At 46.4% G+C, this 115,343-nt stretch carries 114 protein-coding genes, 7 tRNA genes, 3 other RNA genes and 1 pseudogene (2 of these 125 running past the window's edge); 35 read left to right on the forward strand and 90 right to left on the reverse strand.

Annotated features, from left to right (window positions below):
• Positions 1 to 97, forward strand: partial view of a glucan biosynthesis protein D gene (locus QJR74_RS09265; protein WP_304371567.1) — the 3' portion only. It extends 1,562 nt beyond the left edge of the window; the window shows 97 of its 1,659 coding nt (coding positions 1,563-1,659); its start codon lies beyond the left edge, outside the window; its stop codon occupies positions 95 to 97.
• A 180-nt stretch (positions 98 to 277) separates the two neighbouring features.
• Positions 278 to 583 (forward strand): hypothetical protein, encoded by a 306-nt coding sequence (locus QJR74_RS09270; protein WP_304371568.1) that lies wholly within the window; start codon positions 278 to 280, stop codon positions 581 to 583.
• A 193-nt stretch (positions 584 to 776) separates the two neighbouring features.
• Here QJR74_RS09270 and nuoN read toward each other — a convergent pair whose 3' ends face one another.
• From nuoN to QJR74_RS09340, 14 genes and pseudogenes are all read right to left on the reverse strand, one after another.
• A complete protein-coding gene (gene nuoN / locus QJR74_RS09275; RefSeq protein WP_304371569.1) occupies positions 777 to 2,234 on the reverse strand; it encodes an NADH-quinone oxidoreductase subunit NuoN in 1,458 nt (485 codons plus the stop codon).
• 6 nt (positions 2,235 to 2,240) lie between these two features.
• Positions 2,241 to 3,761, reverse strand: coding sequence for an NADH-quinone oxidoreductase subunit M (nuoM, locus tag QJR74_RS09280; RefSeq protein WP_304371570.1), 1,521 nt, complete (start codon positions 3,759 to 3,761; stop codon positions 2,241 to 2,243).
• 99 nt (positions 3,762 to 3,860) lie between these two features.
• Positions 3,861 to 5,696 (reverse strand): NADH-quinone oxidoreductase subunit L, encoded by a 1,836-nt coding sequence (nuoL, locus tag QJR74_RS09285; RefSeq protein ID WP_304371571.1) that lies wholly within the window; start codon positions 5,694 to 5,696, stop codon positions 3,861 to 3,863.
• Positions 5,693 to 5,995, reverse strand: a complete 303-nt coding sequence (gene nuoK / locus QJR74_RS09290; RefSeq protein ID WP_048912308.1) for an NADH-quinone oxidoreductase subunit NuoK — start codon at positions 5,993 to 5,995, stop codon at positions 5,693 to 5,695. Before nuoK ends, nuoL begins: the two co-directional genes overlap by 4 nt.
• The gene (gene nuoJ / locus QJR74_RS09295; protein ID WP_304371572.1) at positions 5,992 to 6,546 is read right to left on the reverse strand and encodes an NADH-quinone oxidoreductase subunit J; all 555 of its coding nucleotides are present in this window, start codon (positions 6,544 to 6,546) and stop codon (positions 5,992 to 5,994) included. Before nuoJ ends, nuoK begins: the two co-directional genes overlap by 4 nt.
• 10 nt (positions 6,547 to 6,556) lie before the next feature.
• On the reverse strand, positions 6,557 to 7,099 hold the full coding sequence (gene nuoI / locus QJR74_RS09300) for an NADH-quinone oxidoreductase subunit NuoI (RefSeq protein ID WP_048912310.1): 543 nt from the start codon (positions 7,097 to 7,099) through the stop codon (positions 6,557 to 6,559).
• A gap of 11 nt (positions 7,100 to 7,110) precedes the next feature.
• Positions 7,111 to 8,088, reverse strand: coding sequence for an NADH-quinone oxidoreductase subunit NuoH (gene nuoH, locus QJR74_RS09305; RefSeq protein WP_304371573.1), 978 nt, complete (start codon positions 8,086 to 8,088; stop codon positions 7,111 to 7,113).
• Positions 8,085 to 10,808, reverse strand: a complete 2,724-nt coding sequence (gene nuoG, locus QJR74_RS09310; protein ID WP_304371574.1) for an NADH-quinone oxidoreductase subunit NuoG — start codon at positions 10,806 to 10,808, stop codon at positions 8,085 to 8,087. Before nuoG ends, nuoH begins: the two co-directional genes overlap by 4 nt.
• Before the next feature lie 92 nt (positions 10,809 to 10,900).
• A complete protein-coding gene (gene nuoF, locus QJR74_RS09315) occupies positions 10,901 to 12,247 on the reverse strand; it encodes an NADH-quinone oxidoreductase subunit NuoF (RefSeq protein ID WP_304371575.1) in 1,347 nt (448 codons plus the stop codon).
• Positions 12,244 to 12,759, reverse strand: coding sequence for an NADH-quinone oxidoreductase subunit NuoE (nuoE, locus tag QJR74_RS09320; RefSeq protein WP_304371576.1), 516 nt, complete (start codon positions 12,757 to 12,759; stop codon positions 12,244 to 12,246). The genes nuoF and nuoE overlap by 4 nt, the downstream gene beginning before the upstream one ends.
• Before the next feature lie 2 nt (positions 12,760 to 12,761).
• Positions 12,762 to 14,575 (reverse strand): annotated as a pseudogene (nuoC, locus tag QJR74_RS09325) (NADH-quinone oxidoreductase subunit C/D).
• 88 nt (positions 14,576 to 14,663) lie between these two features.
• On the reverse strand, positions 14,664 to 15,344 hold the full coding sequence (locus tag QJR74_RS09330) for a NuoB/complex I 20 kDa subunit family protein (protein ID WP_099824239.1): 681 nt from the start codon (positions 15,342 to 15,344) through the stop codon (positions 14,664 to 14,666).
• Positions 15,345 to 15,356: 12 nt separating this feature from the next.
• Complete coding sequence (locus QJR74_RS09335) at positions 15,357 to 15,800, reverse strand: NADH-quinone oxidoreductase subunit A (RefSeq protein WP_304371578.1); 444 nt, start codon at positions 15,798 to 15,800, stop codon at positions 15,357 to 15,359.
• A gap of 465 nt (positions 15,801 to 16,265) precedes the next feature.
• On the reverse strand, positions 16,266 to 17,204 hold the full coding sequence (locus QJR74_RS09340) for a LysR substrate-binding domain-containing protein (RefSeq protein WP_304371579.1): 939 nt from the start codon (positions 17,202 to 17,204) through the stop codon (positions 16,266 to 16,268).
• Between the two features lie 814 nt (positions 17,205 to 18,018).
• Here QJR74_RS09340 and QJR74_RS09345 point away from each other — a divergent pair.
• Together QJR74_RS09345 and yfbR are read left to right on the forward strand one after the other, a co-directional pair.
• Positions 18,019 to 19,236: a pyridoxal phosphate-dependent aminotransferase gene (locus QJR74_RS09345; RefSeq protein ID WP_304371580.1), complete on the forward strand. Its 1,218-nt coding sequence runs from the start codon at positions 18,019 to 18,021 to the stop codon at positions 19,234 to 19,236.
• 59 nt (positions 19,237 to 19,295) lie between these two features.
• Positions 19,296 to 19,901, forward strand: coding sequence for a 5'-deoxynucleotidase (yfbR, locus tag QJR74_RS09350; RefSeq protein ID WP_304371581.1), 606 nt, complete (start codon positions 19,296 to 19,298; stop codon positions 19,899 to 19,901).
• Positions 19,902 to 19,951: 50 nt separating this feature from the next.
• On the opposite strand, the gene QJR74_RS09355 is transcribed toward yfbR, so the two are convergent.
• Positions 19,952 to 20,593, reverse strand: coding sequence for a sugar phosphatase (locus QJR74_RS09355; protein ID WP_304374011.1), 642 nt, complete (start codon positions 20,591 to 20,593; stop codon positions 19,952 to 19,954).
• A 14-nt stretch (positions 20,594 to 20,607) separates the two neighbouring features.
• Entirely contained in the window at positions 20,608 to 21,057 is a 450-nt protein-coding gene (gene yfbV / locus QJR74_RS09360) for a terminus macrodomain insulation protein YfbV (RefSeq protein ID WP_304371582.1), read from the reverse strand.
• Between the two features lie 297 nt (positions 21,058 to 21,354).
• Between yfbV and QJR74_RS09365 the strand changes: the two genes are divergently transcribed.
• Together QJR74_RS09365 and pta are read left to right on the forward strand one after the other, a co-directional pair.
• On the forward strand, positions 21,355 to 22,557 hold the full coding sequence (locus QJR74_RS09365; RefSeq protein WP_304371583.1) for an acetate kinase: 1,203 nt from the start codon (positions 21,355 to 21,357) through the stop codon (positions 22,555 to 22,557).
• 40 nt (positions 22,558 to 22,597) lie between these two features.
• Positions 22,598 to 24,748, forward strand: a complete 2,151-nt coding sequence (pta, locus tag QJR74_RS09370) for a phosphate acetyltransferase (RefSeq protein ID WP_304371584.1) — start codon at positions 22,598 to 22,600, stop codon at positions 24,746 to 24,748.
• Positions 24,749 to 24,800: 52 nt separating this feature from the next.
• Here pta and yfcD read toward each other — a convergent pair whose 3' ends face one another.
• The 15 genes from yfcD to pdxB all read right to left on the reverse strand — a co-directional run bounded on the left by yfcD (position 24,801) and on the right by pdxB (position 38,308).
• Positions 24,801 to 25,322 (reverse strand): NUDIX hydrolase YfcD, encoded by a 522-nt coding sequence (gene yfcD, locus QJR74_RS09375; RefSeq protein ID WP_304371585.1) that lies wholly within the window; start codon positions 25,320 to 25,322, stop codon positions 24,801 to 24,803.
• A gap of 119 nt (positions 25,323 to 25,441) precedes the next feature.
• The gene (locus QJR74_RS09380) at positions 25,442 to 26,215 is read right to left on the reverse strand and encodes an ABC transporter ATP-binding protein (protein ID WP_304374012.1); all 774 of its coding nucleotides are present in this window, start codon (positions 26,213 to 26,215) and stop codon (positions 25,442 to 25,444) included.
• A gap of 13 nt (positions 26,216 to 26,228) precedes the next feature.
• Positions 26,229 to 26,936: an ABC transporter permease gene (locus QJR74_RS09385; RefSeq protein WP_304371586.1), complete on the reverse strand. Its 708-nt coding sequence runs from the start codon at positions 26,934 to 26,936 to the stop codon at positions 26,229 to 26,231.
• Positions 26,933 to 27,619 carry an ABC transporter permease gene (locus tag QJR74_RS09390; RefSeq protein ID WP_304371587.1) on the reverse strand — a complete coding sequence of 229 codons (687 nt, stop codon included), beginning with the start codon at positions 27,617 to 27,619 and terminating at the stop codon, positions 26,933 to 26,935. The genes QJR74_RS09385 and QJR74_RS09390 overlap by 4 nt, the downstream gene beginning before the upstream one ends.
• Positions 27,620 to 27,684: 65 nt before the next feature.
• Positions 27,685 to 28,467 carry a lysine/arginine/ornithine ABC transporter substrate-binding protein gene (locus QJR74_RS09395; protein WP_304371588.1) on the reverse strand — a complete coding sequence of 261 codons (783 nt, stop codon included), beginning with the start codon at positions 28,465 to 28,467 and terminating at the stop codon, positions 27,685 to 27,687.
• Between the two features lie 126 nt (positions 28,468 to 28,593).
• A complete protein-coding gene (locus QJR74_RS09400) occupies positions 28,594 to 29,166 on the reverse strand; it encodes a UbiX family flavin prenyltransferase (RefSeq protein WP_304371589.1) in 573 nt (190 codons plus the stop codon).
• 101 nt (positions 29,167 to 29,267) lie between these two features.
• Positions 29,268 to 30,785 carry an amidophosphoribosyltransferase gene (gene purF, locus QJR74_RS09405; protein ID WP_304371590.1) on the reverse strand — a complete coding sequence of 506 codons (1,518 nt, stop codon included), beginning with the start codon at positions 30,783 to 30,785 and terminating at the stop codon, positions 29,268 to 29,270.
• A 35-nt stretch (positions 30,786 to 30,820) separates the two neighbouring features.
• The gene (gene cvpA / locus QJR74_RS09410; RefSeq protein WP_241647313.1) at positions 30,821 to 31,306 is read right to left on the reverse strand and encodes a colicin V production protein; all 486 of its coding nucleotides are present in this window, start codon (positions 31,304 to 31,306) and stop codon (positions 30,821 to 30,823) included.
• Between the two features lie 176 nt (positions 31,307 to 31,482).
• Positions 31,483 to 32,226 (reverse strand): cell division protein DedD, encoded by a 744-nt coding sequence (gene dedD / locus QJR74_RS09415; RefSeq protein ID WP_304371592.1) that lies wholly within the window; start codon positions 32,224 to 32,226, stop codon positions 31,483 to 31,485.
• A 1-nt stretch (position 32,227) separates the two neighbouring features.
• Complete coding sequence (folC, locus tag QJR74_RS09420; RefSeq protein WP_304371593.1) at positions 32,228 to 33,484, reverse strand: bifunctional tetrahydrofolate synthase/dihydrofolate synthase; 1,257 nt, start codon at positions 33,482 to 33,484, stop codon at positions 32,228 to 32,230.
• Between the two features lie 72 nt (positions 33,485 to 33,556).
• On the reverse strand, positions 33,557 to 34,471 hold the full coding sequence (accD, locus tag QJR74_RS09425; RefSeq protein ID WP_304371595.1) for an acetyl-CoA carboxylase, carboxyltransferase subunit beta: 915 nt from the start codon (positions 34,469 to 34,471) through the stop codon (positions 33,557 to 33,559).
• Between the two features lie 145 nt (positions 34,472 to 34,616).
• Positions 34,617 to 35,276 (reverse strand): DedA family protein, encoded by a 660-nt coding sequence (locus QJR74_RS09430; RefSeq protein ID WP_304371596.1) that lies wholly within the window; start codon positions 35,274 to 35,276, stop codon positions 34,617 to 34,619.
• 11 nt (positions 35,277 to 35,287) lie between these two features.
• Positions 35,288 to 36,112, reverse strand: coding sequence for a tRNA pseudouridine(38-40) synthase TruA (truA, locus tag QJR74_RS09435; RefSeq protein ID WP_304371597.1), 825 nt, complete (start codon positions 36,110 to 36,112; stop codon positions 35,288 to 35,290).
• Positions 36,112 to 37,119: an aspartate-semialdehyde dehydrogenase gene (locus QJR74_RS09440; RefSeq protein WP_304371598.1), complete on the reverse strand. Its 1,008-nt coding sequence runs from the start codon at positions 37,117 to 37,119 to the stop codon at positions 36,112 to 36,114. Before QJR74_RS09440 ends, truA begins: the two co-directional genes overlap by 1 nt.
• 58 nt (positions 37,120 to 37,177) lie before the next feature.
• A complete protein-coding gene (pdxB, locus tag QJR74_RS09445) occupies positions 37,178 to 38,308 on the reverse strand; it encodes a 4-phosphoerythronate dehydrogenase PdxB (protein ID WP_304371599.1) in 1,131 nt (376 codons plus the stop codon).
• A gap of 201 nt (positions 38,309 to 38,509) precedes the next feature.
• Between pdxB and flk the strand changes: the two genes are divergently transcribed.
• Positions 38,510 to 39,544, forward strand: coding sequence for a flagella biosynthesis regulator Flk (flk, locus tag QJR74_RS09450; RefSeq protein ID WP_304371600.1), 1,035 nt, complete (start codon positions 38,510 to 38,512; stop codon positions 39,542 to 39,544).
• A 4-nt stretch (positions 39,545 to 39,548) separates the two neighbouring features.
• Here flk and QJR74_RS09455 read toward each other — a convergent pair whose 3' ends face one another.
• Entirely contained in the window at positions 39,549 to 39,989 is a 441-nt protein-coding gene (locus tag QJR74_RS09455) for a rhodanese-like domain-containing protein (protein WP_304371601.1), read from the reverse strand.
• A gap of 85 nt (positions 39,990 to 40,074) precedes the next feature.
• Between QJR74_RS09455 and pdxR the strand changes: the two genes are divergently transcribed.
• Both pdxR and QJR74_RS09465 read left to right on the forward strand, forming a co-directional pair.
• Positions 40,075 to 41,529, forward strand: coding sequence for a MocR-like pyridoxine biosynthesis transcription factor PdxR (gene pdxR / locus QJR74_RS09460; RefSeq protein ID WP_304371602.1), 1,455 nt, complete (start codon positions 40,075 to 40,077; stop codon positions 41,527 to 41,529).
• Between the two features lie 83 nt (positions 41,530 to 41,612).
• On the forward strand, positions 41,613 to 41,963 hold the full coding sequence (locus QJR74_RS09465; protein ID WP_304371603.1) for a DUF1493 family protein: 351 nt from the start codon (positions 41,613 to 41,615) through the stop codon (positions 41,961 to 41,963).
• Between the two features lie 349 nt (positions 41,964 to 42,312).
• On the opposite strand, the gene QJR74_RS09470 is transcribed toward QJR74_RS09465, so the two are convergent.
• Together QJR74_RS09470 and fabB are read right to left on the reverse strand one after the other, a co-directional pair.
• Positions 42,313 to 43,506, reverse strand: a complete 1,194-nt coding sequence (locus tag QJR74_RS09470; protein WP_304371604.1) for an arabinose transporter — start codon at positions 43,504 to 43,506, stop codon at positions 42,313 to 42,315.
• Between the two features lie 88 nt (positions 43,507 to 43,594).
• Entirely contained in the window at positions 43,595 to 44,815 is a 1,221-nt protein-coding gene (gene fabB, locus QJR74_RS09475; RefSeq protein WP_048912349.1) for a beta-ketoacyl-ACP synthase I, read from the reverse strand.
• Positions 44,816 to 44,968: 153 nt separating this feature from the next.
• Between fabB and mnmC the strand changes: the two genes are divergently transcribed.
• Positions 44,969 to 46,957: a bifunctional tRNA (5-methylaminomethyl-2-thiouridine)(34)-methyltransferase MnmD/FAD-dependent 5-carboxymethylaminomethyl-2-thiouridine(34) oxidoreductase MnmC gene (gene mnmC, locus QJR74_RS09480; RefSeq protein WP_304371605.1), complete on the forward strand. Its 1,989-nt coding sequence runs from the start codon at positions 44,969 to 44,971 to the stop codon at positions 46,955 to 46,957.
• Here mnmC and QJR74_RS09485 read toward each other — a convergent pair.
• The 6 genes from QJR74_RS09485 to prmB are packed head-to-tail and all read right to left on the reverse strand — an operon-like array spanning position 46,947 to position 51,530.
• Positions 46,947 to 47,243 carry a YfcL family protein gene (locus QJR74_RS09485; RefSeq protein ID WP_304371606.1) on the reverse strand — a complete coding sequence of 99 codons (297 nt, stop codon included), beginning with the start codon at positions 47,241 to 47,243 and terminating at the stop codon, positions 46,947 to 46,949. The genes mnmC and QJR74_RS09485 overlap by 11 nt on opposite strands.
• A gap of 27 nt (positions 47,244 to 47,270) precedes the next feature.
• Complete coding sequence (locus QJR74_RS09490; RefSeq protein ID WP_304371607.1) at positions 47,271 to 47,816, reverse strand: elongation factor P hydroxylase; 546 nt, start codon at positions 47,814 to 47,816, stop codon at positions 47,271 to 47,273.
• Between the two features lie 18 nt (positions 47,817 to 47,834).
• Positions 47,835 to 48,629 carry a TSUP family transporter gene (locus QJR74_RS09495; protein WP_304371608.1) on the reverse strand — a complete coding sequence of 265 codons (795 nt, stop codon included), beginning with the start codon at positions 48,627 to 48,629 and terminating at the stop codon, positions 47,835 to 47,837.
• A gap of 9 nt (positions 48,630 to 48,638) precedes the next feature.
• Positions 48,639 to 49,463, reverse strand: a complete 825-nt coding sequence (gene mepA / locus QJR74_RS09500; RefSeq protein ID WP_304374013.1) for a penicillin-insensitive murein endopeptidase — start codon at positions 49,461 to 49,463, stop codon at positions 48,639 to 48,641.
• A 13-nt stretch (positions 49,464 to 49,476) separates the two neighbouring features.
• Positions 49,477 to 50,556, reverse strand: a complete 1,080-nt coding sequence (gene aroC / locus QJR74_RS09505; protein ID WP_304371609.1) for a chorismate synthase — start codon at positions 50,554 to 50,556, stop codon at positions 49,477 to 49,479.
• A gap of 20 nt (positions 50,557 to 50,576) precedes the next feature.
• Positions 50,577 to 51,530 carry a 50S ribosomal protein L3 N(5)-glutamine methyltransferase gene (gene prmB, locus QJR74_RS09510; protein WP_304371611.1) on the reverse strand — a complete coding sequence of 318 codons (954 nt, stop codon included), beginning with the start codon at positions 51,528 to 51,530 and terminating at the stop codon, positions 50,577 to 50,579.
• Between the two features lie 173 nt (positions 51,531 to 51,703).
• Here prmB and smrB point away from each other — a divergent pair, with 173 nt between their 5' ends.
• Positions 51,704 to 52,252 carry an endonuclease SmrB gene (smrB, locus tag QJR74_RS09515; protein WP_304371612.1) on the forward strand — a complete coding sequence of 183 codons (549 nt, stop codon included), beginning with the start codon at positions 51,704 to 51,706 and terminating at the stop codon, positions 52,250 to 52,252.
• A 24-nt stretch (positions 52,253 to 52,276) separates the two neighbouring features.
• Here smrB and sixA read toward each other — a convergent pair whose 3' ends face one another.
• From sixA to ccmA, 11 genes are all read right to left on the reverse strand, one after another.
• Positions 52,277 to 52,759 carry a phosphohistidine phosphatase SixA gene (gene sixA / locus QJR74_RS09520; protein ID WP_304371614.1) on the reverse strand — a complete coding sequence of 161 codons (483 nt, stop codon included), beginning with the start codon at positions 52,757 to 52,759 and terminating at the stop codon, positions 52,277 to 52,279.
• Between the two features lie 217 nt (positions 52,760 to 52,976).
• Entirely contained in the window at positions 52,977 to 53,756 is a 780-nt protein-coding gene (gene mlaA, locus QJR74_RS09525) for a phospholipid-binding lipoprotein MlaA (protein WP_304371615.1), read from the reverse strand.
• 19 nt (positions 53,757 to 53,775) lie between these two features.
• On the reverse strand, positions 53,776 to 54,987 hold the full coding sequence (gene ccmI, locus QJR74_RS09530; RefSeq protein ID WP_304371616.1) for a c-type cytochrome biogenesis protein CcmI: 1,212 nt from the start codon (positions 54,985 to 54,987) through the stop codon (positions 53,776 to 53,778).
• Complete coding sequence (locus tag QJR74_RS09535; protein WP_304371618.1) at positions 54,987 to 55,445, reverse strand: cytochrome c-type biogenesis protein; 459 nt, start codon at positions 55,443 to 55,445, stop codon at positions 54,987 to 54,989. Before QJR74_RS09535 ends, ccmI begins: the two co-directional genes overlap by 1 nt.
• Positions 55,445 to 56,002: a DsbE family thiol:disulfide interchange protein gene (locus QJR74_RS09540; RefSeq protein WP_304371619.1), complete on the reverse strand. Its 558-nt coding sequence runs from the start codon at positions 56,000 to 56,002 to the stop codon at positions 55,445 to 55,447. The genes QJR74_RS09535 and QJR74_RS09540 overlap by 1 nt, the downstream gene beginning before the upstream one ends.
• Positions 55,999 to 57,960 (reverse strand): heme lyase CcmF/NrfE family subunit, encoded by a 1,962-nt coding sequence (locus QJR74_RS09545; protein WP_304371620.1) that lies wholly within the window; start codon positions 57,958 to 57,960, stop codon positions 55,999 to 56,001. Before QJR74_RS09545 ends, QJR74_RS09540 begins: the two co-directional genes overlap by 4 nt.
• Positions 57,957 to 58,436 carry a cytochrome c maturation protein CcmE gene (gene ccmE, locus QJR74_RS09550; RefSeq protein WP_304371621.1) on the reverse strand — a complete coding sequence of 160 codons (480 nt, stop codon included), beginning with the start codon at positions 58,434 to 58,436 and terminating at the stop codon, positions 57,957 to 57,959. Before ccmE ends, QJR74_RS09545 begins: the two co-directional genes overlap by 4 nt.
• Positions 58,433 to 58,657: a heme exporter protein CcmD gene (gene ccmD, locus QJR74_RS09555; RefSeq protein WP_304371623.1), complete on the reverse strand. Its 225-nt coding sequence runs from the start codon at positions 58,655 to 58,657 to the stop codon at positions 58,433 to 58,435. The genes ccmE and ccmD overlap by 4 nt, the downstream gene beginning before the upstream one ends.
• A complete protein-coding gene (locus QJR74_RS09560; RefSeq protein WP_304371624.1) occupies positions 58,654 to 59,394 on the reverse strand; it encodes a heme ABC transporter permease in 741 nt (246 codons plus the stop codon). The genes ccmD and QJR74_RS09560 overlap by 4 nt, the downstream gene beginning before the upstream one ends.
• A gap of 32 nt (positions 59,395 to 59,426) precedes the next feature.
• Positions 59,427 to 60,083 (reverse strand): heme exporter protein CcmB, encoded by a 657-nt coding sequence (ccmB, locus tag QJR74_RS09565; RefSeq protein ID WP_304371626.1) that lies wholly within the window; start codon positions 60,081 to 60,083, stop codon positions 59,427 to 59,429.
• Positions 60,083 to 60,697 (reverse strand): cytochrome c biogenesis heme-transporting ATPase CcmA, encoded by a 615-nt coding sequence (gene ccmA / locus QJR74_RS09570; RefSeq protein WP_304371628.1) that lies wholly within the window; start codon positions 60,695 to 60,697, stop codon positions 60,083 to 60,085. Before ccmA ends, ccmB begins: the two co-directional genes overlap by 1 nt.
• A 355-nt stretch (positions 60,698 to 61,052) precedes the next feature.
• On the opposite strand from ccmA, the gene QJR74_RS09575 reads away from it, so the two are divergent.
• The gene (locus QJR74_RS09575) at positions 61,053 to 62,258 is read left to right on the forward strand and encodes a diguanylate phosphodiesterase (protein ID WP_304371630.1); all 1,206 of its coding nucleotides are present in this window, start codon (positions 61,053 to 61,055) and stop codon (positions 62,256 to 62,258) included.
• A gap of 166 nt (positions 62,259 to 62,424) precedes the next feature.
• Positions 62,425 to 62,940: a VOC family protein gene (locus QJR74_RS09580; protein WP_304371632.1), complete on the forward strand. Its 516-nt coding sequence runs from the start codon at positions 62,425 to 62,427 to the stop codon at positions 62,938 to 62,940.
• 40 nt (positions 62,941 to 62,980) lie between these two features.
• Here the strand turns inward: QJR74_RS09580 and QJR74_RS09585 are convergent, their stop codons facing one another.
• The 10 genes from QJR74_RS09585 to QJR74_RS09630 all read right to left on the reverse strand — a co-directional run bounded on the left by QJR74_RS09585 (position 62,981) and on the right by QJR74_RS09630 (position 73,813).
• Positions 62,981 to 63,460: an OmpA family protein gene (locus QJR74_RS09585; RefSeq protein ID WP_304371634.1), complete on the reverse strand. Its 480-nt coding sequence runs from the start codon at positions 63,458 to 63,460 to the stop codon at positions 62,981 to 62,983.
• A gap of 2 nt (positions 63,461 to 63,462) precedes the next feature.
• Positions 63,463 to 64,671, reverse strand: a complete 1,209-nt coding sequence (locus tag QJR74_RS09590; protein WP_304371636.1) for a diguanylate cyclase domain-containing protein — start codon at positions 64,669 to 64,671, stop codon at positions 63,463 to 63,465.
• Positions 64,664 to 65,164, reverse strand: coding sequence for a YfiR family protein (locus QJR74_RS09595; protein ID WP_304374014.1), 501 nt, complete (start codon positions 65,162 to 65,164; stop codon positions 64,664 to 64,666). The genes QJR74_RS09590 and QJR74_RS09595 overlap by 8 nt, the downstream gene beginning before the upstream one ends.
• A 121-nt stretch (positions 65,165 to 65,285) precedes the next feature.
• Entirely contained in the window at positions 65,286 to 65,708 is a 423-nt protein-coding gene (gene pgaD / locus QJR74_RS09600) for a poly-beta-1,6-N-acetyl-D-glucosamine biosynthesis protein PgaD (RefSeq protein WP_304371638.1), read from the reverse strand.
• The gene (gene pgaC / locus QJR74_RS09605; RefSeq protein WP_304371641.1) at positions 65,705 to 67,039 is read right to left on the reverse strand and encodes a poly-beta-1,6-N-acetyl-D-glucosamine synthase; all 1,335 of its coding nucleotides are present in this window, start codon (positions 67,037 to 67,039) and stop codon (positions 65,705 to 65,707) included. The genes pgaD and pgaC overlap by 4 nt, the downstream gene beginning before the upstream one ends.
• Positions 67,032 to 69,038, reverse strand: coding sequence for a poly-beta-1,6-N-acetyl-D-glucosamine N-deacetylase PgaB (pgaB, locus tag QJR74_RS09610; RefSeq protein WP_304371643.1), 2,007 nt, complete (start codon positions 69,036 to 69,038; stop codon positions 67,032 to 67,034). The genes pgaC and pgaB overlap by 8 nt, the downstream gene beginning before the upstream one ends.
• A gap of 2 nt (positions 69,039 to 69,040) precedes the next feature.
• Entirely contained in the window at positions 69,041 to 71,482 is a 2,442-nt protein-coding gene (gene pgaA, locus QJR74_RS09615; protein ID WP_304371645.1) for a poly-beta-1,6 N-acetyl-D-glucosamine export porin PgaA, read from the reverse strand.
• A gap of 968 nt (positions 71,483 to 72,450) precedes the next feature.
• Positions 72,451 to 72,717, reverse strand: a complete 267-nt coding sequence (locus tag QJR74_RS09620) for a hypothetical protein (protein WP_304371647.1) — start codon at positions 72,715 to 72,717, stop codon at positions 72,451 to 72,453.
• A 404-nt stretch (positions 72,718 to 73,121) separates the two neighbouring features.
• Positions 73,122 to 73,196, reverse strand: a tRNA-Arg gene (locus QJR74_RS09625).
• A gap of 491 nt (positions 73,197 to 73,687) precedes the next feature.
• Positions 73,688 to 73,813, reverse strand: a complete 126-nt coding sequence (locus QJR74_RS09630; RefSeq protein WP_304371649.1) for a DUF2256 domain-containing protein — start codon at positions 73,811 to 73,813, stop codon at positions 73,688 to 73,690.
• Between the two features lie 235 nt (positions 73,814 to 74,048).
• Between QJR74_RS09630 and QJR74_RS09635 the strand changes: the two genes are divergently transcribed.
• Positions 74,049 to 74,234, forward strand: coding sequence for a hypothetical protein (locus tag QJR74_RS09635; protein ID WP_304371651.1), 186 nt, complete (start codon positions 74,049 to 74,051; stop codon positions 74,232 to 74,234).
• Positions 74,235 to 74,322: 88 nt separating this feature from the next.
• On the opposite strand, the gene QJR74_RS09640 is transcribed toward QJR74_RS09635, so the two are convergent.
• Together QJR74_RS09640 and QJR74_RS09645 are read right to left on the reverse strand one after the other, a co-directional pair.
• Positions 74,323 to 74,841 carry a GNAT family N-acetyltransferase gene (locus tag QJR74_RS09640; protein ID WP_304371653.1) on the reverse strand — a complete coding sequence of 173 codons (519 nt, stop codon included), beginning with the start codon at positions 74,839 to 74,841 and terminating at the stop codon, positions 74,323 to 74,325.
• Positions 74,842 to 74,957: 116 nt separating this feature from the next.
• Positions 74,958 to 75,812, reverse strand: a complete 855-nt coding sequence (locus QJR74_RS09645; protein ID WP_304371655.1) for an SDR family oxidoreductase — start codon at positions 75,810 to 75,812, stop codon at positions 74,958 to 74,960.
• Between the two features lie 211 nt (positions 75,813 to 76,023).
• On the opposite strand from QJR74_RS09645, the gene ahr reads away from it, so the two are divergent.
• Together ahr and QJR74_RS09655 are read left to right on the forward strand one after the other, a co-directional pair.
• The gene (ahr, locus tag QJR74_RS09650) at positions 76,024 to 77,040 is read left to right on the forward strand and encodes an NADPH-dependent aldehyde reductase Ahr (protein ID WP_304371657.1); all 1,017 of its coding nucleotides are present in this window, start codon (positions 76,024 to 76,026) and stop codon (positions 77,038 to 77,040) included.
• Between the two features lie 173 nt (positions 77,041 to 77,213).
• Positions 77,214 to 77,642 (forward strand): GNAT family N-acetyltransferase, encoded by a 429-nt coding sequence (locus QJR74_RS09655; protein WP_177173158.1) that lies wholly within the window; start codon positions 77,214 to 77,216, stop codon positions 77,640 to 77,642.
• 94 nt (positions 77,643 to 77,736) lie between these two features.
• Here QJR74_RS09655 and tnpA read toward each other — a convergent pair whose 3' ends face one another.
• The 7 genes from tnpA to QJR74_RS09690 form a co-directional block, all read right to left on the reverse strand.
• Complete coding sequence (tnpA, locus tag QJR74_RS09660; RefSeq protein WP_304374015.1) at positions 77,737 to 78,150, reverse strand: IS200/IS605 family transposase; 414 nt, start codon at positions 78,148 to 78,150, stop codon at positions 77,737 to 77,739.
• Positions 78,151 to 78,303: 153 nt separating this feature from the next.
• Positions 78,304 to 78,486: a DUF2474 family protein gene (locus tag QJR74_RS09665; RefSeq protein ID WP_304371661.1), complete on the reverse strand. Its 183-nt coding sequence runs from the start codon at positions 78,484 to 78,486 to the stop codon at positions 78,304 to 78,306.
• The gene (gene cydB, locus QJR74_RS09670; RefSeq protein WP_304371663.1) at positions 78,470 to 79,477 is read right to left on the reverse strand and encodes a cytochrome d ubiquinol oxidase subunit II; all 1,008 of its coding nucleotides are present in this window, start codon (positions 79,475 to 79,477) and stop codon (positions 78,470 to 78,472) included. Before cydB ends, QJR74_RS09665 begins: the two co-directional genes overlap by 17 nt.
• 1 nt (position 79,478) lies before the next feature.
• Positions 79,479 to 80,900 carry a cytochrome ubiquinol oxidase subunit I gene (locus tag QJR74_RS09675; protein WP_304371665.1) on the reverse strand — a complete coding sequence of 474 codons (1,422 nt, stop codon included), beginning with the start codon at positions 80,898 to 80,900 and terminating at the stop codon, positions 79,479 to 79,481.
• Positions 80,901 to 81,196: 296 nt separating this feature from the next.
• Complete coding sequence (locus QJR74_RS09680; protein ID WP_304371667.1) at positions 81,197 to 81,490, reverse strand: hypothetical protein; 294 nt, start codon at positions 81,488 to 81,490, stop codon at positions 81,197 to 81,199.
• A 106-nt stretch (positions 81,491 to 81,596) separates the two neighbouring features.
• Positions 81,597 to 82,307 (reverse strand): hypothetical protein, encoded by a 711-nt coding sequence (locus tag QJR74_RS09685; RefSeq protein WP_304371669.1) that lies wholly within the window; start codon positions 82,305 to 82,307, stop codon positions 81,597 to 81,599.
• A gap of 194 nt (positions 82,308 to 82,501) precedes the next feature.
• Entirely contained in the window at positions 82,502 to 82,978 is a 477-nt protein-coding gene (locus QJR74_RS09690; RefSeq protein WP_304371671.1) for a universal stress protein, read from the reverse strand.
• Positions 82,979 to 83,244: 266 nt separating this feature from the next.
• Here QJR74_RS09690 and ypdK point away from each other — a divergent pair, with 266 nt between their 5' ends.
• Entirely contained in the window at positions 83,245 to 83,319 is a 75-nt protein-coding gene (gene ypdK / locus QJR74_RS09695) for a membrane protein YpdK (protein WP_143056412.1), read from the forward strand.
• 32 nt (positions 83,320 to 83,351) lie between these two features.
• Here the strand turns inward: ypdK and glk are convergent, their stop codons facing one another.
• Entirely contained in the window at positions 83,352 to 84,317 is a 966-nt protein-coding gene (glk, locus tag QJR74_RS09700) for a glucokinase (RefSeq protein ID WP_304371673.1), read from the reverse strand.
• A gap of 138 nt (positions 84,318 to 84,455) precedes the next feature.
• Positions 84,456 to 85,694 (reverse strand): Nramp family divalent metal transporter, encoded by a 1,239-nt coding sequence (locus QJR74_RS09705; protein WP_304371675.1) that lies wholly within the window; start codon positions 85,692 to 85,694, stop codon positions 84,456 to 84,458.
• Positions 85,695 to 86,048: 354 nt separating this feature from the next.
• Between QJR74_RS09705 and QJR74_RS09710 the strand changes: the two genes are divergently transcribed.
• Positions 86,049 to 87,233 (forward strand): NupC/NupG family nucleoside CNT transporter, encoded by a 1,185-nt coding sequence (locus tag QJR74_RS09710; protein ID WP_304371677.1) that lies wholly within the window; start codon positions 86,049 to 86,051, stop codon positions 87,231 to 87,233.
• Between the two features lie 56 nt (positions 87,234 to 87,289).
• On the opposite strand, the gene QJR74_RS09715 is transcribed toward QJR74_RS09710, so the two are convergent.
• The 4 genes from QJR74_RS09715 to QJR74_RS09730 all read right to left on the reverse strand — a co-directional run bounded on the left by QJR74_RS09715 (position 87,290) and on the right by QJR74_RS09730 (position 89,427).
• Positions 87,290 to 87,778, reverse strand: a complete 489-nt coding sequence (locus QJR74_RS09715) for a DUF2938 family protein (RefSeq protein WP_304371679.1) — start codon at positions 87,776 to 87,778, stop codon at positions 87,290 to 87,292.
• A gap of 146 nt (positions 87,779 to 87,924) precedes the next feature.
• Positions 87,925 to 89,085 (reverse strand): AI-2E family transporter, encoded by a 1,161-nt coding sequence (locus QJR74_RS09720; RefSeq protein WP_304371680.1) that lies wholly within the window; start codon positions 89,083 to 89,085, stop codon positions 87,925 to 87,927.
• Between the two features lie 154 nt (positions 89,086 to 89,239).
• Positions 89,240 to 89,315: transfer RNA gene (locus QJR74_RS09725), tRNA-Ala, on the reverse strand.
• 36 nt (positions 89,316 to 89,351) lie between these two features.
• A tRNA-Ala gene (locus QJR74_RS09730) sits at positions 89,352 to 89,427 on the reverse strand.
• Positions 89,428 to 89,714: 287 nt separating this feature from the next.
• Here QJR74_RS09730 and QJR74_RS09735 point away from each other — a divergent pair.
• On the forward strand, positions 89,715 to 90,065 hold the full coding sequence (locus tag QJR74_RS09735; RefSeq protein ID WP_304371681.1) for a YfeC-like transcriptional regulator: 351 nt from the start codon (positions 89,715 to 89,717) through the stop codon (positions 90,063 to 90,065).
• Positions 90,066 to 90,102: 37 nt separating this feature from the next.
• Here the strand turns inward: QJR74_RS09735 and gltX are convergent, their stop codons facing one another.
• Positions 90,103 to 91,518, reverse strand: a complete 1,416-nt coding sequence (gene gltX, locus QJR74_RS09740; protein ID WP_304371682.1) for a glutamate--tRNA ligase — start codon at positions 91,516 to 91,518, stop codon at positions 90,103 to 90,105.
• Between the two features lie 268 nt (positions 91,519 to 91,786).
• On the opposite strand from gltX, the gene QJR74_RS09745 reads away from it, so the two are divergent.
• The 7 genes from QJR74_RS09745 (at position 91,787) to QJR74_RS09775 (ending at position 92,668) form a co-directional block, all read left to right on the forward strand.
• A tRNA-Val gene (locus QJR74_RS09745) sits at positions 91,787 to 91,862 on the forward strand.
• A gap of 40 nt (positions 91,863 to 91,902) precedes the next feature.
• Positions 91,903 to 91,978, forward strand: a tRNA-Val gene (locus QJR74_RS09750).
• 32 nt (positions 91,979 to 92,010) lie between these two features.
• Positions 92,011 to 92,086: transfer RNA gene (locus QJR74_RS09755), tRNA-Val, on the forward strand.
• A 4-nt stretch (positions 92,087 to 92,090) separates the two neighbouring features.
• Positions 92,091 to 92,166 (forward strand) — tRNA-Lys (locus QJR74_RS09760).
• A 46-nt stretch (positions 92,167 to 92,212) separates the two neighbouring features.
• Positions 92,213 to 92,333: non-coding RNA, RtT sRNA (locus QJR74_RS09765), on the forward strand.
• 46 nt (positions 92,334 to 92,379) lie between these two features.
• A non-coding RNA gene (locus QJR74_RS09770) (RtT sRNA) lies at positions 92,380 to 92,501 on the forward strand.
• 47 nt (positions 92,502 to 92,548) lie between these two features.
• Positions 92,549 to 92,668, forward strand: a non-coding RNA gene (locus QJR74_RS09775) — RtT sRNA.
• 34 nt (positions 92,669 to 92,702) lie between these two features.
• Here the strand turns inward: QJR74_RS09775 and QJR74_RS09780 are convergent.
• Positions 92,703 to 93,620: a LysR family transcriptional regulator gene (locus tag QJR74_RS09780; RefSeq protein WP_304371683.1), complete on the reverse strand. Its 918-nt coding sequence runs from the start codon at positions 93,618 to 93,620 to the stop codon at positions 92,703 to 92,705.
• Between the two features lie 93 nt (positions 93,621 to 93,713).
• Between QJR74_RS09780 and QJR74_RS09785 the strand changes: the two genes are divergently transcribed.
• The 4 genes from QJR74_RS09785 (at position 93,714) to QJR74_RS09800 (ending at position 99,074) form a co-directional block, all read left to right on the forward strand.
• On the forward strand, positions 93,714 to 94,694 hold the full coding sequence (locus tag QJR74_RS09785; protein WP_304371684.1) for a bile acid:sodium symporter family protein: 981 nt from the start codon (positions 93,714 to 93,716) through the stop codon (positions 94,692 to 94,694).
• Positions 94,695 to 94,837: 143 nt separating this feature from the next.
• Positions 94,838 to 95,977 (forward strand): HlyD family secretion protein, encoded by a 1,140-nt coding sequence (locus QJR74_RS09790; protein ID WP_304371685.1) that lies wholly within the window; start codon positions 94,838 to 94,840, stop codon positions 95,975 to 95,977.
• Positions 95,970 to 97,541 (forward strand): DHA2 family efflux MFS transporter permease subunit, encoded by a 1,572-nt coding sequence (locus QJR74_RS09795; protein ID WP_304371686.1) that lies wholly within the window; start codon positions 95,970 to 95,972, stop codon positions 97,539 to 97,541. Before QJR74_RS09790 ends, QJR74_RS09795 begins: the two co-directional genes overlap by 8 nt.
• Positions 97,542 to 99,074: an efflux transporter outer membrane subunit gene (locus QJR74_RS09800; RefSeq protein ID WP_304371687.1), complete on the forward strand. Its 1,533-nt coding sequence runs from the start codon at positions 97,542 to 97,544 to the stop codon at positions 99,072 to 99,074.
• Between the two features lie 32 nt (positions 99,075 to 99,106).
• Here QJR74_RS09800 and QJR74_RS09805 read toward each other — a convergent pair whose 3' ends face one another.
• The 3 genes from QJR74_RS09805 to zipA form a co-directional block, all read right to left on the reverse strand.
• Entirely contained in the window at positions 99,107 to 99,322 is a 216-nt protein-coding gene (locus QJR74_RS09805) for a DUF3820 family protein (protein ID WP_304371688.1), read from the reverse strand.
• Complete coding sequence (ligA, locus tag QJR74_RS09810) at positions 99,322 to 101,334, reverse strand: NAD-dependent DNA ligase LigA (protein WP_304371689.1); 2,013 nt, start codon at positions 101,332 to 101,334, stop codon at positions 99,322 to 99,324. The genes QJR74_RS09805 and ligA overlap by 1 nt, the downstream gene beginning before the upstream one ends.
• Before the next feature lie 61 nt (positions 101,335 to 101,395).
• Positions 101,396 to 102,397, reverse strand: a complete 1,002-nt coding sequence (gene zipA / locus QJR74_RS09815; RefSeq protein ID WP_304371690.1) for a cell division protein ZipA — start codon at positions 102,395 to 102,397, stop codon at positions 101,396 to 101,398.
• Between the two features lie 215 nt (positions 102,398 to 102,612).
• Between zipA and cysZ the strand changes: the two genes are divergently transcribed.
• The 5 genes from cysZ (at position 102,613) to crr (ending at position 107,444) form a co-directional block, all read left to right on the forward strand.
• Positions 102,613 to 103,380 (forward strand): sulfate transporter CysZ, encoded by a 768-nt coding sequence (gene cysZ, locus QJR74_RS09820; RefSeq protein ID WP_441007606.1) that lies wholly within the window; start codon positions 102,613 to 102,615, stop codon positions 103,378 to 103,380.
• A gap of 105 nt (positions 103,381 to 103,485) precedes the next feature.
• Positions 103,486 to 104,454 (forward strand): cysteine synthase A, encoded by a 969-nt coding sequence (cysK, locus tag QJR74_RS09825; protein ID WP_304371691.1) that lies wholly within the window; start codon positions 103,486 to 103,488, stop codon positions 104,452 to 104,454.
• Between the two features lie 324 nt (positions 104,455 to 104,778).
• Entirely contained in the window at positions 104,779 to 105,036 is a 258-nt protein-coding gene (ptsH, locus tag QJR74_RS09830) for a phosphocarrier protein Hpr (protein WP_062812147.1), read from the forward strand.
• Positions 105,037 to 105,171: 135 nt separating this feature from the next.
• Entirely contained in the window at positions 105,172 to 106,899 is a 1,728-nt protein-coding gene (gene ptsI, locus QJR74_RS09835) for a phosphoenolpyruvate-protein phosphotransferase PtsI (RefSeq protein ID WP_304371692.1), read from the forward strand.
• A gap of 41 nt (positions 106,900 to 106,940) precedes the next feature.
• Entirely contained in the window at positions 106,941 to 107,444 is a 504-nt protein-coding gene (crr, locus tag QJR74_RS09840) for a PTS glucose transporter subunit IIA (RefSeq protein WP_304371693.1), read from the forward strand.
• 34 nt (positions 107,445 to 107,478) lie between these two features.
• Here crr and QJR74_RS09845 read toward each other — a convergent pair whose 3' ends face one another.
• The 9 genes from QJR74_RS09845 to QJR74_RS09885 form a co-directional block, all read right to left on the reverse strand.
• On the reverse strand, positions 107,479 to 108,813 hold the full coding sequence (locus QJR74_RS09845; protein WP_304371694.1) for an ATP-binding protein: 1,335 nt from the start codon (positions 108,811 to 108,813) through the stop codon (positions 107,479 to 107,481).
• On the reverse strand, positions 108,810 to 109,490 hold the full coding sequence (locus tag QJR74_RS09850; RefSeq protein ID WP_304371695.1) for a response regulator transcription factor: 681 nt from the start codon (positions 109,488 to 109,490) through the stop codon (positions 108,810 to 108,812). The genes QJR74_RS09845 and QJR74_RS09850 overlap by 4 nt, the downstream gene beginning before the upstream one ends.
• A gap of 72 nt (positions 109,491 to 109,562) precedes the next feature.
• Positions 109,563 to 110,462 carry a cysteine synthase CysM gene (gene cysM / locus QJR74_RS09855; RefSeq protein ID WP_304371696.1) on the reverse strand — a complete coding sequence of 300 codons (900 nt, stop codon included), beginning with the start codon at positions 110,460 to 110,462 and terminating at the stop codon, positions 109,563 to 109,565.
• An 84-nt stretch (positions 110,463 to 110,546) separates the two neighbouring features.
• A complete protein-coding gene (gene cysA, locus QJR74_RS09860; RefSeq protein WP_304371697.1) occupies positions 110,547 to 111,623 on the reverse strand; it encodes a sulfate/thiosulfate ABC transporter ATP-binding protein CysA in 1,077 nt (358 codons plus the stop codon).
• Positions 111,613 to 112,458: a sulfate/thiosulfate ABC transporter permease CysW gene (gene cysW / locus QJR74_RS09865; RefSeq protein WP_304371698.1), complete on the reverse strand. Its 846-nt coding sequence runs from the start codon at positions 112,456 to 112,458 to the stop codon at positions 111,613 to 111,615. The genes cysA and cysW overlap by 11 nt, the downstream gene beginning before the upstream one ends.
• Positions 112,458 to 113,291 (reverse strand): sulfate/thiosulfate ABC transporter permease CysT, encoded by an 834-nt coding sequence (gene cysT / locus QJR74_RS09870; RefSeq protein WP_304371699.1) that lies wholly within the window; start codon positions 113,289 to 113,291, stop codon positions 112,458 to 112,460. Before cysT ends, cysW begins: the two co-directional genes overlap by 1 nt.
• Positions 113,288 to 114,298, reverse strand: a complete 1,011-nt coding sequence (gene cysP / locus QJR74_RS09875; RefSeq protein WP_304371700.1) for a thiosulfate ABC transporter substrate-binding protein CysP — start codon at positions 114,296 to 114,298, stop codon at positions 113,288 to 113,290. Before cysP ends, cysT begins: the two co-directional genes overlap by 4 nt.
• 125 nt (positions 114,299 to 114,423) lie before the next feature.
• A complete protein-coding gene (locus QJR74_RS09880; RefSeq protein WP_304371701.1) occupies positions 114,424 to 115,038 on the reverse strand; it encodes an RpoE-regulated lipoprotein in 615 nt (204 codons plus the stop codon).
• Between the two features lie 75 nt (positions 115,039 to 115,113).
• Positions 115,114 to 115,343, reverse strand: the 3' portion of a protein-coding gene (locus tag QJR74_RS09885) for a DUF2919 family protein (protein ID WP_304371702.1). The gene runs 205 nt beyond the window's last position; only the last 230 of its 435 coding nucleotides appear in the window; the start codon falls outside the window, past its right edge; its stop codon occupies positions 115,114 to 115,116.

Here is a 115,343-nt window from a genome sequence, read left to right on the forward strand (position 1 = left end):
TCAAACGCTCTCTGAAACATGGTTATATCAATACTTCCCACCAGCGGCCGATCAACGTAAATATGTTGATGACCGTAAGATGACGGCAGGTAATTAATCCCCCTCCCCGAATCACAAACTCAGTGATTCGGGCAACTTTTCTCTCTCATGACTTCCGCTTTGATGCCCTTCGCCAGCCACAAGTATTTGCTATAGTAAAAATAGGCAAGCTTCGAAATTATCACCTACTATTATTTTACTCTCGCTCAATTTTTTACTATAACAAAAGGAAATCGCTATGCGTAAAGCTGGTTTATTGATTATTGGGGTGTTAGTGAGTGGTTCGGCTATGGCAAACATGGCTGCTGGTCAGTCAGAAGGCGAACAAATTGCCGGCGTATGTACTCATATTAAATTGAATGCACACCCTATCGCTGAAAGTGATGCTAATACCATGAACGTCGGTAACGAAGTGCGTTTAGCCTTCAACCATGTATTGAAAAATAATCCACAGTTAGCACAAAATCCGTCCGATGAAAAAATCGACCAGTGTAAACAATTAGTGGGCCAATCCCTCCATCACTTGAAGAATAAATCCATCTAATACCTCTCCCACAGCCTGGTGCAGCCGGGCTGTCCCTCTACATCGATTTTTCCTTATTTTATAGCATTAAAAAGTAGCGATTAACTCTCGCAAGCGGCGTGCTACGTTCAGAGGAAAGGTGTTATAAGGGGAAGAAAAGAGTGTAGATCAAGCACCTACTCGGCCCGAGGGCTTTTCGGTGCAAAACAAAACCTTATAATAGCGGTTGAGCCATTTGAACTAAGGTAATTAAGGGTTGAGGATAGAAGCCAGCAATAATGATCACTACGGCAGAGAGTAGTACAACAATCCCCCCAGCAGTATAAGCCCAATTATTATTGGTATCGCGACTACGTTGTTCTGGCCCTTTCAAGAACAAGCTGACTGTCACCCGTAAGTAATAATAGAGACCAATTGCGCTCCCCACGACTACCGCTGCAGTGAGCCACCACAGCTGAGCCTGAACACCGTTCGCTAACAAATAAAATTTACCGATAAAGCCGAAGGTCGACGGGATCCCTGCTAAAGAGAGCATCGAAACTGCCATCACACTCGCCAGTACTGGGCGCTGCCAGAATAATCCACGGTATGAGTACAGTGAATCGGTATCGCTACCATTGGTCGGTGAAGACATTAGGCTTATCACACCGAAGGCAATCAAACTGCTGAACAGATAGCCAATCAGGTAAATCCCTGTCGCTTCCAAGGAGAGTTGGTGCGATGGTGTTGCAATCAAGGCAATCAATAAATAGCCGAGATGCGCAATCGATGAATACCCCATTAAGCGCTTGATATTACTTTGCGAAATCGCCATCAAGTTACCCACTAGCATGGAGGCTAAGGCAATCACAATCAGTACGACTCGAATCGATTCATTATCGGCGACTGGGATGGAGACAAACAAACGAATCAATACCGCAAAGATCCCAATTTTACTGGCTGTGGCCAAGAAAGCTGAAACCGGCGCAGGAGCACCTTGATACACATCAGGGGTCCATAAATGAAACGGCACCAAGGACAATTTAAAACCTAACCCGATAATTAATAGACCAAAACCGGTTATCAATAACGGTTGCTCAACGACGCCATCCGCTAGGGCTTTTGCCAAGGCTGGGAAGCCAAGGCTACCGCTCGCTGCATAGATCAGTGCGATACCGAATAGCATAAACGATGAAGCTGCCGCGGACAGGATCATATACTTAAGCGCCGCTTCCAATGACCGTTTTTGTTGGAAGGCATAACCGACTAAACCAAATAACGGCAACGATAGCAATTCTACGCCAATGAACAGTGAAGCGAAGTGATCCGCGTACGCCAAGACAATTCCACCAAGGCCCGCAATCAAGACTAATAGATAAAATTCATCTTTATGGTCGCTATAATGCTCGAGCCAACGATAGGCAAAAGTACAGGTAGCCAAACTCGCTAAGATCACTAATCCACTGTAGAAGAAAGCGTAATGGTCAGACCTTAATAAATCCGTAACAGTCGTCACCGATTGATGCGCTGGGATCCAGATGGAAAATAGCGCAAGGTTAAGCCCAATCACCGTTAGCGTTGCATTGAGAAAATGATTGCGACGCCAAGCAATGGAGAGCATCACCACTACCACAGTCAATCCAACGATTAACATTGGTAGCAGCGAGATCAATTGTTGAGAAGTTATTGTCATGGCGGATTACTGCCTTGTCATTGTAAGTGAAGCGTTAAACCAGTGCTGTATGGCACCCATGGTTGACGAAGAAGTATCGAGAATCGGTTGCGGGAATATTCCTAACAACACTACCAATACCACTAAAATCAAGATCATGGTGAATTCACGTGCATTCATCGCCGCTAGCGGGGTTTCGGACTTAGGCGCGCCGTAATAGGCTCGCTGCATCATGATTAATGAGTAAACCGAGGCAAAGACTAAGCCAAAGGTCGCAATCACAATAATCACTGGCACCACTTGGAAACTACCGGTCAAAATCATAAATTCGCCTGCGAAGTTACCGGTACCGGGCATGCCAAGATTAGCCACAGCAAAGAACAGCGACATCGCGGGGATCCATTTAATACGTGCCCATAATCCGCCCATTTGGCGCATATCACGGGTATGCAGACGCTCATAGAGCTGGCCACAAAGAATGAACAGCGCTGCGGAGGAAAGTCCGTGCGCAATCATCTGGACCACTGCGCCTTGATAAGCAAGTTGGCTGCCGGTAAAAATGGCTATTACTACAAAACCCATATGTGAAATCGAGCTATAGGCGATCAAACGTTTGATATCGGTTTGGGTGAAAGCCATCCACGCACCGTAGAAAATGCCGATTAGCCCAAGTCCCATCGCAATAGGCGCGAACTCTGCAGACGCTTGCGGAAACAGTGGTAGGCTGAAACGTAATAGTCCATAAGCTGCAGTTTTTAACAGGATACCGGCTAAATCGACAGAACCCGCAGTCGGTGCTTGGCTGTGTGCATCCGGTAACCAACCATGCAGCGGAACAATAGGCATTTTTACGGCAAAGGCGATAAAGAAACCCAGCATCAGCAAATATTGCACATTATGGGACATAGGTGTATTGAGCAGTTGCTCATACGCAAAGGTCCATACCCCGGTTGCCGAGTAATGCGTAAATACTAAGCCAAGGATCGCAATCAGCATCACAAGACCGGATGCTTGAGTGTAGATAAAGAACTTAGTCGCAGCCGAAATGCGTGTCTTGCCGTCAGAGGCTTTATGCCCCCACAAGGCAATGAGGAAGTACATCGGCACCAGCATCAGTTCCCAGAAGAAGAAGAAAAGGAACATATCCAGTGAGAGGAAGACCCCCATTACCCCGCCTAAAATCCACATTAGATTTAGGTAGAAAAACCCTTGGCGTTTCTGTATCTCTTGCCAAGAGCAGAGTACCGCCATTAAACCGAGCAGCGCAGTAAGCACTACCATTAATAGCGACAGTCCATCAATAGCAAGGTGGAAGTTAATCCCAAAACGCGGGATCCATTGTGCAGTAAACGATGACTGCCAGTGATCAACACCTGAAGTTTGAGTAAATGAAAACCCGCCTTGCGACCAAAGTTGCAAAGCAAGCGCTAGCGTTAGCCCCATTGTGACGAGCGCAACCCAGCGCGGTACTTTAACGCCTAAGCGTTCAGCCAGCCAGCAGAGTAAGCCGCCAACGAAGGGGAGGATAATTAGCCAAGGTAGTAACACGGCGTAGAGTTCCCTTTTTTAGTGATTCTGAGTCATATTGCTCAAAAAAATTACGCTTGGAGGTAAAGGCGATAAAGTATTCGCCCTTACCTACGCACCCTAGATCACCAGCAGTAACGCTAGCACAACCACTGCACCGATACCCATTGACGCCAAGTACCAACGCACATAACCATTCTCACCGACCACTAATCCACGATTGAAGAGCCGAGAGAACACAGCAAAGAGATTCATTAACGCATTAAGCGGATCGGACTTCAGTAACCAGCCCACGGCTTTAAAGGTCTTCACAAACAGTAGGTCGTAGAGCCAATCGAATCCCCATGCCGCAAACCACCAGGTCGACAGGAAACGCCCTGGTCCACTGGCTGCCACGGCATTTACTAAACGACGCTTTCCTAACCACAACGCTGCTGCAATCAGAATACCGACAATGGCTACGCTACCGGATACCATCTCCAGCATCTCTTTCCCTTCAGAAGAGAAATGATTCTCTGGCAGAACGCCCGCTAGCGGTGGAGTAATCATGGCGCCAACAAAAGTCGATAGCACTAACAACACCAGTAGTGGTAAATGGTGAGTGATCCCCTTACCAGCATGTGCCTTAATTTTCTCTTCACCGTGGAAAACGATAAAGATCATCCGGAAGGTGTAAATGGACGTCAAGAATGCTCCTACTAGGCCAGCAATCATCAACCCGTGATGACCATTCGCCATGGCACCGAACAGAATTTCATCCTTACTGTAGAAACCTGCAGTAATGATTGGTAACGCAGAGAGTGCCGCCCCCCCTACTAGGAAGCAGATATAGACCAGTGGAATGGATTTGCGTAGACCACCCATTTTGAAAATATTCTGCTCATGGTGACAGGCCAAAATGACTGACCCAGAAGAGAGGAACAGTAATGCTTTAAAGAAAGCATGAGTCATTAGATGGAAAATCGCCGCATCCCATGCTTGGACGCCCAGTGCCAAAAACATATAACCAATTTGGCTCATGGTTGAGTAAGCTAATACCCGCTTGATATCAGTTTGCACTAATGCCGCAAAGCCCGCCAAAACTAGGGTGACTGCCCCAACGATCCCAACTAAATGAAGCACTTCTGGGGTGAGCAGGAACAGACCATGTGTACGAGCAATGAGGTAAACACCTGCCGTCACCATGGTTGCCGCATGGATCAGTGCGGAAACCGGAGTCGGGCCAGCCATTGCGTCTGCTAACCAGGTTTGCAGTGGCAATTGCGCCGATTTACCAACAGCTCCCCCTAATAACATTAAGGTTGCCCACTGCAGCATATGGTTATCCGCTGCGAAATGTTGTGGAGCGAGTTCCACAACTTCACGGAAGTTCAACGTCCCTAATTCGTTATAAATAATGAATAAGGCAAAGGCTAAGAACACATCGCCGACACGCGTAATAATAAAGGCCTTCATGGCCGCTTTACCGTTATCAGGATTGGTATAGTAGAAACCGATTAATAGATAGGAACATAGCCCTACCCCTTCCCAGCCTAAATACATCAGCATCAAGTTATCGGCAAGCACCAACACGACCATGCTCGCGATAAACAGGTTGGTATAAGCGAAGAAACGCGAATAGCCCTCTTCACCGCGCATATACCATGATGCAAACATATGAATGAAAAAGCCTACTCCAGTGACAACCGATAGCATGGTCATAGAGAGACCATCTAAGGTGAAGCGCACAGGAATATTGAAGGGTGGCACACTCATCCAAGTCCAGAGTGTTTGTTCAAATACCGCGCGTCCGTGGGCAAAAAAGTCCATCCCGACATATAGCGTGGTTAATGCTGCCAGACCGATCGAACCTATCCCCACTGTTGCGGAAAGATTTTCACTCCAACGACCGCGAGAGAACGCCAGTAATACGAAGCCAATTAAGGGAAAAAGGACGGTTAAATAGAGTAGGTTCATCCGCGCATCTCGCTCACTGAGTCAATGTTGAGTGTCTGACGACGACGATGGAGTTGGAGTAATAAGGCTAGGCCAATACTTGCTTCCGCCGCAGCTAAACTGATGGCCAAGATATACATCACTTGCCCATCTGCTTGTCCCCAATAACTTCCTGCCACCACCAATGCTAAGGCTGCTGCATTGATCATGATCTCAAGTCCAATCAGCATAAATAGCAAATTGCGACGTAAGATAATGGAGGTGAACCCCATGACGAATAAAATCGCCGCAAGAATTAATCCATGTTGTAACGGGATCATGAACGGTTCTCCTTCTCGTTATCTGCCCGATCATCTTCGCGGTTAGCCAAGACTTCACCCCGGCGCTCTTCGCGTCCTAAGTGATACGCCACCACAACACCGGCCAGTAATAACATTGACGCTAATTCAACCGCGAGGACATACGGGCCGAATAGGCTAATTCCCACTTCTTTCGCTGCAATGACCGTTCCATCAATGCCTTGATCGTTAATGGTTAAAATCGACCGAACGATAACGATTAACAGCAATAATGCGATGGCGCCTGGGCCAATCCATAACGCTGGTTTTAACCACTCACGCTCTTGTTGTACCGTACTTTTACCTAAATTGAGCATCATCACAACGAAGACAAACAGCACCATGATCGCCCCCGCGTAGACGATGATTTCCAATGCTCCGGCAAAGTAAGCGCCAAGAGAGAAAAACACGCCTGCAATAGCGAGAAGCGACACGATAAGGTACAACAACGCATGAATCGGGTTGCTATGTGTAATGACACGCAGCGTTGCCAGAATGGCAATAATGCCGCAAAGATAAAACGCAAATTCCATGCCCGACTCCTTAGGGTAATAAGCCTTTAACATCGATAGGTTTGGCTTCGTTTTCTGCAGAGCCCTTCTCTTTGCCGTCAATCGCCATACCTGCCATGCGATAGAAGTTATATTCAGGATATTTGCCGGGTCCTGAAATTAATAAATCTTCTTTTTCATAGACAAGATCCTGGCGTTTAAACTCTCCTAGCTCAAAATCAGGCGTTAATTGAATTGCTGTCGTAGGACAAGCTTCTTCGCAAAGGCCACAGAAAATACAACGAGAAAAGTTAATCCGGAAAAACTCAGGATACCAACGGCCATCATCCATCTCGGCTTTTTGTAGTGAAATACAGCCTACCGGACAGGCAACAGCACATAAGTTACAGGCAACACAACGTTCTTCACCATCCGGATCGCGCGTTAGCACAATCCGCCCACGATAGCGTGGCGGTAAATAAACCGGCTCTTCTGGGTACATCTGTGTTTCACGCTTGGCAAAGGCATGCATCCCAATCATCCAAATACTTCGGACTTGGGTTCCAAAACCCACCACTATATCTTTTATTTTCATGGTGTTATTCCTTACTGCGCGCTATAGAGAATGACGGCTGCGGTCGCCAGCAAATTCAATAACGTCAGTGGCAAACATACTGTCCAACCAAAAGTCATTACCTGGTCATAACGTGGACGAGGCAGCGCCGCACGGATCAAGATAAACATCATCATAAAGAAGGCTGTTTTCAAGGCGAACCAGATAAATGGCGGTAACCAAGGCCCATGCCATCCCCCGAAGAACAGGGTGACAATCAGTGCTGAAACGGTGGTGATCGCTACATATTCGCCGACAAAGAATAGGCCAAACTTCATTCCGGCATATTCGATGTGATAACCGTCCGCCAGCTCTTGCTCAGCTTCGGGTTGGTCAAAAGGATGTCGGTGACAGACCGCCACGCCAGCAATACAGAACGTCACAAACCCGAAGAATTGCGGGATGATATTCCATAGATGTGTCTGACTGTTGACGATATCGGTCATATTGAAAGAACCGGCTTGTGCCACAACGCCCATCAGGGATAACCCAAGGAACACCTCGTAACTGAGTGTTTGCGCTGATGCACGCATCGCACCCAGTAGCGAGTATTTGTTGTTACTTGACCAGCCAGCAAACAATACGGCATAGACCGCCAAACCGGCCATCATCAGGAAAAATAGCAGACCGATGTTAAGATCAGTCACTTTCCAGGTTGGCGAGACAGGAACAATAACAAAGGCCAGCAGTAAGGAGACAAAAGCGATAACCGGCGCCATAGTGAAGATCGCACGGTCAGTGAAAGGAGGAACCCAGTCTTCCTTAAAGAACATCTTAATCATGTCTGCCGCAAGTTGTAGCGAGCCTCCCCAACCGACACGGTTAGGCCCGTACCGGTTTTGGAATAAGCCCAGCAAACGACGCTCCGCAAAGCTCATAAATGCGCCACACGCCACAACCACCAGTAAAATCACGACTGATTTTACTACTTGCAGAATGACATCGATCACTTCAGGTGTGAACCAGCTCATGCTTGTGCCTCCTGCAACATCTCCACCTCTGCCCCACTTAAGTAAGGAGGAATGCCTGGCATCCCGACTGGGAGGCCAACTAATCCTTGCGTTAAGCTATCAGAAAGACGCAATGGCAAGGTCAAGCCAACCCCTAGTGCATGTAAATTGACAGATTGCCCGGCTTGTAAACCTAGCTTCTGAGCATCCTCAGGATGTAAAACGACTTCCGCAGGCGCACTGCGCTGGGCAAAGACTTCTGAACGCTGTGAGAGTTCTTCACTACCAAAGAGACGCCATAACGGTACGACACGCCATTGTGCTTGAGGTTGGTACGCCGACGGAATCGCCGTAAACCACTCCCCACCAGTGCCTTGACCATCAAAGAGACGCACACCAGGATCACCATGACGTAGGTGTCCACCCACTTCATCTTGGAATTTATTCCAAGCTTGTGGCGAGTTCCAACCTGGCGACCAAGCAAAAGGAATCTGTGAGCGCGGTGCTTGCGGCTGGTTGTTACCTTCCATTGAGAAGGCAAACATAGTGTCTTTATCTTGTGGCTGACGCGGTTCGTGCACACTGATGTTAGCGCGCATCGCGGTACGGCCACTGGAACGGTGCGGTGAACGGGCGAGTTTCTGACCACGGATACGGAATGACGCATCCGGCGCGGCATCCTTGATGGCATTGAGGAAAGGTTTTTCCGCAATCACAGCATCAATGACATGATCGAGCTGAGACCAATCGGTTTCCCGGCGATTTACGGCACGCTCTAAGGCATGAAGCCAGCGCCAGCTCTCAAGTTGGGTGACAGTAGTATCGTAATAGGCGGGGTCATACACTTGGAAGAAACGCTGTGCACGCCCTTCTTGGTTGATCAAGGTTCCGTCTGCTTCAGCGAAGCTCGCTGCAGAGAGAATAACAGAAGCCTTCGCCAATGTTGAGGTGGCTTGGTGGTCAAGCACCACTACCTGATCAGCACGACTCAAGGCGGTATCGACAATAGTAGCCGGTAGGTGACGATAAAGATCATTTTCCATCACCACTACAGCATCAGCTTCCCCTTCGGTAAGCATAGCCAACACTGACTCCAGCGGTTGACCACCCAGTAATCCAAGCCCGATACTGTTAGCTTGCGGAGCCAATAGTGTAATCCCTACTTCATTTCCTTGTGCCTTAAGTGCTTGAGCAACATTAGCCGCTGCATGGAGCAGATCGTCACTCCCAGCATGAGTACCGGCAATAATCAGTGGTTTTTTAGCGCCACTCAATGCTTGAACAATCACATCGACCTTGGCGGTTAGGCGGGTATCAAAATCGCTTACCGCAGGGGCCGAACCGTCAATCGCATGCGCGATGGCAAAGCCCAGTCGGGCTTGATCTTCGACCGGTGCGCAGTAGTTCCACGCTGCAATATCATCAAGCCGGGTCGGCTGTGCCGTGGTCATAAAGAGAGGATGCTTTGCATGCTGTCCGATATTCAGAATCGCAGCAATCTGCCAATCGGCGACTTTCTGCGCCGCAGCTAATTCGCGTGCTTTGCCTTTTACTGCTTGACGGACAGAGAGTGAGACACGGGCACCGACCTGTGTTAAATCTTCGCCTAGTACCAACACCGCATCATAATTTTCAATTTCACGCAGTGACGGTGTATAGAGGCCACGGTTCTGCAGGATATCGATAATTAATTCAACCCGACGCTGCTCGGCAGCAGTCATCCCGGTAGAGAAATTCTCCGCTCCCACCAGTTGTTGCAGTGCGAAATTGCTCTCTACGCTCGCGCGGCCTGAACCGATACCGACCACACGTTTTGCCTGACGCAGCAGATCGGCACTTGCCGTAATCGCTTGTTCAGCGTTCATGGTGACCCAGTTTTCGCCATGACGGAGTTGTGGGTGACGAGGACGGTCGTCGCGATTGACATAACCATAACCAAAACGGCCACGGTCACAGAGGAAGTAGTGGTTTACACTACCATTAAAACGGTTTTCTATACGACGCAGTTCACCATAACGCTCACCGGGGCTGGTATTACAGCCAATACTACATTGGTGACAGATGCTAGGCGCATACTGCATATCCCATTTGCGGTTATAGCGTTCAGAGTGCGTTTTATCGGTGAATACGCCTGTCGGACAGACTTCGACGAGGTTGCCTGAAAATTCGCTCTCTAATGTGCCTGATTCGGTACGACCAAAGTAGACATTATCGTGCGCACCGTAAACCCCAAGGTCGGTGCCGCCGGCGTAATCTTTGTAGTAACGCACACAGCGATAGCACGCAATACAGCGGTTCATCTCATGAGAGATGAAAGGCCCTAAATCTTGGTTTTGGTGGGTACGTTTGGTGAAACGGTAGCGACGGAAGTTATGGCCGGTCATAACGGTCATATCTTGGAGATGGCAGTTTCCGCCTTCTTCACACACCGGGCAATCATGCGGGTGATTGGTCATCAACCACTCCACCACACTTTCTCGGAATTCACGCGCTTCAGCATCATCAATCGAGATAAAGGTGCCGTCGGCAGCGGGTGTCATACACGACATCACCAGACGCCCACGGGTATCTTCGGCATTTTGATATTGCTTTACCGCGCATTGACGACATGCACCGACGCTACCCAGTGCTGGGTGCCAGCAAAAATAGGGAATATCAAGGCCCATGGAGAGACAAGCTTGTAGCAAGTTCTCTGCACCGTCTACCTGATACTCTTTTCCGTCTACATGAATTGTAGCCATAGTCAACATGCTCAAGTAAGGCTCGGTTTGACGCGAGCGTTAAACATTAATACTTATTTTTTTGTGATCGCTAGCCTTAACAGGTCAGCGTTCTACCAACGGCTTTTTAATAAGTTCGGTTGGATCCCGCTGATGCTGCGTGTATTACCAAAAACTTGCGGCGCAATGCCGGCTTCGAACTCTTCACGGAAATACTTAATCGCGCTCTGTAAGGGTTCAACTGCACCGGGCGCATGAGCACAGAAGGTTTTACCTGGACCTAGTTGGCGACAGAGTTGCTCTAAGGTCTCAATATCACCAGGTTGACCTTTACGCTGCTCCAACGCGCGCAGAATCTTGACACTCCAAGGTAAACCGTCCCGGCAAGGCGTACACCACCCACATGATTCACGAGCAAAGAACTCTTCCAGATTACGCACCAAGGAAACCATATTGATTTCATGATCAACCGCCATGGCCAGTGCAGTACCTAAGCGGCTTCCCGCTTTACCAATACTGGCGAATTCCATCGGTAGATCTAAGTGAGATTCGGTTAAGAAGTCAGTCCCTGCCCCGCCCGGCTGCCAAGCTTTAAAACGTAAGCCATCACGCATGCCGCCTGCATAATCTTCCAAGATTTCCCTCGCAGTGATCCCAAAAGGAAGCTCCCACAGTCCAGGATTCTTCACCCGTCCTGAGAAGCCCATCATCTTGGTGCCTGCATCTTCGCTTTTCGACAGACCTTTGTACCACTCCACACCGTTCGCTAAGATGGCCGGAACATTTGAAAGCGTTTCAACGTTATTCACACAAGTCGGTTTACCCCAAACGCCTGCGCTAGCTGGGAAGGGTGGTTTTGACCTTGGGTTGGCACGACGCCCTTCTAAGGAGTTGATTAAAGCCGTCTCTTCCCCACAGATGTAGCGTCCTGCTCCGGTATGGACGAAGAGTTCGAAATTAAAACCAGTACCTAAAATATTCTCACCGAGTAGGCCGGCTTGCTTTGCTTCTTCAATCGCACGACGTAAATTCTCAGCCGCCTCGACGTACTCTCCTCGTAAGAAGATATAGCCACGATACGCCTTGAGGGCGAAGGCGCTGATCAGCATTCCTTCCACCAATTGATGGGGCATTTGCTCCATCAATAAACGGTCTTTGTAGGTGCCCGGCTCCATCTCATCCGCGTTGCATAAGAGATAACGGATGTTCATCGACTCGTCTTTCGGCATCAGACTCCATTTCAAACCGGTAGAGAAACCAGCACCACCGCGCCCTTTCAGACCTGAGTCTTTTACCTGCGCCACGATCTCGTCAGGTGACATCCCGCCTAGCGCTTTGCGCGCGCCAGCATAGCCATTTTTTGCACAGTACTCATCGAACCAGACCGGTTGTTTATCGTCACGCAGACGCCAGGTCAGTGGATGCGTTTCCGCAGTACGAACAATGGTTTTGAAACTCATGAGTATTGCTCCAGCAGCGAGGCGATGGACTCAGGCGTTAAATGCACATGAGTGTGTTCGCCAACCATCATCGTCGGCCCCTTATCACAATTACCTAAGCAGCATGTCGGTAACAATGTGAAACGACCATCAGCCGTCGTTTGTCCTGGTTTTATCTGGAGAGTTTCCTCTAACGCGGCTTGAATTCCTTGATAACCCGTAATATGGCACACCACGCTGTCGCAATAGCGAATCACATGGCGACCCACAGGCTGGCGGTAAATTTGGCTATAAAACGTAGCCACGCCTTCCACGTCACTGGCTGGAATACCCAGAACTTCAGCAATGGCGTCAATCGCCCCATCAGGCACCCAGCCCCGTTGTTTTTGAACAATTTTCAGCGCTTCAATTGAGGCAGCACGCGGGTCTTCGTAATGGTGCTTCTCATGCTCAATCGCCTGCTGTTCGACATCGGTCAGCGTAAAACTGGCTTGAGTGTCGATCGTTTTAATGGAAATAGTTTGATCGTGCATAATTAGCGGTCCACATCTGACATAACAAAATCAATACTACCTAGGTAGACGATAAGGTCTGATACCAAACTGCCATTGATCACGGATGGGATCTGCTGCAGATGAGGGAAACTAGGAGTACGAACCCGGGTGCGATAACTCATGGTCGAGCCATCGCTGGTTAAGTAATAACTGTTAATACCTTTCGTTGCTTCAATCATTTGAAATGATTCATTCGCAGGCATGACCGGTCCCCACGACACTTGTAAGAAGTGCGTAATCAAGGTCTCGATATGCTGTAATGTGCGCTCTTTAGGCGGTGGCGTAGTCAGTGGATGGTCAGCTTTGAACGGCCCTTCTGGCATATTCTTCAGACACTGCTCAAGGATACGCAGTGATTGCCACATCTCTTGCATTTTTAATTGAACGCGGCTGTAAGCATCACTGATGCCATCCCCAACAGGGATCTCAAAGTCGAAGTTTTCGTAACCAGAATAAGGACGCCATTTACGTACGTCGAAGTCTAGCCCGGTTGCGCGCAACCCTGCACCCGTGGTTCCCCAACGCAGTGCTTCTTCTTGGTTGTAAGCGGCAACGCCTTTCGAGCGGCCAACTAAAACGGAGTTACGAAGCGCAGCTTTGTCATATTCTTTCAGACGCTTTGGCATCCAATCTAAGAATTCGCGCAACAGGCGTTCCCACCCCTTAGGTAAATCATGGGCGACGCCGCCGATACGGAACCAGGCTGGGTGCATCCTGAAACCGGTTATCGCTTCGACTAAATCGTATATTTTCTGACGATCTGTAAAGGCAAAGAATACCGGTGTCATCGCACCGACATCTTGAATAAAAGTAGAAATATAGAGTAAGTGGCTATTGATACGGAAAAGTTCAGAGAGCATGACCCGGATAACGTCGACTTTCTCAGGTACTGTAATCCCCGCTAATTTTTCCACCGCGAGAACATAAGGCATCTCATTAACGCAACCACCTAAATACTCAATACGGTCGGTGTAAGGGATATAGCTATGCCAAGATTGGCGCTCCCCCATCTTCTCAGCACCACGGTGGTGGTAACCAATGTCGGGTACACAATCGACAATTTCTTCGCCGTCAAGTTGCAGGATAATACGAAACGCACCGTGCGCGGAGGGGTGGTTCGGTCCCAAGTTAAGGAACATAAAATCCTCATTGGCGGTGCCGCGTTTCATTCCCCATTTTTCAGGATCGAAGGTTAACGCTTCCATTTCCATATCCTCTTTTGCTTTCGTCAGCATAAAAGGATCGAATTCTGTGGCACGTGCCGGATAGTCCTTACGTAATGGATGACCGGTCCAGGTATCGGGCATCATGATACGCGTTAAATGCGGATGTCCCTCGAAGGTAATGCCGAACATTTCCCAGGTTTCACGCTCATACCAATTGGCGTTCGGGAAAATTTTGGTCAAGGTTGGTAAGTTGAGATCACGCTCGAGCAACGCTACTTTCAGCATAATATCGCGATTACGATCGATCGAAATAAAATGATAAAACACTGAAAAGTCTGCTTCAGGCAGACCTTGACGATGTGTTCTTAACCGCTCATCAACGCCATGCAGATCATATAGCATGACATAAGGTTTCGGCAGTTGACGGAGGAAACTGATAATTTCGAGCAGTTGCTCACGGCGTACCCAGACCACAGGGATCCCAGTTCGCGTAGGTTGGACCGTAAAAACGTCAGGTCCAAAACGATTACGCAGCTCTTCCACCACCGGGTCATCAAGATGATCCTGAGTCTGCCAAGCAGCGGGGGTTTGCTGTTGCGTGTTGATATCTGTCATACGTTGTTCACCATTCCGGCCAGTAGTGGCACGACAAAGAAGGCTGCCATTAGGCGTGAGAATTATTGTTATCGTTCCTAACGCCGCCTAATGGTTTTCGGGTCAAATTTCGTCTGGAGTACGTAGCGTCGTGACGGCGATGCGTTCACCGCGTTTACGCTCACGTTCCGATTGCATATTGGCGCGATAGACTCCCTGATCCCCAACCACCCATGAAAGTGGGCGACGCTCTTTACCGATAGATTCCTGCAAGAGTAATAAGGCCTGCATATAGGCTTCCGGACGGGGAGGACAACCTGGAATATAAACATCAACGGGGAGGAATTTATCTACGCCTTGCACGACCGAATAAATATCGTACATACCGCCAGAGTTAGCACAGGCGCCCATCGAGATGACCCATTTCGGCTCTAACATTTGATCATAGAGACGTTGGATAACCGGTGCCATTTTAGTGAAGGGGGTACCCGCGATGACCATGAAGTCAGCCTGACGGGGTGACGCACGCATGACCTCGGCACCAAAACGGGCCACGTCATGGACCGCAGTGAACGAGGTTGTCATTTCAACATAGCAACAAGAGAGGCCAAAGTTATAAGGCCATAAGGAGTTTTTACGCCCCCAGTTCACCATGTCGTGCAGCGCATGCTCCAATTTACCCATATAAACACTTCTATGGACGTGCTGTTCGAGAGGATCGCTAACAATTTCCTGCTTTTGTAAGGGATAGCGATCGTTCTCACCATTGCTATTGGGATCGACGCGGGTGAGTGTGTAATCCATCTTAATGCCTCTCTATGACTTATGAGGAGAATTGCCGCGTCCGTTCTCTGTTTTAACGACAATACGACGACGTGCTGGCGCCCAATCAAGTGCACCTGTTCTGACGAGATAAACTAGTCCAGCTAACAAAATAAGAATAAAGATTGTTGCTTCAGCAAAGCCAATCCAACCACTTTCGCGGACGGAGGTGGACCAGGCGTAAAGGAATAGTGCTTCGACGTCGAAAATGACGAAGAACATCGCGACAAGATAAAATTTGGCAGAGAGGCGAAGATGTGTAGAACCGACAGGCTCGATGCCTGATTCGAATGGGGTATCTTTGTGTCGACCTTTAGCACGCCCACCCAGTAACCAACCGCCGGTTAACATGAATGCACAGAGTCCGAAAGCGATGACGACAAAAACGACAAAAGCCCAGTGATGAGCGATTACTTCAGTAGTGGTTGACATACTCATGCTTACTCTTCAAGTGTGGATAACAGTTTGCAAAACTGTGCAAGGAGTGACCACAAAAGTTTACGGAAGGTGTAACACCTTTTAGTAATGTCTGTTAAATAAAAAATTAACAGTATTTTTATTGGTTTTTTTTACTCCTTTTCATAACCTTTTGTCAACCTAAGCGAATAAATATAAATATTTTTTAACAATTGACAAACATGAAATGTAAAGACTTAACCTCGGATCTCTGTCACAAATTTTCAAGAAATCTCAAATAAGTGTGGCAGGTTTATAAGAATTTTCACGCACAATAAGTAAGGTTTTATTGATCTGACTCATGTATTGACCAATTTTATGCCTACTGTACGGTGAGCTCCCCATCTATCAGGAGGAGCTACTTTGGCAGAGCGTTTACTCATCACCATAGAATTTTGGCCTTAGTGACTTTTGTCTGACAAAAAATCTCTACTAAGGCCTGCACTTTCAATTGAGTGATTCTACCGTCTCACATGACTGCTTATCGATATGGGGTAACTCAGATAAACGATGAACAAGATCTGGCACGGGTGCTAAAACATTGAACAGCGATTGGACAAATAATTTTTCGCTCTTGGGATGACGGCATAACAAATACTGAGTATCTGGAAGCAGTGGCAATCCCTCTGCCGTACCCAACACGCGCAGTTCAGGCTTTAGCATTTCTGCAGGTCTGACTGTTGCACCTAGCCCAGATTTTACCGCCACCTTAATTGCTGCTTTGGAATTCGCAACATAGGCCAATCGCCAAGGAACTTGATGTTCATCCAGCGCATTAATGGCAATCTCTCTGAAAAGTTCACCCTCATTTTGAATCACTAGGGGAATGGCCTCTCCAGGAGTGATCGCAAAGTCTGCCGCACAAAACCATAGTGTCGGCGACGTCCGTAAAACTTGCTGTTCAAAACGCTCATCACCTTGGGTTGTCAGCGCAACGTCAATTTCTTGTTGGTCGAGCAGCGTTAATAAGGTTTCTGTCTTGTTAATTCGAACTTCAACATCAAGGCTTGGGTATAATGCTGTGATGCGGTTAAGTACAAAAGGTAATAACGTTTCAGAAGTATCTTCCGTCACCCCTACGATAAGTTTTTCCTGCTCATCGCTATATTTTAGCGATGCACAGGCTTCATCGTTGAAGCGAAGAATCTTTCTTGCATAACCTAACAATTGAATACCATGTTCTGTGAGGAGTTTGTTCCGGCCATGGCGGGCAAAAAGCTCACGGCCAACAATTTGCTCCAATCGCTGCATTTGTTGGCTTACTGCAGATTGTGTTCGGCATACCGCTGCTGCGGCTGCCGCAAAAGTATTTAAATCAGCGACTGCAACAAAAGTGCGCAGCAGGTCGAGATCGAGATTAATCGATATATTGTTATGGATTGTCATAATTATTCACTTTTTATTTTATTTTAACGTTCACTGGTGTTGTGTGTTACTGATTGAATAACTCTATATTTTTAAATGAATTACTATCCAAAAACCAAACGCTAGCTAAAGTTCATCAAGTGGACTCGTACTTTGTAATAAGTCACACTAATTCATACTTATCGTTATCGGCCTAAAGAATTAAAAAATACCTATAATAGACAATAAAATTAAGTTAACACCCCTTCTACGATAAGTTTTTATTTGTTAATTAGACTTAATCATTTCTAGCCATAAATTGGAATTATTTTTCGATAAAACTGAGCTTTCTTTGACTTAGTTCATATAATACAACGCTAACCCTTCTTTCCATACGCCTACCACCTCGATTATAAGAAATCATCTAACGATTAATTTTTCTTGCTGCACTATTAATAACTAATAAAGTAAAAATCTTTAAGACAAATTAATAATTAAGGCCACTAATCCTAGCTAATTCAATCGATGAGGTGGTTAGTGTTATTATTGATAATTACTCCAAAAAACTCTTATAAAAATTTACTTGCTACTGACATTAATTTTAAATTAAAACTTTCGATCATCGAAAAGAAGAGTACCCATCTGACCATTTGGCGTTACTGCTCCTCGTTAACTTAGCTTATCGAGATTTAATATCGCATAATTGATATTTTTTAGCACGAAAAACTAGAAACATAGATTTCCCTTCTGTAATCGGCGCTCAGTTCACAGTGACACTTCATTTAAGTGTCTGACCGGAGTACATTTACTTATATTGATAGTGCCATTTACTGTTCCTTAAGCCGAGACGAAGCGCATGAGCATAAAAATAGAAAAATCTGCCAAATTAGAGAACGTTTGCTACGACATCCGTGGCCCAGTATTAAAAGAAGCTAAACGTCTTGAAGAAGAAGGCAATAAAGTTCTCAAGTTAAATATTGGTAACCCAGCGCCTTTTGGTTTTGAAGCGCCTGATGAAATTTTAGTCGATGTGATAAAACATCTTCCGACGTCACAAGGTTACTCAGACTCAAAAGGACTTTACTCAGCCCGTAAAGCCATTATGCAACACTATCAAGCGTTGGGAATGCGCGATGTAACGGTCGAAGATATTTACATCGGTAATGGTGTTTCAGAGCTTATTGTGCAATCAATGCAAGCATTACTGAATACTGGCGATGAAATGCTCGTTCCTGCTCCCGACTACCCGTTATGGACCGCTGCCGTGTCGTTGTCCAGTGGTAAAGCAGTTCACTATCTTTGTGACGAAAGTAGTGATTGGTTCCCCGACCTCGACGATATTCGCGCCAAAATCACTCCTCGCACACGCGGTATTGTGATTATTAACCCGAATAATCCCACCGGTGCGGTCTACAGCAAAGAGTTATTGATTGAAGTGGTAAAAATCGCGCGAGAACATAATCTCATCATTTTCGCTGACGAGATTTACGATAAAATTCTATATGATGCTGCACAGCACCATTCGATTGCTGCGTTAGCTCCTGACCTGTTAACGGTTACTTTCAACGGACTTTCAAAGACCTACCGTGTGGCGGGTTTCCGTCAAGGCTGGATGGTACTGAACGGGCCAAAGAAACATGCTAAAGGCTATATCGAAGGCCTAGAAATGCTAGCATCAATGCGCCTCTGCGCGAATGTTCCCGCGCAGCACGCCATTCAGACTGCACTGGGAGGCTACCAAAGTATTAGTGAGTTTATCGTCCCTGATGGGCGCCTCTACCAACAACGGGAACGCGCTTGGGAACTGGTTAATCAAATTCCTGGAGTAAGTTGTGTAAAACCGCAAGGTGCGTTATACATGTTCCCAAAAATTGATATCAAGAAATTCAATATCTACGATGACCAAAAAATGGTCTTAGATTTCTTGTTACAGGAGAAGGTGTTGCTGGTACAAGGTACCGCCTTCAATTGGCCATGGCCAGACCATGTCCGGATCGTCACCTTACCGAGGGTGGACGATCTCGAGATGGCGATCAATAAATTCGGTCGTTTTCTCAGTCACTACCACCAATAATCATGACTCACTAAGGCGCCGCAAGGCGTCTTTTTATTAGGCTCAAAAAAGAGGATAACATGGCAATCCAAAGTACTTTTATGGCATGGATAACCCGTATGCCACTGATCAAACGCTGGGCCTTGATGCATTGTGTACAAAAAGAAAACGTGGCAGAGCATAGTCACCAAGTTGCGGTCATTGCTCATCTACTGACCGTTATTGGTAATAAACGTTATGGGAACACATTGAATCCTGAACGTGCCGCAGTCGTTGCCCTGTACCATGAAGTATCAGAAACAAAGCTTCAAGATATCAATTCCCGGACAAAATATCACAATCCAGCTTTCACCCAAGCCTTTAAGCACCTTGAAAAGATTGCCGAGCAAGAGTGTTTAACCACCCTGCCTGATGACTTACGTGACGCCTTTTCCGATTTGATCATCCAAGATAACGTCGACAGTGAATATAAAAGAATCGTCAAAGCAGCCGATATTTTAGCGGCCTATATTAAGACGTTGAATGAGCTGAGGTTCAATAACGACGAATTTATTCATGTTAAAGAAGGGCTAGAGGAAAGGCTTAACTACTTGCGCAGTACCATGCCAGAAGTTAATGACTTTTTAGAAATCTTTGCAGAGAGCTGCACGACGACACTTGACCGCATTTCTGAGAACTATCAATAATATCAAGCAGACATCGGATTATCCGATGTCTTGGCTGAACCTTAGCCTGATTACAATCTAAAGCCTTGGCCTACGGGGGTTATAGAGAGTTCAGTGAGGCGATTAAGTCGGTATGTGGCCTTCAGGTGGGATGCATCCAACGGCGCATTAACCGCCACTACGGCGCATTTCGCCGCTAAGCCTGCCTCAATCCCCGCTGCGGCATCTTCTACTACCACACATAGCTCGGGAGCTAGCCCGAGTTGCTGAGCTCCTAACAGATAAGGATCCGGGTTTGGTTTCCCTTTTTTGACCTGTTCTGCGGTGATAAATACCTCAGGGCGAGGTAAACCCAATACCTCAAAACGGGCCGACGCCACAGGAAAACTACCAGAAGTCACTATCGCCCAAGGTATTTGCTGTTCCGTCAAATAAGTCAGTAACGTTCGCGCGCCAGGAAGCGGGACTATCCCATCCAGTGTTGTAGACTCGAGATGTTCTAACCACAGGAATTCTTCACGTAAGGTCGCTTCGTCTGCATGAGGTAAAAAGTGACGCAACGAAGTGATAGCCTGTTTACCATGAATAAAGGCTAGGATCTCTGAGGCAGGGATGCCATGCCGCTCTCCCCATTTCGCCCATGCAGTTCCAACCACGGCTAAAGAGTCCACTAGCGTACCGTCCAAATCAAAAAGAAATCCTTGATACATAATGACTTACCTTATCACTACAGTTCATCCAAAAAGGCTTTATCCAACTGTTTAAAAGCCTTCATTAATAGTTCGGCTAGATGTTGATAGGTCACCTCGCCCTGAGGAAGGTTGATGACTTGCCCTGAGGTTTTGAGCTTTTCACGAATGGTGTGAAACCACTCTAGCGTACCACCTGTTAACGGTTTAACCGACCTCTTACCTAACCACCACAAACCTTGTATTGGTAAACTGCAAGCAAACACAGCCGTCGCTATTGCCGGACCGATTTGTGCATGGAATGCCAGTTGCCAGCAAAGAATAAAAACGGCAATAGGCGGCATAAAACGAATACCAAATTGCGTCGCTCGACACACTCTATTCTCAGGGAAAATTGCAGAAAGACTCTTTTCCTGTGGCCACGTTTTCATATATTTTTTGCCAAGACGCAGCGTTAAAAAAAGCCCTGGCCGATGCGAGTCATTCATAATTTCAGCCTCAACATTCGCAGAAGTTAAATAGTTTTAATTCCCTTTTAATTGGGAGTACCATTCGCACCACACTCTCAGCGTGCAAGAATGGGTACAGGATAGCACCCCCGTCGACAATCGATGAGAAAGATGACACAAACTTACACTGAGATTCTGAGCAATCCTGTAATTCAGTAGAGTATTGCCCCAGAACATAGTTATCCCTCATGACCAGTGTATAGTAGCATTATCGAAAGCAATGCCAATTAAGCGGAATTTTTTGGCTGCTGACACATTACATTTACAGGTGCGTTTATGTTGAATAACTTAGTTCTGGTTCTAAATTGTGGGAGCTCATCTCTCAAATTCGCAATTCTTGATCCCGCTACTGGCGCAGAATACCTTTCCGGTTTAGCCGAGTGTTTTTCACTAGCGGAAGCGCGTATCAAATGGAAGCATGCGGGGGTGAAACAGGAAGCAGCCCTCGGTGCTGGAGCTGCTCACAGTGAAGCACTAGCCTTTATTGTGACTCATATTCTCGCCGACGCACCTGAACTGTCTGAAAAAATTAGTGCGATTGGTCACCGCATTGTCCATGGCGGCGAGCACCTCACTCAATCGGTCGTAATTGATAATCAGATTATAGACGCGATTGAACAAGCGACCTGTTTTGCACCGCTACACAACCCAGCGCATTTGATTGGGATACGCGAAGCATTTAAGAACTTCCCTCATCTCACGACTAAGAACGTCGCCGTTTTCGATACGGCTTTCCACCAGACTATGCCAGAAGAAGCGTACCTGTATGCCCTCCCTTACGCACTTTACGAACAACATGGAATCCGTCGATATGGCGCCCATGGTACGAGCCATTTCTATGTCTCTCGACAAGCCGCTGAGTTACTCGCTAAACCAGTAGATGAACTCAATGTGATTACGTGCCATCTCGGTAATGGCGGTTCGGTGGCGGCAATTCGACAAGGAAAATGTGTCGATACCTCGATGGGACTCACTCCCTTGGAAGGATTAGTCATGGGTACACGAAGTGGCGATATTGATCCGGCTATCATCTTCTACTTACACGATAATTTAGGGATGGACGTCGCACAAATTAATCAGTTGTTGACCAAGGAGTCAGGATTACTGGGGCTCACGGGCGTCACCAGTGATTGTCGCTTTGTCGAAGACAATTTCGCCAAAAAACCAGAAGCTAAGCGCGCGTTAGACGTATTCTGTCATCGTTTGGCCAAATACATTGGCGCATATTCCTCGCTGATGGACGGCAGACTTGATGCGGTAATATTTACAGGCGGAATCGGTGAAAACTCTGCCAAAATCCGTGAACAAACCATTCAGAAACTCGCACTACTCAATTTAGCCGTTGACCCGTCAAAGAACTTAGCCGCACGCTTTGGTGAGTCTGGGGCGATTCAACGTGAAGGTAGCCGTCCAATCCTCGTTATTCCAACAAACGAAGAGTGGGTCATTGCACAAGACGCTGCCAGATTGACGGCTTAATGGTTACCTATCAGTACCAAGAATATTAGAGGGGGTTAATTTGTCTCGTACTATTATGCTGGTGCCACTGAGCACAAGCGTGGGTCTGACCAGTGTGAGCTTAGGGGTAATACGTGCGATGGAACGTAAAGGCATGCGTATCAGCATGTTCAAACCTATCGCTCAAGCACGTGATACCGACCAGTCACTAGACCACACCACGGAAATCATCAACGCCACATCCTCCATTCCGGCCGTAGCACCTCTGGCATTAAGTTATGTCGAGAACTTACTCAGTAATAATCAACAAGATGCCCTGATGGAAGAGATTCTGGCACACTTTCATGATAATACCGCCAATGCAGAAGTCGTATTAGTTGAGGGATTAGTCCCAACACGTAAAAACCAATTTGTGCAAACGCTCAATTATGAAATCGCCAAAACGCTCAATGCTGAAATTATTTTTGTCGGATCTCCTGGAACGGATACCCCAGCCCAACTGAAAGAGAGAGTTGAACTCCAGCTTAACAGTTTCGGTGGCCGTAAAAATAAGAACATTACTGGTCTGATTATTAATAAAATCAATGCCCCCACTGATGAGGAAGGTCGTACCAGACCTGATTTATCAGAAATGTTCGACGATACTAATGAAGCCACCGTGAGTAATTTCACGTTTGAACAACTTATGCATGCCTCACCTCTTCCGGTGCTTGGGACTATTCCCTGGAATTTCGATCTGATTGCTACCCGAGCGATTGATATGTGTCGGCATCTCAAGGCCGAAATTATCAATGAAGGAGACATCACAACTCGTCGAATTCAATCGGTAACCTTCTGTGCTCGTAGTCTTCCCAATATGCTCAAGCTATTCCGTCCAGGCTCCTTATTAGTGACTTCGGCTGATCGCCCAGATGTGTTAGTGGCAGCCTGTTTAGCCGCAATGAATGGTGTCGAGATCGGGGCCATCTTGCTGACTGGCGGTTATCAGATGGATCCAGCTGTTCAAGAGCTCTGCTCGCGGGCATTTCAAACTGGTCTTCCCGTTTTCTTGGTGAAAACGAATACCTGGCAAACGTCATTGACCCTGCAAAGTTTTAATTTAGAGATCCCTGTGGATGATACGCAGCGCATTGAGAAAGTGCAGGAGTTCATTGCGAGTTATATCGATAAACAGTGGATTGACTCCTTAGGTTCGGTTGCCGAACGCAGCCGCCTTCTATCTCCCCCCGCATTCCGTTATCAATTGACCGAACTGGCACGCCAAGCGGGCAAACGTATTGTCTTACCTGAAGGTGATGAGCCAAGAACCTTACGCGCCGCAGCGATCTGTGCAGAACGCAAAATTGCCCAATGTGTATTACTCGGCGATCCAGCAGAAATTCAACGCGTCGCTTCAGTACAAGGAATCGTACTCGGAGAAGGTGTCAGTATCGTAGATCCACAAGCGGTCAGAGAAGAGTATGTAGCGCGTTTAGTCGAACTCCGTAAAAATAAAGGAATGACGGAGGTTGTGGCGCGCGAACAGCTGGAGGATAACGTCGTACTCGGTACTTTAATGCTTGAAAAAGGCGAAGTCGACGGATTGGTCTCCGGTGCGGTCCATACCACTGCTAATACCATACGCCCACCGCTACAGCTGATTAAGACCGCGCCAAATAGCAGCATCGTTTCCTCAGTCTTCTTTATGTTGCTTCCTGAACAAGTACTGGTCTACGGTGACTGCGCTATCAATCCTGATCCAAATGCCGAACAATTAGCCGAAATTGCCATACAGTCGGCGGATTCCGCCGCTGCCTTCGGAATTGAACCGCGCGTCGCAATGATCTCTTATTCAACCGGTGATTCTGGTAGCGGTAGCGATGTGGATAAAGTGCGAGAGGCAACACGCCTTGCACAGGAAAAGCGTCCTGATCTGATCATTGATGGGCCACTGCAATATGATGCCGCAATTATGGAGGATGTCGCGAAGTCTAAGGCACCGAATTCTCGAGTCGCGGGTCGAGCGACAGTATTTATTTTCCCGGATCTGAATACTGGCAATACGACTTATAAAGCCGTTCAGCGCTCAGCAGAATTGATCTCAATCGGGCCCATGCTGCAAGGTATGCGTAAACCGGTGAATGATCTGTCACGAGGTGCATTAGTGGACGATATTGTTTACACCATTGCGCTAACTGCTATTCAATCTCAACAGGCTGAAACAAGAGGCTAATCCTTACGCCACCTGTTAGTGGTGATAACAGGTGGCGTAAAAAGGGTGAAAGTTAGCGGTTTTCACCATTTCGGGTTAGCCATAATGCTAAGGCTTTTAGCGAGTCATCGGTAAATTCATCGCAACGTGCGGTAATCTCTTCTGGGGTCATCCAGAATACTTCTGTCACTTCGCCATCTTGTAACGCAAAAGGACCGTGGCAGACGCAACTGAACAAGCTCCCCCAAACACGACATCCTTCATCTTCGTAATAAAACTTACCATGCTCTGCTAAGGGTACGCCTGCAATACCTAACTCCTCTTCCGCTTCGCGACGAGCGGACACAAGAAGATCTTCACCAGATTGCACTACTCCACCGGCTGTCGCATCGAGCTTACCCGGAGCGAAGTCCTTATTTTCAGCACGGCGTTGGACCAAAATACGGCCAGACCCTTCTGTCACAACGATATAGGTTGCCCGATGGCGTAGGGATTCAGCACGCATTTGTTGACGAGCGGCCGTCGCAACGACCTCATCATTCTCATCGACTATATCAACCCATTCAATCTGATCTGCAGAAACTTGTTCAACCATGGTTAACCCTTTTCAACGCGAGTAGCGACTCTACGCGCTATATGCTTTTATTTACCCTAAGAGTAATAAGTAAAAAATAATTTCGCAATCTCTAGCATTATGAAGAAATGCTTTTCATTTTATTTTAAGTTATTGCTTAGGAACTGTTGCAAACGTGCTGACTTAGGATAGTTGAAAATATCTTGGGGTGAACCTTGCTCTTCTATCTTGCCTTGATGGAGAAAAATCACCTGTGAAGAGACTTCTTTAGCGAAGGCCATTTCGTGAGTCACCATAATCATGGTTTTACCCTCTTTGGCCAGTTGCTGCATAATTCGCAATACTTCCCCTACCAACTCTGGATCCAAGGCAGACGTCGGTTCATCAAATAAAATAATCTCAGGCTCCATAGCCAATGCGCGGGCGATAGCGACCCTTTGTTGCTGCCCCCCCGATAAATGAACAGGATATTTTTTCCAGTTCACCGCGTCTATCCCGACTTTACGCAAGAAATATTCTGCCTTCTCTTGTGCCTGACTCTTAGTTTTTCCCAGGACTTTACAAGGGGCTTCCATAACATTTTGCAGTACCGTCATGTGGCTCCACAGGTTAAAGTGTTGGAAAACCATGCATAACTTACTGCGCAATAACTTCAGCTGTTGTTTATCCGTAATCTGCAACTGCTGCGTGCGATCGGCGGTTAAAAAGATCTGTTGTTGATTCAGCCAAATTTCCCCCTTGTTCGGGTGTTCTAAGAAATTCAAGCAGCGTAATAATGTACTTTTCCCTGATCCTGACGCGCCGATAATCGCAATAACATCTCCTTCGTTAGCCGTTAGGCTGATACCTTTTAGTACCTCGTGCTGACCGTAGGATTTGTGGAGTTGGGAAATTCTTAATTTTTCATTGGACAGCATACACGAATCCTTAGCGTGAACTGATATGAGGTAACCAGCGTTTCTCTAACTGGCGAAAAGCCATAATTAAAACGCAGGAGATAAAAAGATAAAGCACTGCGGCAATACCGAAGGCCGTAAAGGGTTGGTAGGTATCGGCGTTGATATCTCGGGCCACCTTTAAAATATCGGGAACCGTTGCGGTAAAAGCTAAGGAGGTTGAGTGGAGTAATAAAATAACTTCATTACTGTATGCAGGAAGTGCGGTGCGAAACGCCGAGGGCAATATAATAGAACACCACAATGATAAGCCTCGAAAACCGTAGGCCTGAGCAGCTTCAATCTCTCCGGCAGGCACGGCGCGAATCGCGCCAGCAAAAATTTCTGTCGTATAGGCTGCTGTATTCAGTGTTAAAGCAAGAAGGGTACAATTTAACCCACTACGAAAAAATTCATTCAGCAGCTGATGATCTTTAACCACTTGTAGGGTATAGAGGCCCGTATAAATAATCAATAATTGCACATAAAGTGGGGTTCCACGGAACACAAAGGTGAACATTGCAATGGGTGCAGATAGCCAGCGACGAGATGAAACCCGGGCAATCGATAACAATAAAGCCAGAATTCCTCCCGCCACCATCGAAAAGACCAGTAACCATAAAGTCATGGCCAAACCACTTATTTGATAACCATTGGTCCAGAGCAACGACTGCCAATATTGTTGAAGGATTTCATTCATAACGTCACCTTCTTCACACCAGCAGAATAAAAACGCATCAAAGCTGCCAAAACAAGTTGTGAAATTATCGTAAATAATAGATAGACGGCGCCGGCAATCAGTGCAAAAAACAGCGGTTGCCAAGTGCTTTTACCGGCTAGTTGCGTTGCCTTAACCAACTCTTCCAGCCCCAAAATTGATACTAATGCCGTCGCTTTCAAAATAACTTGCCAGTTATTGCCTATAGCAGGAAGCGCAAAGCGCATCATCAACGGGAAAGTTATTCGAATAAAGCATTGCCAAGGTGTCATACCGTAAGCAATCGCAGCCTCACGTTGACCGATAGGAACGGATAACACTGCGCCACGAAAAGTTTCCGTAAAATACGCACCATAAATAAATCCCAAGGTGAGGATCCCTGCTGGCAGCGGAGCAATATCGATGTGATCGAGATGGAGGCTATGGGTGAATTGGTTTAGCGCAATCTGTAAACCATAAAATATTAATAACATTAATACTAAATCCGGTATCCCCCGAACGATAGTGGTATAGGCAGTACCGATAGCCCGTAACCATGTAAAACGGGAAAGACGTGCAGCGGCGCCACCAAGTCCAATCAACACAGCAAAAATCAGAGCACTGAGCGCAAGCTCGACTGTCACCCCTATTCCTTGCAGAATCACTTGTCCATAACCTTCTAGCATCTACGACCTCTCTTATCGTGCGATAACAGAGCGCCAACTATCGCGACGCTCTGTCACTGTCTTGCTTACTCGTCGTAAATATTGAAGTCGAAATACTTTTTCGCTAATTTATCGTAAGTACCATCTTGGTGCATCGCGGCAATGGCTTTATTGATCGCTTGCGTCAATTCTGTATCGCCCTTACGCAGACCAATTCCTGTTCCTACACCAAAAATAGCCTTATCTTTTACGGCTGGTCCTGCAAAGCTATAACCTTTACCTCCCGCCGATTTTAAGAAGCCCTCGCTGGCTTGCACTTCATCTTGGAACGCAGCATCAAGACGCCCTGAGGCTAAATCCTGATAAACTTGGTCCTGCGCCTGATAAGGAACGATAGTCACTCCCGCAGCCCGCCAGTATTTATCAGCATAGGTCTCTTGTGTCGTGCCTTGCTCGACCCCGATGGTCTTGCCTTTTAATGAGGCGGGTGTAGGTTGTAAGGGCGACCCTTTCACTGCCACTAAACGTGCATTAGCCGCGTACAACTTATCGGAGAAATCGATTTGTTGAAGACGTTTCTCGGTAATCGATAATGCTGAAATGATCGCATCAATTTTCTCTGCTTTAAGAGAAGGGATAAGACCATCGAAATCACCGGGTACAAACTCACATTTGGTCGAAATTCTTTTACAGATCTCGTTAACGAGATCGATATCAAAGCCAACGAGTTTCCCATCAGGGCTTTTCGATTCGAAAGGCGGATAGCTAGGGTCTGTACCAAAGCGCAGATGCGTGGGTAGCGCAGAGAAGGCTTGGCTTGAAAGGGTCAATCCTAAGAACAGCGAAGCAAATACCGTCAACTTTTTCATATCAATCACCAGTGAGAGAAGGTTCTCACTGGAAATGCATAAAACATGCCAAAAAAAGCGTTACTTTTTCTTATATTTCAGAAGTCGTTTAGCGCGAATAAGGTGCAAGAAAATGAGCATGCACCATTAGTGACCTTGCCAGCGGGCAAACAGATCTTCCGGAAGCTGAATATCAAACTGATCAATAATTCGATTTACGGTCTGATCGACAATATCGCTAATTGCTTGAGGCCGATGGTAAAACGCGGGGACGGGAGGCATGATCGTCGCGCCAAGTTCGGCGGCGGTGGTCATCATTCGTAAGTGCCCAAGATGTAAAGGTGTTTCTCGTACACCCAACACCAGTTTACGACCTTCTTTTAATACAACGTCTGCAGCACGCGTCAGCAATGTATCACTGTAGCTGTGAACAATAGCGGAGAGTGTTTTGATTGAACAAGGTAGAATCACCATACCCTGCGTCTTGAAAGATCCAGAGGAGATAGATGCACCAATATCACGCACATCATACACTTCATCGGCTAAGGCTTGCACCTCGCGCCAGCTATAATCAGTTTCTAAAGAGAGCGTTTGCCGAGCAGCCATACTTGCAACAAGGTGGGTTTCAACCTCTGGCACTGTTTTTAAGACTTCGAGTAGCCGCACACCATACAATGCACCACTTGCCCCAGAAAGGCCGACAATCAATCTTTTGGTCATAATGACGAATTTCCCACACACTGAGTGCTGTTTTGCGAACGCTCAGTATAGCAGAAAGCAAAACAGGGCGATATTCGCCCTGTTATCTTAAGAAGAAGTGCTTAACCTTCGTTATGAAGCTCTAGCCCTTCCACTTCATTTTGTCGGGCCACCGCTTGCACATCATCTTTACGCAGTGATTGCAGATAATCCAAATACTCTTGATTAACATCTTGTGTCACGTAGACACCATTGAAAACTGAACATTCAAAATCTGAAATATCCGGGTTCTCTTCCTTAACTGCCTCGATCAGATCATCAAGATCTTGGAAGATAAGCGCGTCCGCTTTGATCAATTCACAGATTTCATCCACTTCTCTGCCATGCGCAATTAATTCATTCACACTTGGCATATCGATACCGTAAACATTCGGGAAGCGAATTTCGGGTGCCGCTGACGCAAGATAAACTCGCTTAGCGCCGGCTTCTCGAGCCATCTCAATGATTTGCTCAGAAGTCGTCCCACGCACAATGGAGTCATCGACCAATAGCACGTTCTTATCACGGAACTCTGCGCGATTGGCGTTGAGTTTACGGCGGACTGCGCTGCGGCGTAACTGCTGTCCCGGCATGATGAAAGTCCGTCCTACATAACGGTTTTTCACAAATCCCTGACGATAGGGTTTATCGAGAATTCGAGCAATTTCCAGTGCAACATCCGTCGAAGTTTCAGGAATAGGAATGACTACATCAATATCGAGGTCAGCCCATTCACGAGCAATCTTTTCCCCTAACTTAGTCCCCATGCGTATTCTTGCATTGTAAACGGAGATTTTATCGATAAAAGAATCGGGACGAGCGAAATACACATACTCGAATAAGCAGGGATTATTCTTCGGATTGTCAGCGCATTGGCGCGTAAAGAGTTCACCTTGCTCAGTGATATAGACCGCTTCACCCGCCACTACATCACGAATAAACTCAAAGCCCAGTGTATCTAAGGCAACACTCTCAGATGCCACCATATATTCTGTACGGCCATCAGGTAATTGACGCTTACCTAACACCAGAGGACGAATACCGTTCGGATCCCGAAAAGCAATCATACCGTGGCCAATCAACATCGCTACAACAGCATAAGCGCCACGAATCTGGCGGTGCATACACTCGATAGCGGTAAAGATATTATCCGCTGTTAAGGGATAATCTTGGAAACGATCGAGCTCTTGAGCAAAGACATTGAGCAGAACTTCAGAGTCAGAGGTTGTATTGATATGGCGGCGCCCTTGTTCAAACAACCGTGTTCTCAACTCATGTGCATTGGTTAAGTTGCCATTATGTGCCAACGTAATACCGTATGGAGAGTTGACATAGAACGGCTGGGCTTCCGAAGCACTTGAACTACCTGCTGTAGGGTAACGGACGTGGCCAATACCCATTGTTCCTTGAAGCCGTTGCATGTGACGTGCCTCGAACACATCACTGACGAGTCCATTCGCTTTACGTAAGCGAAAGCAATTGAGCTGATCAATAGTACAAATGCCTGCCGCATCTTGACCGCGGTGTTGCAGCACCGTTAACGCATCATAAATTGCTTGGTTTACAGGTAAAAAACCACTGATACCGACAATCCCACACATGGTGTCATTTCCTCATAGCCGCTTGTCCCGACTCACTATCGGGGTAGAAAACTCGATGTGCTCTGCAGATAGTCAAAAAACCATCTGATGACAATACTGAACTGTGGAATCAACTGTGACTGTGTCCAATCGATACTTTTGGAAAATCCCGTAAAAGTGTCGAGAAAGAAGAGGATAGCTGCGACAATTAACCCGCCGCGTAGCGCGCCGAAACAGACCCCTAATACCCGATCGGTTCCTGACAGGCCGGTTTTATCCACTAAACTACCAATCACATAATTGACCAGAGCGCCCACAATTAGCGTGGTGATAAAGAGCACCGCAATGGCAATACCATTTCGGACCATGGGTTGTTCAAAACCCGAAAACCAATCTGCCAGTAAAGGGTAGTAATGGCTCGCGACGAAAAATGCACAACCCCAGGTAATTAATGAGAGGGCTTCCCTCACAAATCCTCGGATGAGACTGACTAATGAAGAGAGTCCAATGATGCCTAATATGGCGTAATCAATCCAATTCATCCGCGTAACCTATACCACTTCATGACAGTGTTTCCTCTATCGCGGCGCATTCTAACAGAAAAAGAAAACGTTTGCGTATGGTTTTCCTGCGCCAAGTTAAAAAAGGGCAATTCCTGATTTTTAGGAATTGCCCTGCCCTATTCATCCCCCAATGACGGAGGTTAATCTTGGGAGAATTAATGCACCCGGTAAGGCATGACCACTCCAAATAGTCCTGTTTTAGCCTTCAACTCAGCCACCTGAGACTGAAGATGACTCTTCGAGGTATCTGGCCCTACGAGAATACGGTTAATTTGCCCTTGTACCGGTGTAGCGGGAATGGAATAAGCTTTGAAGCCTGCGCCGCGAAGCTGTTCAACCACTTCAGAAACGCGAGAAGCATTACGTAAGGCCCCAAGCTGAATCACGTAGGCCTGACCGGTCGGCGTTGATGAGGCGTTACTCTGTGCAGCGGTTTGTTGACGTTGCTGCGCCTCAGCCTGCTGTTGCTGTGCGGCTAACTGTTGTTGCTTCGCTTGCGCCTGACGCTGAGCTTCTTGCTGTTGACGTGCTTGGTCTTTTAGACGTTGCGCTTCGCGCTGCGCCAGCTGCTCTTGGGCACGTTGCATCTGTAGCTGTGTGCTATTCATCCCTGCTTGAGGTTGCGACGTAACACTCCCGCGGGAAGCTTCTTGCGCACTACCATCGGCGGGTATGTGTTGGGCTGCCTGCTGACGAATGGTTTTCGACGGGATTGGCTGAGTAACAGGTGGAACCATCTCATCATTCAGTTGATCACCTGGTTTAGGAACCAAGGGGATAGCCGCAAACTCTTCATGATAATGCTTTTTTTTGCCATCCAGTAAGCCGGGTAAAATAATCACACCGAGAGCCACCAGAATGATAGTTCCCGCCATCCGATTTTGAAATTTACTGGCCACGTTACTGCTCCTTATCGCTCAACGCCATTACCGCCGCAACGGTATGAAAAGATCCACAAACTAAGACAACATCTGCCGCATCAGCCTGTGCTAAGGCTGCATACCAAGCTTGCTCTACCGTCTGATAACCGTTAGCAGCCGGTAAAATCTGCTGTAACCGTTGTGCTGTGGCACCGCGGGGACCTTCTAAGCTGGCACAATACCAGTGATCGACCACTTCAGATAATATCGTGACAGTACCGTCAATATCTTTATCGTGAAGCATCCCCAAAACGCCTCGTAATTTTCCTGCAGGCGCGAGCTGTTTAATTTTATCGACCAGGTAACGCGCCGCATGAGGGTTATGCGCGACATCAAGAATCACCATTGGCGAGTGTTGCAAGATCTGAAAACGCCCCGGTAAGGTTGCCGTTGCAATAGACTCTCTGAGTACGGCTTCGCTTAGCGTCAGCCCAGAGACACGCAATGCAGCAAGCGCAGTCGCGGCATTCGCTAGCGGTACCTGCGGTAGCGGTAATTCTATCAACTTTCCTTGAATATCTTGGAACTGCCAACTTTGAGACGAGGCACTAAAGGACCACTCTTTATCCCGTGATAATAGAATCGCCCCTTTATCTTGTGCGACCTTACTAATAGTCACTGGCATATCGGGTTCGCCTACCACTGCAGGTTTGCCTTGACGAAAAATACCGGCTTTTTCGCGGCCAATACTTTCCCTGTCAGGCCCTAACCAGTCAGTGTGATCAAGTGCGATAGAGGTGAGTACTGCGACGTCAGCATCAACTATATTTGTCGCATCAAGTCGACCACCTAACCCTACTTCTAAGATCACGACATCTAAGTCAGCTTGCTTAAACAACTGTAATGCCGACAAGGTGCTAAATTCAAAAAAGGTCAACGACGTCTCACCACGTCCTTCGTTAAGGCTATGGAAGCTTGAGATGTGGTGCTGTTCACTCAATTCCTGGCCGTTGATCCGCACACGCTCAGAGTAACGAATAAAGTGTGGCGAGCTATATACCCCAACCCGGTATCCTGCCGCCATTAATAAGACTTCTAATGTACGACACGTGGTTCCCTTACCATTAGTCCCCCCTACCGTAAACACAAAGGGGGCCGGCTTAAGCAGATTCAGCTTGGTCGCAACGTGGCGGATACGATCTAAACCAAGTTCGATGGCTTGACCATGCAATTGTTCAAGATAATCCAGCCATTCCTGAAGTGAGGAAGACGAGTGTGGAGACTGAGGCTTAGACATGGTATGAATTTTTTCGCTAATACAATGATAAAAAAGACGCTACCAGAGCGTCTTTCAATGTGCAATATAGAATTAAGCGTCGCTAGGCGATTGCTCAACCTTTTCAGGGGCTGGCGGAAGCTCTTCAGGAAGTGGTGCCGGAAGGTTCATCATCTTGGCAAGTAGGCTCGCCAGCTTGAAGCGTAATTCAGGTCGGCGAATAATCATATCGATCGCCCCTTTCTCGATGAGGAACTCACTGCGCTGGAAGCCCGGTGGTAATTTCTCACGTACCGTCTGCTCTATAACACGCGGGCCTGCAAAACCAATCAGTGCTTTGGGCTCACCAATATTGAGATCGCCGAGCATTGCAAAGCTTGCTGAGACACCGCCCATTGTTGGGTCAGTCAGTACCGAAATATACGGCAGACCCCGATCACGCATTTTAGCTAAGGCTGCGCTCGTTTTGGCCATTTGCATTAATGACGTTAACGCTTCTTGCATACGTGCCCCACCACTGGCGGAGAAACAGATGAGTGGACACCCCTCTTCTAATGCTTGTTCGGCGGCTCTTACAAAACGCGCCCCGACCACTGCTCCCATCGAACCACCCATGAAGGAGAATTCGAAAGCAACCGCCACAACTGGCATACCATGCAGCTGACCTTTCATTGCAATCAGAGCGTCTTTTTCACCGGTCTCTTTTTGCGCCGCTACGATACGGTCTTTATACTTTTTGGAATCGCGGAATTTCAGTAAATCACGCGGTTCCAATTCGCTGCCTAGCTCAAGAGTCGTACCCTGATCGAGAAAAGCATTCAAGCGATCACGCCCATGCATACGCATGTGATGATCACATTTAGGACAGACTTCGAGATTACGTTCTAGCTCAGCACGATAGAGTACTTGACCACAACTTGTACACTTTGTCCAAATCCCTTCAGGAATACTCGCCTTACGGGCAGGGGCAACATTTGTTTTGTTAAGAATTCGTTCAATCCAGCTCATTGAGGACCTTTCTGTTTGAACCTGGTTTTACCAGTCACTGTGTTTCTGCTGAATGATTACTCAACAGCCAATAAATAGCGCTCATTAAACCACAACCGCGAGGTTCTGTGGATAAAAATATGGAGCAATTATACAGATATCAGCATTATGATGCAGGATCTGTATTATTCTTTTTCATCCGGTGGCGGATCACTTCAATAATGCCAGGCAGTACCGAGACCACTATAATCGCAACGATTAATAGGTTGATATTGCTTTTCACCACCGGTAGATCACCGAAAATAGCGCCAGCGTAGCTAAATAATGCCACCCAGCATACGCCGCCGATCAGGTTATAGAATCCAAATTGGCGATAGCTCATCCGACCCATCCCGGCGACGAAAGGGGCGAAGGTTCTGACGATGGGAACGAAGCGCGCGAGGATAATGGTTTTACCGCCATGTTTATCGTAAAACTGGTGAGTTTTATCGAGATAGCTCTGGCGAAAAATACGGGAATTTGGGCGACTAAAGAGCTTTTCGCCAAATAAACGTCCGATGGTGTAGTTCAGTGCATCACCCAGTACCGCAGCAATCACTAATAATCCCACCATCATATGCACATTTAACGCATTGCTAGGTAAAACAGCGAGCGCTCCCGCAATAAATAGCAGAGAGTCACCAGGAAGAAAAGGCGTTACCACAAGCCCAGTCTCACAAAAAATAATGAGAAACAGAATGGCGTAAACCCATAAACCATAATGCGCGATCAACGCTGTTAGATGAACATCAATATGCAATATAAAATCAATAATCATTGATAGCATTGCATAACTCCTTACTGAGGAAAGTAATTATTATCTGCGAGGAACAATGGCCCTAGCGCAGGTGTCGGTAAGTCGAAGTGGTCAGGATAGTCCACCGCGACTAAGTAAAGTCCTTCCGCTCTCGCCGTTGCCGCCGCTTTAGTTCGATCGCGTAGCGCTAATAGCTCGGCAATCCACTGTTCAGGCTGATTTCCCATCCCTACTTCCAGTAGACTGCCAACAATATTACGCACCATATGATGGACGAAAGCATTGGCTTTGATGTCGACAATTACGAAGCTACCTTGGCGTAAAACTTGAATATGTGAAATATTGCGCCATGGCGTGCGTGATTGGCACTGAACCGCTCTAAACGAAGTAAAATCGTTCTCGCCAAGCAGGCTCTGTGCCGCACGATGCATTTTCTCGGTGTCCAAGGGATGATAAAAATGCGTTAAGCCCTTCCCTAAGATTGCTGGACGTAAGCGCTCATTATAAATGACATAGCGATAACGCCTTGCAGTCGCGCTAAAGCGTGCGTGGAAGTCATCCGGTACCGCTTTAACCCAGCGTACTGCAACATCATCAGGTAAGTTTGCATTGACCCCTAATGTCCAAGCGGCATCTGCCCGCTTAGCTTGTGTTTCAAAGTGGACCACTTGCCCCGTACCGTGTACCCCTGCATCCGTTCGTCCCGCACAAAACACATCGATGGGATGATTCGCCACTTGGGTCAGCGCTTTTTCAAGTACCTGTTGGACACTACGTACTTCTCGTTGGCGTTGCCAACCATAATATCGGCTGCCATCGTACTCAATCCCTAGTGCAATTTTGTACGGCGCTTCGGCTGTCGACATTACAGATAATCCTCAATCAGGCGTTCTGCCGTTTTCACTGCCATTAAGGCCCCCCCGTAACGGACGTTATCCGCTACTGACCAGAATTGTAACCCTTCAGGCTGTCCATAATCTTGACGAATAGCACCAATATAAAGCTGGTCTTGACCTGTGCCTTCACTTACTGGTGTCGGGAAGTCGTGTTCTTCACTCACTGCCAGATCAGCTTGCTCACCCAAGACGTGTTGGGCTTCATCTACCTCAAGGGGACGCGCCGTTATCACCCGCACACTTTGCGCATTACCATAAAATACCGGCGCTTGGAGCGAAGTCACACTTAAAGGGAAACTTTCGTCTTGTAGGATCTTACGGACTTGGTCCACGACACGGCGTTCTGCCGCGACACTACCCTGCTCATCAATCGCTAACGGCATCATATTGAAGGCGAGCTGACGACCAAAATGATAGCTCTCCGGAGGGATGCCGTTGAGTAAGCGTGCGCTTTCACCCGCCAACGCATCGACCGCAATTTTCCCTTGAGCAGAAACTGATAACAGTTCAGTCAGCTGGATGGATTGAACGCTGGCAGCCTCATTAAGAGGAGTGATCGCATTCATCAACTGGCTCACTTGGCTATCGGCAACCGCAATAATGTTACGATTACGGTAATCGGCAAGTGTGTTGTCATTGACGCCAACCACGGCTAAGGGAACATCATGGGCTAACGCAAAGAGACCACTGCTATCGATGACAATACATCCGGCTTCCGCGGCGAGGTCCGCATAGTCTGCACTGGCTTGTTGTCCCGCGACAAAAAAGGCTAATTGACTGTCGCTCCACTCATGGTTGCGCGCATCCTGAACGAGATAATTTTTCCCAGCAAAACGGATAGCTTCCCCTGCACTCTCTTCAGTGGCCAATAGGGTAAGTTCACCTACCGCAAACTGACGCTGCTCTAAACACTCAATTAACGCACGGCCAACGGCTCCGGTCGCACCTAAAATAGCAATATTCCAACCCTGGGACATGGGGTACTCCACACTAAATTAACGGGATGAGTCGTACTCACCCCAACAACAACTGAGCCTAAGCACAGTACAAGGTATTAAATCCGAGTTCACGGAGTCGTTCGGCGGTCGAGGCGTTTGAACAGCTAACGGTTAATGAAGACCACTCACGGCGCTCTTGATACTGTTTTCTTAACCGGTCAAATCCACCTTCATCAGCAATGTGAAGCCTGAGCAATGCATCATCGCGGCGCACATCATACACGAGATGAGCTAAACGTTTTAGAAGTGACTGCGAAAACTCTCCGGTAACGTTCACAACACTGATATCAGGTTGGGGGAGTAGATCACTCAGGGCAATGTTCTCTGGCTGTCCGATAAATGCGGTCCACGCCTCATAAAGTTGAGTGGTACCACGAACTTTGCCTTCTAAGGTATAGCCCGCAATATGCGCGGTGGCGATATCAACGTGAGAGAGGAGTTGTTGGTCTAAATGCGGTTCTGGTTCCCACACATCGAGTACGACACTCAGATCTTCACGTTCGGTCAATACCTGTTTGAGGGCTTGGTTATCGACCACCGCGCCTCGGCAAGCATTAATCAGTACGCAACCTGGGCGTAACCTTTCCAGCAGGCTTCGGTCAACGCAATGCCAGGTTTGATAGGCGCCTTGTTTAATCAAAGGAGTATGAAACGTAAGGATATCAGCTTGCTTCGCTAACGTTAATAAGGGGAGGAACTCTTCATCATCACCACGATCAGCTCTGGGTGGATCACATAACAGGACCCTCATCCCTAAGGCTTCACAACGTCTTTGTAGGCGACTACCCACATTTCCTACCCCTACAATACCGATTGTTTTATCACATAATGCATAACCATCGCGTTCAGCCAAGAGGAGTAGCGCGGATAGGACATATTCTACTACCGCAATCGCATTACAACCGGGTGCTGCTGAAAACGCGACCCCTGCTGCCTCAAGATCGGCAAGTTCCACATGATCGGTGCCAGCTGTCGCCGAGCCCACAAATGTCAGAGGCGTATTGGTAACCAATTGCGTATTGACCGGTGTGACCGAACGGACCATAAGTGCTTGGGCATCCTGTAATTCACTTACCGGAAGAGGCCGCCCTGGCACACGTATCACTTCTCCTTTACGGCTGAATAACTCCTGCGCATAAGGCATATTTTCATCGACAACAATTTTCATTATTTGGCCTAGTGGGTATTAAGGGAGTGTTAAGATATTCTGTCATATTCTCAAGTTGAAAACATCTGAGATTGATTCTCACTCAGAGTGATAAATAATGCCTGAAAAGCGAGATTGTCGCTTGGGATTTCATGGGGGGGTTGTTATGATAGCCGGCTATTCCCCGGTCATCCGGTTTTAAGCTTTTGTAAGGATGTTGCCATGCAGCCACTTAGCGGCCCTCGCGGATTTACCGACGGTCCACTCCGTCACGATTCAACCTCCCCGAATAGTTTAAAAGCTAAGCCGTTGCACAGTGAAGCGTTAACTTCAGCACAACGTACTGCACTAGAGCGCATCATTGTTAAAATTCTGGCGATCAGTAGTTTGAAAGCCCCCGCGCTGTGGGCCGGAATCCGCCATCACGTTAATGTCAGTGGGGAAGCTGAACTGCTTTCGTCTCACTTTCCTGAAGCAGAAAAGTGGTTACAAGGTATCCTCAAACAAGAACAGAATAATCATCTGGCACGCCGACAATTACAACAGCTCACCGACCTCCTCCCTCAGGGTAATAATCGGCAAGCTGTGAGTGAATATATTCGTCATCAATTTGGGCAGACAGTATTAAGTGCTCTGACGCAGGCGCAACTTGAACAAGTATTAACGCGCCTTCAACAAGGACAGATCACGATTCCCCAACCGGTGCAAACGACTACCACTGCACGAAGCCTACTGCCTGCAGAGCACTCTACACTCAGTCAGCAAGTGGTAAAGTTATCTGTCGCGAACGGCGAGTCACCCATCAGTGTATGGGAAACGCTGCATAATTTGGTCGGTTTAAAAGATGGCGACCCTATTCCCGCGAAACACTACCCTTTATTGACCCAATATTTGCAAGCTCGCCAGCAGTTAGTGGGACAAAGCAGCCTCCCTCTGCCACAGTTATTACAAGGCTTAAAACATCCAGCAAGTGGCCAAGAAATAGAGCAAGCCGCCGTTTACTGCCAACAACATTATCAATTGACTGCGGACATGCCCTTATCACGAGTACAAGCGCAAGACTTACTTAATGTGCTCTTTAGCCACCGTGCCGGTTTTGGTTGGCGACCACCTCATGGCGCATTAACCTCAGGCCCTACTCCTATTTATCATCCTGCTCCGCCAACAGCTGGAGAAACAGGCTGGTGGCCTATTTCTCCACGCTTGACGTTAGTAATGATTGGCGTAGCCCTGCTTTTCTTATTTTTTATCTGGTGATGATCTAACAACCGCATTGCACTGGATTTGCTGTCGTGGGCCAAGAACTTGGCTCACTCCCTTCGATTATCGGGTGATTATCCCGTAGCCAAAAATCTAAGCCGCCAATTAATTCCTTAACCCTGAATCCAGCTTGCGCTAGGTTGAACGCCCCTTTGGTCGAACCGTTACATCCTATTCCATCACAGTAAGTGACATAGTTAGCGTCTTTAGATAACTTCGCCAAGGTTAGTGCATTCATCTCACGATGGGGGAAATGAATCGCACCAGGGATATGGCCGCGACGATAGTGTTCTGCAGAACGAACATCGAGTACGATGCATTCTTCGGTTTTACGCTGGCAGCTTTCCGCTAAGTCCCAAGCATCAATATAATAGGCCAATTTCGCTGCTAAATAGGCGGCGCTCTGAGTCGGCTCGGCAAAAGTAAAAGGGGTATTGGTCATCGATAATCTCCTTGTGTCGTCATAGCAGAATACCGCACTATACCGTTCTGAATAAGACCAATTTCCATCAAACAATAAGACCACTATGACGCAACGTTCTTCAATTTGGCTATCACTCACTCTGGCGAAGCGCGGGGATCGCGTGACACAGCTTTGCCGAGTCCTCAGAACCGCAATAGAGAAAGGACAGTTACTCGCTGGAGAACGTTTACCCTCGAGCCGTCAATTAGCTAATGATTTAGGTTGTTCACGTACTACAGTAGAGTCAGCCTATCAGCGGTTAACGACTCAAGGCTATATTACACGCCTTCTCGGTCAAGGTAGTTTTGTCGCGCAACATCAACTACCTAAACCACTACCTTCTTACCAAGGATTACCCTTAACGTTATCATCACGTGGCCAAGCGTTAATCGCCCAGCGTCAATGCCTTGATCCTCAGACCATACAGCCATTTAGTGCTGGTGTCCCCGACGTTAAGGCTTTTCCATTGAAACAGTGGGCCGATGTGACCCGAGAAGTTATGGAGAGTTTATCACCTGAGCAATTACTCTATGGCGATCCGCAGGGACTGGCCGAGTGCCGTAAAGCCATCAGCCATTATTTGACGCTCTCCCGCCAAGTTAGTTGTACGCCATCACAAATTATTATGATGAATAGCTCCCAACAAGGCTTACAATGGTTGGCTTATCTGCTATTGGAGGAAGGTGATACCATCCTAACTGAAGCATTATGCTATCAGGGCGCGGTTAATGCGTTTCGTCAGGCGGGCGCTATAGTAGCCCCCCAGCTTTTAGATAATGAAGGTGCCTTACCTCCGGACCAACCCGCAAAGCTAGCTTACCTGACTCCTGGTCATCAATATCCACTCGGGATGACGATGAGCGAATCAAGACGCCAACAGTGGCTAGAGTGGGCGGTTCGACATCAAAGTTGGATTATTGAAGACGACTATGATGGCGAATATCATTATGGCAAGGATTCGCCCCCCTCCTTACAACGACTCGACCGTACTCAAAAAGTCATCTACCTTGGAACATTTTCCAAAACGCTTTTTCCAGGAATTCGGCTTGCCTATATGGTCGTCCCCCCTTTTCTCGTGCCGCAGTTGGTTAATGCACGGCAACGGCTGGACAGTCATACTGCAGTGCTATCGCAAGCAGTCGTTGCGAGGTTTATCTCGGAAGGCTATTTTGCGAGTCATCTACGTCTGATGAAAAAGCTCTATGCTGCCAGACGTCATCTACTGCTTGAATTACTTGAGGAGTGCCCGGCGGGGACAGTTCGTGTATTACCCTCGGAAGGTGGCCTTCAACTGGCTATTGAGTATCTTAAGGGCGATACTTCAGCGATAACAGCCTCGGCGAGTCGTAAGGGAGTTATGCTCACAGAGCTTGCGCCACTTTGCTTAACCTCTCCCCCCATAAACGGATGGATAATCGGTTTTGCGGCGCTCAGCCCATATGTGATACGTCAAGCGGTCACGCTGTTTAACGAGGTATTGTCCCACGCAGCATCGTTAAATTGCTCCGATAAGATTTAAATTAACGGTCTAGAGTTTTACAGCAATATTCATGAGCTGACAAATAGTCACTCTGGAAAAGTCGTCCCCATTAGGTCAAAGACATGATTAAAAAAATAGAAACTCAGGTAGACGACAATATTGAGCAAAGAGTCTATGAACTTGTACGACCATATGCGGGCACGTATCTCTTTAACATAAAAAAAGTTGAGCTAACGCCTGAAACTGATCTCGATGCAGATTTATGCATTGACGAGCTTGAAGTTGAAGATCTAATGAATGATTTTTTCGAGAAATTCGATGTCGCGCGAGGTAATTTTAAACTTGAAACTTACTTCCCTACTAAGCCTTTCTCATGGAATCCATTTAAAAAAAGCCCGTCAATACCTGTCCCTGAATTCACTATCCACATGCTTATCCATTCAGCAAAGGCCGGGCGATGGTTATACGACTAAACAAAAATGAAAAGTTTAAAAACTTAGTATCTATTCAGTTATTTTAATCAATCAGTAAATCGTTCTTTAAAGAAAATAACTGAACAGAGTTGGAGTTAAGTGGACACCATCACACCCTACGCCTCGCCCTTATCCCAGGAAGAAAATTTATCGGCATTCATCAGTACTCATGATGCAATTTGCCAAGGTAATTGACAGCATATTCATGCATCTATACAAAGCCGGTAATTTTCCCGTTCATAGTATTTACCACACAGGATAACAGGTTATCAGGAGTCCGTTAGCGATAGCTGCCGTTACAAAGAGCAAGTCATCAACAAGCTTCTTCCTGAGCTGATACGTCAAGCGGTCACGCTGTTGAATGAGGTGTTGTTCCACGCAGCATCGTTAAACTGACAATAACCCCAACCAGGGCGCAGCAAGCACCCGCTAAATAGACGGCGCCGTAGCCTGCACTATTCGCTAGAAAACCCGCTAGCGGCCCCGTGGCACCATAAGCGACATCCTGAAAGGCGGAGAAACATCCCAATGCAGTCCCACGAACCTGTGCATCAACACGCTTCATGATTTCGACGCCCATGGCTGGGAAAACAAGTGAGCACCCGGCCCCCGTTAACGCTGCGCCGACTAAGGCATGCCAGGCTTGCTGGCTAAAACAGAGCAGTAATAGGCCAGCGGTTTCTACTAATAGCGACACAATAGTCACTCTCACGCCCCCCATTTTATCGGGGATGCCACCGAAGAATATGCGGATGACTACATAAGAAAGTCCAAATATCGTAAGGGTATATCCTGCGTTACCCCAATGCTCAGCAGCAAAGTAAAGCGAAATAAAGGCACCAATCACCGCAAACCCAACCCCCTGAAGCGCGAGTACCGCACCGGGTGTCAAGATTTGTTTCAGTACAGTAGTAAATCGAGGACGATCGCCACCACTAATGGGTACCGCAGGAATTTTTGCATTACAGAGTAGCGCAATTAATGGACACAGGATGCAAGCAATACTCACCCCAAGAAAATCGAAATGGTGGTAGAGATACAGACCAATCGGTGCACCCGCCGCGAGAGACCCGTAAATCGCCATTCCATTCCAAGACATGACGATCCCGGAACGTGGCTGCCCAATCAGCCCAAGGCCCCAAGTAAGGTTTCCTGTCAGTAAAAAACTTTCACCCAACCCCAGCAAAATACGGCCCAAAAGTAATAAGCCAAATTGTAGCCAAATAGAGTGGCTCGCAAAAACCGACAAGAGATAAGCGACTCCGACTAAAGCAATAACGCCCATCCCCAATCGAGTCGTCTGCTTGGCCCCTTGCTGATCGGCTTTTTTTCCGGCAAAGCCTCTATTTACTAATGTCGCGAAAAATTGGATACCCACCGCGATGCCGACCATCACATTATTCATTCCCAAATCATTATGAACGAATAAAGGGATGACCGGTAATGCGATACCTGCAGTAAGGTAGGTCAGAAATACGGCTGACGATGTCACCGCTACCGGTTTTACCGAGCGTTCTTCAGGACGGTTCTTGTCCTCTGTCATCACTTTGACTCCTTAATGACTGCGGGGAATTTTATTTAAGGTAATAAAAACGGCAGCCTAGGCTGCCGTTTTATCTACGATAAATTGATTATGATGTAAATTTACGCATCGTCAATGTCGCGTTGGTACCACCAAAGCCGAAGCTATTTGACATTACAGTAGTCAGTGCGCGCTCGGTAGGTTGGGTGATGATGTTCATCCCCTCTGCTGCGGCATCCGCTTGCTCAATGTTAATGCTCGGTGCAATAAAGCCGTGTTCCAACATCAGTAGAGTATAGATGGCTTCTTGAACGCCAGCTGCACCCAAAGAGTGGCCTGTCATGGCTTTGGTCGCAGAAAGTGCTGGCGTGTTATCACCAAAGACTTCGCGAATAGCGCCCAATTCTTTTACATCACCTACCGGTGTAGAAGTACCGTGTGTATTCAGGTAATCGATCGGCGTATCCAGACCTTCCATCGCCATCTTCATACAACGTGCTGCACCTTCACCTGAAGGAGCAACCATATCAGCGCCATCAGAGGTTGCGCCGTAGCCAACGATCTCTGCGTAGATATGCGCACCACGTGCTAGGGCGTGCTCAAGCTCTTCGACCACGACCATACCACCGCCACCTGCAATAACAAAGCCATCACGTTCTGAGTCGTAAGTACGAGAAGCTTTTTCTGGTGTATCGTTATATTTCGTGGATAACGCACCCATTGCATCGAACTCACAAGCCAGTTCCCAGCAAAGCTCTTCACCGCCACCTGCGAAAACAATGTCTTGTTTACCGAGTTGGATTTGCTCAACGGCATTACCGATACAGTGTGCAGAGGTCGCACAGGCAGAACTGATCGAGTAGTTCACACCGTGAATTTTGAATGGCGTCGCTAAACAAGCTGAAACCCCTGAAGCCATGGCTTTAGTCACGACATATGGCCCCACTGCTTTCAAACCACGAGGGCTACGCATTGCGTCAGCACCAAAGACTTGAAAACGTGGAGAACCGCCGCCTGAACCTGCAATCAAGCCCACGCGTGGATTATTTTGATATTGCTCTTCAGTCAGCTTCGAATCTTTAACGGCTTCCGCCATGGACAGATAAGCATAGATCGATGCATCGCTCATAAAACGGACAACTTTGCGATCAATTAAGCCTGTGGTATCCATTTTAACGTTACCCCAGACGTGGCTGCGCATGCCTGCATCTTTCATTTCATCAGAAAAAGTGATTCCTGAACGCCCCTCACGAAGAGAAGCCAGCACTTCTTGCTGATTATTACCAATGCTGGAAACAATCCCCAAGCCTGTGATCACTGCACGTTTCATTCACATTCCTCATAACAACTATCATCTTATGGCGAGCACTTTAGCGTACAGTTGTACGCCGAACAACCCCCAATACACAAACTCTTTGTAAATTTGCCTATAAATTGTGATATCGCTAGACTATTCCCAAGTCTTCCGTAAAGAGCCCTCGACGTGAAATCACCCACTATTAACCATGCAGACCTCGTTTGGAACGAACAAGGTACACCTGTTTCGCAATTTTTCGATGACGTCTATTTTTCAAACGATAACGGGTTGGAAGAGACACGTTATGTCTTTTTAGAGGGCAATGACCTCTCTACACGTCTGCTCAATTCCCAGCAAGATACCTTTACCCTTGCCGAGACTGGTTTTGGAACAGGCTTAAATTTTTTGACATTATGGCAAAGCTATCAGTTGTTAGGTCGTCAGAATAGCGCATCAAAATTACCGCGATTACACTTTATTAGCTGCGAAAAATACCCACTAACCCTGGCAGACCTCGAACTTGCCCATGGGCATTGGCCTGAACTCGCAAGCTTCTCGCAGGCGCTGCGTCAACAATGGCCTGATGCACTGCCGGGCTGTCATCGCCTAATTCTGGCGCAAGGACAAATTACTCTCGACTTGTGGTTCGGCGACATCAACGACATGTTAGAGGATCTCAACGCTAATTTAGTTCAAAAGGTTGATGCATGGTTTTTAGATGGCTTCGCCCCCTCGAAAAATCCTGATATGTGGACCGATGAGTTGTTCTCGACGTTAGCGATTACGGCTAAGCAAACAGGTACCTTCGCAACCTTTACTGCTGCAGGCTTTGTTAGGCGTGGATTGGAGCAAGCAGGTTTCAACGTGATACGCCGTAAAGGCTTTGCGCATAAACGCGAGATGCTAATCGGACAATTAGCCATTCCTCCAAATTACCAACACCCCATGCCTTGGTATCCTCGCCCATCGGCGAATAATAAAGAAATTGCCATTGTCGGGGGTGGGATTGCGAGTGCCTGTCTCTGTATTGCGTTGGTTAGACGAGGATGGCAGGTCACGCACTACTGTGCCGACGCAAAGCCCGCTGGAAATGCTTCGGGAAATCGGCAAGGTGCGGTTTACCCGCTATTACATGCGCAAGATCCTCAACTTGCAACCTTCTTTAGCGCCGCGTTCACTTTCGCGAAACGATTTTATCAAGCCCTTCCTTTCTCCTTTGAACACCAATGGTGTGGTGTATTACAACTAGGTTGGGATGAAAAAAGTCGGAAAAAAATCGATCAACTCGTCGCCCTATCATTACCGCCTTCCTTTGCGAGATTCGTCAGTGCTGAAGAGGCTAGTAAGCTCGCAGGCTTGGCCGTTGAACATTCTGGTATTTTCTATCCTGAAGGGGGATGGTTATCGCCCGCCGAATTAACCACAAAAATGTTTGATTGGGCGATATCTCAAGGCGTGGAGTGCCACTGGGAGTGCAATGTAGAGAACCTTAAACGGCAATCTCAAGGCGATTGGCAACTCGATTTACCCCAAGGCGGCCACGCTAAACACCATCAGGTAGTCCTTGCCAATGGCCATCAGTTAAACCAGTTCACACAAACTGAGGCTATACCCGTTTATCCCGTAGCGGGGCAAGTTAGCCACGTCGAAAAGCAACAGCCGTTAAGCCAGCTCGCGACAGTACTTTGCTATGAGGGGTACTTAACCCCATTAAGTGATACTTATCAAAGTCATTGTATTGGCGCGAGTTATCGTCGAGGTAAGGACGATTGTGACTATTCGCCGGAAGAGCAGTTAACCAATCAACAACGCCTAACACAATGTCTACCCGATAGTGACTGGGCAGCATCATTTAACATCGGCGATCAGGCGCGTATCGCTGTACGTTGTGCGATACGCGATCATCTTCCCATGGCGGGAATATTAAGTGATTATCAACAATTCGTAGCTGAGCCTGCGAGAGTTAAAGAAGCGATGGAAGGAAGCTACCACCCAGGCCTTTATCTACTGGGTGGTTTTGGGTCACGGGGACTTAGCAGTGCGCCGTTAGCGGCCGAGTTACTCGCCTCACAACTTTCAGGGGAGGCACTACCGCTCGATCAATCTACGCTAAATGCCTTACATCCTGGCCGATTCTGGATACGCAAACGCATTAAGGGCAGACCTATTGCTTAGTCGTCGTTAACTCTGCCACCGCGCGGTGGTAGAGATCTTCCCACAACTGCATGACCAGTTTTTGGTCGGGAGGCGAGAGCTCGCCGGCTTTGATGGCTTGAGAGAGACTCTGCTCTACTTGAGCTTTAAGAGCCTCGGGCTCGGCGCACGACTGACCTTCCAGCTCCGCCACCGCTAAAGTTAAATGCCCTCGCAGATATCCTCCGGCAAAAAGCTCATCGTCAGAACCGTGTTCTACCGTCTTGTCGATACTATCGAGGATATGCTCTTCGAGATCTGTAATCATGAGTTTTCCTAAAAATGTTGGCGTAACTTATAACGTCTCAGGCCAAGGGAACTGTTCGCTATTCAACGGTTCCGTATGGTAAAAATCCTGTAGAGCGGCAACCAGTCGAGCAGGTCGCTCCGGTAGTCCTTGTTCGAGATAGTGCATCACTTGCGCCTGCACTTTACGTTGGAAAGCAACGCGATCCGGCTCACAGGTTCCTTCTAGATTATCGCAGCTAATATTGAACCTAAAGCCAGCAGCCACCGAAAATATCCATTCTAACGCTTGGGGTTTAATTTCAACCTGTTCAAATTTGGCCTGTGTCGTTTCATCACGCCCGTCAGGGCAATACCAGTAACCGAAATCGACCAGTAGCCTTCGCTGAGGCCCTGCAATACACCAATGCGATATCTCATGCAGAGTACTGGCATAGTACCCATGGGCAAAGACAATGCGATGATAGTCGCACTGCTCATCTGCAGGTAAGTAAATGGGTTCATCCTCACCCTTTATCAGTCTTGTGTTAAAATCATCGTAAAAACAGTGATCAAAAATCCTGATCATGTCTTGATAATCGTGCTGCTGAGTCATAAATTATTCTTCGTGTAATTATAAACCGATACTATGCATCAGTGCGGCCCCATGGCTGTCCCATAGCAGTTTAGCGCTCATCACCATCGAAACCACTACAACCATTGGCCTGATTAACTTTTGTCCGCGACTCAACACCAAGCGAGCCCCTAATCTAGCGCCACATACAGCACCGATTAGCATAATGGCACCTAGGCCCCAAACCACTTTACCGCCCACCATAAAGAACAGTAAGCTGGCAAAGTTTGACGTGAAATTGAGTACCTTAGCGTGCGCTGTCGCTTTGGCGAGGTTAAAACCCGCTAGAGTGACAAAGCCTAAAGCGTAAAAGGAACCCGCTCCCGGTCCAAAAAAACCATCATAGAAGCCCACACAGCCACCGCCTACACAGGCATAGGCAAGTCCTTCAAGGCGAGCAACCTTGTCCACTTCACCTAATTTCGGCATGAAGAGAAACCAAAGCCCAATACCAATGAGCAATAAGGGCAGTACTTGGCGTAAAATATCGGCTTTAAGATGCTGGATAGTAATGGTTCCGACAACCGCACCAATAAAAGTAAGCAAGATATTCAGCCACTGACGACGCAGGTCAACAGCTTTACGGCGAACAAAATAAAGGCTTGCTGAAAACGACCCTCCCACTGACTGTAATTTATTGGTCGCTAAGACCTGAGCCGGAGATAATCCTGCGGCTAGCAAGGCTGGGACCGTTAACAGCCCCCCTCCCCCCGCAATCGAGTCGATAAAGGCCGCGAGGACCGCCACAAAAAATAGAATGACGACTAGCCCTGGCGTCACAATAAACCAATCCATGCGGATTCCTTACAGTAAGTGTTTATCCAATAATGCTTGGCAATTGGCAGGAAGCACCGGTGGTTTTGGTTTTACCGGATGGTAGCCAGGTTTTGGCGGCTCGAACCAACTTTGTAACTCTGCACCACATCCATCGCCTGCCGGAGGGGGAGCTTGTTCAACACATTGGGTATCATTCGCCGGACAATGTAACCTCACGTGCATGTGGGCGCGATGTGCAAACCAAGGACGGACTTTCTGCAGCCATTGACGATCGCTCCCAGCGTCCAAGCATAACTGCTGTTTGATCGCCGGGTTAACAAAAATACGTGCGACATGAGGATCTTCTGAAGCTTGGCGTACCATTGTGTCAATATCACGGCTCCATAGACGGTTCACCACGGATTTATCGTCGGCGGTGACTAAATCGAGGGGCTGAGGATGTAACAACTGTTGGGCTGTCCAACGTTGACGAGGAAGCTGTAGCCAGATGTCGACATCTAAGCCAATTTGATGGCTGGCATGACCGCTGCTAAAGCGCCCGCCTGCTGGCATCCCCATATCACCAATTAATACCGTACCGGACGTCTGCTGCGCAATATCTTGGCTAAAACGTTGGATAAATTGAATCAACAATGGATGACCGAAATAGCGGTGTTGATCTTGGCGCATCACCTGGTAGTGCTGCGCCTCGAGGGGTAGCGCTTGCGCCCCGACGATACAGCCGTTCGCATAGCTACCAATCGGTTGTACCGGTCCCGCAATAGGTTGCTGAATTTTTTGCCACGGCGTCTGCGCAAAGGCTGCACAGGTCGAAGCAATAAATAACGCACCGCCAGCCATCCAATGTTTCATCATAATCGTTACCTTATTTCGTTGACGGTGAAACATCAGCGCATTGCGCACGATGTCGTAGCAAATGATCCATTAACACAATGGCGGTCATTGCCTCGGCAATCGGTACGGCGCGGATCCCGACACAAGGATCGTGACGACCGCGAGTGATCATGTCCACTTCTTCACCTTGTCGAGTAAGGGTTTTACCCGGCACGGTAATGCTGGACGTCGGTTTCAGTGCGATAGAGGCGGTAATAGTTTGCCCACTACTGATACCACCTAAAATGCCACCAGCGTGATTGCTTTGAAATCCATCTTTACGGATCTCATCACGATGTTGACTGCCGCGTTGCGCGACGACCTCAAAACCATCGCCGATTTCAACACCTTTTACCGCGTTAATACTCATTAAGGCGTGAGCGAGGTCTGCATCCAGACGGTCAAATACCGGCTCGCCCAGTCCTACTGGCACATTTTCAGCGACCACACTGACTTTCGCCCCGATTGAATCGCCTTCTTTTTTCAAGCCACGCAGCAAAGCATCCAGCGACTCGAGTTTTTCACTATCAGGAGAGAAAAAGGGATTCTGTTCTACCTGTGACCAGTCCTTCAACTCGCAACAGACATCACCCATCTGCGCCAAATAGCCGCGAACTACCACGTTATGCTTAAGCTGCAGGTATTTCTTAGCAATGGCACCGGCAGCAACACGCATGGCCGTTTCACGCGCTGAGGAGCGCCCGCCACCGCGGTAATCACGAAAGCCATATTTTTGATCGTAAGTAAAATCAGCATGGCCCGGACGATATAACTCTTTAATTTCACCGTAATCTTGTGAACGCTGATCGGTATTTTCAATCAATAAGCCAATCGACGTACCTGTCGTTTTACCTTCAAATACACCTGATAGGATTTTGACTTGATCAGGTTCACGACGCTGCGTGGTATAACGTGATGTCCCTGGGCGACGACGATCGAGATCATGCTGCAAATCAGCTTCTGTTAACGGAATGCCCGGCGGGACACCATCGACAATACACCCTAGTGCGATACCGTGTGATTCACCAAACGTCGTGACACGGAAAAGTTGACCAATTGTATTTCCAGCCATGTTTTATCCTTATCGTTGATCTATGCTGAAAAATCGACTTTTTTCGCCGAAAACTTTTCAAAAATAGGCTTACAGTCAAGTAGCTGTTGGTAGTCCAACATAAAGACCCCATCCCCTCCTTGCTCGAACTCCAACCAGGTAAAGGGAACCTCAGGGTATTGCTCAATCATATGCACCATGCTGTTACCCACTTCACAAATCATCACGCCCTCTTCGCTCAGGAACTCGGTCGCTTGTGCCAACATACGGTTAACTAAGATCAAGCCGTCGTGGCCAGCGGCCAAGCCAAGTTCAGGCTCATGACGATATTCGTCAGGTAAGTCATCCATATCCTCTGCATCAACATAAGGAGGGTTGGTAACAATGAGATCATATTTAATCGGTGGGATATTATCGAACAAGTCTGAACACAGTGGCGTCACTTGATGCATCATGCCATGGGCTTCAATATTTTGCTCAGTGACGGCTAAAGCGTCTGGCGAGATATCAGCCGCATCGACTTCTGCCTCTGGGAAGGCGTAAGCGCAGGCAATCGCGATACAGCCACTACCGGTACAGAGATCGAGGATATGGCGTGGCGAACGATTAATTAACCCTGAGAATCTATGGTTGATTAATTCGCCAATGGGGGAACGTGGTACTAACACGCGTTCATCAACATAGAACTCATGACCACAGAACCAGGCTTGATTGGTCAAATAGGCGACCGGAATACGTTCAAATACCCGACGGGTGACACGCTCAACAATCAGCTCACGTTCTGAACGCGTTAACCTTGCAGTAAGCATCTCTTCAGGTAAATCGAGGGGGAGGTGTAAGGTAGGTAAAACGAGTTGAACCGCTTCGTCCCACGGGTTATCGGTCCCATGACCATACCAAATATCGGCGGCAGAAAAGCGACTAATTGTCCAACGTAACATATCCTGGATGGTATGCAGGTCGCTTACCACCTCTTCGGCAAAAAATTTATCCACATGCCCTCCAGGGCAACTAACAAAACTTTACCTAGTTTGCCACGAACTTATGCTAAATTCAGCTTCATTAAACGGCTATTTTTATCGATACCGAATAATTGATAAGAGAAATTTGATTTTTAATCTATTGCCGTTAAAAATGACAAGATGACAATTCAGTAGCTGGAACGACGATGAGCCGGAAAGCCCCCCTTGATAAAGACGATCTGGACCTATTTAAAACATTGATGGGGGATACGCCTCGGATGAAACAAGATACCGTCCTGCACCCGCTAACAAAAAAAATTGAACGCGCCCTTCCTCAAAAAAGGCTGATCAGCGAACAAGTCGATAACAGCCACTATTTTTCTGATGAATATCAGCCATTGCTCGCGGAAGATGGCCCAGTACGATATACCCGATCCGATGTCAGCCCTTATGAGGTTAAAAAGCTACGTCGGGGCGATTATACCCCAGAGATTTTTTTAGATTTGCACGGACTGACTCAGCAACAAGCTAAAAAAGAGTTGGGTGCGATGATCGCAGCATGCAGAAGGGAGCGTCTTTTTTGTGCGTCGGTGATGCACGGACATGGCAAACATATCCTTAAACAGCAAACACCTTTATGGTTAGCCCAGCATCCTCATGTGATGGCTTTTCACCAAGCGCCAAAGATGTTCGGCGGGAATGCGGCAATTTTGATGCTGATCGAAGTTGACGAGCTGGCGATGCCCCTCTTTTAATCCCCCCCCGATCAGCTTGAACGATCACATTGCAGCGGCCAAACGCGACGGGCTTTCTTGCCAACACAGGGTACCGCGAGCCGATTTAGCATCGTAATCGATGTGCGCGATACCTGCTGTAGCAAACATTGGCGGGCACTGCTCTGGGCAAAGGGTCGATACTAAGTATCCGACTAGCGGTAAGTGAGAAATGATCATCACATTATCCACCCCTTCACTCGCTAACCCTTGGAGGTAGTCACCAACAGCTTGAGCATCGCCCGATGGCGTTAACATGTCCAAGATTTCAACTTTACCACTCTTGGTCACATTCTCAGAAAAAGCATTGAGTGTCTGCTGCGCACGCAGGAACGGGCTGACTAAAGTCAGATCAAATGAAGGCTGTTGTGAAGCTAGCCAACGAGACATTTGTTGGGATTCGACAACACCACAGTGTGTCAATGGGCGTTGCGCATCACTTGCCGCATCGAGCGCTGCGTCGCCATGACGCATTATATAAACATGCATAAAGCACCGTTACTGAAAGGGAAATTAATTCAGCGCCTGTCACTGCCTGCGCATGAATCTGCTTTTTTACCTTAGCTCATTACTCCAGTCAACCCTAGCGCATGGGGGTGCTCTGCAAACTGCTGTAATCGCAAATAAAAAAATTACCTTTTTAAAAAACAAAAACGCCCTATAAGGGCGTTTTTTAACGATTGAACACTGCTGAGAAACAAGGAGGTTACTCTGAATCGATATCTTTTAAATCACCTTGGATGGCTTGTGCATTAGGGTTGTCTTCCGGCTTTAATTTACCGCCATTCGCTAAGAAGTCGTAACGCTGGAAGTAGGCGTTGCGGATGAAGGCATAAGGATCGCTTTGCTGACGTAAAATGCCGTCAGAATCCAGTAACTGTGCACGAGTTTCAACCCCTTCTAACGCCCATTTACCTGCCGATAACCAGATGGTTAACCAGCTTAGTGGCGCGTAAAGACTATCGACATAATCCCCCCCATCTTGGCGGATGGTGAAGCTACCGTAGCCTGGTAATTCAACATAAGGACCATAGCCCACACCATAATGGCCTAACGTACTACCGAACCCATGAGCATGCTCACGAGCCAGTTGAGGGTTGGCTTTACCCGCCACATCAATAAATCCGCCTAGACCTAATGTCGAGTTAAGGAAGAAGCGAGTAAAGTGAATTGCAGCGCGCTCAACGTCCCCTTCTAATAGATAGTTAACCATTGATGACGGCTCATCCAAGTTACCGAGCACATTACTAATCCCCGTACGCGCCGGAACCGGGACATAATCCCGCCATGCTACCGCCACCGGACGAAGAATATACGGATCTAACACATCATAGTTAAAATTAAACATCTTACGGTTAAACCCTTGCAGCGGGTCACTACGTTGTGACGTCTGCTGACTATCCTCAGGTTTAGAACTCGCACATCCTGCTAAAACAAGCGTAGCTAGACTCAATGCTGCAAGTCGGTAAGAGAGGTTATTTGCCATGTTTCGCACCGTTATTATTTTAAGGTTCTTGCTGATCAATGATGACAGACAGCGACTGCTTACCGGTGAAGTTCGCCACTGAATTCAAGCCAAACCAATCATCTTTTTGCGGTTTAGCGCTACCATCCCGAGAAATACGTGCACGTACTTGTAACTGATGTTGAGTAGAAAGTAGTCGCTCAGGCACCATAGCATTACTGTCATCCAGTATTAAACTCAATGGAAAATGGCTTAACGGGATACGTTTAACCGCGACAGGGACAGGTGAGACACCATCAGTTACAGAAATATACAATACACCATTTTGCGGTAACATTCTTTTAGCAGAAGTGCTTAAATCGATATTAACGGTTAATTGACTAGTTTGTAATCCGGCATTCGTCTTCGCTTGCTCAATCCCCTTCTCTACCGCTTCTCTTTGTGCCGAGCCTGGAGCAAGATGTGGTAGTAACTGTTGCCAGTAGTGGATCGCATCAGAATATTTCTGTTGGGAAAAGAAGTCTGCCGCTAACAAGGTCAGTAATCGTGTGTCCTGAGGCTGTTTTACTAACATGTCTTGAAGTAATAACTGAGCTTGACGATTATCTTGCGGATCGGGTGAGCGCACTAGCACTTCAGCGTAATCACTTTTTAATCCACTGTCATCTGGAGCCAAACGTAAGGCCCTTTCAAATGCTTGGCTGGCCAATTGACTATTATTCAATACCATTCCCAAACGGCCTAACATGGCCCAATCTTGGACATTCTCCGGGTCATTTTGTAATGCAGCACGCAATCCCAATGAAAATTGCTGTAATTCGCCCATCGTTAAATGCTCAGCCTGAGGGTTCATTAACCGATCTCGAAGCTGGGGGTAATCTTGCTCAACTTGAGTTAACTCCATTTGTTGCATCAATCCGCCGGTTTTCAAATACATTGTCAGAGAGACCACAACAACCACCAGAATAATCGGCACCATCACCCAAGATCCCCCCAATCGTACAGTGCGTGACGCTTGCTCAGGTAAATCCGCTAATAATGAATGCTGTAGCTCAGTCACCAGCTCCGCTTTTTCGGTTACTACGCCTTGCGCATCGTCCTCTTCTATCTCTTTTAATCGCTGTTGATAGAAAAGCGTATTTAAATCATCTCGTAATTGTGCATAATCCCGAGGTTTACGACCAAGGGCGATAGCAATCCACACGCAGGCCACTACCAGTAAACCGAGCAGGACTAACCATAAATTACCCATTACTGTTGCTCCTTATCGGCTGTCACTTTGGCTAAACGTTGTTGCTCTTCAGCCGATAGTGTAGTGGCTTGAGGCTGTCGTTTTGCACGGAGAAAAATAACAACCCCGCCGCCAATCACAAACAGTAAAGGTCCCAACCATAAGATCAGCGTTGAAGGGGTCACTGGCGGCTCGTAAGTCACGAAATTACCGTAGCGCGCAACCATATAGTCAATGATTTGTTGCCGTGATTGGCCCTGCTCCATCAATTGATAAACTTTTTCACGCATATCCGCGGCTATCATCGCCGAAGAATCCGCAATACTATTATTTTGGCATTTCGGACAACGCAGAGACTGCGTCAACTGTCGATATTGCTCTTCTTGCTCTACCGACGAAAAATGATAAGTATCGATGGCTGCCCAAGCGGAGGTTGTCAGTAACAGACCGGCAATCAACATTAAATATTTTCTGAACATCAGTGTTGCCCCTGCTGTGAATATTTATCCCACAATGGCTTCACTTCTTGCTGCCAAACGCGTTCATTGATATCTCCAGCATGGCGATAACGAATAATACCTTGGCCATCGATTAAGAAGGTTTCAGGTGCACCGTAAACCCCAAGATCGAGCCCTAGCATCCCATCACCATCATATAAACTTAACGAATAAGGATTACCCAGAGTATTTAGCCAGTTTACCGCTTTGGTCCGATCATCTTTGTAGTTGAGCCCTACCACCCTGACACCTTGTTCAGCCAAGTGATTCAAATACTGGTGTTCAGCTCGGCAAGTCGGGCACCAGGTTGCCCATACGTTAAGCAGTAACGGCTTGCCATCGATCAAGGCCTGTTGATCAAAACGCTTCCCTGGTTCAAAGAGAGACTCTAATCGAAAAGTCGGTACAGGCTTACCGATTAAGGCAGACTCCAATCGAGTCGGATCGTCACCCTGTGCATTACGGGTTAATTGCCAAAGAAGCGCGGCGGCTAACAACAGGAATAGTACCAATGGGATAAAAAGAATTTTTTTATTCATGATTTCTCCCCTTTTTTCTGTGCTTTCTTCGCCGAGCGATAGCGTGGGTCTGCGATGCAGAAAATCCCCCCTATGGCCATAAATACCCCACCAAACCAGATCCAACGGACGAAAGGCTTATAATAGATACGTACCGCCCACGAGCCATCATCTAACTCTTCACCCAGTGCAGCATAGAGATCTCGCGTTACCCCGCCACTGATCGCCGCTTCGGTCATCATTGTGCGAGCCGCCGTGTAATAGCGTTTTTCCGCGTACAATACAGCTTCATTCTTACCCTGACGCGTGACATCGATTACCCCAGAGCCACCACTGTAGTTTGCGCCCAGCAGGGGTTTGACCCCGCGGAAAGTAAACTGATAATCATGAATCGAAACGCTATCACCCGCTTTCATCCGCACATCTCTTTCCACACTATATTGCGTGCTGAAGGCGATACCAATTACTGTGACGGCAACGCCCAGATGCCCTAATACCATCCCCCAATGACTGCGAGAAAGTTTCGTCACGCCATACCAGAAACGATGTCGGTGAGTTGCCCGCTCGTGTAGTTCCATAATAGTCAAGATAATTACCCACAGAGACATTAATAACCCAACAACCGTCATACCTTGAATACGGTCTTGTAACCACCATGGGATAAGTATTGCTGCAGCAAAGGTTGCCACCATCGCGAGGACTAAACGCTTCACTAGTTTTTGCGGTTCATCGCGACGCCAGCGCACCAGCGGCCCGATTCCCAGGAACAAGGCAAAGGGGGCCATCAGCCAACTAAACATAGTATTGAAAAATGGCTCACCGATAGAGATGCTTCCCAGTCCTAGCTGCTTGTGAACCAGCGGTAAAAGCGTACCAAGTAATACCACCAACATCGCCGCAATCAGTAAAACGTTATTGCTGAGCAAAAACGATTCGCGTGACCAGAGTTGATTATCGATACGGCTACGGACTTTTCCTCCTTTTAAGGCATACAGCAGCAACGAACTACCAATAACAATGACAAGGAAAATAAGGATGAACATGCCGCGCGTTGGATCAGACGCGAAGGAATGGACCGACACCAGCACGCCAGAACGGACGAGAAAGGTCCCTAATAGGCTGAGTGAGAAAGCGGTGATCGCTAACAATACGGTCCATGATTTAAAGGTTCCGCGTTTTTCTGTAACCGCCAAGGAGTGAATTAATGCCGTTCCCGCCAGCCAAGGCATGAGTGACGCATTCTCTACTGGATCCCAGAACCACCATCCTCCCCAACCTAATTCGTAATAGGCCCATGCTGATCCTAAAACAATACCAATGGTGAGAAATACCCACGCCGCCGTGGTCCAAGGACGCGACCATCTCGCCCATGCCGTATCAAGACGACCTGTCATTAAGGACGCAATAGCAAAGGCAAATGCCACTGAAAAACCAACATATCCCATATACAGTAAAGGAGGGTGGAAAATCAGCCCAATATCCTGCAGCATGGGATTTAGATCGCTACCATCCACAGGGAAGTTAGGTAACGTACGGATAAAGGGATTAGACGTTAAAGTTAGAAACAGTAAAAAACCGAGATTAATCATTCCCATCACGGCCAATACCCGCGCGACGGAATCGAGTGGCATTTTGCGGCTAAAGCAGGCTACTGCGAAGGTCCAGCCGCTTAACATCAACAGCCATAGCAGCAGCGAACCTTCGTGTGCGCCCCAGGTTGCTGCAACCCGATACCATACCGGCAGTAAGGTGTTCGAGTTTTCGACCACATAGGCAACGGTAAAATCATTCTCGACGAAAGCATTCACTAAAATTAAGAATGCCGCTGCAATACATAAGAACAGCGCATAACTCAATGGACGAGCCAAAGCCATTAGACGTAAATTTAAGGTTCTTGCTCCCCATAGAGGCCAAATACTCAGTATTAAGGCAAGTCCGGTAGCCAAACATAAAAGGAAACTACCAATTTCAGGCATCATTCTTTTGTCCCCGCCTGCGCTACACCCGCTTGTTGGTGATTTTTTTTCATCGCATCCTCAATTTCCGGTGGCGTATATTTCTCATCATGTTTCGCTAAAACTTGCTCCGCGTTGATGAGATGATTAGGGGCTAAAACACCTTGTGCGACGACCCCCTGCCCTTCCCTAAATAGGTCTGGCAAAATACCGACATAGCTGACCGATACGACGCCGTTTGCATCATATAACTTAAATGTCACCGCTAAGGTGTTAGGATCGCGCTTGACACTCCCAGGCATCACCATACCGCCAACGCGAAGGCGCTGACCCGGTTCAGGAATCTGATGATCTTCCCCTTTACCGTTGAGAATTTCGCTCGGGGTGTAAAAGAGATCGATATTCGACCTTAAAGCGTACATGACCAACGCTGTGGCAATGCCTAGTCCAATCACTATGGCCAGTACCGTAATCAACCTTTTACGACGACGAAGATTCATGATTTTGCTCCCGCACTGTGCTTACGTTTTTTGGCTGCCATCATTCGCTGCTCACGATCTTGCTTGCTGGCGATCGTTGCCAATAAATAACGGCGTTGGTAAACACTGTGCCCGACTAAAATAATCATGATTGAGAGGACAACGAAAACCGATAGCCACACATAAAAGCTATAACCGCCCATCGCCCAAAACTGCGCCCAAGAATGAAATGCAGGACTCATTTTTTTCTCTCCTGAAGTGCAATTTCCTTCGCCCATGGCCGATGTTGCTCGGTCAATAGCAGTAGGTTACGTAATCGACTGAGCGTTAAGGTAATAAAGAAGAGTAAATAGCCTAAAATCGACCAACGTAGTGGCGTACGCATCTCTGGTGCGATGGCTTGCTGCAGTAGGCCAGAGGACCCTTGATGTAGCGTATTCCACCACTGCACCGAATAATGAATAATGGGTATATTGACCACACCGACCAGAATCAGAATGCTGGCCGCTCGTCCAGCAGCCCGCCGATCGTCGAAAGCATGATAGAGCGCGATGATACCCATATAAATAAATAGAAGAATGAGTTCTGATGTCAGGCGAGCATCCCAAATCCACCATGTGCCCCACATTGGTTTCCCCCACGCGGCACCCGTCACTAAGGCAATTAGGGTGAATGCTGCACCGATAGGCGCCATGGCTCTGGCGACGAGGTCTGACATTTTCATTTGCCACACTAGGCCAGTGAAAGCGCTGACCGCCATTGCTGCATAAATCCCCATCGACCACATTGCCGCAGGAACATGGAGATACATGATGCGATAGCTTTCACCTTGCTGATAATCAGGTGGTGCAAAGACGAAACCCCACCCCCATCCTAAGGCGAGACTACACACTGTGCCAATCGCAAGCCACGGCAACCATTGGCCACAAAGTCGATACAATCGATCAGGCTTTGCCAAAAGATGAAACCATTTCCACATAACATTGCTCACTTTATAATTATGTTATTTTTTTACTGCAAACTGACGCGAAGTGCAGCGGCGATCGCAAAAGGCGCTAACACCACACTGACCACTAACATGGCTGCCAAAATTGCCAAATAGCCTGAAATGGCTAGCCCTTGGCTGGCCGCATCCACGGCACCACTCGCAAAAATGAGAATAGGAATAGCGAGTGGAAGAACGAGAAGACTAAGTAATACTCCCCCGCGGCGGAGTCCTACCGTCAAGGCCACGCCAATGGCACCAAGAAAGCTAAAGGTAAGGGTGCCGAGGAGAAGCGTTAAAACTAACCCCCACCACCCGGAAAAATTAAGCGATAAAAAAAGCGATGCCAAAGGGGACAAAATAATCAAGGGTAACCCACTGGTTATCCAATGAGCCAAGACTTTAACGAATGCCACTATGGGTAAAGGCGTTGGGAGCAAGAGTAGCTGTTCTAATGAACCATCAAGGTAGTCATCACGAAACATTCTTTCCAACCCCAGAAGTGAGGCAAGGAGCGCGGCTACCCACACAATACCGGGAGCGATCCGAGCGAGTAAAGTACTTTCGGGACCGATTCCTAAGGGAAAAAGCGTAACAATTATTAAAAAGAACCAGAGCGGATTGATAATATCGGCACGACGGCGAAAGGCTATCTTCAGTTCTCTGAGTAGCAGACGTTGCATTAATCAATGTCTCCACTCAATCGCAATTTTCGGATAGGCAGTGATGAAGCCGGGAGATCCTGATGGGTCGTCAACACAATAATGCCTTGCAGAGCAAGATGTTGCGAAAATTTTTCATTCAGTTTCTGCACGCCCCATTTATCAATGGCGGTCAGGGGTTCATCTAGGATCCAGAGTGTTGCCTGCGTTAACCACAATCGGGCTAACGCCACACGCCGTTGTTGTCCGGCTGAAAATTGGGCCACAGGAATATCTTCATAACCTGCTAGGTCAACTTCTTCTAAAGCTTGGTAGATGCTTTCTCTTGTCGCTAAGGGATGATAAAAACGAAGATTTTCATAAGCGGTTAAAACTTGTTTAACGCCGGGTAAATGAGCCAAATAGAGCATCTGTTCAGGCCATCCTTCGCACTGTATGGCGATAGGATCTTCATTCCAAGTGATAGCCCCTTCATCGGGTCGGCTTAATCCCGTCAACAAACGCAACAAGGTCGTTTTCCCCGCGCCATTTTCCCCTTCTACCTGCATGATTTCCCCAGCAGATAGCGTAAACGTTAGGTCTTTGAATAAGACACGTTCATCGCGGTAACAACTGAGGTTAAGGGCTTGCAACATGATTTAATTAATACTGGACTATGATAATGGTCAGAATCATACCATAAGCCGTGGCATTGCCGAATCCTGTTTCATCATAAATGTTACGGAGAAGTTTAAAAATAACGTGCTTTTGGCGAGAAAATCGGCGCTTTTAAAGTTTTGTTACGTAATCTCATACAATCGCGAAATCTCGCTTAAGACATTTTGCGCAAGACCAAAAATCGCACTACAATTAGGCCTTGAAGCGACCCTATTTACGCCTCAACATTAGGTCGAATAAGCCTCTTAGGTAAGTAATTTATACCTTTATTTTCTTATTCGCTAAAAATTTGTTAGAGTGCTAACTAATTAACATCCTTCACTAGGATAATGAATGCTTACAACCATCATCTATAGAAGTCATATCGGTAAAAATACTTCTGAACCTGAAGTTAAAAAGTTTATTGAAAAGGCTAACCAACGCAACTCTGACGCATCTGTAACAGGGATTTTACTGTTTGATGGTGAGCATTTTTTACAATTGCTTGAAGGACCTGAAGAGGAAGTCGAGACGATTTATCGTGAAATCTGCGGGGATCCTCGGCATTTTTCTTTAACTGAACTACTACGCGATTACTCAATCGAACGTCATTTCGGTAATGCAGGAATGGAACTGTTCGACCTGCGTAATTACGACAAAACCGCTGTGCTAGACGCCGTTCTCGATAGGGCAACGTCTAAATTCAAATTAACTTATGATGATCGCACCCTACAATTCATTAAAACTTTCGTAGAATGCGACAATAAAGCTAGTTACCTTGAATTAGCAGAAAGCGAACAATGGCAGTTCGAAACAAAAGAACAACCTCATCGAATCGCGGAACATTCTGAAGAACTGCCTTACACCTTCGGTTTTCAACCCGTCATCAACCCCGCGACTCGTAAGATTTTGAGCTACGAAGCTAAAATGCGTGCTGCCGATGGCCAATCACCACTCAAATTCTTTGCAAGTCTCAAGCGAGATGAGATTTACCAAGTGGATCTGGAGTCAAAACAGACCGCATTGGAGATGGCCAAATCCTTGGGTTTGAACGACTCTACTTTGGTGTTAAAGCTCCTTCCGATGACCTTAGTGAAAAATCCACATGCGGTAGATTTCCTTATTAAAGTCATTGATGCCAACGGGTTTATTCCACAACAAATCGTTATATCTATTGATGAAGACAGTGTGGTCAATGAAGATGAGACCTTCAATACTGAAATATTAAAACTCAAACGCGCTGGAATTCGCTTAGCTATCGATAATTTTGGTGCGGGGATGGCCGGACTATTGCTACTCACCCGTATTCAACCCGAATTAGTGTTGGTGGATAGCGACATGTTACGTGATGTCCACAAAAATGGCCCCAAACAAGCTATAAATCAATCAATCATCAAGATCTGCTCATCATTAGAAATCCAAGTGATTGCTTCTGGCATTTCTCAGGTTGAAGAGTGGTCTTGGCTACGACTAGCGGGGATTAAAGCTTTCCAAGGCGACCTCTTTGCAGGCGTGTTACCTCGTAAACTTCCTGCGATTAACTGGCCAGTTCAACAATAATAACTGCCCGAACATTATTCCCTTCACACTGAGGGGAATAATGCGTTCCCCTATCTGCCTGAAATCTCGTCTTAACGACCATTAGTCCGATAACACCTTCCTCTACTACGCTAACGTCGATTTATTATGCTAGCCTTACTAAAGAGTCTTTAAAAAGGTGAATGTCATGATTAAAGGTATCGAACATATTGGGTTAACGGTTGAAGATCCTGATAAAGCAGAACTCTTTTTTAAAAACACTTTCGGTGCGGAAGTGCTGCATCGGGTAATTCCTTTTGGGGATGAAAGTAAGCATATCCCAGGTGAAAAATTGAGTCCGCTGCAAGGCTTTCCGCCTGAATTAGCGATGACATCCGTCACAATGCTACGTTTAGCTAATGGCCCTAACATCGAAATCATTGGCGTCACCCCGACGCTGACGAATCAGAATCGTAACATCGGTCATCCTGGCTTCAATCATATTTCACTCTATACCGACGACATTGCCGCAGCAGGTGAGAAGATGCGACAGAATGGCGCAACAATGTTCGAGGGGCCTAACGACTGTTTCAGCTCTGAAGCCGGTAAAGGTAATCAAACTTGGTTTGGCATAACCCCGTTCGGCCTACTGATTGAACTGGTCTCTCTCCCCTCAGGTGTTGAGACTACCTCAACAACTCAACGCTGGATCCCAAGCTCATAGCCCGCCTGGATGGGGAGTATAATCACTCCCCCTCACAGCACTAAGGCGCTTCAATAACGATCGCCACGCGTCTATTCATGGCTCTTCCTTGCCCGGTTCTATTGGTGGCTATGGGTTTCGACATTCCGTATCCCCTGACAGTAATATCCTTCAGATCACCCCCAGTACTCTCCATCCATACTCTTGCGACACTTTTGGCACGAAGATAAGAAAGTTGTTGGTTATAATCTGCCTTACCATAATTATCGGTATGACCATTGAAGGCAACATGAACTATACCAACTCGTTTTAGGTTATTAGCAATGGTGCTGATTTTCTGTCGGCTCTCTGGTGTGAGTGAAGATTGCTCAATACCAAAGAGTATCTTGTCATTAATTCCCAGCTCCCAATGGGAACCTAAATATTGGAAGCCTTCCTGCTGTAATGCTTTTTTTTGACCCGCATTAAAAGGGCCATCCGTTTGGCAACCTGACAGCATAATTGTGATAAGGAGTGAAAAAAATACCAATAGACATCGCATAACTATCTTTCCATTTTCTTATTGAGATACATATGAGCGTCAGCTCGTAATAAAATATCATTCAGGTCTTCGTCCTGAGTTGCCCTGGTGAAGCCAATAGTCAACGAAAAAGAGAGCCTATGACCTTCAGCAATAGTAATAGGCGGTCGAAACGTTTGATGAAGCTCCCCGATAAACTGTTCCACGTGATCATCACTCTTCATATCAGAAAGAATCATAGCAAACTCGTCGCCGCCTAAGCGTGCCACACAATCCTCTACATTCACCATGGATTTCAATCTAGAACCCACTTCTTGCAGTACCTTATCGCCGGCTGCATGCCCCCAAGTATCATTAATTTGCTTGAATTTATTCCCATCCATAAAGAGAATATAAAAACTAGGATATGGGCTATTTTCACTCAACATAAATTGTAAGTGATTAATAAAAGCTGCTCGATTATCAAGTCGAGTTAAAGAGTCTTGATAAGCTTTTATAGTAAGAGATTTATTCTCATCAATGAGATCACCATTAAGCCTTTCAATTTCACTGATTAGACTGTTAACATTGTCAGAAAAGTAGTGAAACTCCTTCAGTGCATTATCCGGCAACCTTTTTGTAAAATCTTTGGTATGAATTATGTGATTAATTTTAGTCGTAATTAGATTCATAGCGACCAAAATTTTCCTATACATTATTGAGCTTAAAATAAATGAGAAGATAAAAATCAACATCATTCCGATGGTTAAAATCAAAATAGAATAGAGTATGAAGTTAAGTAAATAACTGTCATTCCCCACGATAAATAACCACCCCACTACAGACTGATCATGAATGATCGCTACTTTTTTTTCGTTGGGGTACAGCCAATTATGTAGATAGCGTCCAAAACATGATGTTTTTTGTGGGTGTTCCCAACGAGTAATAATATGCCCATCCTTTGCATAAAGGACTGCTGAATCAAACATTTGCTGTTCGCCTAGCGCATTAATTTTCCGATTCGCATTATAACTATCTTCAAACACCGTCGCAGCGGTCAGACTACTACTTAAACTCGTTGAGAGCAGCTCCATGTTTCGCTGTTCATAGTCTTTAATAAAATAAATTGCTGTAGAAAATAGTAGTACCCAGCAAGCAAAAAGATTCAGTAGCGAATTAAATAAGCTTACCTTTCTTATTTTCTTCCTAATTGAACTTTTTGATGACTTTTTCAGACAGAGCATTTTACTCATCCCCATCCTTCGATAATAATAAAACATCTGAGTTAACTTTCACACCAGAACGAGAGAGAGAATCTAAATTAACTGAAAATTTAAATTTTTTCTCATGCCTATTAATACAAAATGCCGCACCGGCGACACAATCAGCATTGTTTTCACTGATAGTAAGAATATTTTCTCCGGTCAGTGATTTTATCACCGCAGCTTGTTCACTCTCAGGCTCCTGACCGAAATAGATTGCATTACAGTCACTTAATAAATAATCTTTTTTATCAGTGATAGTAGCTACTTTAAATACTTGATTTTGAGTTATTTTAGAGAAATCGAAATAGGTAGATTTTTGAGATACACAGAGTAAAGGTTGGCCGGTAAGATTGGGCCAATGTGAAAAGCTCACAATGCCTTCAACTATTTTATTCGTCGAAACTTGTGCATCTCTATCATCCGACATAGCTAAAGCAAAGTGGGAGATAAAAAGAGAAATAAAAATCAAAAAACGGCTCATCACACTTACTTTTCTCTTATAACACATAGATAATTAATAAATTTTATCATTAATTTATTTTATAAACCATCGCTTGATTAAGCACTTTTCATTAAATATGAAAAACTTTGAACTCTATATTTTATTGCCTTTTAGCTGACAAAGAGAGTATTTCACACCTCTTAATTTGCCCAGATGGGTGATGAAAAACTTTTATCAGCCTATGACTCTCTAACTTTTCCAATTCTTGGACAGTAATAGCAAAGCTCTCAGCTAGTGTTGCCTGGTTAGGCGTTTTTTTCCGTCTTCTTCTCTCTTGACTGAAAAAAAATTGATTATATTTAGCCCACAAAATAAATACGAAAATATAAATCGTAGCACAAAGAAAATAGTTAAAGAGTGTTCTTGCCGTATCGTCCAACCGACTATAGCCTCCATCATGCAGCGACTGATATTCATGAATAATTAGATAGATAAAACCACCCCAAGCAATGAAGGTTAATATACTATCGATTATCTTTATATGAAGACGAGGTTCTGTAATAACGATGGGTTGATCATTCATTTTTTTGTCCTCTCTATTCCGCGATCTGATTGACTCCATCTCGCCCGTTGCTGTTGTTTTTTCAACATTACTTTAGGGAAAGCAACTAATGTCGTGAATAGACTTAACATCCAATAAACAACTGGAAACCAAATCACCCAGAATAATGACTGAAATATGTTCTTTTCATATCGGTGTTCAATAACTATGCTGACTAAAAATTGCAAAAGACAGACCACTGCCAGCGTAATGCCTGTAAAGTTAGGAGGAAACAGTGTTTGGACGTGAAGATTGGCAGGTAATGTTATAAATTGCCCGACAATAAACAGTAAAACGCTCATCATGTAGGAAAAAGCCCATAAGGTTGAAAACATAAACTCCCCTAATAGCACCCACATCCTTTTGTATTCTAATGACCAAATATTTTTCATATTTTTGACGAAAACTTCTGCCCCACCCTGCGCCCACCGCAAACGCTGTTTCCAAAGCCCTTTGATCGTCTCGGGCATCAATATCCAGCAAATGGCTCGTGGTTCGAAAAAGATCGACCAGTGCTGTAACTGAAGCTTCCAACTGATATCAATGTCCTCAGTGATCATGTCTGGACTCCAATACCCCACCTCCTCCAATGCCGTTCGACGAAAGGCAGTAATTACGCCCGAGACGGTAAACACATGCCCATAAATTCGCTGAGTTCGCTTAATTAACCCTATAATTGACGAGAACTCGCCAACCTGAACTCGCCCCACGAGCGTTGAGCGAGTACGGATCCGAGGATTGCCGGTCACAGCCCCGACACGCGGGTAGTTAATAAGAGGAGCGACTAAAAATGTTGCCATGTCTGGATCGGGTAAGGCATCACCATCAATACAAACTAAAAAGTCACTTTTAGCTGCCGCAGCTCCTGTACGTAATGCAATAGCTTTTCCCTGATTTTCAGCAAGATGAATTACCCTTAAACTTGGATTGTCTTTGGCAAGCTGAGTTAAAATATCCCCAGTGTCATCAGAGGATCCGTCATTTATCGCTATCACTTCAAGGTTGCTGTAGCGCTGTCTTAACGCGGCCTCTACTGTTTCACGTACATTAGGTCCTTCATTATGACAAGGGATAAGCAGAGAGATGAGAGGAGTATCTCCTTCTACTCCGAGTTCAGTATCGGGTACTGTTGACCAATGGCGTTCGCGGTGAAACCAGAAATAGATGCCCCCCGTAATCCATAACGCTGCCATAAAAAGTGGCCATAGAAAGACAAAGTTCAGCATAACTTCACCCGTAAAGGCAGCTGCAAAACCGAGAGGAAAACTCAGTACTAGACAGAGAATAGTGAAAGTCAGAATACGATCAGTCATGAGCAGGATACCAAGCCGAAGAGATATAGGGGCGAATAACGGAGATCGCCGGCTTATTAATTAAAAAATTATCAGGGTAATAACCATAATTCCGCACCCCTAATAACTGTAATGCCTTAATCCATCCAACCAATTTACGGTCGCTAAACGCCTGTGCTGAATCTGGCTGACGCCAATCCACGCTTTGTAACTCGATGATCGTTTTATCCAGCCCATCAGGTATTTGCTGAATACGTTTCACCACCTGGCCAAGCCATTGGGCTTGCTCAGCTGCAGGTATGTTTTCCATATCAGGCATCGCCATGGGTACAGTCCAGCGGTAACTCTTGATAAATTGGGCGAGGTTCTGTGCCGTCCATTGTTCGCTCTCTGGATTGAGGACAGGCTGCGCATAAAGATTTCTAGCCGACTCGATTTGTGGTCCGCGTATTTCCCTGACGGCTTGCATCAGATGAAGGGTGAAATCGATCAGCACTTGGCTCTTGTAAGTACTCCAGCGAGAAAATGTATCTGGCGAATGGCGGATAGCGTCGATCGAGGGCGGGAAACCGGCTGCTACATAGGCTTTCAACGCTTGGTGACTATTGTCTTCAAAGTCAGATAGCACGGCATCATCATGAAATAAGATCCCATTAAAGGAAGTATTGGCTGCGAGGTCTTGATAAATCTCGGTAATTTGTTGTTTAGCTGCATCACTCCAAGGTGAAAGACGCTGATAGGTCCCTTTCGCGTTAGATTGATTACCTTGCCCTGTTACTCGAGGAAGACTGTTATCTAAGTCGAAGGCCAGCACCGGCATCCAAGCAAAGACCTTAACATTCGCTCTATTTTGCAGCTGCCAAGAGACAAAGTTGAAAAGATCAGCGCGAACAGGTAAATGGCGGTTCGGAAAATAGAGTGACTTGACCAAACCATCACCTTTTGGATCGGCAAACGCCTGCAAAAATACATGGGTTACCCGTAAATCGAAGACTCGCTGGATCAGCTTATCGATATTTTTCTGTTGCTGTAGGGGGTTAGGATCATAAACATAATCCAAATCAACATGGATCATTCTGACTGCTGACGGATCCTGTGTTTGAGAAATATTCGTCACAAAACTCTGTAAAGAAGGATTCCCAGAGATTAATACCCGCGGCAGACTCATCAAGTCGCTGGCATTACCTAGCCCATCGTTAAGTGTAAAAGCCAGCTTATAACCGTACTGCTGGGCTATTTTTAGACTTAATCCATTCTCAGCACCGTAAGGCCACACCAGAACTCGGGGAGATTTACCGATAAGTCGTGTTAATTTATCCGTTATTTTTTTGGTGTCTGCGCCAATCCGCTGCTGAAACTGCGCTGTCGTTTCATACTGTTTTTTCTCTGCATTATAGAAGCGGCTCGTCATTGCCGGCTCTAAGCTCCCCTCTGGGTTTGAAGGAATTCCAAAATGGGCATTCCAAGTATGAGAACCTATTTCCACCAACCCAGAATCACTAACCTCCTTCACCATTTGCCAGGTTGCAAATTTCTCTCTTGGCGTAGAGAGACCACCGAAATCAATGGGCTTTTGCATCGGGGCATCGACCCAGCTTCCTACTGGCGCCCACAATGCGGGCCAGTTCCATGCTTTAAGCAGTGGCCACACCCGTGTATAAAAACTACTGTAACCATCATCGAAACTGAATAACACCGCTTTGGGGGGAAGCGTTCCCTTATGTTCGTGAGCGTCTATAATTTGTTGAACACTTACTGGCTGATAACCATTGTCGTGAAGCCAATTCATTTGGTCAATCAACGCACTGGTCCGGACCGCTAAATAGCGTTGATCGGCCCCCCCATCTTCGACGTCATGATAAGCGAGGGTCAAAAAACTATTCACCGGCCATGGTTGCTGTGATAACGGATGCGCTCGTTCAGCAGGTGGTAAAAATGGGACTGACGTCGCCATGCTAACGCGTGGGATAGCCATTAGCGTAAAGACTAGCCACAACAACCAATAAGTAAATTTTTTCATCCTTAAAACCTCAGCGTCATGTCAAGCTGTGCAGACAGAGTGTTCTCATACTGTCCATCCCAAGGCTGGCGACCCCAGTTCAAGGTCAGCCCAGTGGTCAACCGTCTGTTCCATTCAATTTCATGGCCATAGCTTATTTGCGTCGTCGAACCTGTCTTTTGGCCATGTTGTTGATAAATCCCCGTCCCTACACTCAACTCTTGTTGCCATACACGGGTGTAGTGTCGACTGATTTGGTGCGTAAGGGTAAGACCTGGGAGTAATGAGAGATCATTTTTAGGGCTGTAATACGCTACATTTTGGCGACGGTTTCGACTGCCACTGAGTTCGGGCGTAAAGTCCAGGGTGATGCGTGGTGCTGTCCATACTCTTTCTTTACCCGAGAACTGATATTCAATACGATGGTTACCGTCGGAAAAGCGGCTGGGACTCAAGGCTAATTGATACTCACGTCGCTCATTTTGGCGCCACTCAATGCCAACATTAGCACTGTCGGCAGTAACGTGGTTACCCCTCGCGCGTAAGGGGGCTTCAGTCGAGAATCTTGCCGCCTGGCCAGTAACTCGCCAATGGTCATCAAAATCGTGCCAACCTGAGAGCTGGAATCCAGTATGCCCGGCTCCAGAGATCTGTTGATGGTTAACTTCCATTTCAGCTTGATAATCACGTCCTCGCCATTCCACCCCGACGGAACCTGTTGAGGCATGTTTCTTACCTTCTTCGAAACGGCTCTGTTCATATTGATAACCGCTAAAGAGTCGATAATGCGACGCGATCGGTGGCGTATAAAGCCGACTTGTCGTCGAGACGTCTCGGCTACCCGTTACCGGGCTGTTGGAATGTAGACCATGATTGACGCCGACTTGTAACTCCCAACTATGCTGAATGTTACGCAAATCGTTTAATTCTTGAATGGCCGGTGTACTAGGCGATCGCTTTATAAGATCATCAGTCAGCAGATCCATTTGCTGCCACTCTTGCAGCGTTGCGGCGGTATAAGCTTGCTCAGTTTCTAGCGTAATATCATCAGGCATCAAGCTCTCCGCCCGTTTAAGGACTTTTTCTGCATGCCTATCTTCGCCTCGCGCAGAGAGCACACTGGCATATTGAATAGCCAGCCCTTGATTACCCGGCGCAGAAGTCGCTAACCGCTGACTGAGCTGTTGCGCTTGCACAAGATTTTGCGTATCGACCAGATAATCAATTTTCATCGACTGTAACGCTAGCCAACTATCATTAGGTTGTAGGAGAGAAAGCCCCCAGACCTGCGTTTTCCACGGTGTATGCGCTGAGCGTTCTGCTAGATAATCTCCTGCTCGCTGAGTCTGATCACTTTCCAGCAAAGCGTAGAACTCGGTTGAAAAGCGGTTGTCATCTTGCTGCGCAATGGGGACAGGGTACGATGACAAAAGATTTAAGGCTTGTTGCGGCTGTTTACTCGCTAATAAGGCCGTCGCGATCCAGGGTTTGGTGTAGTCAGGAAGCGACTTTTTATCGTGTAAAAACGTTGAATATTCGTCAATAACCTCATTGTACTGTTCCCGCGCGACCAATGCCCCTAATCGGTCAGACCGTAAGCGAGATAAATCGGGTTGTGCATCCTTTACATCCTGCCACTGAGTAGCCAGTTGACGGTAATACGCTAATGCCCGGTCGGCAGCTTCAAAACGGCGTTGGGGTTCATCCGTTTGTATTAAGGCATCACGCACTATGCCGGCTGCATTATCGAGTTGTTGCCCCCTCAATGCTTGCGCAGATAACGAGCGTTGTGGCGCGCTGCGTAAGGCTGGTAGAGATAACCGGTTGAGCGTGTAGAGTTCAGCAAGTCTTGGCGGTATACGCTGGTCGTTGGGAGCGTGTTGCGCCGCTTCGGTCAGTATAAGTAAGGCATCATAGGGTTTCTTTTCACGTTGCCGTAAATAAGCAAGTGAAAGTCGGTAATCAATAGGTTTACCTAAACGCTTGATCTGCTCGGCGGTAAAAGCCGCTGCAGTAAATCGCCCGGCATCCGCTTCAGTCATCGATAATGCGGAAAGATAGTCAATCGTTTGTGGATCACGCTTTATCGCTTCTCGCCAATACTCTATTGCCTGTGGCCAGTGATGCTGATCACGCTCTGCAGAAGCTACTGCTGCGAAGGCTCTGGCGGGTAGCCCAGATATAGAATGATAACGCTGCCATACTGACAGGACCGTTTCGTTATCTTGCCGCCAGCCTGCAACTTGAAGCCAATCCGCAATTTGGTTGACCGTGAGGGAATTGTTACTCGCGCTTTGTGCTAGGTAAGTCATCAGCTCAGCCGTGTGCCCTTCTCTTGCACGCACGATTAATTCGTCGTAAGAACTGCCCTGGGCATCGGAAAGAATAAGTAGCGGAAATACGCATAAATAGGCTGGCCACCTCCTGAATGAGGTCGTTTTATCCCACGAATTACGGTTTATCATCCTTGCCCCCAAATACTCCGCATACACCACGGAATTGTAAAATTTCAATTCAGAAACTCTACTGTGATGAAAGCAAGCATCAATTGAACTTTTACCAATGAGATCCTATTTATTGATAACGAAAATCTATCATTAAATTATGGGTTAAATTTATTTCTTATAGATCAGTCAATTATTCTTAATCGAAGAATTATTGAAATAGTCTCAATATCCCATTACGTGAGGAAATCATTAGAGAATTAAGAGTGGTCTTAAGTTAAAGGGGTTTTAGTTTTAAAATGAGAAAGAAGTTATAAAGTAAAATATTTATATAGGTAGCTAATGTTTACTTTGAGAATAATTAACAGCCTATTTGTTATAAATAAACCAAAGCCTTATTAATTGAACAGATTTTATATCCACGTTAATGATGGAATTTACAGCCAAGAGGTTCTGAGTGAAAATGACAATTACTATTTACCCTCTTCCCCATGTATTTCATCTATAATAAAACCCTTTACTATTTCTACTCAGCCGGAGGAGGGTATATTATAATTTTAGATTATCATCTACGTAGAAAGGACATCTACTTTAAGGCTTATCAAGAAAGACAAGTAAGCAATATTTACTATTAAGGGACAAGATATTTTTACAAATTTAAACGGTATCGTAATCATAAAATTTAACTATTAATAAAGGAAAGTAATAGTAGCTATTAGGAACGGGGAATTATTTTTGAATCGTGACTTTAATCGCTTAATATTTACAAATAAAGTAACTAGCACTGATTGAACCCTACTAAAATTTTAAAATATTCAGGGCGAATCAACCAAAAATCTATTTATGCTGTGACCTAGATACCATACCCATTTTTGATAGCTGGGTCGTAGGTGTCGTCCTTGACAATTTCTCCAGCCGGAACGCGCAAAGCGCGCCCGTTTTATGAGGCTGAGTTATCTTCGTCGTATTCCGGCCAGAGCCGGGCAACGTTAGTGATGTTTTCCGTCGTCGTCCGGGAAAGACGCCATCATCCAGGTCAGTACTGTCTCATCGTGGTTATGGTTTGAAGAAAGACTTTTGAACAAATTAATAGCTCTTTTAATCTCCTCTCCCCTTACCACAGAGCTGGCTTTGTTGGCCATCAAAACAAGTTCTCTTAAAAGGGATACTTGATTGACTTCCTGCTCAGCTCTTATAAGATTGAGTGCTGCCTCTCCGATGATCATTTCTTCCTGATCGTCGTCGTGTGAGAACACTGAATACACCTCCTGATACGAGTTAATGACAACCTCGCTGCTGAGTATAGTCCATAATTGAGAGGGGATTAGAAATTGAGGTAGTTATAGGCTGGTATGTGGTGAAGTAAGTAAAAATTGTCTGATTTATACAAGTTTTGATGGTGTGGATATTATGAATGAGATCTTCCCAATCGAAACCGTAATCACAACTCATTAGCTTTTGCCAAGCAATATGACAAACACATTGCACAGTTATCGCGCCCCCCTAAGACAAATTTATAGATAGTGTCCCTCTGGTTCTGGCGGTTGCTTAGGCTAATTTTTATCCTGGAGAGAGTGCTGTTATCTACGGAAATGGGCGGGCATAAGTTGAAATTAATTATGAATAAAAATGGAAAGACGGGGTCTAGCAGAAGCGGAGATGGTGTCCCCTGCAGGAATCGAACCTGCAACTAGCCCTTAGGAGGGGCTCGTTATATCCATTTAACTAAGGAGACCTCACACGCGAATAGTCTACGTACTGCGAGTCGCGCTGATAATAGCGCGTTTACCGTCAAGCTATCAATCCTTCACAGCGCCATTTTTGGCACTAGCTACTTTTGGAATAAAAAAACACCAACAACAGTACACTTTTCCACCAACTCACCTACGTATCAGCGCATTATCTTGCATAAATATTATGCGCCACTCGTGAAGAAGTCGTACTGACCACAGTGACAATTGATAGAATTTTTTCCGTCGGTGAATGGCGTTTAATAGAATATCGAAACAAATGACGCAACCTATGCGTAAAAGATAAGAGGCTGACAACCGAATATTAAACAATTCTGAAAAGTGAGGGTAAGAACGTCTCATTCCTTAGTCGTTAAAAACCATAACAGTCAATTATTGATTATTTTAACTATCTAAAGCACTACCTTGCTACCTGCTAACATCATTATAGGCTACGTTATATTGATAAAAAATATGTTATTAAGAGGGCCTTTGTTTATTGTCGTCGACAGCGCTCTGAGCACTTCTTTACTTCATCCCAGCACTTTTCCCACTTTTTTCGCCACGAAAACGGACGCCCACACACCACGCAGACCTTAGTTGGAAGTTCGCTTTTTTTCATCAATAGACCTCTATTAACGGAAGTTTCTCTCTATTTCAGTCGCCAAATATAATTGTTCTTTGGCAAAAAAGGAAATATAAAGCGTTTTAAATCTGTTACAGTTCAATGCTCTACGACTACTCTAATAACATAATGGTATAATGAAAACTGTTTACGATAACTACTCATTATGTAATAGTTCTTCACTAAGAAGTATAACCAACATTGATAATATGACTTGATGAAGGGTTATTCTATGCGCAGCAAAAGTAGGATCAATGCACTAATCGGTCTAGCAACCGTTGAATTACTTAGCGCCGATAGCTGTATCTCTAAGAACGATATTTTATATTTTTTGTCGCTACAACGAGATGCTGCCCTTATTAGCCATTATGATTATTGCAGCGTCCGTAATACACTGGATTTAGTTGATAGTCACTAAATTGTCATTTCTCAGGCTAAGCCACTTAAGAGCAAATCACTAGAGTGAATAAGCCATTTATTATTTAATTATAAATGGCAACATAGCGTTAAACCGCGGCTTCACCAAAATATTCGCTCGCCAACTTAGACATCATAATAGTGTCTTGGTAGCGGCCATTTTTCAATGCTGCTTGCCGCTGTGTGCCTTCCACTACGAATCCTAAGCGTTGATACAGCGCAATCGCCGGCTGATTATCGGCGAAAACGCTTAACTCTACGCGTTGTGCTGCTAACCAATTGAAGGCATAATCCAGACCAAACTCGATCAACTGCTGAGCAATGCCGCGACGGGTAAAATGGCTGTCTACAGTAATCCCGAAAGAAACAACATGTCTAAGTCGCACGGCTTTTTCTGTAAAAAGCGTAATGTTTCCTACCACATCCCCATCCAATTCCGCGACAAAACCGATATGTCCAATATTGGGATAATTGAGAATTTTTTGTTCCCAAAGTTCTACTGAGGGGCAAGGCAGTTGCAGTGTATTTTGTTGCGTGGCAGGTTGACCGTAAATCTCAGCCAAACGTACTGCATCTTCTCGAGTCACCGCACGAATCTTAACGCTCATTAGACATCCTCTTAAGAAAATCTAATCTATATCAGAGCGTTAAGTTTCGTACAAGTATTAACATCATTTGCTATTAGAATGAGATAAGGCTAAGCCCGTTTTAAGCGATCAGAAATTTAACGGCCGTTAGGGGTTTCTGGCTCAATCTCATAAGCTTTCTGAACCAATGGATGACGCTTAGCCTCAGTCGTGACTTCTCGAGTCCAGACCTCTTGCATCTGCTGTTGAGTACCTTCTATGATCTCTGCGGGAACGACGTTGCGGTATTGAGTAATTTCACCGCTGACAACACGAGCAATCACATCTGAAACTTGATAAGGATGGAATTGTTCATGAGGGAATGCAATATCCTCATAGTCAAAGACAGTGTCGAGTTTATCTTCCGGCCACCAGTGAGTCCATGCTTCGAACATCCTGTCATTAAAGCCAGTAAGAATAGGTCCGGGATTAACTGTGGCGACTTGTACACCAAACTCCTGCAACTCACTGTTTAATGCCTCAGCAAATCCTTCTAGTGCATGTTTTGATGCAGAGTAAGCGCCAGCGAACGGATCAGTAGTAATGCCCGCGACGGAAGAGATGAAGACAATTTTGCCCTGCTTTTTCTCAATGAATTGACGAGCAAAGTGCTGGGTTAGCAATATCGTTCCGAAAACGTTAACTTCAAATTGTCGGCGGAATTTATCTTCTGGAAGGTCAACCACCGCCCCTCCTTCAGAAATTCCAGCATTATTCACCAATACATCAATCGACCATTGTGCGGCACGTAAGCGATCATTTTCGTCACTAATATCCAGCTTCTCTACCTGAATATTAAGTCCTAGGGAATGAGCTTCATTCTTAAGGGGTTGAATCTGAGCAACAATTTCCGTAGTGGCGATAACATCGTATCCTTGTTTAGCCAATAGGAAGGCGCTTTCACGTCCAAATCCACTGCCCGCACCAGTAATTAATACCGTTTTCTTGCTCATGATCTCTCCTTAAAAGTAAGTTCGACTTAGGCAAATTTAGCCATTGTAGCCGTTCAAAAATCAATCCAACGCTTTTAAGGCTAGTGTAGCTATCGCTATTACGCAACTTGCCGCACAAAGTGGCTTTGTCAGCTACACTTTCAAGGTGGCAGAATATCAGTCCAGTTATTCTGTCTAATTATTACTACGCATCACCAAAATGGGAAAAGAGATGAAGATAAAAAGCTATGCTGCTCCTGCTGCCGGTAAACCTCTAGAATTTTACGAATACGATGCAGCACCACTCGGTGACGAAGAAGTCGAAGTAACCGTTGATTATTGTGGTCTTTGCCATTCCGATTTATCGATGATCGATAACGAATGGGGAATTTCTAACTATCCACTGATTGCGGGTCATGAGGTCTCAGGCCGAGTTTCAGCCTTGGGTGAGAATGCCAAAAATAAAGGTTTAAAGATTGGTCAAGCCGTTGGCATCGGTTGGTCAGCAAAAAGCTGTTTACACTGTGATGCCTGTATTCGCGGTAATCATTCCAATTGTGAATCGGGTACAACACCTACCATTCTGAATCGCGGCGGCTTCGCTGAAAAAATTAGAGCAGACTGGCAGTGGGTCATTCCGTTACCTGAAGCCTTAGATCCAACCCTCGCCGGTCCTTTATTATGTGGCGGGATTACCGTTTTCAAACCACTATTAATGAGCCAAATTAATGCGATGAGCCGCGTTGGGGTCATCGGTATTGGTGGACTAGGGCATCTAGCGGTTAAGTTACTTAAAGCGCTGGGTGCAGAGGTTGTCGCCTTCAGTTCAAACCCAAGCAAGAAAGATTCAATTCTTGAATTAGGCGCTGATGAAGTCGTGAATAGTCGTGATGCAGAAGCATTAAAAGCGCAAGCTGGCCGTTTCGATTTAATTATCAGCACTGTTGCTGTCGATCTGGATTGGAAACCTTACTTCGATGCACTGGCTCCTGAAGGTAAATTCCATACTGTTGGCGCGGTGATGAAGCCTATTCAGGTGGCCGCTTTTGATCTTATTGCAGGCGACAAATCCATTGGTGGATCGTCAACCGGTTCTCCTGGCGAATTACGTTCACTGCTGAAACTGGCCGCGCGCAAGAAAATTACACCAAAAATTGAGACCTTCCCAATGTCCAAAATCAATGATGCTTTAGAGCATCTGCGTGCGGGCAAAGCGAACTTCCGTGTTGTACTTAAGGCCGATTTCTAATTTTATTGAGGATGGGGAGGCATTCTCCCCATCCTACTGCTATCGTCTCTCTCCGCCCCTAACTGCCCTGCTTCAATGAAATTTTCTTTTTCCCAGCATAAGTTACTTGAATTTTATCTCACTTATGTCCACATTAGCCTGTGTCCTTAACTCATTGCTAGTGGTAGATAACTGTGAAAATTGAGCCAATTACTCTTGAACAATGTTTAGATCTCCGCCAACACGTATTATGGCCGGACCGCCCACGGGAATCATTACGTCTAGCGGAAGATAATGACGATACGGCTCGGCATTTTGGCTTATTCGTTCAGGATAAATTAATCAGTTGTGTATCTTTATTCATGACGAATAATGATTGCTGGGTTATTCGTAAATTCGCCACTTTAGAAGAGTATCAATCACGCGGTTACGGCACTCAACTTCTGCAGCAAACCCTAGCCATTGTTGATCAAGCCGGAATCAAAAAAGTCAGCCTTGATAGCCGCCGTACGGCTATTCGTTTCTATCAGAAATCAGGCTTTCAAATTTGTAGCGAACCTTTTATTAAAGATGGCGTGGAATTCGTCAAGATGCAGCGCTACACCGATTTAAGTTTACAGTAGTAAAAGACCACCTTCTTAGAAGGTGGCTTTCGAGAATGCCCCCTGTAAGGGGGCTATTATCACATTCCGCTTACTACTCTAGCAATTCCATCTGCTATTCATGTGTTTGTTCCGCTTTCTCCTGATGCCTAACATACCGCCTGATAATTTCCTCGTTTACCCCAACAGTATCGACAAAGTAGCCACGTGACCAAAAGTAATTACCCCATAGCTTCTTTCTTATAGGTGGGAAACGATTGTACAACCTGATTGCGCTACGGTCTTTCAAATGCCCCATCAGAGTTGATATCGATATTTTCGGTGGAATTATCACAATAAGATGTACATGATCTGGCTGAACGTTTAGCTCCAGAACCTCACAATCTTTTATCCCGCAAAGAATGTAGATTGTTCTGTAAAGCTCTTTGCCCAACTTATCCTTCAAGATCCTGAAACGGTACTTTGGCGTCCATACTATGTGGTATTTACAACGCCAGTAAACATGTGATGAACTTCTGTAAAGTCCCATATCGGTTTTCTCCTTTTTACTTGTGGTGAGTAAGCAGAAATATTCCAACATGGGCATTCTTCAGGCTATAGCCTTACAGGATCAATCACCACCTCCCTAGGAGGTGGTTTAGGGGTGACAATAAAAAAGGGCTCACATTGTGAGCCCTTTTTTTTAGCGGGTCATTCCGGCACTGTGCATTAATAGCCAGAGGATAATGGCTACCCCCCCCAACGCAGCAATACTACCTAGCCAGAGTAGCAACAGCCAACGTAGTTGTGCCAGTTTATCAGAGGGCTTAGAGCCCTCTGATGCTATGCCTTGACGCTTATCCGCCAACTCAGTGATATCCTTCATCTTCAGAAATTTTCCCACGGAAGACGTAGTAGCTCCAGAAGGTGTACATCAAAATTACTGGGATGATTAATAACCCACCAATCAACATAAAGCCTTGGCTTTGTGGAGGGGATGCCGCCTGCCAAATAGAGATAGAAGGTGGGATAATATTCGGCCATACGCTAATACCCAGACCGGTAAAACCGAGGAAAATTAAGCATAAGGTTAATAAGAATGGTGCATAATCAGCACGACGCTTAACAGCCTTCAAGATACCTAATCCACAGATGACTACCAGCACCGGTACGGGTAAGAACCAATAAAGGTTGGGTCGAGTAAACCAACGTTCGGAAATCGCATTGTGTGCCAGCGGCGTCCAAATACTAATAATGGCAATGACAATTAATAGCGCGATGGTCAGTGGCTTGGTTAACCGCGACATTTTGTCGTGCAGGTTATGTTGCGTTTTCATGATCAACCAGCTGCTGCCTAACAACGCGTAAGCCAGTACCAGTCCAACACCACAGAAGAGTGGGAACGGTGCTAACCATCCCATCACATCGCCGGTGAAGACACGTCCGGTAACTTGAATGCCGTTAAGAAGCGTGCCGACCGCGATCCCTTGCATAAAGGTGGCGAGGAAGGATCCAACGATAAAGGCTTTATCCCAGAAAGGTCTGTGATGCTCTGTCGCTTTGAATCGAAACTCGAAAGCTACCCCACGGAAAATTAGGCCAAATAGCATCAAAGTGATAGGGATGGATAACGCATCAGCAATCACGGCGTATGCTAGAGGGAATGCACCGTATAATGCTGCTCCGCCCAAGATTAGCCAGGTTTCGTTACCATCCCATACCGGGGCGACAGTATTGACCATCATGTCACGTTCAACAGGGTCTTTAATGAATGGGAAAATAAGACCAATACCTAGGTCAAAGCCATCCATCACGATATACATCAAAATGGCAAAAATAATGATGGTGAACCAAATAATTGACAGATCGATACCCATGTTATTTTTTCTCCTCTGGTTTCTTAGAGGCATCTACCGCAGATAATGGACGAGCTGGGGTGTGGTGTTGACCTGGACCACCATGGATCTCTTCTCTTCCCTCACCTTCCACTGGACCTTTTTTGATAAGACGGATCAGATACACATATCCAATTCCAAATACTGATGCGTAAACAACAATAAATGCAATTAAACTAAAGGTCATTTGTAGCGCACTGTGAGGTGAAACCGCATCACGCGTACGCAGAACACCGTAAACCACCCAGGGTTGACGACCAATTTCGGTGGTAAACCAACCGGCCAACATTGCGAGTAAACCAGATGGACCCATTAGCAAGGTAAACCATAAGAATGGACGTGAATCGTAGAGACGTTTTTTATAACGCATCCACAAGCTCGCAACGCCTAACAGTATCATCAACATGCCAAGCCCAGCCATTACACGGAAAGACCAGAAGACGATTGTTGAATTAGGACGATCTTCTTTAGGGAAGGTTTTCAGTGCAGGGACTTGCTTATCAAGGCTATGCGTCAGGATCAGACTTCCTAAATAAGGAATTTCCAGCGCATATTTGGTTTTTTCCTGTTTCATGTCTGGAATACCAAACAAAATTAGCGGCGTCGGCTCACCGGGAGGGTTTTCCCAGTGACCTTCAATCGCGGCAATTTTCGCAGGTTGATGCTCAAGCGTATTTAAACCGTGGGCATCGCCTAAGAACGCCTGAATAGGTGAAACAATCAGTGCCATCCATAACGACATTGATAGCATTTTCTTGACTGCAGGCGTTTTATTACCACGTAATAAGTGCCAAGCTGCTGAAGCCCCGACAAAGAACGCTGTTGCCAAGAAGGCTGCGGTGCTCATATGCAACAGACGGAAGGGGAATGAAGGGTTGAATACAATCTGCATCCAGCTCTCTGGTACCACCACACCATTTTGAATACTAAAGCCTTGCGGCGTCTGCATCCAGCTGTTTGAGGCGAGGATCCAAAAGGTAGAGAGAATGGTACCCAATGCAACCATACAGGTTGCGAAAAAGTGCAAGCCAGGGCCTACGCGATTCCAACCAAAAAGCATTACACCAAGGAAGCCAGCCTCTAAGAAGAATGCTGTTAACACCTCGTAGGTTAACATTGGACCGGTGATACTTCCCGCAAATTGGGAAAATCCACTCCAGTTAGTCCCAAACTCATAGGCCATCACTAGCCCAGAAACGACGCCCATACCGAAGTTAACCGCGAACGCTTTAATCCAAAAGTGATACAAATCGCGATAGGTTTCGTTTTTCGTTTTTAACCACAACCCTTCCAGCACGGCGAGAAAACTCGCTAGCCCGATCGTGATCGCCGGAAACAAAATATGGAAAGATACAGTAAATGCAAACTGTAATCTTGCCAGATGAAATGCATCAAGCCCGAACATTGCCACCTCTTACATTACAATTAAAAGACAATTAATGAAATTACTTAACAGTTAAGTAAATCATTTAACACATTGATTTTTATAGAACTATTTTACGCTTATCGTCTAATATGAACAGGATTAATCATAATAATTTAAGAGTTTTTAGGGACGTGACGGTCACCGATGAGTGAACAGTGAAGTAAAAGTAATTAAAGTGTAGCTGGAAAGAAGCAAAAGAGAAGTGAGGGAGGCTGTGGTGTTATCTTAGTGTGAATAATCTCAACAATCCACCCACTCAGGGCGGTCGATAGAGGTTAACTTTTTATTTTATAGTTACATTGGAACCACTGCGTTTTATAACCTGGTAAGTTTGCAGACTCTTCGGATAGAGGGTCTACTTTATCAAAACCTTGTTGCGCGCACCGTTGAGTAATAAAGCGGTTAAGCGCAGCGCGATCGAGCTTATGAGGTTCGTAACGGAATTGATAAGTGTGGGCAACATTATCATGGTCTATTGCGGTAAAGCCCCCCTTTTGTCCTGCTGCACAGCCGCTAACTAGTGCGCCAATACTACACAGTAGACCTATCCGTAAAGCTACCTTATACAATATAAATTCCTCAAATAGATGAAATCAATTTGCCGATAATCTACTGTTATACACAGTATTATCCTTAGCTGTGCTCTATTCGTAATCGGTATAATCTGAATACGGCCTACCCTACCACCATCTGACGAATCAGATTAGCTGCTTTAGGTTGAGGAAATTTGAGGATTGTCTGGTAAAGATCCATCGACATCACACATAACTTTTGATGATCAGTCGCAGTATCTTCTGGCTGGTTCAGTTGTTGTAATTGTTCTCCCCATTGCGGATACAATATTTTTACCACGTCACCCAGTGCTTTATGAGCTTCAGTAATATCGCGGGGTTTATCAGCCCCCTGACTATGCAAGAATAACTGTTCCAGAGCTTGCTGATCCGCTTGATTCATTTGCGGGCTCAGCAAAGTACCGATATTTACGCCACCCGAGACTTGCGGATAAAGAAAACGATAACAGCTCTCAGCTGAGATTTTATTCAATGCCTGCATCTCACTCACCGCAACCGCAATATAGTGAGTTACCGCACTGTCATCTGCCTTCACAATTCGTAGATTCACGAGTGCAGTCAGTTGCCCTCGGACCTCTCCCGTCGCTTGCTCTTGACTATGTCCTTTTGCTATGGATTGGGCAAAAGACTCACTAACCTCTTGCCATAACTGTGGCTCTTGCTGTTTAAGTAATCGATAGCCAGGTAATGCTGCAAAGCGAGCTAACGCCTGCTGCTGTGCAAGCTGACGCGAATCGGCTGAGGAGGGTTTATATCGATGACCGATAACCGCGAGCACGATGATGATGATGAGAAGAAGAGCGACTTTACGCACAATTTTTATCCCTTCAATCTTTCGCCCCCGCTTATCACTCACAGTGATAATTATTATAGAAAGGGCAGACAGTTGTTATAAGTACCCAACTGGATCAACCGCCCAGTTCTCAATGGCTGAAATATAGCTGATTTACTTAACTAATTAATCCCAAAATTGTTAATCTTTTCTACTGCTAGCTCGTAAAATCTCACCTACTCACTTTCATTCACTGCCTCATTTAGATCAATTAATACCGGACAGCTTGCGGTTTCAAGCACTGCGGCGCTAATGGAACCTTTAAACAGTCGATTGAAAGGTGAAAGATGTCGACGTCCCATGATGATCATTGAAGCGGAAAGTTTAGTCGCTTGCTCGACAATTACCGCAGCGGGTTCGCCCCGACAAAGTAATCCGCGAGCTGGGACCCCAGACCGTTGAAAAGGGACTAATGCAGCACGAACGGTACGCTCAGCACAGTTCAAAGGATCCTTAGGTTGGCTGTGTGTGGAGTCTTGTTGATCAACACCGCACTCAATATTCATCACTTCCCCCTCAATCCCCCCATCTGTCGGTATACAGCAAATAACGATTACGGAAGCCTGATGAAGCTGGGCTTCTCTCAACGTTAAGTGGCTAATCGACGTCGAAAGATTATTTTGGTGATCAATGGCCATAATGACGGTATTCATAAGTTTACCCCCTTATTGAAGAGTGTTTACTCTGCTGCGATAACAAATAATGTCTCAATTCATAATAGAAATAAACGTTGTTAAATCATTTATTGGATGTCAGGACAACGCAGCCAATGTTAATTCTCAGTAAGGAAATGTTTCTTTTAACGTTAAATCAACGTACATTATGCGGGATCAATATCGTGATACACATCACGTAGTACGCTCGAGGTAAGCTGTAAGCAAGGTATTCAGCGGAATAAAATGATAATAGAGGATATCTTATGAAGTATGCACTGATGGGAATTTCATTTTTTGTGGTGCTGTGGCTAGGAACTTTCGTTCTGTTACTAAAATAATAACAGGGCGTAAGCCCTGTTAAGTTATCAGTCTAAAGAACCGAACCGAGGGTTTGGCGTATATGGGCGCCTGCCCCAAGTAGACCTGGTTGTTCATGTGTGATCATATAAACGGGAATATCTTTTACATAGTCCCGAAAACGTCCTTTATCTTCAAAGGCTGCACGGAAGCCCGAGGCTTTAAAGAACTCAAGGAAACGTGGCACAATTCCCCCAGCGATATATACCCCACCAAAAGTGCCCAGAGTTAACGCTAAGTTCCCGCCGAAGCGCCCCATAATGACACAGAACAGAGCAAGCGCTCGACGACAGTCTATACAGCTATCTTCTAGCGCACGCTCACTCACTTCACGAGGTTTGAGATTTTCTGGCTCACGTTGGTCCGCTTTGACAATGCCGCGATAAAGGTTCACAAGGCCTGCGCCAGAGAGTACGCGTTCTGCAGAGACATGCCCCATCTCTTCACGTAATACCTCTAAAATTTGGTCTTCTTCTTCACTGTTAGGCGCGAAATCAACGTGCCCTCCCTCTCCTGGCAAAGGAACCCAGCGCTTGTCTACATGAACTAAGTGGCTCACACCGAGTCCGGTGCCGGCACCATAAATGGCAATAGGCTTATCGGCTACGGGCTCATCCCCACCAAATTTCAGTACATCGTTATCCCCTAACATTGGGATAGCCATTGACACTGCGGTAAAATCATTAATCACTTCAAAGTGCTCAAAGCGTAAATTTTCTTTCATTTCCTGGATGGAAAATGCCCACGGGTGATTGGTCATCGCAATCCAGTCACCTTTCACTGGGCAAGCAATAGCGATACAGGCATCAACAACATCAATGTGTTGTTGACCTAAATACTGCCGGATAACGGCTTCTAAGCTCGGATAATCTGATGTTGGAAAAGTGTCAATCTGCGATATTGAACCGTTAGCGACATCACAAAGTGCTAACCTTGCATTGGTACCACCTACATCGCCGACTAATGCATATTTAGTCATTATTTTTAATGCTCCACTCGGGATAATTTATCTTAAGTCGTTAAACAACCTAAGGTAAGTTTCAATGAGCCTCGTTCTACCAACGCCAGACTAGTGCATAGGAACGAACTCAATAAAGTGTTAAGAGGACAATTATTCTTATAATCCAATCAAGTCGCCGAATAATAATCCTAAATTAAGCGAAACAACAATCAGAATGATCCCCCACGCTGCTAACTTAATCCAGCGGGTATTAACCAGATCACCCATAATTTCAGTCCGGTTAGTAAACATCAACAATGGGATCAGAGCAAGTGCAATCCCAAAACTTAAGACCACCTGGCTCAATACTAAAATTTTCGTTGCATCCATCCCTGCTATGATGACCACAAAAGAAGGTAACATGGTGATAGAGCGACGTAACCATAAAGGAATACTAAAATGGACGAAACCTTGCATCACCACCTGTCCGGCTAAAGTCCCCACTACTGTTGAGGAAAGGCCAGCAACCACTAAGCTCAACCCAAATACAACGGTTGCGGCGTTACCCAGTAAAGGTTTCAGCGTCATATAGGCTTGATCGAGCTCGCTGATGCCAGTGTGACCATTAAAATGGAAGACGGCTGCGGCGGTCGCCATCATCGCTAAATTAACAAATCCTGCGATTGTCATCGCAATCGCGACATCCAATTTCGTTGAGGCATAGCGTTGTGCTTTATTCTTATCATCACCTTGTTGCGTTAACGCGGAATGAAGGTAAATAACATGTGGCATGATCGTCGCACCAAGCACCCCCGCGGCCAGATAAAGCGCATTCGTATCAGGTAATGTTGGCACTGCCATGCCCACAAGCAATCCTTTGGGATTAGGTTGGGAGAAAAACAGTTCAGCAATATAAGCACCGGCAACAAATAACAGCATTAACCCAATTAACCATTCTAAGGGTTTCGGGCCGCGGCTTTGTAACAGCAAAATGAGAAAGGTAACGACCCCAGTAATGACAGCCCCTTCAAGAAGGCTAATACCAAAAAGCAGTTTGAAGCCTAATGCTGCCCCAATAAATTCAGCCAGATCCGTCGCCATTGCAATGATTTCTGCCTGCACCCAATAGAACCACACCAAAGGTTTAGGGAAGCGATCACGAATATGCTCAGCGAGATTTTTACCCGTCGCAATGCCTAACTTCGCTGAGAGCAGTTGGATCAGCATAGCCATGATATTCGCCCACACTACTACCCAAAGTAGTTGATAGCCATAACTGGCCCCCGCTTGGATATTTGTGGCAAAGTTACCGGGATCGATATAGCCGATAGCCGCGATAAAAGCCGGGCCCAATAGCGATATTTTGGCTTTGCGTTGCGTCATAATAGGCATTGTCATTTTCTGGCGACGAGACATTAATGAATCCTGTTTAACATGATGTCCAACTCTAGGCGATCCCCTCGGTGAAAAGAAATCGGTATAAGTAATCACTCTGATAGCGAATACTATAAAGTATAGCAAAGGCTATACTTTATAGTAAGGTACCTGTTCATTTGCTCATCAGCAACAGTTTTATTACTTCAGAATTGCTAAGATCGATGACTTTTTACTTAATTTTCTTTTATCGATAACAAATCAACCACTCTTGAAAGAGTTTTCAAAAAAATATGAGATCCATTGCTTATAATGAGTAACTTTACTCGTTTTTACGTTAACACTACCCTAGAATAACGCCCTACGATCTATCCCTTTAGTTTTAAGGCACTATGCATGTCACAAGCACTCCATTTTGTACTCGCTCTGATAGTTATAGCCGTTCTAGCGCTGATTGTTAGTAAAGACCGTAAAAGTATCGCTTATCGTTATATTTTACAGCTTCTGGTAGTCGAACTTGTGCTGGCTTGGTTTTTTCTCAACTCGAACGTTGGCCTTGGTGTGGTTCAAGGTTTTTCCAACTTCTTCTCAATGCTTTTGAAATATGCAGCAGAAGGTACGAATTTTGTCTTTGGCGGCTTAAACGACAAAGGTATGGCGTTCTTTTTCCTTAACGTGCTATGTCCTATCGTCTTTATCTCTGCGCTTATAGGCATTTTGCAGCATTTTAAAATTCTCCCTATCATCATTCGTTTTATCGGAACAGTACTTTCGAAAATCAACGGGATGGGCAAACTCGAATCCTTCAACGCGGTAAGTTCACTCATTCTGGGTCAGTCTGAGAACTTTATCGCGTACAAAGATATTTTAGGCAAAATGTCAGAGCGTCGGATGTACACCATGGCGGCAACCGCAATGTCCACGGTATCGATGTCCATCGTGGGTGCCTACATGACGATGTTGCAGCCAAAGTACGTTGTTGCGGCCTTAATCCTGAATATGTTCAGCACCTTTATTGTACTGTCCATTATCAACCCGTACTCCGCTAAGCAAGAAGAAGACCTCTCATTAAAAAACACCCATGAAGGGCAAAGCTTCTTCGAGATGTTGGGCGAATATATTCTCGCGGGCTTTAAGGTAGCGATGATCGTCGCCGCAATGTTAATCGGTTTTATTGCGCTTATTGCTGCCGTAAATGCTCTATTCACTGCAATTTTTGGCATCAGCTTCCAAAATATCCTCGGATACCTCTTCTATCCTTTGGCGTGGGTCATTGGTGTTCCTAGCAATGAAGCCCTACGCGTCGGCAGCATTATGGCGACAAAATTGATGTCAAATGAGTTTGTTGCAATGATCGATTTACAGAAGATGGCTGGACAGTTATCGCCACGTTCAGAAGGTATACTGTCTGTTTTCTTGGTATCTTTCGCTAACTTCTCATCCATTGGCATCATCAGTGGCGCCATCAAAGGGTTAAATGAGAAACAAGGAAATGTCGTCTCTGGCTTTGGATTAAAACTAATTTATGGCTCGACGCTAGTCAGCTTACTTTCCGCGGCAATCGTCGGTTTGGTTCTCTAAACCATTCCCCATACAAGCGGCTGACACAGCCGCTTGTATGCACTCTCCCACTCAGATCAGATATGGGTATAGAGCAGTGCAAAAAGGTACTGACCTAAGGCGAAGATGGTATGGGCAACGAGCATCATCAGAATGGCATTAGCCCGATTCGGTATTTTTCTTCCGCAGAACCCAGCCCCCATCGCGGGCATAAAAAGCATTAAACCCGCGAGTGAACTCAAGACAATTCCGACTAATAAGATAGGTAGCAACGTCGGTGATTGAGTAAAGGGCGTTCCCCAGCCAAACACTAAAATTACCGCGTAGGCAATGCCCACTACGTAGTGAAACGTCCAGCCGCTGATGATTTCTATCAGCGAAGGTGGCAGACTATCCTGTTGAGTGGCAACCCATCTTCCCTTTAGAAGTCCAAGTAGCCAACGTCCAACGCTACCCCAATTGGTGGGTGTCATTCCCTTCAGTTTAAACAGTAACAGCCCCCATAAATCCAACAGCAAGGTCGATCCTATCCCTACAACCAGGCTAAAGCCTATTAGTGTACTCATTTGTCTTCGCTCGTGAGTTTTTCATGGCCTTAGCCTAGCACAGAAAGAGGGATCTCTGACTCGCCCTCCCCCGAAATCCTGCCGCGTGGTAAATAAACAATAAAAAAGCCCATCAATGATGGGCTCTTGTATTGCGGTAACTAAGATTAGCTTTTCGATGAGTGATCGCTAGGATGCTGTTCAGCGAGTTTTGCTCTCAATGCTTCAGTTTCATCTTTCCCTTCAGCAATGAAATCGGGATCGATCTCCTCAGCATTATCCTGATTCTCTTTTCCTGAGAGGAGATTCCAACAGGCAATAAACAGTGCCGCAATGAGTGGGCCAATTACAAAGCCATTAATCCCAAACAATTCCATTCCACCCAACGTTGATATCAACACTAAGTAGTCAGGCATTCTAGTCTCTTTCCCCACTAATAGCGGGCGCAGGAAGTTATCCACTAACCCTACCACTACGACAAAGAAGGCGATTAAGAATAGTCCTTTCCAAACCGGCCCTAACACAAGGAAATAGATCGCGACAGGTGCCCAGATTATTGCTGAACCAACGGCTGGGATAAGCGATAAGAATGCCATCAATGCACCCCATAATACACTTCCCTCTACGCCTAAAAACCAGAAAGCAATTCCCCCCAAAGCACCTTGAACAATAGCAACCACCACCGTTCCTTTAACAGTCGCCTTTGATACTGCGGCAAATTTAAGCAGTAAGTGATGTTTAGCATGTTGAGTTAAGGGAACGGCATCTAGCAGTAGACTGACTAAGTACGATCCATCTTTTAATGTGAAAAAGAGGAGGTAAAGCATAATGCCGAACCCAACCGTGAAACTAAAGGTCCCTTGGCCGATCATAAGTGCACTGTTGGCAAGTGTGTGGCTACCTTGCATGGCTAACGCTGATACTTTCTGTTGCAGAGTATTCACATTAGTCAATCCATAGCGCTCCAGGAAGTTCTGCACGAAGGTCGGCAGATGCTGGATGAGCTGTGTGATATCCCCAGCAAGATTGCCACGGTTTTGTGAGACGCTCTGATAAAGTTGGTTGCCTTCATACGCCAATGAAGTGGTGACAATGACTAATGGGATAAAAACAATTAAGCATATTACGAGTAGAGTAAGGAAAGCGGCAAGCGCATTACGATCGCCCAACCATGCTCTAATACGGGTTTTCAGCGGATAAAACAGTACCGCTAAGATAATTGCCCAAAAAATGGATGAATAGTAGGCTTTAAGGACAAAGCAAAATGCGATAGTCGTTAACAGCAGCAATAAAATGAAGAAACCTTCATTAATTCCCTTCAGCTTCATAGCGTAATCTCAATTAACAAATAAAATTCAGATATATGTCGTAAAGCCATCAATGGCTTACCGCGTAATTATTGCTTAATAAGTGATAAATTTCACTTAACTTGGGAAATAAAATTGTTTAAGGGATTAAAAGGAAAAGAAATTGATCAAGAATTGGTGGAGATAAGCGGGATCGAACCGCTGACCTCTTGCATGCCATGCAAGCGCTCTCCCAGCTGAGCTATACCCCCACATCTAGGAATTTCATTGTACAAACTCGAGGAGTTTGGTGGAGCTAAGCGGGATCGAACCGCTGACCTCTTGCATGCCATGCAAGCGCTCTCCCAGCTGAGCTATAGCCCCTTCAATGAAGGTGTCGGTGTTACTGACGCCGGAATAATAGGTAACTGGCAGATAACTGTCAATGCCATTTTCTCTCTACCTGCTCGATCGCTGAAAATTACAGCAATGTGCTATGAAAGCCATCACTCTACAATTTTATTGACCTTTTTTAAGTGGTTAGCACTGATAATTATAGAAAGTATGAGTAAACGCATAATCTGTATGATTAACGCTTTTATTTTATTCCGCTTCACGTTATTTTCGTCATTACGAGTTAACGTAAAACAATCAACTAGAAGGAACTGATTGTGAATAAGGAATGGATGACACCTGAAGAATTGGCACAGGAGACGGGTTACTCGCGTCAGACTATTAATAAATGGATTAAACGTGAAGGATGGTCGACCGTTGCGAAGCCCGGAGTACAGGGTGGTAAGGCGAGGTTAGTACATATAGACCAATCGGTAACCGAATTTTTGAAGTCTGTTCGCCATGCGGCAGAACCGCGAAGCCATTATACGGTTCGCAAAGAGCAACTTACCCAAATCTTACTGAGTTCAGTTCAACAAATGAGTGCTGATGAAAAAGCCCAGCTAACTTCTTTATTATTGCGAGAAGGGATCAGTGGTATTTTGACTCGTTTGGGTATCACCTCATAAAGCGTTCCGGCAGTCGACACTGCCGGAACGTCTCAAATTAAGCTTGGCTTTCGCGTTCGCTAATAAAGGCTAATGCTTGAGCAATTCTTTTAACGCTACGTTGTTGACCAATCGCTTCGACAGTAACGTCCAAAGCAGGCGATTGCCCTGCCCCAGTGACGGCAACGCGTAACGGCATACCCACCTTCCCCATCCCGACCTCTAGCTCGGCAGCAGTTTGCTCGATAGCGTTATGGATAGCTTCGGTCGTCCACTCTGTTAGTGCCGCCAGCTTTGTTGAAATTAATTCGAGCGGCTGGCGGGCAACTGGACGTAAATGTTTCTTCGCTGCATCTGCATCAAACTCGTTAAAGTCTTCATAAAAATAACGGCAGGTTTCCGCCATCTCTTTTAGCGTTTTACAGCGATCGCCCAACAGCACAACTAATTTTGCCAATTCAGGGCCAGTACGGGTATCGATCTGTTGTTGATCAATGTGCCACTGGAGCTGTGTCGCGACGTATTCTGGCGCCAGAGTGGTAATATAATGATGGTTCAACCACAGTAATTTTTCGGTATTGAACGCACTTGCCGATTTACTTACCGCATCAAGTTGGAAGAGCTGTACCATCTCATCTACAGAGAAAATCTCTTGATCGCCGTGCGCCCACCCCATTCTTACCAGGTAATTTAATAATGCTTCCGGCAAAAAGCCGTCATCACGATATTGCATCACCCCTACCGCGCCGTGACGCTTAGACAGTTTTTTACCATCATCACCTAAAATCATTGAGACGTGCGCATAAATAGGGACTTCAGCACCAATCGCTTTTAGGATATTAATTTGACGAGGAGTGTTATTAATATGGTCTTCGCCACGGATCACATGAGTGATCTCCATATCCCAATCGTCGACCACGACACAGAAGTTATAAGTTGGTGAACCATCAGTACGACGAATAATAAGATCGTCGAGCTCTTGGTTACTAAATTCTATCGGTCCGCGGATCTGATCATCAAAAATCACTGAGCCTTCTTGTGGGTTACGAAAACGCACGACATGCGGCTCATCTGCAGTATGTCCATGCTCCGTATCACGGCAGCAACCGTCATAACGTGGTTTTTCACCTGCTTCCATTTGCTGCTCACGCAGCGCTTCTAACCGCTCGCGTGAACAATAACAACGATAGGCAGTATCCGCTTCAAGCATCTGGTCAATCACTTCATTATAGCGATCGAAACGTTTGGTCTGGTAATAAGGGCCTTCATCCCAATTCAGGCTCAGCCAGTTCATGCCATCCATAATCGCTTCAATCGCTTCCGGTGTGGAACGCTCTAAGTCGGTATCTTCGATACGCAGGACAAAGTCACCTTGGTTGTGACGGGCATAAAGCCAAGAATATAGGGCGGTGCGAGCGCCACCAACATGAAGGTAGCCTGTTGGGCTTGGTGCAAAACGTGTTCTGATTTTCATTTATGGTTTGCCTTAACGAACAGTGGGGGTGAACACCCGATAAAACCTTGTGGAATCCTATTTGCTTCGCACAGTGTAACAGTTAGCGCTTTTTCCTCAATAATAAGACAAGACTAATTCTCGCGAGGTTGCGCAAATTATGAGGCTATTTTCAGCAAATTGCTCAAATGGCCGACATACTGGTGAAATTTACACCGAACGAAAAATTAAGTGATAAAAAGCGTTGACTCAAAATCAACTATCCCTATAATGCGACTCCACACAGCGGGGGTGATTAGCTCAGTTGGTAGAGCATCTCCCTTACAAGGAGGGGGTCGGCGGTTCGAATCCGTCATCACCCACCACTTATTACTAAGTGGGCTCGCAGTGTAAGGTTATGAATTTGGGTGATTAGCTCAGTTGGTAGAGCATCTCCCTTACAAGGAGGGGGTCGGCGGTTCGAATCCGTCATCACCCACCAAATTCAGCCAAAAGGTATTTTTATACCGAAGTGGGTGATTAGCTCAGTTGGTAGAGCATCTCCCTTACAAGGAGGGGGTCGGCGGTTCGAATCCGTCATCACCCACCACTTCGGGTCGTTAGCTCAGTTGGTAGAGCAGTTGACTTTTAATCAATTGGTCGCAGGTTCGAATCCTGCACGACCCACCAAATTCAGTAAAAAAGCACCCTCTGGGTGCTTTTTTCGTTTCCAGCCTTCAATAGTAAATCGTGCTGGATGAGAACCTGCAGCAGGGTCGAGTCGAACGCAGTGAGACAACGTTGCTAGGCAACGACCCGAAGGGCGAGCGCAGCGAGTCATCCTGCACGACCCACCAAATTCAGTAAAAAAGCACCCTCTGGGTGCTTTTTTCTTTTCCAGCCTCCCATAGTAAATCGTGCTGGATGAGAACCTGCAGCAGGTCGAGTCGAACGCAGTGAGACAACGTTGCCCTAGGCAACGACCCGAAGGGCGAGCGCAGCGAGTCATCCTGCACGACCCACCAAATTTAGTAAAAAAGCACCCTTCTGGGTGCTTTTTTCGTTTCCAGCCTCCCATAGTAAATCGTGCTGGATGAGAACCTGCAGCAGGTCGAGTCGAACGCAGTGAGACAACGTTGCTAAGCAACGACCCGAAGGGCGAGCGCAGCGAGTCATCCTGCACGACCTACCAAATTCTGTAGAAACTACCCGCTACTTTTCAATTCCTAACGTACACTAATTTGCCGCTTTTCAGCCAACTGCTGCGCTTGCTCGGTAATCAGTTGCCATATCACTTCTGCAGCGGGAGATAATGATCGATTTTTCCGACGGATCAATGTCAGTAATCGTCCCCTCTCCGGGATAATTTTTCTGACTGTTAGCTGGGTCTCACGCGGTAGAGGGAGTGCGAGTGCCGGCAGAATACTAATCCCAATCCCTGCATCGACCATCGTAAACAGCGTGCTGGGGTGTCCCACTTGCTGGACAACTTCAGGGTGACCACCTTGCTGCTGGAAAATGGCATCAATCAGTACTCGGCTCCCCGAAGCGTAATCTTGTAACACGCATTGGCGCAAGGCGATATCTGTCCAAGAGACTCGAGGCTGCTCCGCGAGTGGGTCATCGTCTCGACATAATAAAAGGAAAGGATCTTGCAGGATAGGTTGTGTCTCAAACTCTCGCGTGTTTTGAAGTTCAATTACAATACCAAAATCAACTTCCTCCTGTAGCACCGCCTGTATCACTGATTGCTGCACACTGTCTTGTAGCAGTAATCGTATCTCTGGGTAGCGCTGTTGGCAGGCAGCTAAACATTTTGGCATTAACTGTGCTGAAATTGTCTGGCTCGCCGCTACCCTGACGGTACCGGTGCGCTGTTCGCCATGACTATGTAAATCCTTGATTAAACTATCCATATCGTCAATCAATAAGGTCATGCGTGAGGCAAGTTGTTTGCCCGCTGAGGTCAAAACCACTTCTCGTGTGGTGCGATCAATCAAACGTAATGCGAGTGTCTGCTCCAATTCTTTAACGGCATGGCTGACTGCCGACTGACTCAAGCCAATCAACTCCCCTGCTCGACTAAAACTCTGTTGCTCTGCCACCGCAACAAAGATACGCAGTTGCCGTAAACTATAATTCATCTATTTTCTTCATATATTCATGTAATAAATCAATTATATTTCTAACCTGATTTCAAGCACAATCCAATCATTACTTATTGCATGGACACAATTATGGGATTTCTACGACTCGATCCGATGATGGTTAAACTTATCATCACTGTTTTACTGGCCACTTTTCTTCCCGCTCGTGGCGGGTTTGTTCCCGTTGTTGAAGGCCTTACCACCGCGGCCATTGCACTACTCTTCTTTATGCACGGTGCAAAACTCTCTCGCGAAAAAATTATCGCAGGGAGTAGTCATTGGCGCTTACATTTATGGATTATGTGCAGCACCTTTGTCGTTTTCCCCATTTTAGGTTGTTTACTCGTTTGGTGGCATCCAGTAAATGTCAGTAACGATATCTATACTGGCTTTATCTATCTCTGTATCCTCCCTGCTACCGTTCAGTCAGCGATTGCCTTCACCTCTTTAGCCGGGGGGAATGTTGCTGCAGCGATTTGTAGCGCTTCTGCCTCTAGCTTACTCGGGGTCTTTGTCTCTCCGTTGTTAGTCAATTTAGTGATGAATGTACACAGTGCCATGCCAGGTAATGGTTTCGAACAAATTGGGAAGATCATGCTTCAGTTGCTTTTACCCTTCGTACTCGGCCATATTGCGCGTCGTTGGATTGGCGGATGGGTGGAGCGTCACCGCAGTCTAATCGGTAAAACGGATCAAACTTCGATATTACTCGTGGTATATACCGCCTTCAGCGAAGCAGTGGTCAATGGGATTTGGCACAAAGTTGATGCCACCACTCTTGGCTGGATTGTGGTGGGCTGTATTCTTTTACTCGCCATCGCACTATTAATTAACCTAATCGTTGCGCGTCTGTTTGGCTTTAGCCGTCCTGATGAAATCACTATCTTATTCTGCGGGTCGAAAAAGAGCCTGGCAAATGGCGTCCCAATGGCCAACATCCTTTTCCCCGCGAGTATTGTAGGGATAATTGTTTTACCCCTGATGATTTTTCACCAAATCCAACTAATGACCTGTTCATGGATTGCACAGCGCTACAAAAAAGCCGGTGAGCAATCATCTGTCGAATCATAAGCTTTTTTATTTCACCCAAGAGAATCACCTTGGGTGAAGACTTTATCGCTATTCTTAACGCCAACTCGCCATATTTTATCTACACTCATAACGTGTAAACGTTGAAGATTTCGCCTTCGGGTAATTTTAGGATGGAAGATACCATGACAGATAACACGCGAGATGACCGCGGACAGGATGCAACCGACCACGATCACGATGCATCCTCACAAGAAAAAGATAATAACGACGCGCCACCGCGACAACGTCCAGGTAAAAAACCCCTAATTATTTTAGCCATTGTCGTTATCATCATTCTCTGTATCGCATTAGTTTTCTGGTTGATGAACCGAGGAATAGAGTCTACTGATGACGCCTTTACCGACGGTAACGCGGCCACTATTGCTCCGAAAACGAGTGGATACGTCGTTAATCTTAATGTAAAAGATAACCAATTTGTACATCAGGGCGATTTACTCGTCGTGATAGATCCCCGTGATGCCACTGTCCAACGTGAACAAGCCCAAGCCCAACTTGGGAGTGCACAAGCACAGCTGCAACAGGCGCAAGCACAATATCAATTAGCAAAAGTCCAATATCCTGCTCAATTACACCAAGCGCTAGCGGACCAAGCCAAAGCAAAAGCAAATTTAGCGAATGCAGAGTCAGTCTACCAACGCCAGCATGGGGTAGATCCGCGGGCGACAACACAAAGCAATATAGATAGTGCTACTTCGCAATATCGTGCTGCACAAGCTGATTATCAACAGGCGCAAGCTCAAGTCGAAATAGCCTCTCAAGTACCACTACAACTGCATCAACAAGAAACGGCTATTGCTGCTCGTCAACAGCAGGTTGCTCAAGCTGAAGCGCAACTGGCGACCGCCAAGCTTAATCTCTCCTACACTGAAGTTCGCGCGCCCTACGATGGCTATGTTACTAAGCGTAATGTTCAAGTCGGTAGTTTGGTTCAAGCAGGAACGTCTCTTTTTTCATTAGTTTCACCACAAATTTGGGTAACAGCCAATTTTAAAGAATCGCAGCTGGAACATATGCATCCAGGCAATAAAGTGACGGTAAGCGTCGATGCATGGCCTGACTTAAAATTAGAAGGGCACGTTGACAGTATTCAAATGGGTTCAGGTTCACATTTCTCTGCGTTTCCAGCTGAGAATGCCACCGGTAACTTTGTGAAAATTGTGCAACGCGTTCCCGTAAAAATTATCATCGATAAGGGGCTCGACCCTCAGCACCCTCTACCTTTAGGCCTATCGGTAGAGCCTGAGGTTCATGTCGATGAGTGAAGCTCAACGCTGGCAACCGAGCTGCAATCCTTGGCTGGTTGCCCTCACTGTTACCTTGGCGGTATTTATGGAGGTACTTGACTCCACTATCGTCAACGTTGCTTTGCCCCATGTCGCGGGCTCTCTCTCGTCAAGCTATGATGAGGCGACTTGGGTGCTAACGTCCTATTTGGTTGCGAATGGTATAGTCCTCCCTATCTCTGCCTTCTTAAGCCGTCTTTTTGGACGTAAAAATTATTTCTTAATCTGTGTCGTAATGTTCACCCTTTGCTCGTTTCTCTGTGGTATCGCGACAGAGCTTTGGCAACTGATACTGTTTCGCATTCTACAAGGCTTTTTCGGCGGTGGTTTGCAACCCGTTCAACAGTCGGTATTACTCGATTATTTTAGTAAACAAGACCGTGGCAAAGCTTTCGGACTCTCTTCGATTGCTATCATTGTCGCGCCGGTAATCGGACCTACCTTAGGGGGGTGGATCACCGATAACTTCAGTTGGCGTTGGATTTTCTTTATCAATATTCCCGTCGGAATTATGGCGGCCATCGCCATCTACCAACTGCTTGAAGATCCCCCATGGGAACGTAAGGCAAAAAAAGGCCAGTTACGGATCGATTATATTGGGATCAGCCTTATTACTCTGGGATTAGGCTGTTTGCAGGTCTTTTTAGACCGGGGCGAAGATGCCGACTGGTTTAACTCCTCCTTTATCATCACCTTTGCAGTACTCGCCGCGGTTGGCTTAGTAGGCGCTATCTATTGGCTTATGTACGCTCGCCGACCTGTCGTCGATATCTTAGTGATGCGCGACCGAAACTTCTGGGTGGCCGGACTATTGATGGCCGCTATGGCTTTTATCTTATATGGTAGCTCAGTAGTTATTCCCCAATTAGCTCAGCAGGACTTGGGCTATACCGCAACACTGGCTGGTTTGGTGCTGACACCAGGTGCTTTCTTTATTATTTTAACCATTCCATTAGTTTTGAAATTAATGCCAATCGTGCAAACCCGTTTTATCATTATGTTCGGCTTTATTTGCTTAATGGGATCGTTCCTGTACTCAAGTTTCCAAATGACCCCTACCCTCGATTTCACCTCATTGGTCATTATGCGTAGTGTACAGTCGATTGGCTTAGGATTCTTATTCGTTCCCTTGACCACTATCGCCTTCATTACTATTCCGCAGCAATTAAATGCAGATGCGTCAGCGCTATTTACCATGTTCCGAAATGTGGCGGGCTCAATTGGTATTTCTCTCTCCACCGCAGCGATCACTGAGCGACAACAAGCACGTTCAGCCTATCTCTCCGATCATACTAGTGCATTCGATGAACCCTTCTCACAAATGGTTCAAAAGATGAGCGCAGCAATAGAGAATTTTACCACTTTGATTGGTAACAGCACTGAACTGGCAACGGCACAACTTTATAAACAGATGATTAACCAGGCTCGTATCCTAGCCTATGTCGATGTCTTTACTGGGCTGTGTATCATCGCCCTGATCATGATCCCCTTCTGTCTTTTACTCGCCCCCGTGAAGAGTGAAGGCAGCGCAGGAGGCCATTAAATGAAAGGAAAACTCATGAAATCCCAGCGATTAATGTTGCCGATGCTGATAATAGCCCTCAGCGGCTGTGCGGTTGGCCCTGATTATCATGCCCCTGAAAATCACTTAACTGGCACTTGGCATGCGAGTGAAAAAGATCAAGCCTCTCACCCATTAATGACCAATACCCAAGTGAACTGGTGGGAGAATTTTAAGGATCCGCAGCTTAATAGCTTGATCCAACGGGCAACAGAGGGAAACTTAAGCTTACAGCAAAGCGTATTGCGTATCTCAGGCGCTCGTGAGCAAGTCACCAGTGCGCAAGGGGGATTATTCCCCACCTTAAATGGTCAAGCGTCATATTCTCGACAACAATTGGGGTTAAAGGGAGAACTGCAATCCCAAGGGATCTACGATGCGATTCCAAGTGACATTGCCAATCAAGCGACGGGGAGTGTCAATTTTTACCAAGGTGGATTTGATGCCAGCTGGGAGCTTGATCTATGGGGAAAAACACGACGCCAAATAGAGATGGCGCGTGCTAGCGAGCAGCAACAGATTGAACAACATAATGATGCCTTGGTCTCTCTCGAAGCAGAAGTCACACGTACCTATTTCCAACTGCGTGCAGCACAGGCTACCGAAGCCTCACTTAACCAACAAATCGCTATCGCCCAACAGAGCCTAGCATTGACACAAAGTCAGATGCAGAATGGTCTAGCACCGAGTAGTGACGTGGAAAGTGCGACCGCTCAATTAACCGCTTTGCAGGCACAGCTACCGCAATATCAATCACAAATCGCCCAAGCCAAAAATGCGCTAGCGGTGCTGATTGGTCAGCCACCCGGATCCTTAGATAACGAACTGACGGCATCTAAACCCTTACCGGAATTACCCCAGTTAGTCGCTGTCGGCGTACCTTCACAACTTACCCGTCGTCGCCCGGATATTCGCGCCGCCGAAGCGAATCTACATGCACAAACCGCAAATATTGGTGTATCAGTGGCGCAACTCTTCCCAAGTATCTCCTTAACAGGACAATTGGGGGTACGTAACAGTGATATCAGCTATATGGATAATTGGAGTAGCCATTTTTATAGTATTGGACCAGGGATTAATCTACCTATCTTTGAGGGTGGCCGACTTGTTTCCAATGTGAAATTAGCGCGTGCACAACAAGCCGCCGCCGCGCTCAATTACCGGCAAACGGTCTTAACGGCTCTACAAGAAGTAGAGAATGCGCTAGTCAGTTACCGTACTGGGCAACAACAAGATACTGCACTAACACAGTCCCGTGCCGCCTTACAGCGCGCTTATCAACTCGCTTCCGAAAACTATAAGAAAGGCTTTATTACTTACATTACCGTACTGGATGCACAGCGTCAGTTGGCGCAAACCGAACAACGCGCTATCCAAGCACAAGCACAAACGGCGGTAGATTTAGTCGCACTCTATAAAGCACTCGGCGGTGGCTGGGAACAACAATCTGCGGTGGCCTTACCTCATTATTCCGTTTTCGGTGAGGTAGATAAATCCGGAGTCTCTTACCCCTAAAACAGCAGTCGCCCCTACTCGGGGCGACTGGGCTATACTTTGAGTGGCATGACTAAATGCTCAAGCCCTTCGATCCTTATTGCTAAAGCGAGTTGCAGTAGTTGACCAAGGTGCCCTTCAGGAAAGGCCTCTTTACGAGCGAACCACAACAGATACTCCTCAGGCAAGTCAATGAGTCGCCTGCCCTGGTATTTTCCGAAGGGCATTCGCCAATTCGCGAGTTCTATTAATTGCTCTTTATCAGGCATTACAACGCCAACATCGCAATAAGTTGTTGTTCATCAATCACCTCAATTTCTAAGGCCTGCGCTTTCTCGAGTTTAGAGCCTGCCGCTTCGCCAGCAATCAACAAATCCGTCTTTTTCGAGACACTCCCTGTTACCTTGGCACCGCGTTGTAATAACTGCTCCTTTGCCTCGTCACGGGTCATCTGGTGCAAGGTCCCGGTAAGCACTACCGTTTTACCATTGAAGGGCGACTCCGTTGCCTGCGCGACCACTGCAGCGGGCCAATGAATCTGTGCCTCATCGACCAGTTGGCGAATCACTTCACGATTACTTTCTTCATCCATAAAATGACGAATATGGGTTGCCACGACCGTGCCGACATCCTCTACTGCGATAAGATCATCCATTGAGGCAGCCATCAGCGCCTCTAAGGTGACAAAGTGAGTCGCTAACGCGAGCGCCGTTGCCTCGCCCACCTCGCGAATACCTAATGCATAGATAAAGCGTGCTAGGGTGGTTTGACGAGATTTCTCCAGTGCCTGGATAATATTTTGTGCCGATTTAGGTCCCATTCTTTCCAAACCGGTCAACTTACCTGCGGTTAAGCGAAAGAGGTCCGCTGGCGTCGCAACGTATTCTTTATCAACCAGCTGCTCGATAAGTTTATCGCCGAGTCCATCGACATCCAGCGCTTTACGCGAAACAAAATGTTTTAAGGCCTCTTTACGCTGAGCGCCACAAATCAGTCCACCCGTACAGCGTAACACTGCCTCGCCTTCCACTCGCTCGGTATCCGATCCACAGACTGGGCAGTGACTTGGAAAGGTGACTTCCCGAGCATCGCTAGGCCGCTCTGCGATGATCACACTGACGATTTGCGGAATCACATCTCCAGCCCGTCTTACCACCACATGATCGCCGATTTTCAATCCTAGACGTTCCACCTCGTCGGCGTTGTGTAAGGTGGCATTACTGACCCATACTCCCGCGACTTGTACCGGCTCTAAACGCGCGACAGGAGTAATTGCTCCTGTACGTCCGACTTGAAACTCGACGTCACGAACTTGAGTCATTTGTTCTTGCGCTGGAAATTTAAATGCTGTCGCCCAGCGTGGTGCACGGGCGACAAAGCCCAACTGCTGTTGCTGAGCTAAGGCATTAACTTTAATCACCACCCCATCAATATCGAAACCAAGTTGTTCACGTTGCTCAATTACTCGATGGTAAAATGCCAACACTTGATCGGCAGATTGGCAGATGGTGACATGCGGCTCCATGGGCAATCCCCACTCTCGTAGCTGAACTAACCGCTCATAATGACTTTGAGCAAGTGTCCCCCCTTCATGGACGCCGATACCGTAGCAATAGAAACTCAGCGGGCGCTGCTCAGTGATACTAGAATCGAGCTGGCGTAATGAGCCTGCAGCGGCATTACGCGGATTAGCAAAGACTTTGCCGCCCTTTTGCCGTGCTTTTTCATTCAGCGATTCAAACCCTTTCTGCCGCATAAAAACTTCCCCTCTCACTTCCAAACGACGAGGAATATTATCCCCCGTCAGCGAGAGCGGGATAGACTTGATAGTTCGAATATTTTGAGTGATGTTTTCACCTGTCGCACCATCCCCACGGGTTGCGGCACGGGTCAGGATCCCCTCTTCGTATAGTAGGCTAACCGCCAGCCCATCCAGTTTTAATTCGCAGCAATAATCGATATCACTGGTACCCGACAACCGCTCATTTACGCGGCGGATAAAAGCCAAAAAACTGGTTTCATCAAACACGTTATCCAGAGAAAGCATAGGGACTTCATGTTGGACCGATTCGAAAGCACTTAAAGGGCGTGCGCCCACCCGTTGGGTCGGCGAATCGCTCGTCACTAATTCAGGATACTCGGACTCGATCTGGCGTAGCTGCTGCATTAACCGGTCATATTCCGCATCGGGCACTTCCGGAGCGTCTAAGACATGATATTGATATTCGTGATGACGAAGTTCCCGACGTAAGCGGTCTACCTGTTGTTGGAGGCTAGCCATAATGCACCATGATAAAAAACCCCCGACAGGCGGGGGTTGATAGTCTGACAGAAGCGATAAGTTATGAGTGGCTGATCACTTCACGAATTCGAGCTTTATAGACTTCCACTTTCTGCGGAGTCAACATATGACGCTCATCATCCATAACAACGCCACCAACATCATCGGCAATACGTTGTGCAGATTGAAGCATCAATTTGAAATTCTGTAGCGCATCGCCATAACAAGGGACCATCATAAAGATAGAAACACTTGGGGTGGTGAAGTCAGACATTGTATCGGGATCAAAAGAGCCCGGCTTGACGCTATTCGCTAAACTAAAGAGCACAGGGCCGCTTCCGGTCGGGCTAAGGTGGCGATGGAAGATATTCATCTCACCAAATTGAAAACCGGCTTGCAAAATAGCCTGAAGCAACGGCTCACCATTTAATTCGCTACCCGCGTGTGCCGCAACATGGAACACCAGCACGGTTTCAGTTAAAGGTTTTTCAGTAGAAGTTGGCTTGCTCTTCTCAGGTTCGGCTACAGGCTGAGCGGAAGCTGCCGGTACTGGCTCCGTCGGCTTAGGTGCAGTATTTTCCTCAGGCTGTGGTGCCACTTGACTGGCCGGAGCCACCTGCTGAGGAACTGGTGTAGATTCAGCTACCGCTTCAACATGAGTCGATGCAGGCGGTGTTGAGGGTTTTTGCTCGATGTCTTCAGGTCCCAGTAACGGATCGCCTTGCAGAGAGATCCCATCACGTAAAGAGTGACTCTTCACTGGGGTCGGTTGTTGGGGTTCAGAAGGTTTTTCAGCGACATTGGCACTTGGTTGAGGTTGAGCCGGTGCAGTGTCACGAGGGATGGAAGGTCGTGGAGTCTGAACAGGCGTTTTTTCCTGAGCAGGGTCCGTGACTTCATCTTCGTCGAAACTTTCATTACGACGTTGCATGACGTGCTTATGAGGACGATCACGGAAAACGCTAGACCTTTCTTTACGATTAGTCCATAAACCGTGCGCCAATAACGCGATAATCGCGATAGCACCAACAACTATTAAGATCAGACGCAAATCCTGCATCACTATATTCTCTGTTGTTCAAACACTTTGCCTAAAAAAGGCACCTATATACCACTAAATGTATTGGTCAGCGCGAATAAGTGCAAGCATACACTGCCAATTATCTTGAATAATATCACTAATCTGGTGCGATTGATTAATTTTACAGCACCAATACCTACGCCGATACAAAAAAAACGTTACTATGAGAAGGTAATTATAATGATGAGTAATAGGATATGACACAACGTCAACAGCCTCTCCCCTCTTCGGGTTTTACCTATGTCAAAATAGGGTGCCATCTCGTTTGCTTACCCGGCATACGCAGTTATGTCATCGTTCCACTGTTGATTAACATTCTGTTACTTGGCGGTGCCTTTTATTGGTTATTTACTAAGCTTCATCAATGGATTCCCCAGCTGATGAGCTATGTTCCCCATTGGCTAGCGTGGTTGAACTTCATACTTTGGCCACTCGCTGTGATGTCCATTGTGCTGATCTTCGGCTATTTCTTTTCCACCCTCGCTAATTGGATTGCCGCCCCCTTCTTTGGATTATTGGCAGAACAACTCGAACAGCGCTTAACGGGCCATTCCCCTGATAATATAAGTTGGTGGTCTCTTGTTGCCGACCTCCCTAGAATCATGAAACGAGAATGGTTAAAGCTCTGTTATTACTTACCTCGTGCGGTGGGCTTACTCCTTATCCATTTTATTCCAGGAATAGGTCAACTGTTGGCCCCCCTGCTATGGTTTGTTTTTGGCGCTTGGATGATGGCCATTCAGTATGGCGATTATCCTTTTGATAACCACAAAGTCCCTTTCGAGACTATGCGGCGAAATCTTGCCCGTGATCGCAAAATTAATCTAGAATTTGGTGGGTTGATTAGCATATTGACTATGGTGCCTATCATTAATTTGGTCGTTATGCCTATTGCCGTCTGCGGTGCTACTGCACTGTGGGTTGACCGCTATCGTCAAACATTAACCAATGATAAGAACCCTTAGTTATTGCACTCTGACATATCGATATATCATTTCGTCACTTCACGGCGACCGTATAAAGCGTATTCTCACTAGGTTCCCCAAAATTCAAAGAGTTAAGGAAAGGATATGAGTAAGATTTACGAAGATAACTCGTTAACAATTGGCCACACGCCTTTAGTCAGGTTAAATCGCCTCGGTAATGGGCGTATTCTTGCTAAGGTTGAGTCACGTAATCCAAGCTTTAGCGTGAAATGCCGAATCGGCGCAAATATGATTTGGGATGCCGAAGAAAAAGGGTTATTAAAAGCGGGCGTCGAACTGGTCGAACCGACTAGCGGTAATACAGGTATTGCCCTTGCCTATGTGGCAGCTGCCCGCGGCTATAAATTGACGCTGACCATGCCTGATACCATGTCAGTGGAACGTCGTAAACTACTCAAAGCCTTAGGTGCAAACTTAGTCTTAACTGAAGGCGCAAAAGGAATGAAAGGCGCTATTGGTAAAGCCGAAGAAATTGTCGCCAGTAACCCTGCAAAGTATTTGATGCTGCAGCAATTCAGTAACCCTGCTAACCCAGCTATCCATGAAAAAACCACAGGCCCAGAAATCTGGGAAGATACTGACGGCGAAGTGGATGTGCTCATTGCGGGTGTAGGCACAGGCGGAACCCTAACCGGCACCGCTCGCTACTTAAAACAGACGCAAGGTAAGACCAGTTTGTATGCGGTAGCGGTTGAACCGACAGATTCTCCGGTGATTTCACAAACCCTTGCAGGCGAAGAAGTCGTACCAGGTCCCCATAAAATACAAGGGATCGGTGCTGGCTTTGTGCCTGATAATTTGGATCTAAGTTTGGTTGATCGCGTTATGACCATCACTAATGATGAATCCATTACGACTGCCCGTAATTTAATGGAGTCTGAAGGGATTTTAGCGGGTATCTCATCAGGCGCTGCGGTCGCGGCAGCACTAAAACTACAACAAGAGCCAGAGTTCGCCGATAAAAATATCGTTGTAATCCTTCCTTCTTCTGGCGAGCGTTACCTATCAACAGCCTTATTTGCCGACTTGTTCACAGAAAAAGAGAACAGTTAATAAACTTTCTTCTTGCTTTTAAAAAAGCTGTTTATAAAAAGCACCTACGGGTGCTTTTTTTGTGCAGTAGATCTCATTTTTGCTTGGTTCATATTTGCTTTACTCCCCCCGATTCTGGTATCAACGATGAGATTTATTTTGTGCCAAAAAATAATGCTCTCAATTTGTTGCTTTTGATCAACATCACATTGCAAAAACGGTAGGGTTATCGTCGTAATTGAAGTATAACTTTTAGTTGGATCTTCATCTTAGCAGGTTCGATAGGCCATAATATTTGTATCATCACATTAAGTCATAAACCTTTTGATTAGCTTGGGGAAAAATATGTTTCAGCAAGAAGTAACAATCACTGCACCGAATGGTTTACACACCCGTCCCGCTGCACAATTCGTAAAAGAAGCTAAAGGGTTTCAGTCTGATATCACTGTCACTTCTCAGGGTAAAACCGCCAGCGCTAAGAGCCTCTTTAAATTACAAACTTTAGGCTTAACCCAAGGAACCGTGGTCACGCTCAGCGCAGAAGGTGAAGATGAGCAACAAGCGATTGAACATTTAGTTAAATTAATGGCTGAGCTCGAATAATTGGCCCGCAATACAATAAGCCCATTGATTATTGGTCAAGCGTAGCTTTACACTCAATGGCTCTATTGAGCCGCTACACTTGGGCGCTTACTTCCAGTATTTACACTTAAGCATCGTTGATTTAAAGGTAAGATTATGATTTCTGGTATCCCTGCGTCACCCGGTATTGCATTCGGTAAAGCACTCCTTCTGAAAGAAGATGACATTGTCATCAATAGCCATAAAATCGATCCAAGCCAAGTTGATCAAGAAATTAATCGTTTTCTTGAAAGCCGCCAGAAAGCCTCTGCGCAGTTAGAGACTATTAAAACAAAAGCAGGCGAAACCTTTGGTACTGAGAAAGAGGCTATCTTCGAAGGGCATATTATGCTGCTGGAAGATGAAGAACTCGAACAAGAAATCATCGATCTTATCCGTAAAAATCACCAAACTGCTGATGCAGCGGTTCATGCTGTTATCGAAGACCAAGCCTCGGCTTTAGAAGAATTAGACGATGAGTACCTTAAAGAACGTGCAGCAGATGTACGTGATATCGGTAAGCGTCTACTGCAAAATATTCTTGGTCTGACCATTGTTGACCTCAGCGCGATTGCTGAAGAATCAATTTTGGTAGCAAAAGACCTGACACCTTCCGAAACCGCACAGCTTAATCTTGAGAAGGTATTAGGCTTTATCACCGATTTAGGTGGTAGAACCTCACATACCTCGATTATGGCGCGCTCTTTGGAGCTACCCGCCATTGTCGGCATTGGTAATATTACCCAATCGGTAAAAAACGGTGACTTTCTGATTCTTGATGCCGTTAATAACCAAGTGCTGATTAATCCTTCTGAAGAGGAAATCACTGAACTTCGTGAAATCCAAACGTCATGGCTAGACGAAAAGCACGAGATGGCCAAACTTAAAGATCTTCCGGCCATTACGCTAGATGGTCACCATGTCGAGGTCTGTGCCAACATTGGTACGGTACGTGACGTGGCCGGTGCTGAACGTAATGGCGCTGAAGGTGTCGGACTCTATCGTACAGAATTCTTGTTTATGGACCGTGAATCGCTTCCCTCCGAACAAGAACAATTTGAAGCCTATAAGGCCGTTGCTGAAGCCGTCGGAGCGCAAGCTGTCATTATCCGTACCATGGATATCGGCGGTGATAAAGATCTGCCTTATATGAACCTTCCTAAAGAGGATAACCCCTTCTTAGGTTGGCGTGCGATCCGTATTGGTATGGATCGTAAAGAAATTCTTCACGCACAGCTCCGGGCGATACTGCGCGCCTCAGCGTTCGGTAAGCTTCGCATTATGTTCCCGATGATTATCTCCGTCGAAGAAGTTCGTATCTTAAAAGCAGAACTCGATACGTTAAAAGCACAGTTGACCGAAGAAGGGAAAGCATTCGACCAAGGGATTGAAGTCGGTATTATGGTCGAAACGCCTGCGTCAGCGGCAATTGCCCATCACTTAGCGAAAGAAGTCGATTTCTTCAGTATCGGTACTAATGATCTGACGCAGTACACCTTGGCAGTCGACCGCGGTAATGACCGTATCTCCCATTTATATAACCCAATGAGCCCTTCAGTACTGTTGTTAATCAAGCAAGTTATTGACGCATCTCACGCTGTTGGAAAATGGACGGGGATGTGTGGTGAGTTAGCTGGCGATGAACGTGCTACACTATTACTATTAGGCATGGGACTAGATGAGTTTAGTATGAGTTCTATTTCTATCCCTAGAATTAAAAAAATTATTCGTAACACTAACTACGAAGACGTTAAAGCTTTAGCTGCTGAAGCCCTTGCGCAACCTACCGCTGAAGAGTTAACGAATATTGTTGATAAGTTTATTAAAGAAAAAACACTTTGCTAACTTATCATAAGTGTTTCGACGTTATTGCTTAGGAGAAGATCATGGGATTGTTTTCTAAACTTTTTGGCGACAAATCGGATAGCGATTCAAGCAACATTGAAATTGTTGCGCCGCTTTCAGGCGAAATTGTCAATATCGAAGATGTACCGGACGTAGTTTTCGCAGAAAAAATCGTTGGCGATGGTATTGCTATTCGTCCTAATGGTAACCAAATTGTGGCGCCTGTTGAGGGCACTATTGGTAAAATTTTCGAAACCAACCACGCCTTCTCTATCGAGTCGGATAACGGCATTGAACTCTTCGTACACTTCGGTATCGATACGGTTGAGTTAAAAGGCGAGGGCTTCAAGCGTCTCGCAGAGGAAGGACAAAAAGTGAAGAAAGGTGATCCTATCATCGAATTCGATCTTGCCTTCCTTGAGGAAAAAGCGAAATCAACCTTAACGCCTGTGGTGATTTCGAATATGGACGAAATCAAGTCCTTATCGAAACTCTCAGGACAGGTCACGGTCGGCGAAACACCGATTATGCGAATCCAAAAATAGTCATAAAAAAGCTCATCCTAGGATGAGCTTTTTTTTACTCTGGCCATCGTGGTAAGCGTATTGAGATTTTCAATCCACCTTCTTGACGGTTCGATGCCGACACTTGTCCATGATGGGCGGTGATCACTTTACGCACGATTGCTAAGCCTAATCCGTAACCCTTACCAGAGAGCGAAGATTGTAAGCGAACAAAAGGATCAAAAATACTCGAAATTTTTTCCTCAGCCACGCCTGGCCCATTATCACAAATCGTTAGCAGTAACGTATCGCGATCAACCTCTAGTTTCACCACAATCACCTGCCCTTGCGATGAATAACGTAAAGCATTACGGAGTACGTTCTCTATTGCACGCCGAATAAGCTCTGCATTTCCACGAACCGTTACTGACTTAAGGCTATCGTAGTGAGCAACTACATCAACTTGCGGCTGCTGAGCTTCGTAACGCACATCAACCAATATCGCTTCCAGTAGCGCGATAAAATCGAAATACTGTTCAATATCAATACCGTCATGTTCCGCGCGCGATAAGGTCAGTAGTTCACCAATCATCTTATCAAGCCGCTCGGTTTCAAGATCGATACGATCGAGGGATTGGGGGATATTCAACTCACTTTGTCGAGCCAATCCTACCGCAAGCTGTACCCTGGCTAATGGCGTGCGTAGCTCATGAGAAATATCATGCAGCAGTGCTTCGCGAGCTTTGACTAGCACATCAATGCGTTCGACCATCGCGTCAAAGTCTTTCGCCACAATCGATAACTCGTCATATCGCCGTTTCATAGCGGGAAATAATCGCACAGAGAGATTCCCACGTGAAACTTGAGCAAAGCCTTCCCGTAATTGTCTTATCGGTCGAGTCATATTCCATGCTAAAAGTAAGCTGAAGAAGATGCCAAGGCAAGGAGCGAAAAACATGATCGGAGTTGGAATATGTAATGAATCATGCCACGAACGGTGATTCCTCTCATCGAACCGCTCTAATCCACTGTAATCCAACTTAATAAGATAAGGCTGCCCCCTATTATCTCTACTTTGCTGGCTGATAACCGTTGGAACGCCGCGCCCTGCTGCGTTGAGATCAGATTCATTACTTGCTACCGGGGAGATCGTTAGCTGCGGCCTCACTTCTGGTTCCCAGCTATCGACCAACGCTTTTACCCCTTCAGGACCGGCTGAATGTGCTAATAACCCGCCAATCGATGCCAGTTGAACTTGCTGTAAACTACGCTGTTGTCTGGCGAATGGCGAGCCATCATCATGGGTAAAGAGCGAAAATCCTAACCAGATGACTTGGCTTATCAGCAGAAAAACAAATAGAAAAGCCACCAACATCTTGGTGAATAATCGCCTCGGATAACGTTGATTCATCGAATTTTGTAACCAATACTGCGTACGGTTTCGATAAAGACTTGGTCGTTAGTGGTTTTTGCGATCTTCTGACGAATATTACTAATATGTACATCGACGCTGCGGTCGTAAGCTTCGCGCGTACGACCTAAGGCTTTCTCTGACAATTCATCTTTGGATACTACGCGGTCCCCTGCCACTAATAACAGTTCGAGCAGGTTAAACTCAGATGCCGTAAGATCGATCGGTTGCTTCTGCCAGGTCACTGAACGCATCGCTGGATTGAGCACAAGCTCTTTAAGGACTAGCGGTTGGTTATCGTTAGGGGTGACAGGTATCTCTTCAAAACGACGCATCACCGAACGTAAGCGCGCGACCAGCTCCCGTGGATAACAGGGCTTAGGCATATAATCATCCGCCCCCATCTCTAAACCTATCACTCGGTCGATATTTTCGCCCTTCGCGGTAAGCATAATGATGGGTAATCGATGGTGCTGGCGTACCTGACGCAATACTTCAATGCCACTGATATCCGGCAGCATAATATCCAAGATCATCGCGTCATAATGCGACTGGTTGATCGCTTCTAAAGCCCGTTTGCCATGGGTAATGACATCGGTATTCATCCCTTCACCCACCAAGTACTGGCTGAGCATCTGTCCTAACTCTTGATCGTCTTCAACTAATAAAATTTTCATATTCAGGCCTCTAACTCACTTTACTTATCATGACGTCTTTTGGTGAGAGATTCTGTTAGTTTTACACAATTATTACGCTTTAACGGCCGTTCCATTGAATACCCCCGTTGAAAGATAACGGTCACCGCGATCACAGACTATGGCGACCACTACCCGCTCAGGATGCGCGTCGGCAAGACTTAACGCCGCCGATACCGCGGCCCCAGAACTTATCCCACAGAAGATCCCTTCTTGCTGTGCCAGCGCGCGTGTCGAATTCTCCGCCCGCTCTTGCGTCATCATCACAATGTCATCGACCCATTGTGGCTGATAGATTGTCGGCTGGTAAGCCTCTTGCCAATGGCGGATACCCGCAATCTGACTTCCTGCCTCAGGTTGTAAGCCAACGACTTGGATCGCGGTATTTTGCTGCTTAAGATAACGACCGGTGCCGCTGATAGTGCCCGTTGTCCCCATACTGGAAACAAAGTGGGTAATCCGACCTTCAGTCTGTTGCCAAATTTCGGGACCAGTGGTCTGGTAATGGGCTAGCGCATTATCGGGGTTATTAAATTGATCGAGAACGATACCCACACCTTGTGCCGCTAAAATTTGTGCGTAATCTCGCGCATACTCCATTCCCTGAGCTTGGTCGACCAGAATTAATTCTGCCCCATAGGCCTGCATTGCGGCTTGCCGTTCGGTACTCATATTATCGGGCATCAATAGTTTCAGCTTATAGCCCAATACTGCACAAATCATCGCCAGCGCAATACCGGTATTACCACTGGTGGCTTCAATTAAAGTATCGCCCGGTTTAATCAGCCCACGTTGTTCAGCCTTTCGTACCATCGACCACGCGGCGCGATCTTTGACCGACCCTGCGGGATTATTACCTTCGAGTTTCACCCATACCTCACCCGCCCCGGCGGAAGGCAGACGCTGTAATTTAACTAAGGGAGTATTACCTATCGTACTTTCTAGGGTGGTCACATTTTTATCCTATCGCTCGAACGCCATCAGCCTAGGTAAGAACCTAGGCTGATGGCAATGCTGACCTTGAAATTATCAGTACGTTTAATTAAAGGCAAGTGGCGCTAAGAGATTGTCTTGTTGATACACTCGCGCTTGCGCCAGATTAAGGTAAACCGTGGTCCCTCGCTCAGGGGCGACCAAGGTTTGACTGACAGCCGAGAGAGGATCTACGTCCAGCCCCTCCACGTCCAAACTCAGTTGCCAAAAATGGCCGCGTGGCGTTACTTCGAGTACTGTCGCCGGTAAGCGATGCAGTGCATCGGGCTGCGCTGACCAGGTCAGCTCCCAAGGACGGAGAAAGAGGTCGATAGGTCCCTGTGCTGCATAAGGTTGGCTAAGTTGCCACTGCTGCTGCCCTACCTGTAAAGATTGCCCGGATACCGTTGCAGATAGGCGGTTAATCTCCCCTAAAAACTCCAACACAAAGCGGCTTTCTGGCTGCTGCCAAACTTGCTGCGGAGTACCGTGTTGCTCAATATTTCCTTGGCTCATCACCACGATGTGATCGGCCACGTCCATAGCCTCTTCTTGGTCATGGGTGACAAAGACACTGGTAAATTTAAGTTCTTCATGCAACTGACGTAGCCAACGACGTAGCTCTTTGCGTACCTGTGCATCTAAGGCCCCGAAAGGCTCATCGAGTAATAATATTGCAGGTTCGACCGCTAAAGCTCTTGCTAAAGCCACCCGCTGCTTTTGTCCACCGGAAAGTTGCGCTGGATAGCGTTTAGCGAACTCCTTCAGCTGTACCATCTCCAAAAGCTTCATCACTTTTTCACGGATTACCGCTTTACTTGGCCGCGTTTTACGCGGCATCACGGTCAGCCCGAAAGCAATATTATCGAAGACGTTCATATGGCGGAATAGCGCATAATGTTGGAAAACAAAGCCGACCTGACGATCCCGTGCATGAACTTGGCTGACGTCACGTCCGTGGAACAGGATTTCTCCTGCATTCTGATTTTCTAACCCAGCAATAATACGCAACAGCGTGGTTTTTCCTGATCCAGACGGCCCCAGTAACGCCACCATCTCACCGGATGGAATATCAAGACTGATATTATTCAATACCTGAGTTTGACCAAAGGATTTGGAAATCTGGTTAATATTAATGCTCATTTTCGCCTGCCTGTGCGCCGTGCTGCTGACGTTCTAAGCGCCATTGCAGTACACTTTTTAAACATAAGGTGACCATCGCCATCATGGCGAGTAAAGCCGCAGCCGTGAAAGCCCCGACAGTGTTGTAATCTTGGTTGAGAAGTTCTACTTGTAAAGGAAGCGTGTAAGTCTCGCCGCGTATCGCACCTGAGACGACGGATACCGCGCCAAACTCGCCGATAGCTCGCGCATTAGTTAGCACCACGCCGTACAGCAACGCCCATCTGATATTCGGTAGCGTGACACGACGAAACATTTGCCAGCCATTTGCGCCCAGCAAAATCGCTGCTTCATCCTCTTGACTCCCCTGACTGAGCATTACGGGTACTAACTCCCGAATCACAAAAGGACAGGTAACGAAAATAGTGACTAATACCATTCCCGGCCAGGTAAACATCACTTGGATATTATGCGCATCTAGCCAGCTGCCGGCCGGACCATTTATTCCCCAAAAGAGGAGATAGAGTAAGCCAACCACTACTGGCGAAATAGCAAAGGGGATATCGTACAAGGTCAGTAAAAACTGCCGACCTGGGAAATTGAAGCGGCTGACTAACCAAGCCAGTAAAGTCCCAAAAAGTAGATTTACGGGCACGGTAATCAGTGCAATTAAGACCGTTAGCCAAATGGCATGCAACATATCGCCGTCACGCAAATTATGCAGGGCAACCCCTACCCCTTCACTGAGGGCCTGCCAAAAAATATAGACGAGCGGCACTAACAAAAAGAGTGCGGCACTGAGCAACGCTAAACCAATCAGTATCCACTTCGTCCAAGGGCGTGATGAAACAGCCATTATTTACCCCCTAAACGACGCCCGTAACGGCTCTGTAATGTATTGATTGTGAATAGCAGGATTAACGATGCCCCCATAATCACCGAGGCGATAGCACTAGAAGCTGGGAAATCAAATTCTTGCTGGCGAACAAAGATGAGTAATGAGATAACTTCCGTTTTCCATGCAATATTACCGGCAATAAAGATGACTGCGCCAAACTCCCCCAAACTACGTGTGAAAGAGAGCGCGGTCCCGGCAAGCAGTGATGGAGCAATTTCGGGCAAAATGACCTTGAAAAAGGCCTGACTAGGGCGTGCGCCTAGGGTTTCCGCGGCTTCTTCATATTCTGGACCTAGCTCTTCCAACACTGGCTGGACGGTACGGATCACAAAGGGAATACTGGTAAAAGCCATCGCGACGGCAATCCCTAACCAAGTGTAAGTCACCTTAATACCGTGCTCTGCCAGCCAATGACCATACCACCCATTCGACGAGAATAATCCCGCAAGCGTTAAACCGGCAACGGCAGTCGGTAGAGCAAAAGGGAGATCCATCAAGCCATCCAGAAATGTCCGGCCCGGGAAACGGTAGCGCGTGAGTACCCATGCCATTAATGTTCCAAATACGGCGTTAAATAATGACGCTATCGCGGCCGATAATAGCGTAATTTTATAAGCAGCGACTAATTGTGGGTCACTGATGACTCGCCAATATTCAGCCCACGTCATCTGCGATAACTGCATCAATAACGCGCTGACCGGTAATAGTAAAATCAAACAGGTAAAGAATAAGCTTGTCCCAAGACTCAAGCCAAATCCTGGTAAAACGCGACGTTGACGTGAAAAAATCATAGTGATGACCCTGCTGCCTGCAATGTATCGAACTCCCCTTGCGGTGCGAAGTGAGACTGCATGGCTTTTTGCCATGAGCCAAACTGCTGTTCAACCGTGAAAAAATGAACGGGTGTAAAATGTTGTTGTGCCACAGCACTTGGTGTCGCGTGGTAAGTACGGTAATAAAAACGCGTTAAAATATTTTGCGCCTCGGGTTGGTAAAGGAAATTTAAGTAAGCTTGTGCAAGATCAGTAGAATGATCGCGCTCAGTATTGCGATCAATCCACGTCACCGGAAATTCCGCTTTAATATTAGTCTGCGGAATGATGACTTGGTAGTGCTGGTCAGGATAATGCTGTTGCAACGTACGAGCTTCAGCTTCAAAAGTAATCAACACATCGCCCAATTTCTGATTCACAAAACTTTGGGTTGCCCCACGCCCACCAATATCGGCAACCTGCGTGTTGTTTATCCATTGCCGCATGGCTTTACGTACAGCGGCATCATCATGCCCATAAGCAATAGACAATGCCCCCCATGCCGCTAACCAAGCATAACGACCATTTCCGGAAGTTTTAGGATTGGGGTAGATAAGCTTCACGCCTGGCTTAACTAAATCCTGCCACGCTGCGATATGGAGGGGATTGCCACGGCGAACGACTAGCGCCATGATCGAGTAGTAAGGTGAGCTATTGTTGGCTAGGCGTTGCTGCCAATCCTCTGGGATCAGTGACCCTCGGTCATGCAGTATTTGAATATCAGGCACTTGATTGAAGGTCACCACATCGGCACGCATCCCTTGCAAGATAGCAAGAGCTTGTTTAGAAGAGCCACCATGTGATTGACGGATAGTCAGTTTATCTTCGGGATGCTGCCTATCCCACTGTTGGATAAACACTGGATTCAATTGTTCATATAGCTCGCGTGACACATCGTAAGAGCTATTGAGTAACTGAGCTGGATAGGCAGACGGTGCAGCAAGCAACAGTAGGCCTACCACCGATGATTTGTACCCTCTCTTCATACCTGAAAATTCCAATCTCAACCTCAGTCAATCTAGAAGTAATCAGTGTATTTATAAGCATAAAAAAGCAGTAATGGTTTTATATACCGATTACTGCTGTGTAATTGCTAAAAAATATATAACGGCTAGGCGTGCCAAATAATCTCAGAGAGTGTCCACTGTTTAAGCGTAGCGTCTGCAGGCATGATGCCCGATGGTCCACTAAACTCGCCTTGATAGATAACGTCAAGATGTTGGCTGTTTGGCACTTTACATTGTACATGCTGGCTATCACGGCCTGGTTGGCAGTTACCATAAGCTTTTTGGAAAAGTGCTGAGAACGGTGCACCAAATGCGATACCTTTAGGGGTGCCTACTTCGCTATCCGATACACTGATTTTATTAACCGACCCATCGCCATAGAACGTCATCGCGACCTGTTGATCTTTCATCGCTTGGATATAACTTTCTATCTGCCCATTACGCGTTCCCATTCCTTGGCGGATCCGATAGTCGCTACCAATACCTTGACTAATCGCCTCAGCGTTAAAGGGAGTTGAACGGGTAATTTTCCCCACCCCTTGCTCGCTCACGGCGATTGAAGCGCCAAACCAGTTCCAAGGCAGTGCGGACGACCAGCTATAGCTTAAAGGATTCCACCAATGGACGCTGCTGCTTGATGTCTCAGTCTGGTGGCTGGAACCCGCACAGCCGCTGAGCAGTACCGCACTGGCAAACAGTGCACAGGGTAACGCTTTCATTTCTATTCCTCTTGCATAGTAGATCAATGCTACTAGGAGTGATCTTCGCTGAAAAAGTTTACTGTAACGCGTTTTTTATTGAATGAAACACCGTTTTAGGCGACTCATTGTCAGTAACGCGGCTTCAGTTAACAGATCGAACAAGGTTAACAGCAGTAACAGCGGCGAACTTTCTAAAGCGACTCTATTCCATTGACTTAATTGCCATGCGCAGAGCAGAGCCCCACTGATAAGCAAAGTATAGCGACAGATGCGCCAGCTACGGGGAAAACGTTGACGGTAGCCACTAAGCCCCATACAGATTA

This window comes from Tatumella ptyseos (genome assembly GCF_030552895.1).
GTDB classification, from domain to species: domain Bacteria; phylum Pseudomonadota; class Gammaproteobacteria; order Enterobacterales; family Enterobacteriaceae; genus Rosenbergiella; species Rosenbergiella ptyseos_A.

Excerpts from the sequence above, each read along its gene's own strand:
- nuoG (WP_304371574.1), bottom strand. The coding sequence starts at position 10,808 with ATGGCTACAATTCATGTAGACGGAAAAGAGTATCAGGTAGACGGTGCA.
- QJR74_RS09560 (WP_304371624.1), bottom strand. The coding sequence starts at position 59,394 with ATGTGGAAATGGTTTCATCTTTTGGCAAAGCCTGATCGATTGTATCGA.
- QJR74_RS09800 (WP_304371687.1), top strand. The coding sequence starts at position 97,542 with ATGAAAGGAAAACTCATGAAATCCCAGCGATTAATGTTGCCGATGCTG.
- QJR74_RS09400 (WP_304371589.1), bottom strand. The coding sequence starts at position 29,166 with ATGACCAAAAGATTGATTGTCGGCCTTTCTGGGGCAAGTGGTGCATTG.
- QJR74_RS09440 (WP_304371598.1), bottom strand. The coding sequence starts at position 37,119 with ATGTCCCAGGGTTGGAATATTGCTATTTTAGGTGCGACCGGAGCCGTT.
- QJR74_RS09795 (WP_304371686.1), top strand. The coding sequence starts at position 95,970 with ATGAGTGAAGCTCAACGCTGGCAACCGAGCTGCAATCCTTGGCTGGTT.
- yfbV (WP_304371582.1), bottom strand. The coding sequence starts at position 21,057 with ATGAATGACTCGCATCGGCCAGGGCTTTTTTTAACGCTGCGTCTTGGC.
- QJR74_RS09635 (WP_304371651.1), top strand. The coding sequence starts at position 74,049 with ATGCGCAGCAAAAGTAGGATCAATGCACTAATCGGTCTAGCAACCGTT.
- QJR74_RS09675 (WP_304371665.1), bottom strand. The coding sequence starts at position 80,900 with ATGTTCGGGCTTGATGCATTTCATCTGGCAAGATTACAGTTTGCATTT.
- nuoH (WP_304371573.1), bottom strand. The coding sequence starts at position 8,088 with ATGAGCTGGTTCACACCTGAAGTGATCGATGTCATTCTGCAAGTAGTA.
- QJR74_RS09665 (WP_304371661.1), bottom strand. The coding sequence starts at position 78,486 with ATGAAGGATATCACTGAGTTGGCGGATAAGCGTCAAGGCATAGCATCA.
- cysW (WP_304371698.1), bottom strand. The coding sequence starts at position 112,458 with ATGGCTGTTTCATCACGCCCTTGGACGAAGTGGATACTGATTGGTTTA.
- QJR74_RS09395 (WP_304371588.1), bottom strand. The coding sequence starts at position 28,467 with ATGAAAAAGTTGACGGTATTTGCTTCGCTGTTCTTAGGATTGACCCTT.
- nuoJ (WP_304371572.1), bottom strand. The coding sequence starts at position 6,546 with ATGGAATTTGCGTTTTATCTTTGCGGCATTATTGCCATTCTGGCAACG.
- pgaD (WP_304371638.1), bottom strand. The coding sequence starts at position 65,708 with ATGAATGATCAACCCATCGTTATTACAGAACCTCGTCTTCATATAAAG.
- cysZ (WP_441007606.1), top strand. The coding sequence starts at position 102,613 with ATGACACAACGTCAACAGCCTCTCCCCTCTTCGGGTTTTACCTATGTC.
- cysT (WP_304371699.1), bottom strand. The coding sequence starts at position 113,291 with ATGATTTTTTCACGTCAACGTCGCGTTTTACCAGGATTTGGCTTGAGT.
- smrB (WP_304371612.1), top strand. The coding sequence starts at position 51,704 with ATGAGCCGGAAAGCCCCCCTTGATAAAGACGATCTGGACCTATTTAAA.
- QJR74_RS09690 (WP_304371671.1), bottom strand. The coding sequence starts at position 82,978 with ATGAATACCGTCATTATGGCCATTGATCACCAAAATAATCTTTCGACG.
- QJR74_RS09465 (WP_304371603.1), top strand. The coding sequence starts at position 41,613 with ATGATTAAAAAAATAGAAACTCAGGTAGACGACAATATTGAGCAAAGA.
- pgaC (WP_304371641.1), bottom strand. The coding sequence starts at position 67,039 with ATGACTGATCGTATTCTGACTTTCACTATTCTCTGTCTAGTACTGAGT.
- QJR74_RS09880 (WP_304371701.1), bottom strand. The coding sequence starts at position 115,038 with ATGAAAGCGTTACCCTGTGCACTGTTTGCCAGTGCGGTACTGCTCAGC.
- QJR74_RS09710 (WP_304371677.1), top strand. The coding sequence starts at position 86,049 with ATGTCACAAGCACTCCATTTTGTACTCGCTCTGATAGTTATAGCCGTT.
- cysK (WP_304371691.1), top strand. The coding sequence starts at position 103,486 with ATGAGTAAGATTTACGAAGATAACTCGTTAACAATTGGCCACACGCCT.
- glk (WP_304371673.1), bottom strand. The coding sequence starts at position 84,317 with ATGACTAAATATGCATTAGTCGGCGATGTAGGTGGTACCAATGCAAGG.
- QJR74_RS09430 (WP_304371596.1), bottom strand. The coding sequence starts at position 35,276 with ATGCTATCAATGATTATTGATTTTATATTGCATATTGATGTTCATCTA.
- purF (WP_304371590.1), bottom strand. The coding sequence starts at position 30,785 with ATGTGTGGGATTGTCGGTATCAGTGGTTTTTTACCTGTAAACCAAGCA.
- cysP (WP_304371700.1), bottom strand. The coding sequence starts at position 114,298 with ATGAAGAGAGGGTACAAATCATCGGTGGTAGGCCTACTGTTGCTTGCT.
- yfbR (WP_304371581.1), top strand. The coding sequence starts at position 19,296 with ATGGCAATCCAAAGTACTTTTATGGCATGGATAACCCGTATGCCACTG.
- QJR74_RS09535 (WP_304371618.1), bottom strand. The coding sequence starts at position 55,445 with ATGTTCAGAAAATATTTAATGTTGATTGCCGGTCTGTTACTGACAACC.
- accD (WP_304371595.1), bottom strand. The coding sequence starts at position 34,471 with ATGAGCTGGATTGAACGAATTCTTAACAAAACAAATGTTGCCCCTGCC.
- nuoN (WP_304371569.1), bottom strand. The coding sequence starts at position 2,234 with ATGACAATAACTTCTCAACAATTGATCTCGCTGCTACCAATGTTAATC.
- QJR74_RS09390 (WP_304371587.1), bottom strand. The coding sequence starts at position 27,619 with ATGCTAGAAGGTTATGGACAAGTGATTCTGCAAGGAATAGGGGTGACA.
- ligA (WP_304371689.1), bottom strand. The coding sequence starts at position 101,334 with ATGGCTAGCCTCCAACAACAGGTAGACCGCTTACGTCGGGAACTTCGT.
- nuoI (WP_048912310.1), bottom strand. The coding sequence starts at position 7,099 with ATGAAAATAAAAGATATAGTGGTGGGTTTTGGAACCCAAGTCCGAAGT.
- QJR74_RS09495 (WP_304371608.1), bottom strand. The coding sequence starts at position 48,629 with ATGGATTGGTTTATTGTGACGCCAGGGCTAGTCGTCATTCTATTTTTT.
- QJR74_RS09850 (WP_304371695.1), bottom strand. The coding sequence starts at position 109,490 with ATGAAAATTTTATTAGTTGAAGACGATCAAGAGTTAGGACAGATGCTC.
- pgaB (WP_304371643.1), bottom strand. The coding sequence starts at position 69,038 with ATGAAAAAATTTACTTATTGGTTGTTGTGGCTAGTCTTTACGCTAATG.
- ccmA (WP_304371628.1), bottom strand. The coding sequence starts at position 60,697 with ATGTTGCAAGCCCTTAACCTCAGTTGTTACCGCGATGAACGTGTCTTA.
- QJR74_RS09780 (WP_304371683.1), bottom strand. The coding sequence starts at position 93,620 with ATGAATTATAGTTTACGGCAACTGCGTATCTTTGTTGCGGTGGCAGAG.
- QJR74_RS09330 (WP_099824239.1), bottom strand. The coding sequence starts at position 15,344 with ATGGATTACACACTCACCCGCGTCGATCCCAATAGCAATGGTGAGAAC.
- QJR74_RS09365 (WP_304371583.1), top strand. The coding sequence starts at position 21,355 with ATGTTGAATAACTTAGTTCTGGTTCTAAATTGTGGGAGCTCATCTCTC.
- nuoL (WP_304371571.1), bottom strand. The coding sequence starts at position 5,696 with ATGAACCTACTCTATTTAACCGTCCTTTTTCCCTTAATTGGCTTCGTA.
- QJR74_RS09470 (WP_304371604.1), bottom strand. The coding sequence starts at position 43,506 with ATGACAGAGGACAAGAACCGTCCTGAAGAACGCTCGGTAAAACCGGTA.
- ptsI (WP_304371692.1), top strand. The coding sequence starts at position 105,172 with ATGATTTCTGGTATCCCTGCGTCACCCGGTATTGCATTCGGTAAAGCA.
- QJR74_RS09340 (WP_304371579.1), bottom strand. The coding sequence starts at position 17,204 with ATGACAATCCATAACAATATATCGATTAATCTCGATCTCGACCTGCTG.
- pdxR (WP_304371602.1), top strand. The coding sequence starts at position 40,075 with ATGACGCAACGTTCTTCAATTTGGCTATCACTCACTCTGGCGAAGCGC.
- QJR74_RS09645 (WP_304371655.1), bottom strand. The coding sequence starts at position 75,812 with ATGAGCAAGAAAACGGTATTAATTACTGGTGCGGGCAGTGGATTTGGA.
- QJR74_RS09545 (WP_304371620.1), bottom strand. The coding sequence starts at position 57,960 with ATGATGCCTGAAATTGGTAGTTTCCTTTTATGTTTGGCTACCGGACTT.
- QJR74_RS09575 (WP_304371630.1), top strand. The coding sequence starts at position 61,053 with ATGCTTACAACCATCATCTATAGAAGTCATATCGGTAAAAATACTTCT.
- yfcD (WP_304371585.1), bottom strand. The coding sequence starts at position 25,322 with ATGGTTGAACAAGTTTCTGCAGATCAGATTGAATGGGTTGATATAGTC.
- QJR74_RS09845 (WP_304371694.1), bottom strand. The coding sequence starts at position 108,813 with ATGAATCAACGTTATCCGAGGCGATTATTCACCAAGATGTTGGTGGCT.
- QJR74_RS09385 (WP_304371586.1), bottom strand. The coding sequence starts at position 26,936 with ATGAATGAAATCCTTCAACAATATTGGCAGTCGTTGCTCTGGACCAAT.
- mlaA (WP_304371615.1), bottom strand. The coding sequence starts at position 53,756 with ATGGCAAATAACCTCTCTTACCGACTTGCAGCATTGAGTCTAGCTACG.
- QJR74_RS09490 (WP_304371607.1), bottom strand. The coding sequence starts at position 47,816 with ATGACTCAGCAGCACGATTATCAAGACATGATCAGGATTTTTGATCAC.
- QJR74_RS09805 (WP_304371688.1), bottom strand. The coding sequence starts at position 99,322 with ATGCCTGATAAAGAGCAATTAATAGAACTCGCGAATTGGCGAATGCCC.
- QJR74_RS09335 (WP_304371578.1), bottom strand. The coding sequence starts at position 15,800 with ATGAGTATGTCAACCACTACTGAAGTAATCGCTCATCACTGGGCTTTT.
- ccmE (WP_304371621.1), bottom strand. The coding sequence starts at position 58,436 with ATGAATCTTCGTCGTCGTAAAAGGTTGATTACGGTACTGGCCATAGTG.
- pdxB (WP_304371599.1), bottom strand. The coding sequence starts at position 38,308 with ATGAAAATTGTTGTCGATGAAAATATGCCTTATGCGCAGGAGTTATTC.
- QJR74_RS09580 (WP_304371632.1), top strand. The coding sequence starts at position 62,425 with ATGATTAAAGGTATCGAACATATTGGGTTAACGGTTGAAGATCCTGAT.
- aroC (WP_304371609.1), bottom strand. The coding sequence starts at position 50,556 with ATGGCTGGAAATACAATTGGTCAACTTTTCCGTGTCACGACGTTTGGT.
- cysA (WP_304371697.1), bottom strand. The coding sequence starts at position 111,623 with ATGAGCATTAATATTAACCAGATTTCCAAATCCTTTGGTCAAACTCAG.
- flk (WP_304371600.1), top strand. The coding sequence starts at position 38,510 with ATGCAGCCACTTAGCGGCCCTCGCGGATTTACCGACGGTCCACTCCGT.
- cydB (WP_304371663.1), bottom strand. The coding sequence starts at position 79,477 with ATGGGTATCGATCTGTCAATTATTTGGTTCACCATCATTATTTTTGCC.
- sixA (WP_304371614.1), bottom strand. The coding sequence starts at position 52,759 with ATGCATGTTTATATAATGCGTCATGGCGACGCAGCGCTCGATGCGGCA.
- pgaA (WP_304371645.1), bottom strand. The coding sequence starts at position 71,482 with ATGATAAACCGTAATTCGTGGGATAAAACGACCTCATTCAGGAGGTGG.
- QJR74_RS09595 (WP_304374014.1), bottom strand. The coding sequence starts at position 65,164 with ATGAGCCGTTTTTTGATTTTTATTTCTCTTTTTATCTCCCACTTTGCT.
- ptsH (WP_062812147.1), top strand. The coding sequence starts at position 104,779 with ATGTTTCAGCAAGAAGTAACAATCACTGCACCGAATGGTTTACACACC.
- QJR74_RS09585 (WP_304371634.1), bottom strand. The coding sequence starts at position 63,460 with ATGCGATGTCTATTGGTATTTTTTTCACTCCTTATCACAATTATGCTG.
- QJR74_RS09785 (WP_304371684.1), top strand. The coding sequence starts at position 93,714 with ATGGGATTTCTACGACTCGATCCGATGATGGTTAAACTTATCATCACT.
- QJR74_RS09630 (WP_304371649.1), bottom strand. The coding sequence starts at position 73,813 with ATGAAAAAAAGCGAACTTCCAACTAAGGTCTGCGTGGTGTGTGGGCGT.
- QJR74_RS09790 (WP_304371685.1), top strand. The coding sequence starts at position 94,838 with ATGACAGATAACACGCGAGATGACCGCGGACAGGATGCAACCGACCAC.
- gltX (WP_304371682.1), bottom strand. The coding sequence starts at position 91,518 with ATGAAAATCAGAACACGTTTTGCACCAAGCCCAACAGGCTACCTTCAT.
- QJR74_RS09540 (WP_304371619.1), bottom strand. The coding sequence starts at position 56,002 with ATGAATAAAAAAATTCTTTTTATCCCATTGGTACTATTCCTGTTGTTA.
- mepA (WP_304374013.1), bottom strand. The coding sequence starts at position 49,463 with ATGAAACATTGGATGGCTGGCGGTGCGTTATTTATTGCTTCGACCTGT.
- crr (WP_304371693.1), top strand. The coding sequence starts at position 106,941 with ATGGGATTGTTTTCTAAACTTTTTGGCGACAAATCGGATAGCGATTCA.
- ccmI (WP_304371616.1), bottom strand. The coding sequence starts at position 54,987 with ATGGGTAATTTATGGTTAGTCCTGCTCGGTTTACTGGTAGTGGCCTGC.
- folC (WP_304371593.1), bottom strand. The coding sequence starts at position 33,484 with ATGTCTAAGCCTCAGTCTCCACACTCGTCTTCCTCACTTCAGGAATGG.
- nuoF (WP_304371575.1), bottom strand. The coding sequence starts at position 12,247 with ATGAGTTTCAAAACCATTGTTCGTACTGCGGAAACGCATCCACTGACC.
- QJR74_RS09590 (WP_304371636.1), bottom strand. The coding sequence starts at position 64,671 with ATGAGTAAAATGCTCTGTCTGAAAAAGTCATCAAAAAGTTCAATTAGG.
- QJR74_RS09705 (WP_304371675.1), bottom strand. The coding sequence starts at position 85,694 with ATGTCTCGTCGCCAGAAAATGACAATGCCTATTATGACGCAACGCAAA.
- nuoE (WP_304371576.1), bottom strand. The coding sequence starts at position 12,759 with ATGCACGATCAAACTATTTCCATTAAAACGATCGACACTCAAGCCAGT.
- QJR74_RS09640 (WP_304371653.1), bottom strand. The coding sequence starts at position 74,841 with ATGAGCGTTAAGATTCGTGCGGTGACTCGAGAAGATGCAGTACGTTTG.
- QJR74_RS09715 (WP_304371679.1), bottom strand. The coding sequence starts at position 87,778 with ATGAGTACACTAATAGGCTTTAGCCTGGTTGTAGGGATAGGATCGACC.
- QJR74_RS09455 (WP_304371601.1), bottom strand. The coding sequence starts at position 39,989 with ATGACCAATACCCCTTTTACTTTTGCCGAGCCGACTCAGAGCGCCGCC.
- fabB (WP_048912349.1), bottom strand. The coding sequence starts at position 44,815 with ATGAAACGTGCAGTGATCACAGGCTTGGGGATTGTTTCCAGCATTGGT.
- ahr (WP_304371657.1), top strand. The coding sequence starts at position 76,024 with ATGAAGATAAAAAGCTATGCTGCTCCTGCTGCCGGTAAACCTCTAGAA.
- ccmD (WP_304371623.1), bottom strand. The coding sequence starts at position 58,657 with ATGAGTCCTGCATTTCATTCTTGGGCGCAGTTTTGGGCGATGGGCGGT.
- truA (WP_304371597.1), bottom strand. The coding sequence starts at position 36,112 with ATGTCGACAGCCGAAGCGCCGTACAAAATTGCACTAGGGATTGAGTAC.
- QJR74_RS09270 (WP_304371568.1), top strand. The coding sequence starts at position 278 with ATGCGTAAAGCTGGTTTATTGATTATTGGGGTGTTAGTGAGTGGTTCG.
- QJR74_RS09485 (WP_304371606.1), bottom strand. The coding sequence starts at position 47,243 with ATGATTACAGATCTCGAAGAGCATATCCTCGATAGTATCGACAAGACG.
- cvpA (WP_241647313.1), bottom strand. The coding sequence starts at position 31,306 with ATGAATTGGATTGATTACGCCATATTAGGCATCATTGGACTCTCTTCA.
- QJR74_RS09720 (WP_304371680.1), bottom strand. The coding sequence starts at position 89,085 with ATGAAGCTGAAGGGAATTAATGAAGGTTTCTTCATTTTATTGCTGCTG.
- ccmB (WP_304371626.1), bottom strand. The coding sequence starts at position 60,083 with ATGCAACGTCTGCTACTCAGAGAACTGAAGATAGCCTTTCGCCGTCGT.
- nuoK (WP_048912308.1), bottom strand. The coding sequence starts at position 5,995 with ATGATCCCGTTACAACATGGATTAATTCTTGCGGCGATTTTATTCGTC.
- tnpA (WP_304374015.1), bottom strand. The coding sequence starts at position 78,150 with ATGGGACTTTACAGAAGTTCATCACATGTTTACTGGCGTTGTAAATAC.
- QJR74_RS09345 (WP_304371580.1), top strand. The coding sequence starts at position 18,019 with ATGAGCATAAAAATAGAAAAATCTGCCAAATTAGAGAACGTTTGCTAC.